Here is a 111126-nt window from a genome sequence, read left to right as displayed (position 1 = left end):
ATTTGTGGCGAAGCTGTCCCTGCCTGTCAATCGCCGCGCCGCGGCGTCAGCGACGGGCAACGATCAGGGGGCTGTCGTTCTCGGTCAGCATCAGCCGTCCGTCCGGGGCGATGTCGAAGCCGGTGATGCGGGTCAGCGCGGCCAGGAAGGTGCGTTCAAACGCCATGCGTTCGGGGGGGCAGGCCATGCGGGTGCTGGCGACCGGCCCGATGCGCAGGCCGTCTGCCGATGGTTCCAGTGCTGCGGTGAAGTGGTTGCAGCCACCGTGTCCGGACAGTCTGCGCCCGGCTGCGGCCAGCAAGGCGCCTTCGGGGGCCGCGGCGCCGGATGCCTCGGTCACCTGCCAGTCGCCCTGAAGCAAGTCGAGCGGTGCCCCGCCGCATCCCGTGCCGCCGGGTGGGGCAAGAAGTGTGACGGTCAGCGGGTAGGGCATTCCCGATATGGTATCACGGCAGAGTTCGCGCCGCACCTCGAACCCGATGATCGGTGAGGCGAAGCGCAGGCCGCCGTCGATCGGTTCCGCATCCGGCAAGCGTCCGGTGACGGTATCGCCCAGTTGCCGGGTCAGGCTGACACCATCGCTTGCGGCGCGCAGCAGCCAGCCGGGCATCTCGCCATGGGCGATCAGCGGCAGGATGGGCTGATCCTCTGCCGTGGCAGAGAACGGGGTCAAAAGGAGCAGGACGGCGAGAGAGCGAAGCATGACGCGGGCCTCCTTTGGCGCAACTTGGCGCCAAGTGCCGTGCGCGTCAACCGCGGCGCCGACGCGGGCGGCCATGCCTGTGTCGCAGGATGGGTCGTTCTGGTCGGATTGGCTGAGCCATCCGGTGTCCAGTTGAGGGGGGTCTGGGGGTCAAAAGTGGCAGCCCGTAGGGGAGTCGAACCCCTCTTCCCAGGTTGAAAACCTGGTGTCCTAACCGATAGACGAACGGGCCACACTGGACAGGCGCGGTGATATTGCGCCTTGTGGGGCAGCGCAAGAGAGAAATTTGCGGATCTGGCATGGAAATCTGTCGGGGTGGATCGGTGTATGGTTAACGCCTGTCGGGCTGGCGTGTTCGGCATCTTCGATACGCCGTCTGCGCTGCGGGAAGGTCAGGCCCGGGCGGCGTCTTCCAGGCGAAGTTGCACCCGCGCGGACCCGCCCCAGGTGTCGATTTCCAGCCGCCCGGCCAGGTGGAACCGCTGGGCGCCGCAATTGTCGAGCAACGGGCCAAGCGGGCCGTCGAAGCAGCCGAAGGCGATCGCGTCCAGACGGCCCTCGGCGCCGCCGATGCTCAGGCGCAGGTGCTTGTCGCCGATCCGGCGCGAGGTCACGCGCTGATCGGCAAAGGCAAAGCGCGGCGCGGCGGCCGATGCGCCATAGGGGCCGGCCTGCTCGATCTGTTCGACGAAGGCATGGGTCGCGGCGGCGGGGGCCAGAAGCCCGTCCAGCCGCAGATCCGCAGGCCCCGCGGCCGCAGCGCCCTGTTTTGCCAGCAGTTCGCCCAGCCGTGCCATCGCATCCGTCAGGCGGCTTTCCTCGACCGTCAGGCCCGCGGCCATGCGGTGTCCGCCGCCCTTCAGCAACAGCCCCTCATGCGCCACGCGATGCACCGCCGCCCCCAGATCGACGCCCGAGATCGACCGACCCGAGCCCTTGCCGATCCCGGCTTCCAGCCCGATCACCACGGCGGGGCGGTGGGTCGCCTCTTTCAGCCGTGCGGCGACGATGCCCACCACGCCGGGGTGCCAGCCTTCGCCCGCGGCCCAGACCAGCGGGCCGTCCAGACCGCGCGCCTCGGCTTGCGCCAGGGCTTCTTCGCGCACGCGGGCCTCGATCTCGCGGCGTTCGGTGTTCAACTCATCCAGCCGTGCCGCCAGCGCTGCGGCCTCGCGCGGGTCATCGGTCGCAAGCAGCCGCGCGCCAAGGTCGGCCTGACCGATCCGGCCGCCGGCATTCACCCGCGGACCCAGCAGGAAACCCAGCGCATAGGTGTTCGGCGCCGCGTTCATCCGCGCCACATCGGCCAAGGCCACAAGGCCCGGCCGTTCGCGCCGTGCCATCACCTTCAGGCCCTGCCGCACCAGCGCGCGGTTCACGCCCAGCAGCGGCGCCACATCCGCCACCGTCGCCAGCGCCACCAGATCCAGCATCGCCATCAGATCGGGGCCCTGCACGCCGTCACTCCGCAGGCGCCGATTCGCCTCGACCAGCAGCAGGAACACGACCGAGGCCGCGCAGAGATGGCCAAGGCTGCCATCCTCATCCTGCCGGTTCGGGTTCACCACGGCCAGCGCGGGGGGCAGCGTCTCGGCGCCAAGGTGGTGATCCAGCACGACGACATCGGCGCCTTTGGCCGCGGCGATCGGCTCGTGCGAAAGGGTGCCGCAATCGACGCAGAGGATCAGGTCATGCGCCGCCGCCAGCGTCTGCATGGCGGGGACGTTCGGGCCATAGCCCTCATCGATGCGGTCGGGAATATACAGCGTGGCCTCGCGTCCCAAAGCGCGCAGCCAGCAGATCAGCAGCGCGGCGGATGATCCGCCGTCCACGTCGTAATCGGCAAAGATCGCGATCCGCTGCCGCCGTTGCACCGCCTGAAGCAGGCGGTCAGCGGCGATCCCCATATCCTTCAGCCCCAGCGGATCGGGCAAAAGGTCGCGCAGTGCCGGGGCAAGGAACAGTTCTGCATCCGAGGCCGCGACGCCCCGCCGCACCAGCGTGCGGCAGAGCGGCAGGGGCAGGCGCGTGGTCTGGGCCATCGCCTCGGCCAGACGGTCGTCCTCGGACGAGGGGCCGACCCAGCGGCGGCCCGTCGCAGAGGCTTCCACCCCCAGAAACGCGCGCGCCGCCGGTCCGGTCATTTCACCGGGCTGCGATAGCTCATCCGCCGGACCGAGCCGGTCTTGGACCGCATCAGGATGGTCTCGGTCGTGACCCAGCCCGGTTCGCGCCGGATGCCGGCCAGGATCGAGCCGTTGGTGACGCCGGTCGCGGCGAAGATCACGTCGGCGGTCACCAGTTCGTCCCGGGTGTAGATCCGGTCCAGATCGGTGATGCCGGCGCGGCGGGCACGCGAGCGTTCGTCATCGTTGCGGAACAGAAGCTGACCATACATCTGGCCGCCCATGCATTTCAGCGCGGCCGCCGCCAGCACGCCTTCGGGCGCCCCGCCCGAACCCATATACATGTCGATGCCGGTCAGATGTGCCTCGGCGCAGTGGATCACGCCGGCCACGTCGCCGTCGGTGATCAGCCGGATCGCCGCGCCGGTCTTGCGGACCTCGGCGATCAGATCCTCGTGCCGGGGGCGTTCCAGAATGCAGACCGTGATGTCGGCCGCAGTCCCGCCCTTGGCCTTGGCCAGCGCATGGACACGTTCGGCCGGGGACATCTTCAGCGTCACGGTGTCGGGGGCATAGCCCGGCCCGATCGCCAGCTTTTCCATGTAGACATCCGGGGCGTGCAGCATCGTGCCTCGCGGGGCCATCGCGATCACGGTCAGCGCATTGGGCATGTCCTTGGCGGTCAGCGTCGTCCCTTCCAGCGGGTCAAGCGCGATATCCACCGCAGGTCCGTTGCCGGTGCCCACTTCCTCGCCGATGAACAGCATCGGCGCCTCGTCGCGTTCGCCTTCGCCGATCACGACGACGCCGGCGATGTCGAGCAGGTTCAACTGGTCGCGCATCGCGTTGACGGCCGCCTGGTCGGCGGCCTTTTCGTCGCCGCGACCGATCAGACGGGCCGAGGCGAGGGCCGCCGCCTCGGACACGCGGGCCAGGCCCAGCGACAACAGTCGGTCGTAAAATTGATGATTGGCGTCTGCCATGATCACTTTCCTCGAGGGTGCAAGTTCTCCGGCACCTTCCCTATCGGAAGGGGGGGGGCGGATCAAACCTCTTCGATGCGGATCGCGACCGGCTCTCCGACCAGAACGCCGGTGGCGCCGAACTGGCCGATGGCGTGGCTGATGTCGTCACGGGTGGCCTTGTGGGTCACGATCAGCACCGGGGCATGGCCGCCGGCATGGCCATACTGGCGCATCCGGTCGATCGAGATCCCGGCCTCGCCCAGTGCGGTCGCGATCTTGGCCAGCGCGCCGGGCTTGTCCAGCAGCACCATGCGCAGATACCACGGCGCGGGGGCCGCGACCTTGGCGGGAACCGCCTCGATCAGGCTGGTGGCGGGGCGGCCGAAGGTCGGCACCCGGATGCCGCGGGCAAGGTCGATCACATCGGCCATCACCGCGCTGGCGGTGGGGCCTTCGCCGGCGCCCGGGCCGCGCAGCACGATCTGCCCGACCGAGTCGCCTTCCAGCACCACCATGTTGGTGCCGCCCTGCAACTGGCCCAGCGGACTGTCGGCCGGCACAAGGCAGGGGGTCATGCGCTGTTCCAGCCCGCGCCCCGAGACCTGCGCCACGCCCAGCAGCTTGATGCGGAAGCCAAGGTCGGCGGCATGGCGGATGTCGTCGATCGAGATCTGGCCGATCCCTTCCAGTTCCACGGCATCAAAGGACACCCGCGTGCCAAAGGCGATCGCGGCCAGCAGCGACAGCTTGTGCCCGGCGTCGATGCCGCCGACGTCAAGGTTCGGATCGGCTTCAAGATAGCCCAACTGGCGGGCTTCCTCGAACACATGGTCATAGGGCAGGCCCGCGGATTCCATCCGGGTCAGGATGTAGTTGCAGGTGCCGTTCATCACCCCCATCACCCGGCGCATCTGGTTGCCGGCCAGCCCCTCGGTCAGCGCCTTGATGACCGGGATACCGCCCGCCACCGCCGCCTCGAACCGGATCGCAAGGCCCGCGGCCTCGGCCGTCTCGGCCAGGGCCTGCCCGTGATGGGCCAGCAGCGCCTTGTTCGCCGTCACCACATCCTTGCCGGCCGCAAGCGCGGCCTCGGTCGAGGCTTTGGCCGCACCTTCCGCGCCGCCCATCACCTCGACATACACATCCACATCCGCGCGCTGCGCCAGCGCCACCGCGTCGGTTTCCCATGCATAGGCCGACAGGTCGGCATCGCGGTTCTTCGCACGGTCACGCGCGCAGACGGCGCTGATGGTGACGGGACGGCCGCAGCGCGCCTCGATCAGATCGGCATGGCGCTGGATGATCTTGACCACCCCGATACCGACGGTGCCGAGACCGGCAATACCAAGACGCAGGGGCCGAGCCATGAAACCTCCGAAACAGTGAACCGGCGCCGCACGCCGGGCTTGGTGCGAGCGTCTGTTACCGGGTTGCGCCCCAAGACGCAACGCGGCTCAGGGCGCGGTGGCGGCCTTGTCGTCTGCGGCCATCGCGCGGGCGCGGGCCCGCAATGCCGCCGCCCGCGCCTCGACCTGTGCGGTCGTCTCGGGCGTGATGGTGGCGGTTCCCGCCTCGGCCAGCACGTCGTCCAGCGGGCGCAGCGGCGGGGGATCGCCCGCCGCGGTCGGGACGTCCTGCGCCGCGATCACCTCGGGGTAGTCGGCGCAGCCGGCAAGGGCTGCAAGGGTGGCGAAAAGCAGGGCAGGGCGCATGGGCGATCGTGTCCGCAGGGGTCGCGCCGACATTAGCCGCGGGCGCGCCCGGCCGGCAAGGGGGGGCGGACGTGCAGGCGGGATGCGCAGGTGGCGGAAGGCGCGGGCGGGCAACGCCCCCTTTCGCGATCCCGGCATGAATTCGGCGCAAGCGGGCGCATCTGCCTGGCGGGCCGGGGGTGCTTGAACTGAACCGGCGTTCAGATACCTTGGGCGGCATGGCACGCACGGCAGGTTCCCACGCAGAGACTACGGGCCCGCGGGTCCGCGAGGCGGCCCAGCGGCTGATTGCGCGCCACGGCTATGCCGCGGTGTCCATGCGCCAGATCGCGGCCGAGGTCGGCGTGCAGGCCGGCGCGCTTTACCTTTACACCCCCGACAAGCAGACGCTGCTTTACGATCTGATGCGGCTGCACATGGAAGAGCTGCTGGCCACGGTCGAGGCGCTGCCGCCGCTGGATGATCCGCGCGCCGCGCTGGACCGTTTCGCGCGGTTCCACATCGGCCACCACCTCGACCGCCCCGAGGCGGTGTTCATCGCCTATATGGAACTGCGCAACCTGACGCCGGAAAACTTCGCCGCGATCGAGGCGCTGCGCCGCCGATACGAGGAAGGTCTGGCCGCGATCCTGCGCGACGGGGTGGCGCGTGGCGCCTTCGCGCTGCCGGATCTGCGGCTGGCGACGCGGGCGATCATCGCCATGCTGACCGGCGTCACCCACTGGTTCCGCGACATGGGTCCGATGGGCCGCGACGAGGTGGCGGCTTGCTATGCGGAAATGGTGCTGAAAACCGTGGCAGCGCCGTGACCTGCGGCGGCCCGAAGCGGGCGCGACGGGCCGCCGCAGCCGGACGGGGGGTCAGGTCACGAACTCCAGCTTGGGCATGAAGCGCGGACGGGTCACAGTGAATTCCTGAAAGGTGAAGGGGCCAAGACCCATCGAGAACAGCGGCGTGTAGTCCAGCCATGTCTCGACCACGATCAGGTGGTCGCCGTCGGGCAGAATCGGGATCTGGTTGGCGTAAGTTCCGATGGTCGCGTCGGTTTGCGGGGTTTTCCCGCCCGCGGCATAGGACCATGCGATCTTGTAGGCCTCGTCTGCGTCGCTCCAGGTGATGCTGGAAACCCGGATCGCGGTCTCATCCGAGGTGACAAGCCACTGGAACAGCCCATGGGCATTGTCGAGGAACTGGCTATCCACCTCTTGCCGCTGGCGCGACAGCGCGTCCGAGATCGTGTAATTGGCCTTCGATGCGGTGGTGATCGTTTCGAATGCGTCGAAGAACACATAGATGCCCAGATAGGCCCAGATCAACGGCGGCAGGATCAGGATGGTCTCGACCGTGACGCTGCCGCGGCGCTCGGACAGGAAGGCGCGGATGGCCCGAGCAAGCGGAACCAGAACCGGGGTCAGGCTGAAATGGCGCATGGCTTATCCGTTCGATTCGGCGGGGCGGGGCTCGTTCACGAAGGCCGAGGTTGAAATCAGCCGCACCCCGCCGGTGTCGTCCTTGGGCAGATAAAGCCCCAGGCCATAGTTCGGAAACACCGGATCGGCGACCACGCAGACGCGGATCAGCATCAGTTCGTTTTCGCCGCCGCGGTTCAGATCCTCGGGCGGGTTGATGGGGGCCGAGCGGTCCACGCAATCGGGCGCCAGGGTGGGCAGCGACCAGTCGCCAGTGGTGGCGATCGGTTCCAGTTCCAGCCGCAGGACATTCAGACAGTCGGGCACGAAGGTGTTCTTGGCGCAGATCCGTTCCTTCACCAGCTGGTGGGTGGGGTTGGTGATCTGGGTCAGGCGCAGTTCGCGCACGGTCAGATCCACCGCGCGGTCGATCATCACCTTGCGCGACAGCAAAAGGCCCGACTCGAACCCCGAGATCACCACAGTCAGAATCACCGGAAAAGCGATCACGAACTCAAGGCTTGCCGCGCCGCTTTCGCAGGTCAGGCGACGGAAAAGGCGGCCGAGCGCGGTCATTGCGTCAACCTGAGCTGGGTGATGTGGCTGGCGATCGAGCGGAAGGCGCTACGGATTTCTTCGCCATAGACCTTGTAGTAATGGCCCGAGGTGCTGGCGCAGTATTTCAGCAACGCTTCGCCGCCCGGTTCGGCCTCGAAGGCGATCGAATAGACGGTGATCTTCTTCGCGCGGGCGGCATCGCAGATGTTCTTGGTGCGCTGGTCCTTTTCGGACGGCTGGAAGTTTGTCACCCATGCGGCGTATTTGTTGGCGATGCCGGCGCCGGCGTAAAGAACGCCCGCCACCCAGCCTACGCGCGCCTCGTGCCAAAGGTCGGGATAGCTTAGCCGGGCCGCGGTCGCGTTGGTGGCTGTGCTGGTGCAGACTTCCTTTTCACCCCAGGCGATGCACTGGTTCCACCAGTTCTTTTTCGTGCAATAGCTTTGCATCGAGCAGCTGGTGTTGGACACCTGCACATCGGCCGTCGCATTGTCCTTGGTGCCGGTGCGTTTCCAGTAATATTTGCCGTTCGACAGTTTCAGTGACCAGTTGCGCACCTCATCACCGGGGCTGCCGCTGAGCCACACGTCCGAGAGGCCGGTCTTGATCCCGTTGGCAAGACGGGGCTCGGTGTTGACATGTTCGCCATCGGTCATCAGCACGATGACCTTCATCTTGTTTTCAGCCTCGTGGCTGAGGGGGCGGCCAAGGAAGGCGCTGTTGACCAAGCCGTCGTCGACCAGGCTGGAGACCGATGCCTGCAACGTCGGATCAAGCAGCGTCACCCCCCATTTCATTCCGGTGTCGATGGCGGTCGAGCCCGCAGCCTCCAGCGCCTCGATGGCCGCCTTCAGCTTGTCGGGATCGTGCGAAAACGCGGTCACCCGCGGGTCTGCGGTTCCGCCATGTTCGGGGCACCAGTAGAAGGTGGGCTTCTGCGGGTTGGAGGTGCTTGCGTAATGCTCGGCATTGCCGGAACCGACCAATGCCGTCGACGTGGGCAGCGCCGTGGTCTTGAAATCGGACTCGTCGAAATCGACGCAATGCGAATAGGACTGGCCGTATTGTGCGTTGGGGAATGTGTTCCACAGGTCGGGGCCGATGTTCACCTGCCCCGAATAGGGCACGATCGACACCGAGACCATCGGCGCACCGTCAAGGCCGGTGTTGGCGCCGGCCATCACGATGTCCACGAATTCCTTGGCTGCCACCTTCAGGTTTTTCAGCCGGTCGCGCTGCGCGCCGGTGACATTGTCGACGATCATCGAGTTCGAGATGTCCAGCACCAGCGAGATCTCGACGTTCGACACCCGCTCTTCTGCGGTGCTGGCGGCCCCGGCGGCGAGGGTGTCGATGTTCAGCAGCTTCATGAACACGGTGGGCATCTGCGCCGTGGCGGTCGCCGTCACGCTGCGGGCGTTCAGCGTGTTCGCGTTTACCACCGGTTCGTCGAGGTATTCTTCAAGTCCCGCCTTGGCGACATAGTCATTCACCACCTCTTTCGGGGGGCGGCTCTGGTTCAGGCTGGCCGCCGCCAGCACCGCGCGGTCAAGCGTGCCCTGAAGGCGCGACCGTTCATGCTCGAACCGGACAACGTCGATGGCCAGCCCGCCGATCATCAGCATCAGCACCAGCATGTAGATGCCGAAGATGATCATCGCGCCATCCTCGTTGCGGCTGAAACGCATGATCCGGCCAAGGGGCCCGCGTGCCGCGGCGCCGCAGAGGAAGCCCGTCTGTTCTTGCATCCGAAAGACCCTCGTCAAAACTCTTGCAGGTGGCCGTCTGCAATACCTATCCGAAATGATGGTTTCGGGGCGTTTAACGCGGCAGATTTGGCGGAATTATGGCTGCGCCTCGTGCCGGGCCGGACCGGAAACGATGCGCCGGGTGGCTGCGGTATTGTTTGCAACCGAACCTTTTCGCACACGCGCCGGTGGTGGCGTGGGCGGCCGGCCGCGAATCAGCGCGGTCATGCGGAAGGGGGGCGTGCAGCGGCGGGCCGCGCAGAAGGCGTGCAAATCCTGTGGCGGCGGGTTAGCTTTTCCCGTGGGTGCGCCCCTGCGCCGGCAACCGAAAGGGAAAAGGAATGCATCTCGCCGCCGAGCCGAGCTTTCGCGAGTCGGTCGATCTGATGTTCAACCGGGCGGTGGCCCTGATGGACCTGTCGCCGGGGCTGGAAGAGAAGATCCGGGTCTGCAACTCGACCTATACGGTGCGGTTCGGGGTGCGGCTGCGCGGCAAGATCGAGACCTTTGTCGGCTATCGGTCCGTCCATTCCGAACATATGGAGCCGGTCAAGGGCGGCATCCGCTATTCGCTGGCGGTCAATCAGGACGAGGTCGAGGCGCTGGCCGCGCTGATGACCTATAAGTGCGCGCTGGTGGAAACCCCGTTCGGCGGGGCGAAGGGCGGGCTTTGCATCGATCCGCGGGCCTGGGACGAACACGAACTGGAACAGATCACCCGCCGTTTCGCCTATGAACTGGCCAAGCGCGACCTGATCAACCCGGCGCAGAACGTGCCCGCCCCCGACATGGGCACCGGCGAGCGCGAGATGGCCTGGGTCGCGGATCAATATGCCCGGATGAACACCACCGACATCAATGCGCGGGCCTGCGTCACCGGCAAACCGATCAACGCCGGCGGCATCCATGGCCGGGTCGAGGCGACGGGCCGCGGCGTGCAGTTCGCGCTGCGCGAATTTTTCCGCCACCCCGAGGACAAGGCGAAAGCCGGGCTGTCGGGCGATCTGGACGGCAAGCGGGTGATCGTGCAGGGCCTGGGCAATGTCGGCTATCACGCGGCGAAGTTCCTGTCCGAGGAAGATGGCGCGAAGATCGTGGCCATCGTCGAGCGTGACGGGGCGCTGATGAACCCCGACGGGCTGGAGATCGAGGCGGTGCGGCAGTGGATGGTCCGGACCGGATCGATCCGCGGCTTCGCCGGGGCGGATTTCACCGAGGATGGCGCCGCGGTGCTGGAGGAAGACTGCGACATCCTGATCCCTGCCGCGATGGAAGGGGTCATCACCCGCGAGAATGCGGCGCGGATCAAGGCGCCGCTGATCATCGAGGCGGCGAATGGGCCTGTGACCTTTGGCGCCGACGAGATCCTGCGCCGGAAGGGCTGTGTCATCATTCCCGACCTTTATGCCAATGCCGGGGGTGTCACCGTCTCGTATTTCGAATGGGTGAAGAACCTGTCCCACATCCGCTTTGGTCGGATGCAGCGCCGGGCCGAGGAGGCGCGCAGTCGCGCACTGGTCGAGGAGTTGGAGCGGTTGTCGGCCGATCAGGGCCTGGGCTGGCAGTTGTCGCCGGGCTTCAAGCGAACATTCATGCAAGGCTCGGATGAGTTGGCGCTGGTGCGCTCGGGGTTGGATGACACGATGCGGATTGCCTATCAGTCGATGCGCGAGGTCTGGCGCGGCCGCGAGGATGTGCAGGATCTGCGGGTGGCGGCTTATATCGTGGCGATCGGGCGGGTGGCGGCCACCTATCGATCAAAAGGGCTGTGATCGGGCCGCGCGCGGGGGCGCTGCCCCCGCACCCCCGGGATATTTGGGCCAGAATGAAAGGGGGGCGGGTTCTGGACTCGGGGCCTGTCGGGCATGATATAGGGGAGCATGAGCCTGCCCCCCGGATTCCTTGACGAGTTGCGCAATCGCGTCCCGCTGTCGCAGGTGGTGGGGCGCAAGGTGACGTGGGATTTGCGCAAGTCGAACCAGGGCAAGGGCGATTTCTGGGCGCCATGCCCGTTCCATCAGGAGAAATCGGCCAGTTTCCACGTCGATGACCGCAAGGGATTCTACTATTGTTTCGGCTGCCATGCGAAGGGCGATGCGATCGGTTTCGTGAAGGAGACCGAGAACGTGGGCTTCATGGAGGCGGTCGAGATCCTGGCGCGCGAGGCCGGGATGGCGATGCCCGCCCGCGACCCGCAGGCCGTTCAGAAGGCGGATCGGCGCGGTCTGTTGTCCGAGGCGATGGAAGAGGCGGTGAAGTTCTACCGGCTTCAGTTGCGCACCGGGGCGGCGGGGGCGGCGCGCGATTATCTGGTGCGGCGCAGGCTGTCGCCCGAGGGGCAGGAGCGGTTCGGGATCGGGTTTGCGCCGGATGCGCGGCAGGCGTTGTATTATGCGCTGACGGGCAAGGGGATTGCTGCGGATGTGCTGGTCGAGGCGGGGCTTTGTGCCCGGCCCGAGGATGGGGGGGCGCCTTACGACCGCTTTCGCGGGCGCATCATCTTTCCGATCCGCGATGCGCGCGGCCGGGCGATCAGCTTGGGGGGCCGCTCGATGGACCCCAATGCGCGGGCCAAATATCTGAACGGGCCCGAGACGCCGTTGTTCGACAAGGGGCGCAATCTTTACAACGTCGGTCCTGCGCGCGAGGCGGCCGGAAAGGGCCAGCCGCTGATCGTGACCGAGGGCTACATGGATGTGATCGCACTGTCCGAGGTGGGGTTCCGCGCCACGGTGGCGCCGTTGGGAACGGCGGTGACCGAGGATCAGTTGCGGCTGATGTGGCGCATCCATTCCGAGCCGGTGATCGCGCTGGATGGCGATGCGGCGGGCATCCGGGCGGCGCTGCGGGTGGTGGATCTGGCGCTTCCGCTGCTGGAGGCGGGGCAGGGGTTGCGTTTTGCGGTTCTGCCGCCGGGGCTGGACCCGGATGATCTGATCCGCGCCGACGGACCAGCGGCCATGAGTCGGGTGCTTGAGGCCGCGCAGCCGATGGTCAGCCTGTTGTGGCGGCGCGAGACCGAGGGGCAGGTGTTTGACAGCCCCGAGCGGCGGGCGGCGCTGGACAAGCGGCTGCGCGAGGCGGTGCTGAAGATCCGCGACGTCTCGATCCGGCGGCATTATGGCGAGGAGCTGAACCGGCTGCGGCGCGAGTTGTTCGGTGCCAGCGTGCCGCGTCGGGCCTTTCATCTGGGGGGGCGCCGGGAGGCCGCGCCCGCGGCGCCGCTGCCGTCAACGCGCGCCTCGCTTCTGGCCACGGCGGTGGGCGAGCGCGCCGAGGAAGAGATCCGGCTGGGCATCATCCTGGCCACGCTGGCTGTGCATCCGGTGCTGATCGCCGAGTTCGAACGCGAGTTGGAGGGGCTGGAGCTGATCGACCCGATCCATCATCGCCTGCGGCGCGCGTTGCTGGCGCAGCTTGGCGCCGCCGATCCCGACCTTGCGCGGGCTGAACTGGCCGCGACCGAGGGGGTGGCCCTTGAAAGCCTGATGCGGTTGAACCATGTAAGGTCATTCCCGGCGATCCGGCATCCGGACCGGCGCGAGGTGGCGCGGATGTGTCTGGCCGAGGCGCTGGCCAAGCTTGAGGCCCATCGCGGGGCGCGGCAGGAAATCCGGTATGCCGAAGAGGATGTCGACGGTTTGGTGGACGAGGGGCTGACATGGCGGCTGGCGCAGGCCAATCTTGCCCGGTTCGAGGCCGAGCGTGGGGTCCAGATCGAGGGGCCAGAGGCGGTGATCGCCCCCAACGGCGTCGCCATGAGCCGCGAGGAATTGGAACATCGTGACCGCACCTTCAACCAGATCAACTTCACCCGCGGGCGCGGAAAGCCTTCTGGCGATGGCGGTTCGCAAAATTGACGCGACCCGCTTCCCCCTCCTGTGATTCGAGCTATTGATTCGCTATACGGTCCGGACGATTCGCTTCCGCAAGACAACCCTTCCGTGCTTCTGAGGAGCATCCATGGCAGTCAAAGACACTGACGACGGCAAACCCGAGGATCAGGACGCCGACACCTCGCTGGACATGAGCCAGGCCGCCGTCAAACGGATGATCGCCGAAGCGCGCGAGCGTGGCTATATCACCTATGACCAGCTGAACGCGGTGCTTCCGCCCGAGCAGGCCTCGTCCGAGCAGATCGAGGACGTGATGTCGATGCTGTCGGAAATGGGCATCAACGTCATCGAGAACGAGGAAGTCGAGGAAGGCGAGCCTGCGGGCGAACTGGTCGAGCAGGGCTCTGGCTCGCGCGAGATCGCGGTGGCGGGGGCGTCGGGCGAGACGCTGGACCGCACCGACGACCCGGTGCGGATGTATCTGCGCGAGATGGGCTCGGTCGAGCTTCTGAGCCGCGAGGGCGAGATCGCCATCGCCAAGCGCATCGAGGCCGGCCGCAACACCATGATCGCAGGGCTGTGCGAAAGCCCGCTGACCTTTCAGGCCATCACGATCTGGCGCGACGAACTGTTGTCGGAAGACATCCTGCTGCGCGATGTGATCGACCTTGAGGCGACCTTTGGCCGGTCGCTGGATGGCGACGACGAGATGGACGGGCCGGGGCTTGAGGATGTCGAGGTCGATGTGACCGCGGCACCGGCGCCGCGGCGTCAGGCGTCCTCGTCCGAGCCGGAACTGGATGCCGATGGCAACCCGATCAGCCGCGCCGAGGAAGATGACGAGGACGAGGAAGCCTCGGCCATGTCGCTGGCCGCGATGGAAGCCGCGCTGAAGCCGCGCGTGCTGGAAACGCTGGAGCTGATCGCGCGCGACTATTCCAAGCTGGCCGAAATGCAGAACAAGCGCATGTCGGCCACGATCAACGACAAGGTGCGCTTCACCCCCGAGGACGAGGCCGCCTATCAGAAGCTGCGATCGGAAATCGTGCTGCTGGTGAACGAGCTTCACCTGCACAACAACCGGATCGAGGCGCTGATCGATCAGCTTTACGGCATCAACCGCAAGATCATGTCGATCAACTCGGCCATGGTGAAGCTGGCCGATGCCGCGCGGATCAACCGCCGCGAATTCATCGACGAATATCAGGGCTATGAGCTGGACCCGACATGGGCGGACCGGATGGCGGCCAAGTCGGGCCGCGGCTGGCAGACCCTGATGGAGAAAAGCCGCGAGAAGGTCGAGGATCTGCGCCACGACATGGCACAGGTCGGCCAGTATATCGGCGTGGACATTTCCGAGTTCCGCCGGATCGTGAATCAGGTGCAGAAGGGCGAAAAGGAAGCCCGTCAGGCCAAGAAGGAAATGGTCGAGGCCAACCTGCGCCTCGTGATCTCGATTGCCAAGAAATACACCAACCGCGGCTTGCAGTTCCTTGATCTTATTCAGGAAGGCAACATCGGCCTGATGAAGGCCGTGGACAAGTTCGAATACCGCCGCGGCTATAAGTTCAGCACTTACGCGACCTGGTGGATCCGGCAGGCGATCACGCGGTCCATCGCCGATCAGGCCCGCACGATCCGTATCCCCGTCCACATGATCGAGACGATCAACAAGCTGGTCCGCACCGGCCGGCAGATGCTGCACGAGATCGGTCGGGAACCCACGCCCGAGGAACTGGCCGAGAAACTCCAGATGCCGCTGGAGAAGGTTCGCAAGGTGATGAAGATCGCCAAGGAACCGATCAGCCTTGAAACGCCCATCGGCGACGAGGAAGACAGCCAGCTTGGCGACTTCATCGAGGACAAGAACGCGATCCTGCCGCTGGACAGCGCCATTCAGGAAAACCTGAAGGAAACCACGACCCGGGTTCTGGCCAGCCTGACCCCGCGCGAGGAGCGGGTTCTGCGGATGCGCTTCGGCATCGGCATGAACACCGACCATACGCTGGAAGAGGTGGGCCAGCAGTTCAGCGTCACGCGCGAACGCATCCGCCAGATCGAGGCCAAGGCCCTGCGCAAATTGAAACATCCCAGCCGCAGCCGCAAGCTGCGCAGCTTCCTGGATCAGTGACAAGGACAAGGTTTCCCATGCGACTTCTTTCGCTTCTGGCAGCCGCCGCGGTTGCCGTCGCCTCTCCGGCGGCGGCATACATTGCCGGGAACGGGCTTCTGGTCCGGGCCGAGGCGGACGGCAGCTTTGTCGTTCTGGGCTCGCCGGGGCAGGGGCCGGCGGAAAGCTGGTGTGCGGCGGGCGATTATGTGATCGCAAGCGGGATGCCCACCAACACCCGGATCTGGCGCCTGTCGGAGCCGCCACGCCGGCAGGGCGAAAGCGTGCGCTTCGGTCTGTCGCCCGAGGGGGCTGCCTCGAAAACCGGGCTGTTCATCCTTGGGTCCAAGGATGCCTCGCTGAGTGCCATTCACGCGGCCCAGTTGTGCCACCGCGATCTGCCGGTGAGCGACTGATCCGCCCCGGCTGAGTCCCGGAAGCCACAGGCGCGCCCCCCTTATCTGGTGGGGCGCGTTTTCCGTTGTGCAACCCCTATGTCGGCCCCTATGGTCTTGTGGATAACAAGAGGGCAACCCCCGGATCTGACGTTTGAGGGAGAGGCGGATGCGCTGTCCGTTCTGCGGAAACATCGACACGCAAGTGAAAGACAGCCGTCCGGCCGAGGATCACGTCTCGATCCGCCGCCGCCGGTTCTGCCCGGCCTGTGGCGGCCGGTTCACCACCTATGAACGTGTGCAGCTGCGCGATCTGGTGGTGATCAAATCCTCGGGCAAGCGCGAGGATTTCGACCGGACCAAGCTGGAACGCTCGATCCGGATCGCGATGCAGAAGCGCCCGATCGAGCCGGAACGGATCGATCAGATGATTTCGGGCATCGTGCGCCGGTTGGAATCGCTGGGTGATACCGATATCCCCTCGAAGGTGATCGGCGAGATCGTGATGGAAAGCCTGGCGCGGATCGATACCGTGGCCTATGTGCGCTTTGCCAGCGTTTACAAGAACTTCCAGGCGGCGGACGATTTCGACAAGTTCGTGTCCGAACTTCGCCCCTCGGTCATCCCGACCGAAGAGTGACCGACGTCGCCCATATGGCGCATGCATTGGCGCTGGCCGCGCGGGGGCTCGGCCGGACATGGCCGAACCCGGCCGTGGGCTGCGTGATCGTCAAGGCCGGGCGCGTGGTGGGCCGCGGCTGGACCCAGCCCGGTGGCCGTCCGCACGCCGAGACGGTGGCGCTGGCGCAGGCCGGCGCCGCGGCGCTGGGGGCCACGGCCTATGTCACGCTGGAACCTTGCGCCCATCACGGCCGCACCCCACCCTGCGCCGAGGCGCTGATTTCGGCCGGCGTGGCGCGGGTGGTGACGGGCACCGGCGATCCCGATCCGCGGGTGGCCGGGCAGGGGCACGCGCTGCTGCGGGCGGCCGGGATCGCGGTGACGGAAGGCGTTCTGGAAGCCGAGGCGCAGGCCGCCAATGCCGGGTTCCTGAAGCGCGTGACGCGAGGGTTGCCGTTCCTGACCCTGAAACTGGCCACGACGCTGGACGGGCGGATTGCCACCGCCGCGGGCGAAAGCCGCTGGATCACCGGGGCGGCGGCGCGGCGGGTGGTTCATGCGATGCGGATGCGCCATGACGCGGTGTTGGTGGGGGTGGGCACGGCGCTGGCCGATGATCCCGACCTGTCCGTGCGCGAGATGGGCGCCGTGCATCAGCCGGTTCGCATCGTGCTGGACAGCCGCCTGCGCCACCTTCCCGACAGCCGGCTGGGCCGCACCGCGCGCCATGTTCCGGTCTGGATGTGCCATGGCCCCGAGGCCCCTGCCGCCGCCCGTGCGGCATGGCAGGCCACCGGCGCCCGGCTGATCGCCTGTGCGGCCGGCCCGGACGGGCTGGATGCCATTGACGCGTTGCGCCGGCTTGCGGACGAGGGCCTGACCCGGATTTTCTGCGAAGGCGGCGCGCGGCTTGCCGCGGGGCTGATCCGGGCGGGGCTGTGTGATGAGCTGGTCAGCTTCACCGCCGGCAAGCTGATCGGCGAGGAAGGCCGCGCCGCGACCGGCCCGCTGCATCTGGCCCATCTGGCCGAGGCGCCGGCGTTCCGGCTGGCCTCGGTCGAGGTGGCGGGCGTGGATGTGCTGAGCCGCTGGCGGCCGCTGTGATCCCTTACCAGTGGCCGGTGTTCGGCATCGAGGCCCAGGGCTCGGCCGGGGGCAGTGCGGCGCCGATCTGAAGCAGTTCGACCGAGACATTGTCGGGGCTGCGGACAAAGGCCATGCGCCCGTCGCGCGGCGGGCGGTTGATGGTCACGCCATTGGCCTGCAAATGCGCGCACATGTCATGGATATTCTCGACCCCGTAAGCGAGATGGCCAAAATGCCGGCTGTCCGACGGCAGCCCTTCGTCGCCGTCCCAGTTGAAGGTCAATTCCACGGGACAGTCCGGCTGCCCGGGCGGGGCCATGAACACCAGCGTGAAGCGTCCCTGTTCGCTTTCGATGCGCCGGGTTTCCTGTAAACCCAGCAGGCCAAAGAACGCCATCGTCCGATCAAGGTCTAGAACCCGGATCATGGTGTGAAGATATCTGATCTGCATGTGTTCGGCCCCGTCGGTCTGCGTTTGAGACATCTCGGCGGCCAAGGTGGCCCGTCCGGCCCCTTTCATCAAGCCGCAGAATGAAGGCCCGTCACGGTTTGGGGGGTGATGGGCGGAAGACCTTGAGTCTGTCGGTCCGCTGTTACGGGACGGGGTTCGGGGGCCCCGAACCATGGCGCACTGACCCATGGCGCCCGAACCATGGCGCCCGAACCATGGCGCACTGGCCCATGCCGCACTGGCCCAAGGCCCCGCCGCCGGGTAACGATGCCGGATAAGCCGGGCGGGGCTTGCCCCGGTCGTGATGTGCCCGATCTTGATATGCCCGATCCTGATATGGACGCGCCGATCCAGGAGATTGAATGAGCGATGAATGATGCCTGTTTTGTCAGCCCATGGCGCGGTCCGTGCCGTCTGTCGGGCTGTGCCCGGCACGTGGCGCATGATGGCCATTTCCGGGGGGAGAGGGGCTGATGCTGGCGCTTTTGGTTTTGATGGGGGCACTTTGGGCCTTGGGTTGGGCGTTGAAGCTGCCGGTGCGGCTGCGGCTGTTGATGCTGGGCTGTCTTTGGGCCGGGGTGGTATCGGCGCATCTGCTGTTGCCCGATGGTCATCCGTTCCGAACCGCCACCGGCGGGCGGGCTGAGCCGTGGTTGGTGCTGGGCGCGCTGGTGGGGCTGACACTGGGCTATCGCGCGCTGTTGGCCCGGCTGAAACGGCGGGCGGCGGGGCGGGTGGTGCCGCCCGCGCAGGGCACGTTCCGCCCCGCGGAACTGGAGCGATACGCCCGCCATATCATGCTGCGCGAGGTGGGGGGGCCGGGTCAGAAACGGCTGAAGCAGGCGCGGGTTCTGGTGATCGGTGCGGGGGGGCTGGGCTCTCCGGTGCTGTTGTATCTGGCGGCAGCGGGCGTAGGGACGATCGGGGTGATCGACGGCGATGTGGTCGAGGCGTCGAACCTTCAGCGGCAGGTGATCCATACCGATGCGCGGATCGGGACGGCCAAGGTCGCCTCGGCTGCCGAGGCGATGCGGGCGCTGAATCCCTTTGTCGAGGTGCGCCCCTATCAGCGACGGCTGACCGAAGAGATCGCGGCGGATCTGTTTGCCGATCATGACCTGATCCTTGACGGGACAGACAATTTCGACACCCGGTATCTGGCCAACCGGATCGCGGTGCGGTTGGGCAAGCCGTTGATTTCCGGAGCTATCGCGCAATGGGAGGGGCAGGTCAGCCTGTATGACCCGGCCCGCGGCGGCCCCTGCTTCGAATGTGTCTTTCCGGTGCGCCCGGCGCCCGGGCTGGTGCCGTCCTGCGCCGAGGCGGGGGTGATCGCGCCGCTGCCGGGGGTGATCGGTGCGATCATGGCGCTGGAGGCGGTGAAGCATCTGATCGGCGCGGGGGCCACGCTGCGCGGGGCGCTGTTGATCCATGATGCGCTGTGGGGGGAGACGCGCCGGATCGCGGTGAAGGCGCGCGAGGGCTGTCCGGTTTGCGGGGGGCGGCACTGAAATTTGCCCGCCGGTTGGGTGGCAAGGGCGGGGGCGCTGCCCCCGCGCCCCCGGGATATTTGGGCCAGAATGAAAGCAGGGCGGTGGGGGATGGACGGGGGCGCGGCGCGGCCCTAGCTTTGGCCGTGAAGGAGATTTGCCATGACCAATCCGCTGCTTTCGCCTTGGGATGCGCCGTTCGGGTTGCCCCCTTTCGAGAGGATCCGCGACGAGGATTTCGCCCCGGCCTTCGAGGCGGGGCTGGTGGAGGCGCGGGCTGCGATTGCCGCCATTGCCGCGAACCCGGCGCCGGCCGATTTCGCCAATGTGATCGAGGCGATGGAACTGGCGGAGGCGACGCTCGACCGGGTGGCGGGGGTGTTTTACAATCTGGCGGGTGCTGACAGCACGACAGCGCGCGAGGCGCTTCAGCGCGAGTTGGCGCCGAAGATGTCGGCTTTTTCATCCGAGATTGTGAACAATCGCGCCTTGTTCGAGCGGATCGAGCGGGTGTGGCAGCAGCGCGAGGGGCTTGGGCTGACGGCCGAGCAGGAGCGGGTGTTGATGCTGTATCGGCGGATGTTCGTCCGATCCGGCGCGCGGCTGGAGGGGGAGGCCGCCGAGCGGTTGACGGCTGTGAAGGCGCGTCTGGCCGTGCTGGGGACGGCGTTCAGCCAGAATCTGCTGGCGGATGAGCGCGGCTGGTTTCTGCCTTTGGCCGAGGCGGATCTGGAGGGGTTGCCCGCGTTTGTCATGGCCGCCGCGCGGGCGGCGGGGGCTGAGCGGGGGGAGGCGGGGCCGGTTCTGACGCTGAGCCGGTCGCTGATCGTGCCGTTTCTGCAATTCTCGCCCCGGCGCGAGTTGCGGCGGGTGGCTTATGAGGCCTGGGTGGCGCGGGGGGCCAATGGGGGGGCGACCGACAACCGCGGGATTGCCGCCGAGATCCTGGCCTTGCGCGAGGAGCGGGCGAAGCTGTTGGGCTATGCCAGTTTTGCTGCCTACAAGCTGGAAACCGAGATGGCGAAAAGCCCCGATGCGGTGCGCGCCTTGCTGTCGCGGGTCTGGGTGCCGGCGAAAGCCCGGGCCGAGGCGGATGCCGCGGTGCTGGCGGGCATGATGCATGCCGATGGCCTCAATGGCGATCTGGAGCCGTGGGACTGGCGCTATTATTCCGAGAAGCGGCGCGCGGCCGAATTCGATCTGGATGAGGCGGCGCTGAAGGCTTACCTGCCCCTGGACCGGATGATCGAGGCCGCGTTCGACTGTGCGAACCGGCTGTTCGGGTTGGAGTTCCGCCCGCTTGAGGGGCCGTTTTACCATCCCGACGTCCGTGGGTGGGAGGTGACGCGCGGCGGGCGGCACATGGCGGTGTTTCTGGGGGATTACTTTGCCCGGGCCTCGAAGCGGTCGGGGGCGTGGTGTTCGACGATGCGCGGGCAGCGCAAGCTGGGTGGCGAGGTTCGCCCCATCGTGGTGAATGTGTGCAATTTCGCCAAGGGAGAGCCGGCGCTGCTGTCCTGGGACGATGCGCGGACGTTGTTCCACGAATTTGGTCATGCGCTGCATCAGATGCTGTCGGATGTGACCTATGTGTTCATTTCCGGCACGTCGGTCGCGCGCGATTTCGTGGAGTTGCCAAGCCAGTTGTTCGAGCACTGGCTGGCGGTTCCCGAGGTGTTGGAGCGTCATGCCCGGCACTGGCAGACCCAGGAGCCGATGCCGGCTGCGATGCGCAAGAAGGTGCTGGCGGCCGCGACTTACGATCAGGGCTTTGCCACGGTCGAATTCATCTCGTCCGCAATGGTGGATCTGACGTTCCATGAGGCTTCGGCGCCGGCCGATCCGATGGCGCGGCAGGCCGAGGTTCTGGAGGCGCTGGGGATGCCGAAGTCGATCCGGATGCGGCATGCGACGCCGCATTTCGCGCATGTGTTTTCGGGGGATGGCTATTCGGCGGGCTATTACAGCTACATGTGGTCCGAGGTGATGGATGCCGACGCTTTTGCGGCCTTCGACGAGGCGGGGGATGCATTCGATCCAGAAGTGGCGCGCCGGCTGGAGGAGCATGTGTTGTCGGCCGGCGGTTCGCGCGAGGCCGAGGAGCTTTACACCGCTTTCCGCGGCCGGATGCCGGGGGTCGAGGCGTTGCTGAAGGGGCGCGGTCTGCTGGATGCGGCCTGAGGCGGGGTGCCGTCCGGGGCCACGGGCCGAGCGCCGGGAGGTGATGAGGCGCCCCGCGAAAGTGCGGGATCGATAAGAGGGAGAGTCTGGTGAAACGACTGCTTTTGCTTGGTGTCCTCGGGCTTGTGGCCTGCGCGCCCCATGTGCCTTCGGCGCGCTGGATCGGTTCGTCCATGTTCGTGCGGACCGATGTGCAGCCGGCCGAGTTGGCCGGGCTGTGGTATGAGGTGGCCAGTTTCCCCGCGCCGTTCCAGCGCGATTGCAGCCATACGACGGCGGCCTATCGCCCGCTTGCCGATGGGCGGATCGCGCTGGAGAACCGCTGCCGGGTGGGCGACGAGATCCGCCGCATCGGGGGGACCGCGCGGGTCGTGGCGCCGGGGCGGTTGAAGGTGGATCTGGACGGGGTGCCGTTCGACGGCGACTACTGGATCCTGGGGCTGTCGCGTGACGGGCAGACGCTGGTGGTGGGGACGCCGACGCGGATTGCGGGCTGGGTGCTGCATCGCGATCGGCAGATCGATCCGCGCGAATTGCGCGCGGCGCGCGACCTGTTCGAGCGGAGTGGCTACGATCCGGCAGCCTTGCAGCGGATCCTGCACCGCTGAGGCGGTGTGTGGGGCCGAGGCTTTGCCCCTGCGTCTGGCCGGAAGGCGGGCCGGGGTGGCCGCTTGCGGGGGCATCGAGCCCCCGCAGGCGGCGCTGCCGCGGGGCCTTGCACTGGCGGTCTGTAACCGTCAGGCGTCCCCGGGCCGCCAGCCGCCCCGGGCGCGGATCGCGGTCGAGGACAGGTCGACCATCGGCAGGTTCACAAAACACCATGCCGGGCGTGCGGCACGGGCCAGCCCGGCCGCAGCCCCGGCCGGCAGCCGCGCCTTGGCATAGCTGCGCGCGGCGGGGCTGGTCCGGCCCCGCAAGCCCGCCCCCGGCCGCGCCAGCACCCCCACCGCGACGCTTGCCATGATCTGGCGCCAGCGATCCCAGCGGTGAAACTGCACCAGATTGTCGGCCCCCATCAGCCAGACGAAGTGCACACCCGGATAGCGCGCCTGAAGCGTCGTCAAGGTTTCGGCGGTGAACCGGGTGCCCATCCGCGCTTCAAGATCGGTCACCGCCACCCGCGGGTGGCGCATCAGCCGCCGCGCCTCGGCCAGTCGCACCGACAGGGGCGCGGGCGTGCGGGCCTTCAGCGGGTTGCCGGGCGAAACCAGCCACCAGACTCGGTCCAGCCGGAACCGCTTCAGTGCCTCGTGTGTGATATGGACATGGCCGGCATGGGCCGGATCGAACGACCCGCCGAGAAGGCCCACCACCATTCCCGCCCGTGCGACCGGCCAGCCCTGCACATTTCCCCCCGAAATCCCCGGCGCGGCCCCTGCAAAGCCGCAAACATCGCGCGCCTGAAACCATCCTCGCGTTGTGCTTGTCCAGCGCAATCGGTAAAAGGGCCGCCAGACCCGAGATTTTGGAGAGTTGGCATGGCCTCGTATCAATACGTCTACCACATGGAGGGCGTCTCCAAGACCTACCCCGGCGGCAAGAAGTGCTTCGAGAACGTCCACCTGAACTTCCTGCCCGGCGTGAAGATCGGCGTCGTGGGCGTGAACGGCTCGGGGAAATCGACGCTGCTGCGCATCATGGCCGGCATGGACACCGATTTCAAAGGCGAGGCCTGGGCTGCCAAGGGCGCCCGCGTCGGCTATCTGGCGCAGGAACCCCAGCTTGACCCGGCGCTGAACGTGCGCGGCAACGTGATGGAAGGTGTCGCCGCCAAGCGCGCGATCCTTGACCGCTACAACGAACTGGCCATGAACTACTCGGACGAGACCGCGGACGAGATGGCCCAGTTGCAAGACCTGATCGACTCGCAGAACCTGTGGGATCTCGACAGCCAGGTGGACATCGCGATGGAGGCGTTGCGCTGCCCGCCCGATGACGCCGATGTGGAAAGCCTGTCGGGCGGCGAACGGCGCCGGGTGGCGCTGTGCAAGCTGTTGCTGGAAGCGCCCGACATGTTGCTTCTGGACGAACCGACCAACCACCTTGACGCGGAATCGATCGCCTGGCTGCAACAGCACCTGATCGACTACAAGGGCACGATCCTGATCGTCACCCACGACCGCTATTTCCTGGACGACATCACCGGCTGGATTCTGGAACTCGACCGCGGCCGCGGCATCCCCTACGAGGGCAACTATTCGCAATGGCTGGAACAGAAGGCCAAGCGGATGTTGCAGGAAGCGCGCGAGGACAAGGCCAAGCAGAAGGTTCTGCAACGCGAACTGGACTGGATCCGTTCGGGCGCCAAGGCGCGGCAGGCCAAGCAGAAGGCGCGGATCCAGAAATACAACGAACTGGCCGGCCAGTCGGTGCGCGAACGCGTCTCGACCGCGCAGATCATCATCCCCAACGGCGAGCGTCTGGGCGGCAAGGTGATCGAGGTCGAGAACCTGACCAAGCACATGGGCGACAAGCTGTTGATCGAGAACCTGTCGTTCTCGATCCCGCCGGGCGGCGTGGTGGGGGTGATCGGGCCGAACGGCGCCGGCAAATCCACCCTGTTCAAGATGTTGACCGGGCAAGAGCCGCCGGATTCCGGCACGATCACCGTGGGCGACACGGTGCAGCTGTCCTATGTCGACCAGTCGCGCGACGCGCTCGACCCGAACAAGACGGTGTGGGAGGAAATCTCGGACGGGCTTGAGGTGATCCACCTGGGCGATTTCGAGATGAACAGCCGCGCCTATTGCGGGGCGTTCAACTTCAAGGGCACCGATCAGCAGAAGAAGGTGGGCCTGCTGTCGGGCGGCGAACGCAACCGGGTGCATATGGCGAAACTGCTGCGCTCGAACGGCAACGTGCTCTTGCTGGACGAACCGACCAACGATCTTGACGTGGAAACGCTTCAGGCGCTGGAAGCGGCGATCGACGATTTCGCCGGCTCGGCCATCATCATCAGCCACGACCGCTTCTTCCTGGACCGGCTGTGCACCCATATCCTGGCCTTTGAAGGCGACGCCCATGTGGAATGGTTCGAAGGCAACTTCGAAGCCTATGAGGAAGACAAGATCCGCCGCCTTGGCCCGGATTCGGTGGAGCCGCATCGGGTGAAATACAAGAAATTCACCCGATGATGGTGGGGCTGGCCCTTGTGCTTGCGCTGACGCTTCCTGCGGCGGCGCAGGCGGACTGCGAACGGACAAAGGGCCAGCCGCTTGCGACCGACGACCAGTTGACGCTGGATTATCTGATCTGCAAACACCGCGAACAGGCCGAGGCGCTGCAACGCCAGCGTGTCCGCCGGCCGCCGCCGCAGGATGAAAGCCAGATCCCCGACGGTGCGGTGGACGATCTGACCCGCCGCACCCAGCCCTTTGCCGAACGCGCCCGGCGCACGCAGGACGCGGTGGATGCGATGGGGGATGTGAACATCGAAATGGGCGACCGGCTGAAGATGCTTCAGCCGCGCCGCATCCCTTAGACGATCAGGCATCGCCCCTGTCGGCGCCGCGCGTGACCGAAAGCGGTGCGGTCTTAGTCGAAGGCGCAGCCGGTCTTGACGCCCAGCTTGCGGAAGGCGATGGCCGCCGGGCAGAAGCCGGTAAAGGACGACTGGATCAGGTTCAGACCGATGAAGACGGTGAACCAGACGAACAGCGGCGACACCAGCGCCGTAAGCAGCACGCTCAGCAGCACCATGCAGCCGGCGAAAAGCATCACCATGCGGTCGAGGGTCATGTTGTCCACTCCTTCAGGCGGAAGATCCTGCCGCCCGACCTAGCATCGCGCGGCGACACATTCAACCATATGAATTCGAGGTGTGAAGGGAACCCGTCCCGCGGGGGCGACGTTCCCCGCCTGACCCAAGTCAGGCAAGGAACACCCCATGACGCTGTCGACCATCCTGCTGATCGTGCTGATCCTGATCCTTGTCGGCGCGCTGCCGAACTGGGGATATTCCGCCGGCTGGGGCTATGGCCCGTCCGGCGTTGTCGGGATTGTGGTGATCGTGCTGCTGATCCTGATCCTGACCGGACGGCTCTGATCGGTCAGAGCAGCGCCTGCGTCTCGGGGGCAAGCCGCATCCGGCCGCGAAGATCCTCGGCCCAGGGCTCGCCGATCTCGGCCAGCTTGCGCCAGACGGCCACCTGCACCTCGGGGTGTTCGGATTGCGCGGCGGTCTCAAGGCAGCGCCAGTGCTCGGCCGGCGGATCGCTTTCGCAGATCGCGCACAGCAGGATCTCGCCCACGCCATCGACCTCTACCGGCAGGCAGTCGTCCATGCCGCCACAGAACTCGCACATGCCGTGGGCGCGGCTCATCAGGGTTCCCCAGGTCATCTTCAGCCTCCAGTCTGTCCAACGGCGGGAAAATAGCCCTACTGCAAGGCGTTGCCAATGCGGCGGACAGGCAGCATTCCGCGCGCCACGGCGAATCTTGTTGCGTGAATCGCCACGGATCGGCCATAATCACTTCGCGACGTTATCTTTATCGACCACTGTCTCCCTCGCCGGCAACAGTCCTTCGATCTTGCCCTGACTGAGCCGAGCCGCCGCACTTCCGCGGGCGGCATTTCTATACGACAGGAGACATCACGATGGCCAAGGGCACCGTGAAATGGTTCAACGCCACCAAAGGCTACGGGTTCATCGCCCCTGAAGGCGGCAAGAAGGACGTTTTCGTCCACATCACCGCGCTCGAGCGCGCCGGCATCCGCGCGCTGAACGACGGTCAGGCTGTCACCTTCGACATCGAATCGGGCCGCGACGGCCGCGAATCGGCCACGAACATCTCGATCGCCTGACACTGGCGACCGGGGGCAAAGGGCGGGCCAGAAGGTCCGCCCTTTCCCTTTTCGGCAGGATTGCAGCCCGTCCGCTTCCGGCGCAAAGTGCCGCCGAACGGCCGGAGCAGCAGACATGGACGAGACGGACTACCGCGACCTCATCGACGAGGATACATGGGAGTTCATCCGCACCTGCGCCCGCCACTTGCCCCCCGACAGCACCCGCCTGCCGCTGGACGAACAGCGCGCGATGCATGACGCGCTGTGCCGCGCCCTGCATGCCGACCTGCCCGCGGGGGTGATGCTGGACGACCAGACCTTCGGCGGCGTGCCCTGCCGCCTCTATCAACCGGCCGCCGCTTCGGGCAGCGTGGTCTGGCTGCATGGCGGCGGCTTTCGCCTTGGCACGCTTCAGGCCGACGACGACATCTGCGCCGAGATCGCCGCGGCCACCGGCCTTCGGGTCGTCAGCGTTGGATACCGGCTTGCTCCCGAACACCCCCACCCGGCCGCCTTTCAGGATGCGCTGACCGCCAGCCTTGCGGTGGCGCGGGCCTTTCCCGGGCCGCTGCTGCTGGCTGGCGAGGATGCTGGGGCCAGCCTTGCCGCCTCGGTCGCCCATGCGGCGCGCGGGCGGATCGCACTGGCGGGACAGGTGCTGATCTGCCCCGCGCTTGGCGGCGACCGCGACCGCGGCAGCTATCTCAGCCATGCCGTGGCCCCGATGCTGGGCCGGCAGGATGTGCTGCGGCTGGCCAGCCTGCGCCATGATGGCCGCGCCCCTGCCGCCGATCCCACATCGGACGCGTTGCGCGACACCGATTTTCGCGGCCTGCCGCCGACCCTGATCGTGACGGCGCAGTGCGACCCCACCAGCGACGACGGCCGCAACTATCGTGATGCCATTCGCGCCGCCGGCGGCCGCGCCCGCTGGACCGAGGAACCGGGCCTTGTCCACGGCTTCCTGCGCGCCCGTCACCGCGCGGCCCGTGCCGCCGACAGTTTTGCCCGGATTACCACGGCGTTGGCCGCCATGGCGCAGGGGCGCGCGGTCTGAGCGGCGCAGGCGGCGCCGACAGGTCGCCTGTGGAACAGACCGGCCCCGCCGAACCGGGCAGTCGTGGGGCAGACAGCAAGCGAAGGCCCCCATGACGAACCCCAACATCCTGATCCTGATGGTCGACCAGTTGAACGGGACGCTGTTCCCCGACGGCCCGGCTGCGTGGCTTCATGCGCCGAACCTGAAGCGGCTGGCCGCGCGGTCGGCCCGCTTTGCCAACAGCTACACCGCCAGCCCGCTGTGCGCGCCGGCGCGGGCCTCGTTCATGTCGGGGCAACTGCCGTCGCGCACGCGGGTTTATGACAACGCGGCCGAATTCTGCTCGGATATTCCGACCTTTGCCCATCACCTGCGCCGTGCCGGCTATCAGACCACGCTTTCGGGCAAGATGCATTTCGTCGGCCCCGACCAGCTTCACGGGTTCGAGGAACGCCTGACCACCGACATCTACCCCGCCGATTTCGGCTGGACCCCGGACTATCGCAAACCCGGCGAGCGGATCGACTGGTGGTATCACAACCTTGGCTCGGTGACTGGCGCGGGCGTGGCCGAGATCACCAACCAGCTTGAATACGATGACGACGTGGCGCATCAGGCGATCCAGAAACTTTACGACCTGTCGCGCGGCGCCGATGCCCGGCCATGGTGCCTGACGGTCAGCTTCACCCACCCGCACGACCCGTTCGTGGCACGGCGGAAATACTGGGATCTTTACGAAGATCACCCGATGCTGACCCCGCCCGAAGCGATCCCCTATGACGCGCAAGACCCCCATGCCCAGCGCCTGATGGATGCCTGCGACTTCCGCGCGCTGGAGATCACCCCCGACCATATCCGCCGCGCCCGGCAGGGCTATTTCGCCAACATCTCTTATGTCGACGACAAGATCGGCGAGATCCTGACCGTGCTGGAAGCCAGCCGGCAAAAGGCGATCGTGATCTTCGTGTCCGATCACGGCGAGATGCTGGGCGAACGCGGGTTGTGGTTCAAGATGAACTTCTTCGAAGGCTCGGCACGGGTGCCGCTGATGATCGCGGCGCCGGATCTGCCCGCAGGCCGGATCGATGCGCCGGTATCGACCATCGATGTGACGCCCACACTCTGCGCACTGGCCGGGATCGACATCTCGGAGGTCGCGCCCTGGACCGACGGCCAAAGCCTGGTGCCGCTGGCCACCGGCACCCCGCGCACGGCGCCGGTGCTGATGGAATATGCCGCCGAAGGCTCGATCACGCCTTTGGTGGCGATCCGCGACGGGCGCTGGAAACATGTGCGCTGCATGGCCGACCCCGACCAGTTGTTCGATCTGGAAACCGACCCCGAGGAACGGGTGAACCTTGCCGCCGATCCCGCCCATGCCGAAACGCTGGCCCGGCTGCGGGCGCTGTCGGAAGCGCGCTGGGATCTGGCCGCCTATGACGCGGCGGTGCGCGAAAGCCAGGCCCGCCGCTGGGTGGTCTACGAGGCGCTGCGCCAGGGCGGCTATTACCCTTGGGATTATCAGCCGCTGCAAAAGGCGTCCGAACGCTACATGCGCAACCACATGGACCTGAACGTGCTGGAAGAGTCGAAACGCTTCCCCCGCGGCGAGTAATCAACCGCCCGCACCACAATCCGTGGCAACGCCGTCCTCGGGGGCTCGATGCCCCCGAGGACGGCACCTCCCCGCCGCCGGCCCGCCCTTCCGGCCGCGGCGGCGCGATCCCGTCAGCCCGTCAGGTCGCCGGAAAGCCCGCGGTCGATCAGGGCGATGGTTTCGGCCACGCCGTAAAGCGCGACAAAGCCGCCAAAGCGCGGGCCTTCGGACGCGCCCAGCAGCACCTCATACAGCGCCTTGAACCAGTCGCGCAGCTGTTCGAACCCGTGTTCGCGGCCCACCGCAAACACCAGCGATTGCAGCGCCTCGGCATCCAGCCCGCCGTCCCATGCGGCCAGCCGGTCGCGCAGGTCGGCAATGGCCGCGCGTTCCTGATCGGTGGGCAGGCGGTAGACCCGCTTCGGCGCCACGAAATCGTGGAAATAGCGCACGGCAAATCCCGCCGCGGCATCCAGATCGGGATGGGTTTCGGGGCTGGCCTCGGGCGCATAGCGGCGGATGAAGCCCCAAAGCCCGTCCTTGTCGTGGGCCTGCGCCACCGAGGCCAGGTTCAGCAGCATCGCAAAGCTGACCACCATCTTCGATTCCGGCGGGGCGCCGTTGTGGATGTGCCAGACCGGGTTGTCGATCTGCTTGGCCACATCCTGCGTCGGATAGGCGCGCAGCTGCTGGTGATATTCGTCCACCGCCTTCGGGATCACGTCGAAATGCATCCGCTTGGCGGTCTTGGGCTTGAGGAACATGAAGTAGCTCAGGCTTTCCGTCGAGGCATAGCTCAGCCATTCGTCGATCGTCAGCCCGTTGCCCTTGGATTTCGAGATCTTCTCGCCCTTGTCATCCAGGAACAGCTCATAGGTGAAATGCTCGGGCTTGCGGCCGCCCAGCACCTCGCAGATCCCGTCATAGATCGGCGTGTTGGTCGAATGGTCCTTGCCATACATCTCGAAGTCCACATCCAGCGCCGCCCAGCGGGCGCCGAAGTCGGGCTTCCATTGCAGCTTCACGTTGCCACCCGTTACGGGCAGCGTCGTCTCGGTGCCATCCTCGTCGTCGAAGGTGATGGTGCCGTTCGTGGCGTTCACCTCTTTCAGCGGCACATAGAGCACGCGGCCGGTGGTGGGCGAGATCGGCAGGAAGATCGAATAGGTCTGCTGACGCTCTTCGCGCAAGCTGGCCATCATGATGTTCATCAGCGCGTCATAGCGTTCGCAGGCGCGCAGCAGCACGGCGTCGAACTGGCCCGATTTGTAGAACTCGGTGGCCGAGATGAATTCGTATTCGAACCCGAACGTGTCCAGAAACCGCCGCAGCATGGCGTTGTTGTGGTGCCCGAAGCTTTCATATTCCCCGAACGGGTCGGGAACCGAGGTCAGCGGACGTTGCAGGTTTTCGCGCAGCATCGCGCCGTTCGGCACGTTGTCGGGCACCTTGCGCATTCCGTCCATGTCGTCGGAAAAGCAGATGAGGCGCGTGGGAATGTCCGAGATCGCCTGAAACGCGCGGCGGATCATCGTGGTGCGCGCCACCTCGCCGAAGGTGCCGATATGGGGCAGCCCCGAGGGGCCATAGCCGGTTTCAAACAGCACATAGCCCTTTTCCGGTGCCTTCCCCTTGAAGCGGGCGAGAATCCGGCGGGCCTCTTCGAAGGGCCAGGCTTTGGACGTCATCGCAGCATCGCGGAGCGCGGACATGGGCGAAAATCCTTGGGCAGCGGGGCGGCCCCGTGCCGCCCGAACCTGTGTCCTCTATTGCCGGGGGGGGCGGGCGTCAATATTGCCGGTCGCGATGGTGCCGGCCCGCGCGGACTTGCGGGGGGTGGGTGCGGGGCCTATCCTGTGCGCCGATCCCCGGTTCAGGATATGTGCCTTGCCCGATACCCCGCCCTCTCTCAGCCCCCAGGATGCGCTGGTGGCGATCATGATCGCCGTATCGTTCTCGGACGAGAATGTGCGGACGGCCGAACTTATCGCGATCGAGCGGATCGTGAACCACCTGCCGATCTTTGCAGGCTATGACACCGACCGCATCCGGCAGATCGCGGCGACGGTGTTCGACCTGTTCGAGGAAGAAGACGGGTTGGACGCGCTGTTCGGCCTGATCCGGGTGGCGCTGGACGAGCGGCTGTACGAGACCGCCTATGCGCTGGCCTGCGATGTGGCGGCGGCCGACGGGATGCTGGGCCAGCCCGAGTTGCGCATGCTGGAGGAAATCCGCAACGAGTTGGACATCGACCGGCTGCATGCGGCGGCGATCGAGCGTGGGGCGCGGGCGCGGCACATGCAGGTCTGACGTCCGCCGGTCGGGGGCCACATCCGGCGCGTCGGCGTTTGTCCGGTCGCCGGGCATGACCGGCCGGGGTGCGGAATTTGTCGCAGGCGTCGCGGGGGGCTGTCTGCCCCCCCGGCCCGGCCTGCGGCCGGCCCCCCCCCGAGGATATTTTGGCCAGAATGAAGCTGGATCAGGTGGGAAGCGCAGCCCAGCGTTCGATCAGGCGGCTTTGCAGGGTTCGGGCGCGGCGCAGCCATTCGGGGCCGCCGGCGGGGCGTTCGCGGTCTTCCGGGGGCAGGGCTGCGCGGCGGCTGTGATTGGCGCAGTAGATCGCGAAGACCAGATCGCGGCCATTGGCGGGGCTGGCATGGCCGGCGAGTCCCGAGACGAAGTTCAGCGTGCCGGTCTTGGCGGTGACCATGATGGGTTGGCCAGGGTTGCGTTGGCCTGAGCCTTTGTCGGCGAGTCGGGCGGTTTTCAGGATCGGGCGGAGGCCCATGCCGGCGCGGTCGGCTGCAAGCAGGGCGGTGACCATGTCAGCGGGCGAGATGCGCGACGCGCCGCCGAGGCCGGAATGGTCGTGGAGGTCGGCCGAGATCCCGAAGCGGGCATTGGCCCAGAGTGTCATGGTGCGGGCGGACTGGGCCAGCGAGGGCGCGCCGGAGGCGGCGAGGCCCAGGGCCTCGGCGGTCAGGTTGGTCGAATGTTTCAGCATGTCGCGCAGGATCTGGCGCAGATCCTGGCTTTGCCAGCTGACGAGGGTCTGGCCGTCCGGAAGGGTTCGGACCATCTGTGCCGTGGGCAGGGTGGAGCCTTGTGCGCGGGCGAGCGTCTGGAACACTTCGGCGCAGTAGGTGTCGGGGTGGCGCACGGGCAGCCAGCGGCTGCCGGCCGCGCCCAGTGCGGTGCTGGCCACGGTCCAGCTGTCCGAGCCCTGATCGCCGGCGTAGGTATAGATCGGCAGGTCGCGGGCTACGACCTGCATCCGCGCCATCGTCACCGGGGGAACGAATCGTTCGGCGCGGGCGTCCATGGTGACGGAGTATCCCTTGGCGCCGCGTTTCCATTCGAAATGCACGCGGTTGAAGTTCAGGTTCAGCCCCGAGAGTGCCGGGTTATAGCCGACATGGGCGGGCTGGGCCGGGTCGATCTCGGGGATGGCGGGAAGGGCGCCGGAATAGGCGAGGTAGCGCCCGGTCACGCCCTTTACCCCGGCCTTGCGCAGTTGCGCGGCCATGTCGCCCAGCGCATCGGTTGAAAGTGTCGGGTCACCCGATCCGACCAGCACCAGATCGCCCTGCACCATGCCGTTCACGACCGGGCCGGTGGCGACAAGGCGGGTGGTGAAGCGATGATCGGCGCCCAGTTTTTCGAGCGCATAGAGGGCTGTGATTGCCTTTGCCGTGCTGGCGGGGGGCAGGCGGAGAGCCGCGTTCGCGGATTCGATCACCCGGCCGGTGCGGGCGTCGGCCACGACAAAGGCGGTGGCGCCGCCAAGGGCTGCCTGTTCCACAAGGCTTGCGGCATCGGGTGGTGCCGCAAGGCCGCCCCGGCGGAGGGGGCGGGGCGAGCGCAACGGGGCTTCGGGCAGCGCCGGTGTGGCGGCCCCCGCAAGAAGCGCCGCGATCAGCCAGCGCCGGGTGAAGGTCATGGGCATGTCCTCATGCCATGCAGGCTAGCGAAAGCGGGGCGTGGCTGGCAAGGCCGCGGCCGGTCAACTTTGTCCGATCCGTTGTCGAAAGGGCCTGGGCTGCGGGCGCAGGGGGCGGGGGATCGTAATCCGGTCGTGGCAGGGTGGCCCTTGCGGATCGTGGTGGCCGGGGGTGGCTGCAAGAGTGCCGCGACGGACGGTTCTCCGGCGTCCGTGGCGGGGTCTTGCGCTGTGTCGGGTTCCGGTCTGCATCCGTCCGGCGCGTTGGGCCCGTGACCGGACGGGCAAGCGGAAGGGGGCGGCGATCCGGCCGCCCCCCGTCACGCCCGTCTGTCAGCCTTTCAGCAGATCCGTGGGTGTCAGCCGCCATGCCCGCCCGAACCCGCCGTTCAGCAGCGCCGACACCGGCATCAGCCGAGCAAAGACGAAATCCGCGAAATCGACATACAGTTTCGCCTTCGGGTGGATTGCCAGCCAATGCGCCCGCAGGGCGGCGTGTTCGGGCGCGGTGCGGGGCACAAGGCTGGCCTTGACCCGGATCATCAGTCGAGGGTGCACCAAAGGGTCGCCCCTGTCGCCGGGGGTTCCGACCATCACCGCCGCAAGGGGATGCGCCCGCAGCGCCGCCAGATGGGGCGCCAGGCCAGAGATCAGCGTCATCGGCATGCCCTCGGGGTCCAGCCCGAAGGCGATCAGACTGATGCCGGGGGTGCCGGTCTCGGCATCCGTCACCGCAAGCGAGGCGTGACGCGCCTTGGACAGCAGCGCCCGGGCCAGAATGCGGGCGTCGTCATCCGCCGGCAGCAAAGGGTCTTTCAAGGGGGGCATCTGCGGGCCGGGGATTGACAAGGGGCAGGGGCGGGCGTTCGCTGGGCGCGATCCAGCGGTACAGGTGTGCGATGCGTGAGACAAGCCTCACTTTCTGGGACCATTTCCTGCCCAAGATCGTCACCGTTCTGCGAGAGGGCTACAGCCTGCGCGACCTGCGCGCCGATGCGCTGGCGGGCCTGACGGTTGCCATCGTCGCCTTGCCGCTGTCGACCGCGATTGCCATCGCCTCGGGGGTGGGGCCGGAACGGGGGCTTTATACCGCCATCGTCGGCGGCTTTCTGGTCTCGGCACTGGGGGGCAGCCGCTATCAGATCGGCGGGCCGGCGGGGGCCTTCATCGTGCTGGTTGCGGCCTGCGTCATGCAGACCGGGATCGAGGGGTTGATCCTGGCCACCTTTCTGTCCGGCTTTCTGCTGGTTGCGGTCGGCACGCTGAAACTGGGCAGCTATATCCGCTTCATCCCCTATCCGGTCACCGTAGGCTTCACCGCCGGGATCGCCGTCATCATCGCCGCCAGCCAGATGAAGGAACTGCTGGGCCTGACGCTGGCCGGGCCCGAGCCGTCCGAGGTGGTGGCCAAGGTGGGCGCGCTGTGGTCGGCGCGCGACACGCTGACCCCGGCGGCGGTGGCGGTGGCGGCGGGCACCATCGCCATGATCGAGACGCTGAAACGGCTGGCGCCGCGGCTGCCGAACCTGCTTTTGGCGGTGGTGATCGCGGGGCTGACGGTGCAGTTTGCCGGGTTGCCGGTCGAGACCATCGGCACCCGGTTCGGAGAATTGCCGCGGGTTCTGCCGATGCCGTCGCTGCCGTCGCTGTCGTCAGAGGCGATTCTGGCTGCGCTGCCCTTTGCCATCAGTTTCACCCTGCTCGGCGCCATCGAGTCGCTTTTGTCGGCGGTGGTGGCCGATGGCATGGCGGGCACGCAGCACCGCCCGAACGCCGAACTGATCGCACAGGGCTGGGCCAATGTCGGCTCGGCGTTGTTTGGCGGGTTCTGCGTCACCGGCACCATCGCGCGGACGGCGACGAATGTGCGTGCCGGCTCTCGGGGGCCGGTGTCGGGGATGCTGCATGCGCTGTTCGTGCTGGGCTTCATGCTGGTTGCGGCACCGCTGGCGGCCTATATCCCGCTGGCCTCGCTGGCGGGGGTGCTGGCGGTCGTCGCCTGGAACATGTTCGAGAAGGAAGAGTTCTGGAACCTGCTGCGCACCTCGCGCGGGGATGCGATGGTGGTGCTTGTCACCTTCCTGCTGGTGGTGTTCCGCGACCTGACCGAAGGCATCGTGGTGGGGTTCGCGCTGGGTGGCCTTGTCTTCATCCGCCGCATGTCCGAAACCGCCACGGCCGAGCCTGCGGCCATCCCCGAGGCGGGCGATGCCGTCACCGCCGATCGTGTGGTCTACCGGCTGCGTGGCCCCTATTTCTTCGGCGCGGCGGCGATGCTGGGATCGGCGCTGGACCGTTTTGCCGAACGCCCGCGCACCTTCGTGCTGGATTTCGCCGAGGTGCCGTTCATCGACAGTTCGGGGGCGCGCTCGTTCGAGTTGCTGGCACGCAAGATGGCGCGGCGGGGCGGGCATCTGTTCATCACCGGCGCCAATGTCGAGGTGCGTCGCGTGCTGCTGGCGCAGGGCCTGAGAGAGCCGCATGTGCGTTATCTGCCCGATGTGGCGAGCGTGGACGAGGTTCTGGCCGCCGGTTCCTGACCGCGCCGAATCAACGATTCGTCTCGGCCATCCCTGACGCGTCATACCGCCGCTGCGACGCAGGGCGGCTTTGCTTCGGTCCTGCCGCCTGCCGCCCGTCCTGTTCTGCACGCGTGGCGCCCCGATATTGACGCAACGTCGCCACGATCCGGCAGGGGATTGAAAAACAAGGCGAAACGACTTCGTCAATTTTCAGGATTTACTGCTTTTCCTGACGGCCAGTAAAATAAATTACAAGAAAACGCTGACTGCAAAAAGAGTTACGCGAAAATTGACTGATGGGTTACACTCTGGCTAATTGAGGGGGGAGGGCTGCGCTTGCAGCTCATGGGCGGTCGTTTTTCCGCCTGCAGGTTTGGAGGAGGATTCATGGATCACGCTCAGGCGCAGGCGGTTTACCCCGCCTCGGCAGATTTCGTTGCGAAGGCTCATGTGGATGCGGCGGGCTATGAGCGGATGTATTCGGCATCCGTGGCCGATGCCGAGGCGTTCTGGGCCGAACAGGGCAAGCGGCTCGACTGGATCAAGCCTTACACCAAGGTCAAGAACACCAGCTTCAAACTGGGCGAAGTCTCGATCAAATGGTTCGAGGACGGCACGCTGAACGTCGCCTGGAACTGCATCGACCGGCATCTGGCGACCCGCGCCAAGCAGACCGCGATCATCTTCGAACCCGATGATCCGAACACCCCCGCCCAGCACATCAGCTATCAGGAACTGCACGACAACGTCTGCCGTATGGCGAACGTCCTGGTCAGTCAGGGCGTGCGCAAGGGCGACCGGGTGGTGATGTATCTGCCGATGATCCCCGAGGCCGCCTATGCGATGCTGGCCTGCGCGCGGATCGGGGCCATTCATTCGGTGGTGTTTGCGGGCTTCTCGCCGGATGCGCTGGCGAACCGGATCAACGACTGTCAGGCCAAGGTGGTGATCACCGCCGACACCGCGCCGCGTGGCGGCCGCCGCACGCCGCTGAAATCGAACACCGACGCCGCGCTTCTGCACTGCTCGGACCGGGTGCGCTGCCTTGTGGTGAAGCACACCGGCGACCAGATCCACTGGATCGAAGGCCGCGACGTCGATGTGAAGGCGATGATGGGCCAGGCCTCGCCCGATTGCCCGATCGAGGAAATGGGCGCGGAAGATCCGCTGTTCATCCTTTACACCTCGGGCTCCACCGGCAAGCCGAAGGGCGTGGTTCACACTTCGGGCGGCTATCTCACCTATGCGTCGATGACGCATCAATACACCTTCGACTATCACGATGGCGACGTGTTCTGGTGCACCGCGGACGTGGGTTGGGTCACCGGGCACAGCTACATCGTCTATGGTCCGCTGGCGAACGGCGCCACGACCATCATGTTCGAAGGCGTGCCGACCTATCCCGATGCCGGCCGGTTCTGGGCGGTCTGCGAAAAGCACAAGGTTACCCAGTTCTACACCGCGCCCACCGCCATCCGCTCGCTGATGGGCCTTGGGCCGGAATGGGTCGAGAAATACGACCTCTCGTCGCTGAAGCTGCTGGGTTCGGTCGGCGAGCCGATCAACCCGGAAGCCTGGAACTGGTATAACACCCATGTCGGCAAGGGCCGCTGCCCGATCGTCGACACCTTCTGGCAGACCGAAACCGGCGGCCACATGATCACGCCCTTGCCGGGGGCCATTCCGGTCAAGCCGGGTGCGGCCTCGAAGCCGTTCTTCGGCGTGAAGCCGGTGGTGCTGGACCCGACCGACGGCCACGAGATGACCGAGATGGCGACCGAAGGCGTGCTGTGCATGGCCGACAGCTGGCCGGGCCAGATGCGCACCCTGTGGGGCGATCACGAGCGGTTCGAGGAAGCCTATTTCTCGCAATACAAGGGCTATTACTTCACCGGCGACGGCTGCCGCCGCGATGCGGACGGCTACTACTGGGTCACCGGCCGGGTCGATGACGTGATCAACGTCTCGGGCCACCGGATGGGCACGGCCGAGGTCGAATCCGCCCTTGTCGCCCATGCGCAGGTCGCCGAGGCCGCGGTGGTGGGCTATCCGCACGACATCAAGGGGCAGGGCATCTATGCCTATGTCACGCTGATGAACGGGGTCGAGCCGACCGAGGAGCTGCGCAAGGATCTGGTGAAATGGGTCCGGACCGAGATCGGCCCGATCGCTTCGCCCGATATCATCCAGTGGGCGCCGGGCCTGCCGAAGACCCGTTCGGGCAAGATCATGCGCCGCATCCTGCGCAAGATCGCCGAGAACGACTTTGGCAGCCTTGGCGACACCTCGACGCTGGCCGATCCGTCGGTGGTGGACGATCTGATCTCGAACCGCAAGAACCGGGGCTGAGCCATGGAGGGCGGGCCCAGCGACCTGGAGACCGCAATCGCCAGCCGTCCCGCCGTGCTGATCCTGCTCGGGCCTCCGGGCGCGGGCAAGGGCACGCAGGCGCGGATGCTGGAGGATCGCTTTGGCCTTGTGCAGTTGTCCACCGGCGATCTGCTGCGCGCGGCGGTGTCGGCGGGCACGCCCGCGGGCCTTGCCGCCAAGGCGGTGATGGAGGCCGGGGCACTGGTCTCGGACGAAATCGTGCTGGCGATCCTGGCGGACCGCATGGCCGAACCGGACGTGGCACAGGGCATCATCCTGGACGGCTTTCCCCGCACCGCGGGGCAGGCCGAGGCGCTGGACGGGCTGCTGGGCCAGACCGGCCAAAGCGTGACCGCAGCCATCAGCCTTGAGGTGGACGACGGCGCCATGGTCGAGCGTGTGTCTGGCCGCTTCACCTGCGCCGGCTGCGGCGAGGGGTATCACGATCACTTCAAGCAACCGGCCGCGGCCGGGGCTTGTGACAAATGCGGCGGGGCGGAGTTCAAGCGCCGTCCCGACGACAATGCCGAAACCGTGGGGGCGCGGCTTGCCGCCTATCACGCGCAGACGGCGCCGCTGATCGCCTACTACGAGGGCCGCGGCGTGCTGGAACGGATCGACGCGATGGGTGCCATCGACGAGATCGCCGGCGCGCTGGGCCGCATCGTGGACAGGGTGTCGGCGTAAACAGATCCCGCGATCCTTCGAGGAGGGGGGACGCGGGGTCGTGCGAAGGTCAAGAAACCTACAGGGAGAAATGGTCCAATGGTGGACAGAACTGGTCATGTGACATCAGACCGGACGACGTCGAATGCCTACTGGTCGGCAAACGTCCGCATCATCCTCATCTCGCTTGCGGTCTGGTTCGCCTGCTCGTTCGGGCTGGGCATCCTGCTGCGTCCGGCGCTGTCGGGCATCATGGTCGGCGGCGCCGATCTCGGGTTCTGGTTCGCGCAGCAGGGGTCGATCTACGTCTTCCTCGTGCTGATCTTCGTCTACGCGTTGCTGATGAACCGTCTGGACCGCCAGTACGGCGTGGACGAATAAGGGAGGCAGGGAAAGCATGGATCAATTCACCCTTAACCTGATCGTGGTTGGCATTACCTTTGCCATCTACGTCGGGATCGCGATCTGGGCCCGGGCGGGTTCCACCGCCGAATTCTACGCCGCCGGGCAGGGGGTTCACCCGGTCCTGAACGGCATGGCGACCGGCGCCGACTGGATGTCGGCTGCGTCCTTCATCTCGATGGCGGGCATCATCGCGCTGGCCCCGGCCGGCGGCTACACGCAGTCGGCCTTCCTCATGGGCTGGACCGGCGGCTATGTGCTGCTGGCGCTGCTGCTGGCGCCCTACCTGCGCAAGTTCGGCAAGTTCACTGTGCCGGAATTCATCGGCGACCGCTTCTATTCGGGTGGCGCGCGTCTGCTGGGCGTCATCTGCCTCATCGTCATCTCGCTGACCTATGTGATCGGCCAGATGCGCGGCGTGGGCGTGACCTTCTCGCGCTTCCTGGAAGTGTCGACCGACATGGGCCTGTATATCGGTGCTGCGATCGTGTTCGCCTATGCCGTGTTTGGCGGCATGAAGGGCATCACCTATACCCAGGTTGCGCAATATGTCGTGCTGATCATCGCCTACACCATCCCGGCGATCTTCATCTCGCTGGCGCTGACCGGCTCGTTCCTGCCGCAGATGGGCCTGATCGGGGACTATGCCCCGGCCGCGGGTGACCAGGCGTTCCTGGCGAAACTGGATGCCGTGGTGACGGAACTGGGCTTCACCGCCTATACCGCCGACACGACCAACATGTTGAACATGTTCCTGTTCACCATGTCGCTGATGATCGGCACCGCGGGTCTGCCGCACGTCATCATCCGCTTCTTCACCGTGCCGAAAGTGGCTGACGCCCGGTCGTCCGCCGGCTGGTCGCTGGTGTTCATCGCGCTGCTTTACACCGTGGCCCCGGCCGTGGGTTCGATGGCGCGTCTGAACTTCACCACCACGATGTGGCCCGCCGCGGTCAGCGGCAATGCGCTGGATGGCGAAGCCGTCTCGCTGGAAGCGATCCAGAACGATCCCAAGCTGAACTGGGTCAAGACCTGGGAACAGACCGGCCTTCTGGTTCTGAAGGATCTGAACGGGGACGGTCATATCCAGTACTTCAACGACGGCAAGCTGGCCGCCGAGAACAAGGCCGTCGAAACCGCCACCAAGGCCCTGACCGACGCCAAGGCCGCCAATGCCGATGCCGCGCGGATCGCGGAACTGGAAGCGGCGCTGCTTGCCGCCGAAGACGCCCGCAAAGCCAAGGGCGGTGAAGTCACCGTCGGCGGTCAGACCCTGACCGAACGCGGCTGGATCGCCAGCGAAGTCGTCAAGATCGACAACGACATCATGGTTCTGGCCAACCCCGAGATCGCGGCCCTTCCGGGCTGGGTCATCGCCCTCGTCGCCGCCGGTGCGCTGGCTGCTGCGCTGTCGACCGCTGCCGGCCTGCTGCTGGCGATCTCGTCGGCGATCTCGCACGACCTGATCAAGGGCTCGATCAATCCGAACATCTCGGAAAAGGGAGAGCTTCTGGCCGCGCGTATCTCGATGACCTTCGCCATCGTGGTTGCGACCTGGCTTGGTCTGAACCCGCCCGGCTTTGCCGCGCAGGTGGTGGCGCTGGCCTTCGGTCTGGCCGCCGCGACGATCTTCCCGGTGCTGATGATGGGCATCTTCTCGAAGCGCGTGAACAAGGAAGGCGCGATCATGGGGATGCTGGTCGGGCTGATCTTCACCTCGGTCTACATCTTCCTCTACAAGGGCTGGTTCTTCATCCCCGGCACCGAAGTCTATGCCGACGTTCCGGCCAACTACTTCTTCGGCATCTCGCCGCTGTCGATCGGGACCGTGGGCGCCGTGCTGAACTTTGTGGTCGCTTTCGCGGTCTCGGCCGTGACCAAGGCCCCGCCGCGCGAAGTGGTGGACCTGATCGAAAGCATCCGCATTCCGCGTGGTGCCGGCAAGGCCACCGCTCACTGACGAAAACTGGTGCGCCCCCCGTGCGGGGGCGCATCGCCCTGATGCAGAAGTCCGAGGATCCAATGGAAGACGTTCAGACCATCGTGAGTTTCCTTGAGACGGTGCATCCCTATGACAGCCTGCCGCGGGACGAACTGGTGCGTGTCGCCGGTTGCTTCAGCCGCAGGGAAATCGCCGCCGATGAAACGATCTATCGCCATGGCGAACGGCTGGTCGGCCTGTATCTGGTCAAGCGCGGCTCGGTCGAGATTCTGGAACCCTCGGGCGATGTGATCTCGGTTCTGGGGCCGCGCAATTCCTTTGGCGAACGCGGGTTGATGCGGGATGGCCGCGCGGCCACCACGGCCCGGGCGACATCGGACGGGGTGCTGCTGATGCTGCCCGCGGATGAGTTCCGCCGCCTGTTCGAAGCCTCGCCCGCGTTTGAACGCTTCTTTACCCGGCGCCGGACGCAGGGGTATCGGGCCTCGGATCTGACCACGCAGAAGGTGGTGGACCTGATGGCGCGCAAGCCCGTGACCTGCGGGCCGGCCGATGCGGTGCGCACCGCCGCGATGAAGATGCGCGATGCCGGCGTGTCCAGTCTTGGGGTGGTCGATGGCGACACTTTCCTTGGCATCGTCACCATCCGCGACATGACCAACAAGGTGGTGGCGGTGGGGCTGGACACCATGACCCCCGTGGCCGAGGTGATGACCCGCGACCCGGTGGCCCTGACCCCCGAGGCGCTGGGATCGGACATTCTGCATATCATGCTGGAACGCCGGATCGGCCATCTGCCCGTGCTTGAGGACGGCCGGCTGGTCGGCATGATCACCCAGACCGACCTGACCCGGTTTCAGGCCGTGTCGTCGGCGCAACTGGTGCGCGACGCGGCCACCGCCGAGACGGTGGCCGAACTGGCCGCGGTCACCGCACGCATTCCGCGCCTGCTGGTGCAACTGGTCGCCGCGCACAACTCGCATGAGGTGGTGACGCGGCTGATCACCGACATCGCGGATACGGTGACGCGGCGCCTGCTGACACTGGCCGAGGCCGAACTTGGCCCCGCCCCGGTGCCCTATGTGTGGTGCGCCTGCGGCAGTCAGGGCCGGCAGGAACAGACCGGGGTTTCGGATCAGGACAACTGTCTGATCATTTCCGACAAGATGCTGCCCGCCGACGAGCCGTGGTTCGCGGCGCTGGCGAAGTTCGTGTCCGACGGGCTGAACGCCTGCGGCTATGTCTATTGCCCCGGCGACATGATGGCCACCAATCCGAAATGGCGCCAGCCGCTTCGGGTCTGGCGGCGGTATTTCCTGAACTGGATCGAGCGGCCCGACCCGATGGCGCAGATGCTGGCCTCGGTGATGTTCGACCTGCGCCCGATCGGCGGCGAGGACCGGCTGTTCGACGAACTTCAGCACGACACGCTTGAGGTGGCGGCGAAGAACTCGATCTTTGTCGCGCACATGATCTCGAACTCGTTGAAACATACGCCGCCGTTGGGGCTGATCCGCGGTTTTGCCACCATCCGTTCGGGCGAGCACAAGAACCACATCGATCTGAAGCACAACGGCGTGGTGCCGGTGATCGACCTTGGCCGCGTCTATGCCCTGATCGGCGAGTTGGAGCCGTCAAACACCCGCGCGCGGGTGCTGGCGGCGGAAAACGCCGGCGTGATCTCGGTTTCGGGGGCCCGCGATCTGGTCGAGGCCTATGACATGATCGCCCATATCCGGCTTGAAAATCAGGCGCGGCTGATCCGGTCGGGGCGGCCGCCGGACAATTTCCTTGCGCCATCCGATCTGTCGGATTTCGAACGCAGCCACCTGCGCGACGCCTTCGTGGTGGTGCGCACCATGCAATCCGCGCTGGGCTCGGCCCGCGGCGCGCGCACCTGAGGGCTAAAAGCACATGGTCATGGACCTTCTCGCCACACTTGCCGCCGGCGCCGGACTTGCCGGGGTGGCGATGCTGCTTCGGCTGATCAGCGGCAAGCGGCTGCCGAAATGGCTGGTTCCGGCCGGGGCAGGGGCGGGGATGCTGCTGTTCTCGGTCTGGAACGAATACAGCTGGTATGACCGGGTGACCGGGGTGCTGCCCACCGAGGTGGCGATTGTCTCGTCGCCCGAGGATCGGGTGGCCTATCGGCCCTGGACCTATCTGTTCCCGGTCACGACCCGGTTCATGGCGTTGGATCGCATCGGGATGGTGCGGTCGGCCGACAATCCCGCCATCCGTCGCGCCGAGGTGGTGGTGGTGCGCCGCTGGCACGCCACCCAGCGCGTGCCCTTTGCCTTCGACTGCGCCGGGGGCCGGCGCGCGGGGCTGGACGGCGGGGCGCAGCTTGCGCCGGACGGCACCCTGACCGGGGGCGACTGGCTTGCGGTCGGGTCCGAAGACGAACTGCTGAAGGCCGCCTGCAGGGAGGGGTGACATGGCCGATGGATCACGCAAGCGACGTGTCCTTGTCGTCGAGGACGAGGACAACATCGCCATCGCGCTTGACTATCTGATGACGCGCGAGGGCTATGAACACGACCGGGTGGCCAACGGCGCCGAGGCGCTGGGCCGCATCCGTGCGACCCATCCCGATCTGGTTCTGCTGGATGTGATGCTGCCCGAGGTGTCGGGATACGAGATCTGTCAGGGTGTGCGGCTGGACCCGTCGCTGGCCGATGTGAAGATTTTGATGATGACGGCGCGCGGCTCGGCCATCGAACGCAAGAAGGGTCTGGCACTGGGCGCCGACGGCTTCATCTCGAAGCCGTTCGAGCTGAAGGAACTGCGCGAGGAGGTTCGACGGCTGATTGGCGGGGAGGTCTAGCCCATGCTGCATCGGCTTGGCCTGCGTCTGCGCATCCTGCTGTTCTTCGCGGCCCTTGCGGTCGGTGCGAATGTTGCGGTGGCGGTGGGTCTGGTCCTTGCCTATCAGCGTCTGGGCGAACCTGTGCTGCTGGCGGCGTTCCAGCAGGTCGGCCTGATCGCGGGGCTGGTGATCCTCGCGCTGGTCACATGGGTCTGGTATCTGTTCGATGCCAATGTGGCGCTGCCGATCATCCGGCTGGCGTCCAAGCTGCGCGCCCGGGCCCATGCCGCTGTCGAAGGCGCGATCGAGGAACCCACCGCGCGCTATCTGGGCGATCTGGCGCCTGCGGCTTCGGCCACCGCGCTGACCCTGTCCGAGACCCGCAACGCGCTGGCCGAGTCGGTCGCGCGGGAAACCTCGCGGCTCTCGGCCGAGAAATCGCGGCTGGAGACGCTGCTCTCGGACGTGCCGGTGGGGGTTCTGCTGTGTTCGGGCGACCATCAGCTGGTGTTCTACAACGGTCCCGCGACCGATCTGATGAACACCGCCGGCGCCCCGGGGCTGGACCGCAACCTGTTCGATTATCTGCGCGAAGGCCCGATCCGCCATGCCCATCAGCGGCTGGTCGAGGCGGGCGATCCGGATGCGGCCTCGGACATCCTGTGCACCACGGTGGTGGGGGCGCGGGTGCTGGCCGCGCGGATGCGGCTGATCGCGGGCGAGACGACAAAGCCCGGCTATGTGTTGACGCTGCGCGATGTGACCTCGGCCCTGGCGTCTTATGCCCGGCGCGAGGCGCTGCTTGCGGAAGTGTTCGACCGGGTGCGCCGCCCCGCCGCCAACCTGCAAACCCTGCTGGAAGTGCTGCCCGAGGGCGAACAGGCCCCGGCGAAGGTGGAACGCGCCCTGCGGCAAGAGGTGGCGATGCTGGCCACCGCGGTGAACGATCTGGGCCGCAAGCATGACGAAAACCGCCACGATGGCTGGCCCTTGTCGATCACCCGCGCCTCCGACCTGCTGGATGGATTGCGGGCGCGGATGGAACAGGCGGGCCTGACCGCCGAAGTGGGCGAGGCGCCGCTTCTGCTGCGCTGCAACGGGTTCGAGGTGATCGGCCTTGTCGCCACGCTGGCGGCGCGGGTGGCCGCGCGCCGCACCGGCAACCATTTCCGCATCACCCTGACCGAGGACGGCACCGAGGCCCTGTTGCGCCTGATCTGGGACGGCGAGCCCTTGCCGGTCAGCCTGCTGGAAGACTGGCTGGCCGAACCGCTGGAGCCGGGCGTGCCCGAAGTCACCGGCCGCACGGTTCTGTCCACCCACACCACCGAGATCTGGCCCGAGTCCTCGGGTGCGGGCGCCAATGCGCTATGCCTGCCCCTGCGCGCCGCGCGCCGGGCCGGGCGGCGGCCCGCGCCGATCCCGCGCGCCGTGGTCTATGATTTCGAACTGCTGTCCAAGGCCCGGAACGAAAAGGTCGCTGACACACGGCTGGAAGACCTGACCTATGTGGTGTTTGACACCGAAACCACCGGCCTCATGCCGTCGCAGGATGAAATCGTGCAGATCGCGGCCGTGCGCATCGTCAACGGCCGCCGGGTCGAGGGCGAGGTGTTCGACACGCTGGTGAACCCGCACCGGCCGATCCCGCCGTCTTCCACCGAGGTGCATGGCATCACCGATGCGATGGTGGCCGATGCGCCCGATGTGATCGCGGTGGGCCGCGCTTTCCACAAGTTTGCCGAAGGCGCGGTGCTGGTTGCCCATAACGCCCCCTTCGACATGGAATTCCTGCGCCGGGCCGAACCCTTCATCGGTCGGCGGTTCGACAATCCGATCCTTGATACCGTGCTGCTGTCGGCAGTGCTGTTCGGCCAGACCGAGGTTCACAGCCTTGACGCGCTGACCCACCGCCTTGGCATCACCATCCCCGAGGAAGCCCGCCATACCGCCATTGGCGATACGGTGGCGACGGCGGACGCGTTCCTGAAACTGCTGCCGATGTTGCAGGGCCGCGGTTATGACACCTTCGGCTCGGTTCTGTCCGAGGTGCGCCGCCATGGCCGGCTGCTGAAGGATCTGAATGAGGCCCACCTGACCGAGGCGTGACCCTTGCGCCCCGGTTGCCGGCGCAGCCCGCCGGGGCAGGGGCGTCAAACGGGGGGCGGGGCCGTCAAACGGATCGCAGGCGGTGGGGGGCCGCCGACGGGACGGGTCAGGGCGCGAACGGGTCCGCCCCATAGCCGACGCCGGTCAGATACAGCCCCTGTGGCGGGCAGACCGGGCCGCAGGCCGCGCGGTCGCGCGCCTCAAGCGCCCGTTTCACATCTTCGGGGGCCCATGCGCCGGCGCCCACCCGTTCCAGTGTGCCGACGATGGACCGCACCTGATTGTGCAGAAAACTGCGCGCCCGCAGGTGAAAGCGGTATTCGGTGCCGTTCAGCCCCTCGGCCAGCTCCAGCCGCACCTCGTCCAGTGTCTTGACCGGCGAGGCCGCCTGACAGCCCGCCGCGCGGAAGGTGGTGAAATCGTGCAGCCCCACCAGATGCGCTGCACCCTGTCGCATGGCGGTGGCGTCCAGCGGATGGGGCACACGCCAGACCCTGCCGCGGTCATGCACCTCGGGGGCACGCCGGGACAGCAGGCGGAACAGATAGCGCCGCTCAATGGCCGAAAACCGGGCGTGGAAATCGCCCGCCACCCGCGCCACCGCCACCACCGCCACCGGATGCGGCCGCAGATGCGCGTTCAGCGCGCCGGCCAGCCGGAACGGATCCCAGTCGCGCGCCAGATCGCAATGGGCAACCTGCCCGGTGGCGTGAACCCCGGTATCGGTGCGCCCCGCCGCCGCGATGGTGTGGGGGCCGGGTTCCAGCCGGGCCAGCGCGGCCTCGATGGCGCCCTGCACCGACGGCAGGTCGGCCTGCCGCTGCCAGCCCGCGAACGGGGCCCCGTCATATTCGATCTTCAGCGCATATCTTGGCATGGCTGTCCCCCTATCACCCCGCCCGCGCGGCGCCAAGCCGGGGCAGCTGCGCGCGGTCCGCCCGTCCGCGGCCGGGCTGCGGCCTGTTGGCACAGCGGCCATGCGTGCCTACATCTGTGCGACCCAGCCGCCTATCCTGAAAGGCGGAACAACGAGAGGCAGCAGGCGCGTGGTTCTCCGCAGACTGACCGACGGTGTGGCGCGCGGGATCGAAGGCGCCGTCACCACCGTTTCTGAAACCTTTTTCGAGCCGGTGATCCGGCTGGGTGTCACGGGCCTGTCCCGTGCCGGCAAGACCGTGTTCATCACCGGGCTGGTGGCGAACCTTCTGGACCGCGGACGGATGCCGCAACTGCGCGCCCATGCCGAGGGCCGCATCGACGCGGTGTTCCTGCAACCCCAGCCCGACGACACCCTGCCGCGCTTCGATTTCGAAAACCACCTTGCGGCAATTCTGGGCGACGAGCCGCGCTGGCCGTCCTCGACACGCTCGATTTCCGAACTGCGGCTGTCGTTCCGGGTCCGGCCGTCGGGGATGATCGCGGGGCTGACAGGGCCGCGCACGGTTCACCTTGATATCGTGGACTATCCCGGCGAATGGCTGCTGGATCTTGCGCTGCTGGAAAAATCCTATGCCCAGTGGTCCGAGGAAACCCTGAAACGCATCGCCCCGCGCCCCGAAGCGCGCGATTTCATGGCGACCGCCCGCGCGGCCGACGGGTCGCTGCCGCTGGAAGAGACGCAGGCGCAGGCGCTGGCGCACAGTTTCACCGGCTATCTTCAGGCGGCGCGGCGGTCGGGCTGGTCGGATTGCACGCCGGGGCGGTTCCTGCTGCCGGGGGATCTGGCGGGTTCGCCGGTGCTGACCTTCGCGCCCTTGCCGCTGCCGGCGCAGACCCCGCGCAACAGCCTGTGGCGCGAGATGGGCCGGCGGTATGAAAGCTATAAGGAAAACGTGGTCAAGCCCTTCTTCCGCGAGCATTTTTCCAGGATCGACCGGCAGGTGGTCCTTGTGGATGCGATGGGCGCCATTCATGCCGGCCCGCAGGCGTTGGAGGATCTGCGCCGCACCATGGCCGAAATCCTGTCGGCCTTCCGGCCGGGGCGCAACTCGTTCCTGTCGACGCTGCTTCTGGGCCACCGGGTCGAGCGCATCCTGTTTGCCGCCACCATGGCCGATCACCTGCACCACACCCAGCACCCCCGCCTGACCGCGATCATGGAGGCGATGCTGCGCGAGGCCCGCGACCGCGCGGCCTTTGCCGGCAGCCTGACGGCGGCGATGTCGCTTGGCTCTGTCCGTGCCACGGTCGAGGAGGAAGTGACCCGGCACGGCGAAACGGTCGAGGCCGTGCGCGGCCGGCTGCTGGCCACCGGACGGCAGGTGGCGATGTATCCGGGCGAGTTGCCCACAGATCCGACCAAGATCCTGTCGCCCGCGCGCGAGGGTGCGGACCGCTGGCTGGATGCCGAATTCGCGCTGATGACCTTTGCGCCGGCGCGGGTGATCCTGAAACCGGGCGAGGGGCCGCCGCATATCCGGCTGGACCGCGCCGCCGAATTCCTGATCGGGGACCGGCTATGAGCCGCCCCGCCGCCACCGGAAGGGACCGGCCATGACCGACAAGCCGCCACCCAAGAAACCGATGCTGCTGGACTGGGATACCGGCGAGGACGCCGCCGCCGCCACGCCGCCGCCACGCATGACCCGACCAAAGCCCGCCCCCGAACCGGCGGCGGCGCCCAGCCCGGCCGATGTGCCGCCGGTGCCCGATCTGGATCTGGATCTGCCCAAGGGGCAGGCGATGCTGGCCGCAAGCCGGATCGCCACCGTCCGCGGCTCTCGGCTGGGGCGGTTTGCGGGGTGGGTTTTCGGCGCGCTGTTCACCTTCATCCTGTCGGTGGCGGCATGGGATTTCGTGACCTCGCTTCTCAGCCGCAACAGCGTGATCGGCGGGGTGGCCTTCGTGCTGATCGGTCTGGCGATCGTCGTGGCCGCGGCTTTGGGCTTGCGTGAATGGTGGGCCTATGTCCGCCTTGGCCGGCTTGACCAGTTGCGCGAACAGGCGCTGGCCGCGCGCAGCACCGACGATCTGAAGGCCGCCCGCCATGTCGTGGCGGCGCTGGACAGGATCTATGCCCACCGCGCCGATCTGCGCTGGGGCCGCGCCCGGCTGGCCGAGCGTCAGGCCGAGGTGTTCGACGTCGACGGCCTTCTGGCTCTGGCCGAGAGCGAGTTGCTGGCCTCGCTTGACCAAAGCGCCCGGCGCGAGATCGAGGCCGCGACCCGGCAGGTGGCGGCGGTCACCGCGCTGGTGCCGCTTGCGCTGGCCGATGTGGCGACCGCGCTTTACGCCAACCTGCGCATGGTGCGCCGCATCGCCGAGATCTACGGCGGGCGTTCGGGCCGTTTCGGCAGCCTGCGCCTGCTGCGCCGGGTGTTCCAGTCGCTGATCGCGGCGGGGGCGGTGGCGGTCACCGACGACCTCTTGCATTCGGTGGCGGGCGGGGGGGTGCTGTCCAAACTCTCGCGTCGGTTCGGCGAGGGGATGGTGAACGGCGCACTGACCGCGCGGGTGGGCGTGGCTGCGATGGATCTGTGCCGACCGCTGCCGTTCCATGCCGCGCCGCGCCCCAAGGTCACCAACCTTCTCAGCCGCAGCCTGACCGGGCTTTTCGACCGTTAGCCGCCACTGGACCGGCCCCCGGCGCCCGGCTATAAGCCCCGCATGAGGCATCGCATCGCGATCATCGCCCGAATTACCGGCCCGGCGTCCTGACCTTCAGGCGCCGGGGTTCCGTCTGTGCGGCGCGAGTGCCCAAGTGGCCGCGCCCGTTCCCCCATTCCCCAAAGGACCGCATCCGATGTGCGCCGACACGACCACCGCCCCCGACTACAAGGACACCGTCTTCCTGCCCGAGACCGACTTTCCGATGCGCGCGGGCCTTCCGCAGCGCGAACCGGAATGGCTGGATCGCTGGGCGCGGATCGGGATCTATGACCGCCTGCGCGAAAAGGCGGCCGGGCGTCCCCCCTTCACGCTGCATGACGGCCCCCCCTATGCCAACGGACACCTGCATATCGGCCACGCGCTGAACAAGATCCTCAAGGATTTCATCGTCCGCAGCCAGCAGATGCTGGGTCGCGACGCGCGCTATGTGCCGGGCTGGGATTGCCACGGCCTGCCGATCGAATGGAAGATCGAGGAACAGTATCGCGCCAAGGGCCTGAACAAGGACGACGTCGATGTGGTGGCCTTCCGGCAGGAGTGCCGCAAGTTCGCCGAAGGCTGGATCGACATCCAGCGCGAGGAATTCAAGCGCCTTGGCGTGACCGGCAACTGGGCCGATCCCTACCTGACGATGGACTTCCACGCCGAGGCGGTGATCGCCGACGAGTTCATGAAGTTCCTGATGAACGGGACTTTGTATCAGGGCTCGAAGCCGGTGATGTGGAGCCCGGTGGAAAAGACCGCACTGGCCGAGGCCGAGGTGGAATACCACGACCACACCAGCCACCAGATCTGGGTGAAGTTTCCGGTTGTTGCGGCGGGGGCCTTCCCGGATGCAGAGGCGTGCCTGCACACCGAGGCGCTGGCGGCCTCGGTGGTGATCTGGACCACGACGCCCTGGACCATCCCGCAGAACCGCGCCGTGGCCTACAGCCCCGAGATTGCCTATGGCCTTTACCGCGTCGAGGCGGTGGCCGAGAACAGCAGCGCCAAGGTGGGCGAGACGGTGATCCTTGCCGACATGCTGGCCGAGGGCATCTTCAAATCGGCCCGCGTCGAAGGCTTCGCGCGGGTCCGCGGCGTCTCGGCCGGGGAACTGGGGGGGCTGGTGCTGGCCCATCCGTTCCGCGGCCTTGAAGGCTCGGCCGGCGAATGGGATTTCGATGTGCCGATGCTGCCGGGCGATCACGTCACCGAAGATGCGGGCACGGGCTTTGTCCATACCGCGCCCAGCCATGGCGATGACGACTATCAGCTGGGGCTGAAGTTCAACCTGCCGATGACCTATAACGTTCTGGAAGACGGATCGTATCGTCCCGATCTGCCGATCTTCGGCGGGCAGGTCATCATCACGCCCGAGGGCAAGGAAGGCCCCGCCAACGTCGAGGTCATCAAGGCGCTGGCGCGGTCGGGCGCGCTGCTGGCCAAGGGCAAGCTGAAACACTCTTACCCCCATTCGTGGCGATCAAAGGCGCCGCTGATCTACCGCAACACGCCGCAGTGGTTCGTGGCCATCGACGCCCTGCTGAACGACGGCATGGGCGAGCATGGCGACACGATCCGCGCCCGCGCGCTCCGCTCGATCGAGGAGCTGGTGAAGTTCACGCCGGTCTCGGGCCGCAACCGGCTGCATTCGATGATGGAGGCGCGGCCCGACTGGGTGCTGTCGCGCCAGCGGGCATGGGGCGTGCCGCTGACCTGCTTTGTGAAGAAGGGGGCGAAACCGACCGATCCCGACTTTCTGCTGAAGGATCCGGCCGTCAACGCGCGCATCACCGCCGCCTTCGAGGAAAACGGCGCCGATGTCTGGTATGTGCAAGGATTCAAGGATCAGATCCTGCAAGGGCTGCACGATCCGTCGGATTATGAACAGATCTACGACGTGCTGGATGTGTGGTTCGACAGCGGTTCCACCCATGCTTTCGTGCTGCGCGACCGGCCGGACGGCTCGGCCGACGGGCTGGCGGATCTGTATCTGGAAGGTACCGACCAGCACCGCGGCTGGTTCCATTCCTCGATGCTGCAAGCCTGCGGCACCAAGGGCCGCGCGCCCTATCGCGGCGTGCTGACCCACGGCTTCACGCTGGACGAGAAGGGCATGAAGATGTCCAAGTCGCTTGGCAACACCGTCGCGCCGCAGCAGGTGATCGACGAATACGGCGCCGATATCCTGCGGCTGTGGGTGGCGCAGTCGGATTTCACCGTGGACCTGCGGATCGGCAAGGAGATCCTGAAAGGCACTGCCGACAGCTATCGCCGGCTGCGCAACACCATGCGCTACATGCTGGGCGCGCTGTCGGGCTTTACCGACGCCGAGCGCGTGGCCCCGGCCGAGATGCCGGAACTGGAACGCTGGGTGCTGCATCGCCTTGCGGAACTGGATACTGAGGTCCGCCGCGGCTATGCCGCCTATGATTTCCAGGGGGTGTTCCAGAAGCTGTTCACCTTCTGCACGTCCGACCTGTCGGCCTTCTATTTCGACATCCGCAAGGACGCGCTTTACTGCGACGGGCCTGCCAGCCTGCGGCGGCGGGCGGCGCGGACGGTGATGGATCTGGTGTTCCACCGGCTGACGACATGGCTTGCGCCGATCCTTGTCTTCACGATGGAGGATGTGTGGCTGTCGCGCTTCCCCGGCGCGGACAGCTCGGTCCATCTGCTGGACATCCCCGAGACGCCGGCCGACTGGCGCGACGAGCCGCTGGCGGCGAAATGGGCCACCATCCGGCAGGTGCGGCGCGCGGTGACGGCCGCGCTCGAGGTGCAGCGCACCGCCAAGGTGATCGGCGCCAGCCTTGAAGCCGCCCCCGTGGTTCATGTGGCGGAACCCGAGGTGCTGGCCGCGCTGAAATCGGTGAATTTTGCCGAGATCTGCATCACCTCGGACCTGCAACTGACCGGCGACCCCGAGCCGACCGAAGCCTTCCGCCTGCCCGAGGTTCCGGGCGTCGGTGTGGTCTTCGAGCGCGCCGAGGGCGAGAAATGCGAACGCTGCTGGCAGTATCTGCCCGATGTGGGCAGCCATGCCCATCCGGGAACCTGCGCCCGCTGCAATCAGGTTCTTGGCTGAAGAACCGGCGGGCGGTTCGGACCGACTGTGCCCGTCACAGTCATCCTGACGGCCGCAACGATGTTCTCGGCCAAAGAGCCCGCGGCGGCCCCTTGCGGGGCCGCCCCCACTCGCGCTAGCCCATGGAACGGTTTCCTGACGGGCGGTGCGAATGAGCCTTGCGGTCCTTCTGGCGGTGCTTGGCGCGGCCTTTCTTCATGCCAGCTGGAACGCGATCATCAAGATCGGCCCGTCCAAGGTCGGCGCGATGGTGATCCTGTCGGTGGCCGAGGTGCCGATCGGCCTGGCCGTGGCGATGACCCGGCCCTTGCCCGCGGCCGAGGTCTGGCCCTGGGTGCTGGCTGCCGGCTGCTGCCATTTCGCCTACAAATCCTTCCTGACCTTTGCCTATGAACATGGCGACCTGAGCCGCGTCTATCCGATCGCGCGGGGGGCGGCGCCGATGCTGGTGGCGCTGGTGGGGGCGGCAACGCTGACGGATGCGGTCAGCGCCGGCCAATATGCCGGCATCGCGGTGCTGGGGGCGGGCATCCTGCTGATGGCGCGGGGCGTCTTCACCAGTGGCGAGGAGCGCCGGCTTCTGCCTTTCGCGCTGGGGTCTGCGCTGGCGACGGCATGCTATACGATGATCGACGGCCTGGGTGCGCGGGTGTCCGGCGATGCGGTGGCCTATGTCGCCTGGGTCTTTGTGGCCGACGGGCTGATGTTTGGCCTGGGCATGTTGCTCTGGCGCGGGCCGGGGCTGCTGCGGGTGGGGCCGCGCGCCTGGGTCATGGGAGCGCTGGCCTGTGTGGCGTCCTATGGCGCCTATGCGATCTCGATCTGGGCGATGACGGTGGCGCCGATCGCGGTGGTGGCGGCGCTGCGCGAGACCTCGATCCTGTTTGCGGTGCTGATCGGCTGGCTGGCCTTTGGCGAGCGGATGACACGCGACAAGGCCATGGCCGCGGGTCTGATCGTGGCGGGCGTGGTGCTGACGCGGATCTAGGTGCGGCGGCGTTCGGGGATGATCTGCTGCGCGATGCCCGCGACGCACAGATAGACCGAGGTGGCGATCAGGCCCCAATGCGCCCAGCTTTCCTCGTGGAAATCAACCCAGGCGGCCCAGGTGGCGAAGAACACCCAAGCGCAGGCCAGCGGAAGCGACACCAGTCGCCAGCGGGCGGTCCGCACCGGATGGATGAATTTCAGGTTGGTGAACATCGCCGCGGTCAGCGCCACGACAATCCCAAGGATCGTCCACTCCCCGGGCGAGATCGCAAACAGCACCAGCACCACCATGTTCCAGCAGGCCGGAAAGCCCGAAAAGGAATAATCCTTTGTTTTCATCCGTGTATCGACGAAATAGATTGCCGAGCCATAGACGATGGCAATGATGGCCAGCCAGCCGGTCCAGCCGGTCAGCATTCCCGACTTGAACAGCGCATAGGCCGGGATGAACACATAGGTCAGATAGTCGATGATCAGATCGAGCAGCACGCCGTCATAGGTCGGCCAGTTGGTCTTGACGTCATAGCGTCGTGCCAGCGGGCCATCGATCCCGTCGACAAATAGCGCGACCACCAGCCAGAGGAACATCAGGCTCCATTGTCCTTCGACGGCGGCAAGCATCGCCAGCATCGACAGCACGGCACCCGTGGCGGTCAAGAGATGAACGGAAAGGGCTTTGAGGCGAAGGGTCATTCGCCTCTCATGCCGCATCGCGGGGGTTCAGGCAAGACAGGCCGAAGGGCGCCGCGACGAATGGTGGCCGAAGATCCGGCGGTGGGGGGGGCCGCCCGCGGGGGCATCGAACCCCCGCGGGCGGCGCTGCCGCGGACGAACCGATAGGCGGCCCCACAGACCGGAACCCAGGAGCCAGAGCCAGTGCGCCCCGCGGGGGGGGGCTGCCGCGGACGAACCGATAGGCGGGGTGCCCATTGTCGCGCCGCGGGGGCAGGGGATCGCGGGCGGGCGGCGGGCGTCGATGACGCGGCGTGGTCAGGCGCGCGGGTGGGCGCGGGCGTAGACTTCCATCAGGCGTGCCGCATCCACCGCGGTATAGACCTGCGTGGTCGACAGCGAGGCATGGCCCAGCAGTTCCTGAATCGCGCGCAGGTCGCCGCCCGCGTTCAGCAGGTGGGTGGCAAAGGAATGGCGCATCGCATGCGGTGTGGCGGTGGCCGGCAGGCCAAGGACGGTGCGCGCCCGTTCCATCACCCGAGCCACCAGCCGCGGGTTCAGCGCCCCGCCACGGGCGCCACGAAACAGCGCACCCGCCGTCAGATCGAACGGGCAAAGCGCGGCATAGCGTGCCACCGCAGCGCGGGCGGCGGGCAGCACTGGCACCAGCCGTTCCTTGCCGCCCTTGCCGGTGATGCGCAGCACCTCGGGCAGGGGATGGGCGGTGGCGGGCAGGCCCAGGGCCTCGGAGATCCGCAACCCGCAGCCGTAAAGCAGCGTCACCACGGCCTCGTCACGGGCGCGGATCCAGTCCTCGGCCGCGTCCTCGGCCACGGTGGCGATCATCGCCCTTGCGTCGGACTCGGCCAAGGGGCGAGGCAGTTTGCGGCGGAACTTCGGGCCACGGGCAGACAGCACGGCGGTGGCGTCCAGCCCCTCGCGTTCGGCCAGCCAGCCGGTGAACTGGCGCACCGCCGACAGCGCCCGCGCCAAGGACCGCGCGCCAAGGCCGCGGCCGCGTTCATGCGCCATCCAGGCGCGCAGGTCGGCATGTGGCACACCCGCCAGCGTCTTCAGCCCATAGCTTTCGCCCAGATGGCCGGCCAGAAACGCCAGCCACCCGGTCACGTCAGCGCCATAGGCGCGCAGCGTTGCCTCGGCCGCGCCATCGATCACCCGCAGATGGGTCAGCCACGCCTGAAGCGCATCGCGCGCCGCGGGCGGGATCAGCAGGCTCATGCCAGCCAGCGGCGCATCGTCCGCTCGAACACGCCGGCGAAGAAGGCAAGCAGGTCGGTGCCCTGCGTCGGCTTGAAGTGGCCAGGCTCCTGCGATCCCATCGCCAGCATCCCCGGCAGCCGCCCGCGGCCGAAATCCAGCCGCATCAGCGCCTCGGACCGGATGGTGTCAGCAAAAAGCGGCGTTCCGGGCAGCGTCGGGCGCAGCGTCACCGCCCGCAGCGCCACGTTGCGCCCGCCTGACAGGTAATCCGCGACAAAGCCCGGTTCCGCCACGAACAGCACTTCGCCCAGCCGGCGCAACGCGGGGTCTTCGTCGCGTTGCGCGCTTTCCAGCACCAGCCGGATGCTGTCCACCCGCAGCGTCTGGGCGACCTGGTCAAGGCCGGCCAGAAAATCCTCGAAGCCCAGTGGGTCGAGCATCTGAAGGATCGCGCGATGGATCAGGTTGGTGCCGGCAAGGTTTTCATAGGCGGCGGCGATCACCGAACGGTGGGTGTCTTCCAGCCGGTCAAGCCGGCCTTCCAGACGCTCCATCGCGATGCCGCGCAGGTCGATCACGTTTTCGCCCATCGCGCGTTCATTCGCGGCGATCAGCGCACGCATCAGGTCGCGATCCTCAAGGATGACCTCGGGGGTCGCAAGGATCTTGTCGCGCAAATCCTGTTCGATCATGCCGCCACGCCCCCGGTTTCAGCCCGCCAGAATGGTCTGCCCGGTCTTGGCCCAGTCGGCGTTGAACTGATCCAGCCCCTTGTCGGTCAGCACATGGCTTGCCAGCGCCTTGATGACCGAGGGCGGCGCGGTGATGACATCGGCGCCGATGCGGGCACAGTCGGCCACATGGTTCGGCGTGCGGATCGAGGCCGCCAGCACCTGGGTCTTGAAGTCGTAGTTGTCATAGACCTGACGGATGTCGGCGATCAGGTCGATCCCGTCCAGGTTGATGTCGTCCAGCCGGCCGATGAACGGCGAGATGAAGGTGGCCCCCGCCTTCGCCGCCAGCAGCGCCTGATTGACCGAGAAGCACAGCGTCACGTTGACCATCCGGCCTTCGTCCGACAGCACCTTGCACGCTTTCAGCCCGTCCCAGGTCAGCGGCACCTTCACCGCGATGTTCGGCGCGATCTGGGCCAGTTTGCGGCCTTCCTCGATCATGTCGTCGGCTTTTGCCGCCACCACCTCGGCCGAGACCGGGCCTGCGATCATCTCGCAGATCTCGCGCGTGACTTCCAGGATGTTGCGCCCCGATTTCAGGATCAGCGAGGGGTTCGTCGTGACCCCGTCCACCATGCCCAGGGCGTTCAGTTCGGCAATGGCGGCAACATCGGCGGTATCGACGAAGAATTTCATGCGGGTCTTCCTTGGCCTCGGGATTGCGCAGGGGTGTCACCCCCGCCGTCTGCGGTGTAATAGCGCATTACGGGCAAAGGGGAAAGGGAAGCCGGTTGTGACAGGGCGCTTCGCAGAGGGCGAACGGGTGGGCGTGCTGACGACCGAACCGCTGGGGCGGGTGCTGGACTATCGCGCGCCCGAAGGCGGCTGTGCCCTTGGCGATCATGTCGAGGTGCCGCTGGGCCCGCGCCGGGTGCTGGGCGTGGTCTGGGGCCCGGGCGAGGGCAGCTTTGACGCGGCCCGCCTGCGCTCGGTGGTGCGTGTGCTGGATGCGGCGCCGATGCGCGACGAGATGCGGGCCTTTCTGCTGCGGGCGGCCGACTACACGCTGACGCCGTTGCCGGCGATGCTGCGGCTGGCGACCCGTGCGCCGGGACTGGGGGATTCGCCCTCGGTGCGGCGGGTCTACCGTGCCAGCGGCCAGCCGCCCGCGCGCGAGACCGACGCCCGGCTGCGGGTGCTGGATGTGCTGGCAGCCTTCGGCGGGGCGCCGGTGACGCTGGCGGAACTGACGGCCGAGGCCGGGGTGTCCTCGGCCGTGGTCAAGGGGCTGGTGAAGGCGGGCGCGCTGCTGGAGCAGGATGCCCCGCGCGATCTGCCCTATCCCCGGCTGGACCCCGCGGCGGCGGCGGTGCGTCTTCAGGGCGATCAGGTCGCGGCGGCGGATGCGCTGGTGGCGGCGGTGGCGGCTGACCGCTATTCGGCCACGCTGCTGAAGGGGGTGACCGGATCGGGCAAGACCGAGGTCTACCTTGAGGCGGTGGCCGAATGTCTGCGCCGCGGCCGGCAGGCGCTGGTGCTGTTGCCGGAAATCGCGCTGACGGCCGAGTTCCTGACCCGGGTCGAGGCGCGCTTTGGCGCGCGGCCCGCCGAATGGCATTCCGGCGTGACCGCGACCGAACGGCGGCGCCTGTGGCGCATGGTAGCCGAGGGGGGCGCGCAGTTCGTGGCCGGCGCGCGGTCGGCGCTGTTCCTGCCGTTCCGCGATCTGGGTCTGATCGTGGTGGATGAGGAACACGACACCTCTTACAAGCAAGAGGAAGGCGCGCTTTACAATGCCCGCGACATGGCGGTGCTGCGGGCCTCGATCTGCGGCTGCCCGGTGGTGCTGGCCTCGGCCACGCCATCGCTGGAAAGCTGGGTCAATGCCGATCAGGGCAAATATGCCCGGCTGGATCTGGGCGCGCGGTTCGGGGTGGCGGAACTGCCCGACATGCACGCCATCGACATGCGCGGCGAAAAGCTGCCCGCGAACCGCTGGATTTCCGAGGCCTTGGCCCGTTCGGTCGAGGCGCGGATGGCACGAAACGAACAATCGCTGCTGTTTCTGAACCGGCGCGGCTATGCGCCGGTCACGATCTGTCGCGCCTGTGGCCATCAGATCGCCTGCGATCATTGCGACGCGCGCATGGTCGAGCATCGGTTCCAGAAGCGCCTTGTCTGCCACCAGTGCGGCGAGACGAAACCCATCCTTGAGACCTGCCCCGCCTGCGGGGTGGCGGGGCGCATGGCGCCGGTGGGGCCGGGCGTGGAACGGCTGGCCGAGGAAGTCGCCGCGCGCTTTCCACAGGCGCGGGTGGCGGTGCTGTCGTCGGATCTGTTCGGCTCGGCCCGCGCGCTGAAAGAGCAGATCGCCGCGATTGCCGAAGGGGGCGCCGACATCATCATCGGCACCCAGATCGTGGCCAAGGGCCACAACTTCCCGCTGTTGACGCTGGTGGGGGTGATCGATGCCGACCTTGGCCTGCAAGGGTCCGATCTGCGCGCGGCTGAACGCACCTTTCAGCTTGTCCGGCAGGTGGCAGGCCGCGCCGGGCGGGCGGAAAAGCGCGGCGTGGCACTGGTGCAGACCTATCAGCCCGAACATCCGGTGATCCGCGCCATCCTTGGCGGCGACGAGGAAGCCTTCTGGCGTGCCGAGGCCGAGGAACGCCGCGCCGCCGCGATGCCGCCCTTTGGCCGGCTGGCGGGGATCATCCTGTCTTCGCCCGATCTGGCGCAGGTGTTCGACCTTGGCGCCGAACTGGCGCGCAACGATGGCGCGCTGCGCCGGATCGGGGCGCAGGTCTTTGGCCCGGCGCCCGCGCCCATCGCCCGGGTCCGGGGGCGCCATCGCGTGCGCCTTCTGGTCAAGGCCGCCAAGGGCGCGCCGCTTCAGGCCGCCATCGCCGCGTGGCTGGCGCCGGTCAAACTGCCGGCAAACCTGCGGATCGCCGTCGATATCGATCCGCAAAGCTTTCTTTAGGGCGGCAACCGCCCAGGGTGCCGCGCCTTAGGCCGGGCGCCGTCGCCGCGCCAGCAGACCCAGACCGCCCCACGCCGCCAGCAGCAGCGCAAGCGTCGCCGGCAGCGGAACCGGGGTGATAAGGTCGTCGGCAATATCGGCAATTCGTGCATGCGCGGCGGCGGTCGGATGCACCGTGTCGAAGAACAGCTTGGTTGCGGCCTCGGTGGGGGTGCAGGCGGTGGCCGGGTCCATGCCCTGCACATAGCACGGGAAGGTCGCGTCTGTCAGGCCGAACAGCGCCGGGTCGGCAATGGCCTCGGCCAGCACGCTTTCGATGTCGATCAGCGTGACCTTCGCCACCGCCGCAAGGCCGGGCAGCAGTGCGGCAAGGGTCGTGTTGAACGTATCGGTTGCCATTGCGGCCAACCCCGCGACCGCCGGAAAGCCCACCGGCGGCGGCAGGGCAAAGGCCGGGGTCATCTCCAGCGGCGGGATGTTGAACAGCACGAAGTCGCGCACGCCCCGCATGGCGATCTCGGTCACGCCCTTCACGACCTCTGCCGCAGCGGCGGCGGCGATGGTGACGACCTTCGCCGGGTCAGAGGCGGCGAAATCGTCGATGCCCTTGAAGATGTCGTTCGCCCCGAACCACAGCGTCGCCATCGGCCGCGCGCCAAGCTGCCCCGCCGACACCGCCGAGAACATCCCGATCTGATCCGCAAGGTCGGGGATCGGGAACAGTTCGGCATCGTAATCCAGCGCATGGGCGCCCGAGAAGGCGAAGTTGCCGGTGGCCAGCCCGTTGTGGGTAAAGTCGCCGGTCAGACGTTCGGCCCAGACCGGGCCATTGGTGCTGCGCCCGGCATAGGGCGGCGAGGGCGGCGCCGCGCCCCCCGTGGCCGCGAAAAGATTGCCGGGGTCGGACAGGCTGTCCCCGAAAACCCAAAGGCTGGTATAGCCGACCGAGGCCGCCGGCGCCGCCGCGGGCAAGGCAAGGGTCAGACACAGGGAAACGGCCGCCGCAGGGATGAACCGGATCTTCATCGAAGGATCTCCTGATAAAATGGGAATCGCTGGGAAAGGGGCCGGGATCGCCGCGAAGGTTAGGGGCAACCGGCGCTTCGGCAAAGCGATCCTTGGGGGCGGTGCGCGCCCCGCCGGGCCTGCGGCTTCATCGGCCCCTCGAAGTGGTGGGAAAACGGGTGTAACAGGGCGCATGATCCGCACCATTCCCCTGTCCGAGACCGCGGCCCTGCCGCTTTGGCGCCGCCCCGAGGCGCTGTTGTTCCTGATGGCGGCGGCGATGCCCATCGCCTTCGCCACATGGTCGGCGCTGCTGAACAATTTCGTCATCGAGACCGCCGGCTTCACCGGGGTCGAGATCGGCTGGCTGCATACCGTGCGCGAGATCCCGGGCTTTCTGGCCATCGGCGTCATCGCGATCCTCTTGTTCGTGCGCGAACAGGTGCTGGCGCTGGTCTCGCTGATCCTGCTGGGGGTGGCGACGGCGCTGACGGCATGGTTTCCCAGCTTCGGGGGGCTTTTGTTCATCACGCTGCTGTCCTCGATCGGGTTTCACTACTTCGAGACGGTGAACCAGAGCCTGCAACTGCAATGGCTGCCCAAGGCCACGGCGCCGCGCACCATCGGCTGGATCGCCTCGGTCGGGGCGGGGGCGTCGCTGGTGGCTTATGGGCTGATCGTGGCGACGTGGCAGACGCTGGGGCTGTCTTATGACACGGTCTATCTGGCCTCGGGTGGGGTGACAGCGGCGATGGCGCTGGCGGCGCTGCTGCTTTACCCGCAGTTCGAAGCACCCCATCCGCAGAACAAGCGCATGGTGCTGCGGCGGCGCTATTGGCTTTACTATCTGCTTCAGTTCCTTGCCGGGGCACGGCGGCAGATCTTCACCGTATTCGCCGCCTTCATGATGGTCGAGAAGTTCGGCTTTCAAGTGCATGAGGTCACAGGGCTTTTCCTGATCAACTTCCTTGTCAACATGCTGGCCTCGCCCTGGATCGGGCGACTGGTGCAACGGTATGGCGAACGCCGGATGCTGATGGTGGAACATGCCGGGCTGACGGCGGTGTTTCTGGCCTATGCCGGGATCTACGGCTTTGACTGGGGGATCGCGGTGGCGGCGACGCTGTATGTGATCGACCACTTCTTCTTCGGCATGGCCTTCGCGCTGAAGACCTATTTCCAGAAGATCGCCGATCCCGCCGATATCGCGCCCACCGCGGCGGTGGCCTTCACCATCAACCATATCGCGGCGGTCGTGCTGCCGGCGCTGCTGGGCTATCTGTGGGTGACGCAGCCGGCGTCGGTGTTCCTGCTGGCGGCGGGGATGGCGCTGGCCTCGCTGGCGCTGTCGCTGCTGATCCCGCGCCACCCCGAACGCGGATACGAAACGCTTCTGGCCCGCGGCCGTCCGGTGCCGGCAGAGTGACTCGCCCCGCGGCGCCCCCGCGCCTATATACGGTGCCAACCAACCCGGAGGCTGCCGCATGTTCCTGCTGAACCGCAAGAAGTCAGAGATGGTGTCCCCGGCCGAGGCGCTGCCCGGCCGCGCAACGCCCATTCCCACCGCCGACCTGCACTATCTGTCGGGCCTGCCGCTGAAATCGCCGGTGCCCGCGGGCATGGCCGAGGCGGTCTTTGCCATGGGCTGTTTCTGGGGGGTGGAACGCAAGTTCTGGCAGGTGCCGCAAGGCGTGTGGCTGACCATGGTCGGCTATGCCGGCGGCCACACCCCGAACCCCACCTACGAGGAAGTCTGCACCGGCCGCACCGGCCATACCGAGGTGGTGCGCGTGATCTTCGATCCCGCCGTGCTGCCCTATGACAGCCTGTTGAAGCTGTTCTGGGAAAACCACGATCCCACGCAAGGGATGCGGCAGGGCAACGATGTGGGAACGCAGTATCGCTCGGCGATCCATACCTTTGGCGCGGAACAGGCCGAAGCGGCGGCCGCCAGCCGCACCGCCTATCAGGGCGCGCTGACTGCGGCGGGCCGCGGCCGGATCACCACCGAGATCGTCCCCGCCCCGGTCTTCCACTTTGCCGAAGCCTATCACCAGCAGTATCTGGCCAAGAACCCCGGCGGCTATTGCGGCATCGGCGGCACCGGCGTCGCCTGCCCGATCGGCACCGGCATCGCCGCCCGGTAAGTCCGCTTGACGGCGGGGCGGTGCGGGGTTAGGCCCGCCCTGACCCGACCGGAGCCTGCCCATGCCCACCTATTCCGCCCTGACCACGCTGGATGGCGAAGACGCCGCGCTGGCCCTTGCCGAAGCGTTGGAAAAGATGGACCCCGAACCCACCGGCGTCGGCGTGTTCGAGATCGAGGACGATTCGGGTCTGTGGGAAGTCGGCGCCTATTTCCTTGAACGGCCGTCCGAGGCGGTGCTGGATCTGCTGGCCGCGGCCTTTGACGCCCGCCCCTTCGCGCTGTCGGAACTGCCCGAGATCGACTGGGTCGCCAAGGTCCGGCGCGAGCTGTCGCCGGTCGAGGCCGGGCGCTTCTTCGTCTTTGGCAGCCATGATGCCGACAAGGTGCCCGCGGGGCGCATCGCGCTTCAGATCGAGGCGACGGTGGCCTTCGGCACCGGCCACCACGGCACCACGCTGGGGTGTCTGCGGGCGCTGGACCGGCTGGTGGACGAAGGCTTTGCCCCGGCGAAGGTGGCCGATATCGGCTGTGGCACCGCCGTTCTGGCGATGGCTGCGGCGCGGGTCTACCCGCAGGCGCTGGTGATCGCCTCGGACATCGACGAGGTCGCGGTGGATGTGGCCGAGGCGAATGTGGCGATCAACGGTCTGGAAGGTCGGCTGGAGTGTCTGGAAGCGGCCGGTTTCGACCATCCCCGTCTGGCCGAGGCGGGGCCCTTCGATCTGGTTTTTGCCAACATTCTGAAAGGCCCGCTGATCGAGCTTGCGCCCGACATGGCGGCCAACATCGCCTTGGGCGGGATTGCGATCCTGTCGGGGCTTCTGGTGGTGCAGGCCGAGGCGATCCTTGACGCTTATGTGCAGGCGGGGTTCACGCTGAAATCCCGCGAGGACCTAGGCGAGTGGTGCTGCATTGTGCTGACCCGCGGCTAGGGATCTGCCGGCCGCTGCCGATCCCGTCGGCGGGCGATCACGGAAAATGCATGGAATGCGTTGCAGTTCGGTCATACCGTTGTCACGGCGGGGCCTGTTTTGCCGTGCAGGCCTCGGGGCATGGCACCTCATGTCGATCCCAATCTAGACGATTTCCGCGACCGGCTGTCCCGGATCGAGGCCGCCCATGCCAAAGGCTTCGGGTCCAAGGCGCCGCGCGCCCTTGGGCGGCCGCGTCATGCACCCTCGCCGCGGCGCGGGCGGCGGGTGCTGGGGCCGGTCCTTGTGCTTCTGGTCGTTGGCGTGATGCTGAAGGGGGCGCTGCTCTGGCGCATCGGCCCCGACTCCTATGATGCCCGGGTCGCGACCCTGATGCAGGGCGAGGTTTTCGACCGGATGGGCGGGCTGCTGATGCAGGCCGATCCGGTCACGCGCGCGGTGGCATGGGTCTGTGCCGAACTTCTGCGCGGTGTCTGACGCGGCCGCCCGGCAAAAGCAAAGGCCGCGTCCCTGTCGGGCGCGGCCTGTCAGTCCGTGCGGCGGGCGCAGGCCCGGCGGGTGCGCTTAACGACGGGTGGCGCAAATGGCATCGATATCGCCGCGGCAGAGGCCGATGTCATCAAGTTCACGGTCGCTCAGACGCGACAGCGCGGCGCGGGTTGCGCGGGCATCGTTCCACGCGACAAGCGCGGCATAGAAATCGCTGAACCACTGCACAAGGTGGAACGTGGCGATGGCGCCGAAGGGCGCCGGGCGGGTCGTCTCATAGGCGGCCATGACGTCGGTCCTTTTCATCAACTGCTCAAGATCGCAGCATCGCTGCGTCTGGACAGGCAATTAATGCCGCAACTGGATATGAGCAATGCGACAGAAAGCAATGCCGCAATGCAGCACGCGCATGTCTGACCGGCCGGACGGACCGTGATGGCCCCCTGCGACACCGACGCCGGATCAACCGTCGCTTTCCGCAGAGGAAGTGTCGCTTCCTTGCCCGTTTGGCGGTCGGTATGCAACAGTTTTTTACGGTCGGAGATGGTGCTCTGGTGGATGTTCCCGCTTCGTGCTAATGCTGCTTCAACTGGACGCGGGGGATTGCATGAGGGTTCTGGGCATCGACCCGGGTCTGCGCAACATGGGTTGGGGGGTGATCGACGTGTCGGGCGTGCGACTCAGCCATGTCGCGAACGGGATCTGCCATTCCGAACCGGGCGATCTGGCCGGGCGCCTGCTGTCGCTGCACCGGCAGTTGACCGATGTCGTGGCGCGCTTTCGTCCCGGCACGGCGGCGGTGGAACATACCTTCGTGAACAAGGACGGGGTGGCGACCTTGAAACTGGGGCAGGCGCGGGGCATCGCACTGCTGGTTCCGGCGCAGGCCGGGCTTGAGGTGGGCGAATATGCGCCCAATGCGGTGAAGAAGACGGTGGTCGGCGTGGGGCACGCGGCAAAGGCACAGATCGAACATATGGTGCGGCTGCATCTGCCGGGGGTCGAGATCGCCGGCCCGGACGCTGCCGACGCGCTGGCGGTGGCGATCTGCCATGCCCATCACGTCCAGTCCGCCGGCCGTCTTCAGGCAGCCCTTGCACGGGCCGCGCGATGATCGGCAAGATTTCCGGCATCCTTGATCATCGCGGGGCGGATCACGTCCTGATCGACGTGCGCGGCGTCGGCTATATCGTCCATGTCTCGGACCGGACGCTGGCCGCGATGCCCGGTCTGGGCGAGGGCGTGGCGCTTTATACCGAACTGCTGGTGCGCGAAGATCTGCTGCAACTGTTCGGCTTTCCGACCCTGATCGAAAAGGACTGGCACCGGCTTTTGATGACGGTGCAGGGGGTGGGGGCCAAGGCCGCCATGGCCATTCTTGGCACGCTTGGCCCCGATGGCGTGGCCCGCGCCATCAGTCTGGGGGATGCGCGCTCGATTCAGGCGGCACCGGGCATCGGGCCGAAAATCGCGCAGCGCGTGGTGATGGAGCTGAAGTCCAAGGCGCCCTCGCTGATGGTGCAGGGGCAGGGCGCTGCGACGGTGGTGGCCGAGGCGCCCGCCGCACCGGGGCGGCGCAAACCGGCCCCGGCGGCCAAGCCCGCGCCGCGGGCGGTCTTTACCGCCGATGCGCTCTCGGCGCTGACCAACCTTGGCTATCAACCCACGGACGCCGCGCAGGCGGTGGCGCAGGCGGCCGACGACGCGCCGGATGCCGATACCGCGGGGCTGATCCGGGCCGCGCTGAAGTTGCTGGCGCCGAAGGGGTAGGGCGCTGATCCGCCTCTTGCCCGGGGCGGCGGCGGCGCCCATATCGGCACCCATTCCGATTGAAAGGGGGTTGCGATGGGGTATGTGCGGACGGGCATCCTGATGGCGGTGATGACGGCGCTGTTTCTGGGTGTCGGCGCGCTGATCGGCGGGCAGACCGGGGCGGTGATCGCGCTGGTGGTGGCGGGGGCGATGAACCTGTTCACGTTCTGGAACTCGGACAAGGCGGTGCTGTCGATGCATGGCGCGCATCCGGTCGATCCGCGCTCGGCGCCGGATCTTTACGCCATGGTGCAGGGGCTTGCCGATCGTGCCGGGATGCCGATGCCCAAGGTCTACCTGATCGAGACCGACCAGCCCAACGCCTTCGCCACCGGCCGCGATCCGGACAATGCCGCGGTGGCGGTGACGCGGGGGCTGCTGGCCAACCTGTCGCCCGAGGAAGTGGCCGGCGTCGTCGCGCATGAACTGGCGCATATCCAGAACCGCGACACGCTGCTGATGACGGTGACGGCGACCTTTGCCGGCGCCATTTCGATGCTGGCCAATTTCGGGCTGTTCTTCGGCGGCTCGGACGATCGCGAACGGCCGATGGGCATCATCGGCACGCTGGCGCTGATGTTTCTGGCGCCGCTGGCGGCGGGTCTGGTGCAGATGGCGATTTCACGCTCGCGCGAGTATGAGGCCGACCGGCTGGGGGCCGAGATCTGCGGCCAGCCGCTGTGGCTTGCCTCGGCCCTTGGGCGGATCGAGCGGCTGGCGCAGCGCATCGACAATGTCGGCGCCGAGCGTAACCCCGCGACCGCGCATATGTTCATCATCAACCCGCTTCATGCGATGCGCCACGACCGGCTGTTTGCCACCCATCCGAACACCGCCAACCGCATCGCCGCGCTTGAGGCGATGGCGGGCGGCGCGCGGGGCGCCTTTGCCACAGCCCCGCGCCGCGGCCCGTGGAGCTGAGGCGCCGCGCCGCGCCGCTTCTTCGGCCGCGGCGCTGACGCTTCGCGCTTGCATCGGCGGCACCGTTCGGGGAATGTTCCGGCCATGACATCCTCTGATCCGACCCTTCGCCCCGAACGCCTGCCCGAGGATGCAGACCGCGCGCTGCGGCCGCAATCGCTTGAGGAATTTGTCGGTCAGGCCGAGGCGCGGGCCAATCTGCGTGTGTTCATCGAAAGCGCCCGGATGCGCGGCGAGGCGATGGACCACACGCTGTTTCACGGCCCGCCCGGTCTGGGCAAGACCACGCTGGCGCAGATCATGGCGCGCGAGTTGGGGGTGGGGTTTCGCATGACCTCTGGCCCGGTGCTGGCGAAACCGGGCGATCTGGCGGCGATCCTGACCAATCTGGAACCGCGCGACGTGCTGTTCATCGACGAGATCCACCGCCTGTCCCCCGTGGTCGAAGAGGTGCTGTATCCGGCGCTGGAAGATTTCGCGCTGGATCTGGTGATCGGTGAGGGGCCGGCCGCGCGCACCGTGCGGATCGAGTTGCAGCCCTTCACGCTGGTCGGCGCCACCACGCGGCTGGGTCTGCTGACCACGCCGCTGCGCGACCGTTTCGGCATCCCCACCCGGCTGCAATTCTACACCGAGTCCGAGCTTGATTTGATCGTGGCCCGCGGCGCGCGGCTGATGGGCATCGACAGCGACCCGGCCGGCACGCGCGAGATCGCCCGCCGCGCCCGTGGCACGCCGCGGATCGCCGGCCGGCTGCTGCGCCGGGTGGTCGATTTTGCGCTGGTCGAGGGCGATGGCCGGCTGACGCAGGCCATTTCCGACCGGGCGCTGACGCGGCTGGGGGTGGATCACCTTGGCCTAGATCTGGGCGACCGGCGCTATCTGGGCCTGATCGCCGAGAATTACGGTGGCGGCCCGGTGGGGATCGAGACCATCGCCGCCGCGTTGTCGGAAAGCCGCGACGCGGTGGAAGAAGTGATCGAGCCCTATCTGCTGCAACAGGGTCTGATCCAGCGCACCCCGCGCGGTCGGATGCTGGCGCAGAAGGCGTGGCGGCATCTGGGGATCGAGGCGCCGAAGCCGCCCGGTCAGGGCGACCTGTTCGGCGCCTGAGGTGCCTAATGCGTCAGCGATTTCGAGAACAGGTTGACCACCAGCACCCCCGCAAGGATCATCCCCAGCCCGATCAGCGCCGGCAGGTCCAGCCGTTCATCATAGACCAGCCAGCCGATGGCGGCGATGAAGACGATGCCCAGCCCAGACCAGACCGCATAGACGATGCCGGTGGGCATCACCTTCAGCGTCACCGACAGGCAGACAAAGGCAAAGCTGTAGCCCACCACCGTGATGATGCTGGGCCAAAGCCGCGAGAATCCGTCGGATCTGGCAAGGGCGGTGGTCGCGACCACTTCGGCGGCAATCGCGACGATCAGAAAGGCATAGGCGGTGGTCAGCGGCATGGCGGTCTCCGGGGCAAGCGGCCATCGTTGCCTGTCGCCGGGGCGGCGTCAACGGGGATGACAGTGCCGAAAACCGCCGCACGGGGACATGGTGGTGACGCCGTAACGGTGGCGTCAAAGGTTGTGGCAGGGCCGAAAACCGCCTATCCCGGCGCGGCACGGCACGGCAGGGGGCAACATGACACCTTCAAACGTCGAGGCGCTGTTCACCGGCGCCGATGGAACCTATCGTTTCGCGCGCTGGGGCCGGCCCATCGTGCCGGTGGTGTTCGGCGTGGGGGATGAGACGCTTCCCGTGGTCAAGGGCGCGGTTGAGGCGGTGGTGGCCACCGCCGGGCACCGCATGGCCGAGACCGACCCGGAACTGGGCGCGAATCTGATGTTCTTCTTCTTTCGCGACTGGGCCGAGCTGCCGCAGGTGCCCAACCTTGAGCGGATGATCCCGGACCTTGGGCCGCTGTGCGCCCGGCTGGATGCGGCCGGCGCGAACCAGTATCGGCTGTTCCGCTTTGACGCGGCCGGTGCGATCCGCGCGGCCTTCGTGTTCCTGCGGATGGATGCGCATCTGTCCGCGCTGCCCGCCGATGCGCTGGCCTTGGCGCAGGCGGCGCAGGTGGCGCTTTTGTGGTCGGACCGGGCCTTTGCCACCTCGTCGCCGCTGGCGCGGGCGGGGGACAAGGTGGTGCTGCGCCCCGAGATCGCGGCCGTGATCCGTGCGGCTTACGATCCGGTGATGCCCGCCCATGCCAGCGATCCCAGCCACGCCCTGCGCCTTGCCGCGCGGACGGGGCTTTAGCGCGCCCTGTTGCGACAACCGGGGCGCAAGACCGTGCCGTGTCAGCCGGTCAGCCGATCCAGCGCGGCAAGGGCCAGCGCGCAAACCTGATCGGGCCTGCCCGAGGCGTCGATCACCGTATGGCGTGCGGGATCGCGCGCCGCCTGCGCCAGAAACGCCGCGCGGATGCGTTCGTGAAAGGCAAGGTCCAGGCTTTCGAACCGGCCTTCGTCCAGCGCCGCATCGCCCAGGCGGCGGCGGCTGCGGGCAAGGCCGGTGGCGGCATCCAGATCAAGGATCAGCGTCAGATCGGGCCAGAGATCGCCCACCGCCTGCGCATGAAGCTGACGGATGAACGGCTCTGACAGGCCGCGCCCGGTGCCCTGATAGGCAAGGGTCGAGCCCACGAACCGATCCGAGACCACCGCCGCCCCCCGCGCCAGCGCCGGCGCGATCACCCGGCGCACATGCTGAACCCGCGCCGCGGTCATCAGCAGCAGTTCGGCCATCGGATCCCACGCATCGTCAGCGCCCGACAGCAGAAGCGCCCGCAGCGCCTCGCCTTCGTGGGTGCCGCCCGGCTCGCGCGTGGTTACGACCTCGCGGCCCTGTCTGCGCAGATGCGCGGCAAGCTGGCCGACGATCCCCGACTTGCCAGAGCCGTCGATGCCTTCGACCGCAAGAAAAAGCCCCTGCACCATCCCGGGCCGGCTTACGAAGCCGGGGCCTCTTGCAGGAAGCGGCGATACAGCACCTGCGCCGCCGTCATCAGCCGCACCTGAAGCCCGCCGCTGGACACGTTGCCCTCGGCCACCAGCGGCACGCGGGTATCGGGCAGATCGGGGACATGGATCACCAGCTCGCCCAGTTCCTGCCCGATCGCGATCGGCGCCTTCAGCGGGTTGATGTGGATCACCTCGGCCCGGACGCCTTCCTGCACCAGCGCGGGCACCAGAAGCCGCACATCCTCGGCGGGGACAAGGCCCACCTTGGCGGAATTGCCCATCCAGACATCGGCCTCGGTCACGCGCTGGCCCTTTTTCACCAGCGTCTTCTGCACGAACTGGCGGAAGGCCCAGTTCACGATCTGCTCGCCTTCCTGCGCGCGGTCGGCCTCGGTCGCAAGGCCGGTCAGCACAAAGACGATGCGGCGCCCGTCCTTCTGCACCGCAGATCCGACAAGCCCGTAGCCGGCTTCCTGCGTGTGGCCGGTCTTCAGCCCGTCCGCCGTCCAGTCGCCGTTGGGGCCCAGCCGCAGCAACGGGTTGCGGTTCAGCGCATTCGACGGCACCCGGTCCTTGTAGTTGAAGCCGGTATGGGCAAAGTATTCGTAATACTCGGGAAATTCCTCGATCAGGCGCACGGCAAGGATTCCCAGATCGTGCACGCTCATCCTGTGGCCGGCATCGGGCCAGCCGGACGAGTTGGTGAAGTTCGAATTGTTCATCCCCAGCGCCTTGGCGCGGATGTTCATGGCGCGGGCGAAATCGGCTTCGGTTCCGTTCAGCCCTTCGGCCACCACCACGCAGGCATCATTGCCCGAGTTGACGATGATGCCATGGATCAGGTCTTCGACCGTGGGGCGGTCGCGTTCTTCCACGAACATCTTCGATCCGCCCATCTGCTTGGCCTTGGTCGAGACTGCAAAGGTGGTCTGCATCGTCACGCGGCCATCGCGCAGCGCCTCGAACAGCATGTTCAGCGTCATCAGCTTGGACATCGAGGCCGGCGGCAGCGGCACGTCGGCGTTCTTGTCCAGAAGCACGGTATGGGTGGTCACGTCATAGACCCATGCGGCGCGGGCGCGGGTCTCGAAGGCCAGTGCGGGCCATGCGGTCAGCAGCGACAGCAGGGCGGCAAGGATAAGGCGGGGCAGCGTCACGGGCGCATCCTTCCTGTCAACGGGAAAGCGGATAGGCGTCGGCGAAGCCGAGGCTGTTCAGGCGGGCGATCAGCGCCGGCGTCTCCGAGGCCGGGGCAGGGCCTGCGATCACGCTCCAGATCTGTTTGTCGCCGGTGGTTCCGGCGCGGACCTGTGCGGGGATGCCGGCCTTGGCGATCTTGTCGGCGGCGGCGCGGGCATTGGTCTCTTGTCCGAACGAGGCGATCTGGATCAGCCCGCCACCCGCCGCGGCTGCGGCCTTGGCCGGTGGGGCTTGCGTGGCGGCTGCCGCGGCTGCCGGGTTGGCGCGGGGGGCGGTGGTCGCTTTGGTCGCGGGGGGCGCGGCGGCGGCCGACGCGGCCACGTCCTTGCGGCGCAGCGCGGTCACGCTGATCGTTGCGGGCTGGCCTGCCAGCAGACCCAGCGCCTCGGCCGCGTCAGAGGACAGTTGCAGCTTTGGCCCCGGATTGTCGCGTTCGCGCCGGAACAGCGCACCCACGACGGTCTTGCCGTTGGCCGCGTTCTTCATCATCACCCGTTCAGGGTCTTTCACATCCGGCGAGGCGACCCAGATGCCGCCAAGCGAGGGCCGACCGTCCCACAGTGCCTTGTCGGTGGTCTGGAACACCTCGGGCGCCTCGACATCGCGGGTTTCGCCGCCCGCTTGCTTGGTCGCGGCGACCGCATCCGACGCGGCGCCTGTCGTGTCCGTTTTGCTTGTCGCTTTCCTCATCGCCTCGCAGCCCGACAGTGCCACGCCTGCCGCCGCCACAAGAACCAAGGTCCGAAAAACCGGATGTGCCATTGCTCGCCCCCAATCGCCCGCGGATTCTGCGCCGCGTCCAGTGCCGGGCCGCCGAAAACTGGTGGCCCCTGCGTCCGCGTTGCCCCCGCGGCGGCCGGCATCATAGTCACGATGGCCAGTGCTGGAAAGGGTGCCCCGCCGGCATCGCCCTGCGACGGCGGGGCGCTGCCATCACCATCGCGTGCATGCGACGGGATCGCGACGGTAAGGTCGGGCGGGCATGGAAGGTTGGCGGCCGGCGCGCGGCGGGGGCGCCGTGGATGCCAATCGTGGGTGCCGGGGGGATGGGGGGCGCCGCCCGTGGCCGGGGGCGGCCTGCAGGCGATGGACAGCGCGCCTGCGCCGGCCTAGCTTTTTCCGGGTGGCGATCCGGCCCATCCGGATGCCGAAGGAGAACCGGGAAAGCATGACAGTCACGCTGAAAGACATGATGGCCGCGGCCAATGCGGCGGTGGAACGGATCGACACGGCCGGCGCGCAGGCGCTGATGGCCGAACGGGGGGCGCTGCTTCTGGATGTTCGCGACGCGCCCGAGATCGACAAGACCGGCCGGGCCGCGGGGGCGCATCACATTCCCCGCGGGATGCTGGAATTCCGCGCCGATCCCGACTCGCCCTTTCACGATCCGCAATTGCGCAAGGACCGGCCGGTGGTGCTGCACTGTGCCTCGGGCGGGCGGGCCGCGCTGGCGGGCAAGCTGTTGAAAGACATGGGTTATGCCGAGGTCTTCAACCTTGGTGGCCTGAAGGACTGGATCGACGGCGGCGGCGCCACGACCGAGCCTGTCGACCCCGGCATGTAATCGCCCCGCGCCGCCGCACCCCGCGCGGCGGCGCGCCACGATTCGTCGCTTGCTTTGAAAAAGGGCTTTTCAGCTGAGCATTTATTCACCACAGCCCCCGGCGCTTCATCGATTTCGCTAGATGATTGTGCGGGCTCGCCCTTTGTGCGATGCGGCCGCCGGCCCAGGTTGGACTTGTGCCCCCGGCGGGGTAAAGATGAGTGTGACATTTACGATGGAAGACGGAGGGACGGACATGGATACGTCCGCAATGGGGCCCATCTCGGTGCCGGAACGGGGCGAGGAATACCTGACGCTCGATGCCCTCTGCGAGATCGCCAAGCTTCTGACCGGGGCCAGCGATCCGATCGCGCGGATGCCGTCGGTCTTTGGCGTTCTGGCCGGTTTCATGGGGCTGAAACATGGCGCGCTGGCGCTGCTTCAGGAAGGCGACCGCCCCGAGACGCTGCGCCATGGCCGCCACGTCAATCCCTATACCATCGCCGCCACCGCCAGCGGCGGACCGTCGCAGCCCTCGTCCTGCCGGGCAATTCCGGAAAAGGTGGCGCGGCATGTGTTCCGCAACGGGGTGGCGCTGGTGTCGTGCGACATCGCGGCCGAGTTCGGCCCCGATGCCCTGCCGCCGGGGATCGAGGACAGCCGTCAGGCGATCATCGCCGTGCCGATCCGCGATCAGGCCAATTCGCCCTTCGTGCTGGGGGTGCTGTGCGCCTACCGCTGCCTGAAGGACAATGGCGCGCGGTTTCTGGATACCGATCTGCGGGTGCTGAACATGGTGGCCGCGGTGCTGGAGCAATCCATCCGCTTCCGCCGCCTTGTCGCGCGCGACCGCGACCGGATCGTGCAGGAAGCGCGCGAGGCGATCCGTATGGCCGCCGAAACCACCGCCGCCCCCGAGGTCGATGCCCCGTCCGAGGCGCTGGAAGGCATCATCGGGTCAAGCTCGGCCATCAGGCGGGTGATCGGGCAGATCCGCAAGGTTGCGGGCACCCATACGCCGGTCCTGCTGCGCGGCGAAAGCGGCACCGGCAAGGAAGTCTTTGCCCGCGCGCTTCATGCGCTGTCGGAGCGGCGCGACAAGGCGTTCATCAAGGTGAACTGTGCGGCGCTGTCGCAATCGCTGCTGGAATCGGAACTGTTCGGCCATGAAAAGGGCAGTTTCACCGGCGCGGTGCAGCAGAAGAAAGGCCGGTTCGAGATGGCCGATGGCGGCACGCTGTTTCTGGACGAGATCGGCGAGATCAGCCTTGAGTTTCAGGCCAAGCTGCTGCGCATCCTGCAAGAAGGCGAGTTCGAGCGGGTCGGCGGCTCGCGCACGTTGAAGGTGGACGTGCGGCTGGTGACGGCGACCAACAAGGATCTGGAACGCGCGGTGGCCAACGGCAGCTTCCGCGCCGACCTTTACTTCCGCATCTGCGTGGTGCCGATCGTGCTGCCGCCGCTGCGCGACCGCAAGGAAGACATCGGCCCCTTGGCGCAGGGCCTGCTGGATCGGTTCAACCAGCGCAACGGCATGAAAAAGCGCCTGCACCCCACCGCCGTCGAGGCGCTGGCGCAGTGCAACTTCCCCGGCAACGTGCGAGAGCTGGAAAACTGCATCGCGCGGGTGGCGGCGCTGTCGCCCGAGACGGTGATCCATGCCGACGATCTGGCCTGCCACCACGATCATTGCCTGTCGGCCGACCTGTGGCGGCTGCAAAGCGGCAACTCCTCGCCGGTCGGCGGGCTGTCGCAAGGGCCGCTGGAGCTGCCGGTGCTGGGCAGCCGTCCGGCCTCTGCGCCTCCGCCCGCGGCGATCCAGCCTCCCGCCGTGCCCGCCCCCGCCGTGCCCGTCCGCACCGCGCCCGCCGACCCCGACGCCGCCGAACGCGAGGCGCTTATCGAGGCGATGGAACGCGCGGGCTGGGTGCAGGCCAAGGCCGCGCGGCTGCTGGGCCAGACCCCGCGGCAGGTGGGCTATGCGCTGAAGAAGCACAATATCCGGGTCGAGAAGTTCTGACCCCCTTCGGCAACCCGACAATTCCTTGTCGGGTTTCCGACCTCGGCCCGCGGCCACCCACGCTTTCGCCCTGAAATCGTTGACCACCTGCACTTGGCACGCTTCACGCTTCTGGTCTGGCAAAGAGATTAGGAGACGCGGATCATGGCGGACATCATCTCCCTTGGCGGTTTGCAGGTCGCGTCCCGCGACGAATTGGGAAAGGCGCTGGAGGGGGGCGGTTGTGCGGCCTCGTCCTGCGGATCGAAGGCGGGGCCGGCCGACATGGACCCGGCGACATGGGCCAAGGTGAAGGATCACCCCTGCTATTCCGAGGAAGCGCACCACTATTTCGCCCGGATGCATGTCTCGGTCGCGCCAGCCTGCAACATCCAGTGCAACTACTGCAACCGCAAGTATGACTGCGCCAACGAAAGCCGCCCCGGCGTGGTGTCGGAACGGCTGACGCCGGAACAGGCCGCGCGCAAGGTGCTGGCGGTGGCGGCCGAGGTTCCGCAGCTTTCGGTGCTGGGGATCGCCGGGCCGGGCGATGCCGCCTATGACTGGAAGAAGACCAAGGCCACGTTCGATCTGGTGCAGAAGCAGCTTCCCGACATCAGGCTGTGCCTGTCGTCCAACGGCCTCGCCATGCCCGATCATGTCGATGAGATCGTGGCGATGAACATCGATCATGTCACGCTGACGATCAACACGCTGGACCCGGAAGTGGGGGCGCAGATCTATCCGTGGATCTTCTTCCGCGGCAAGCGTCACCACGGCATCGAGGCGGCGACGATCCTGCTGGACCGCCAGATGCAGGCGCTGGACATGCTGGTGGCGCGGGGCGTGCTGGTCAAGGTGAACTCGGTCCTGATCCCGGGCATCAACGAGGCGGGGATGCAGGAACTGAACCGCGTCGTGAAGCAAAAGGGCGCTTTCCTGCACAACATCATGCCGCTGATCTCGGACCCGGCGCATGGCACGCATTTCGGCCTGACCGGCCAGCGCGGCCCGACCGCGGCCGAGCTGCGCGCGGTGCAGGATCTGTGCGGCGACGGGGCGAACCTGATGAAGCACTGCCGCCAGTGCCGTGCCGATGCGGTGGGGATGCTGGGCGAGGATCGCGGGCAGGAGTTCACGCTGGACAAGCTGCCCGAGGTGGTCGAGGATGACGGCGAGAAGCGCGCCGCCTATCGCGACTGGGTGGCGCGCGAACGCGAGGATCGCCGCGCCGCCGCCGAGGCCGCACAGGCCGAGGTCGCCGTGGTTGCCGCGCCGCCGATGCTTGTTGCGGTCTGCACCAAGGGCGGCGGCCGGATCAACCAGCACTTCGGCCACGCGACCGAGTTCCAGATCTATGAGGTCGATGCCGCGGGCGTCCGTTTCATCACCCATCGCCGTGCCGACAATTACTGCGTCGGCGGCCATGGCGACGGCGAAACCCTGTCCGAGATCATTCGCACGCTGGACGGCGTTCCGGTGGTGCTGTGCGCCCGGATCGGTGAAGCCCCGCGCGAAAGGATGGCCGCGGCCGGGATCGAGGTCATCGACACCTGCGCGCAGGACTATATCGAAACCGCGATCCTTGACCTTTACGCCAGTCGCAACCGCCGCGATGCGCTGACCGCCTGAGGGGGGACCGACCGGATGGCCTACAAGATCGTCACCGCGCACTGCACCGCCTGCGGCGCCTGCGAATTTGAATGTCCCAATGCGGCCGTCCGGTTCAAGGCCGGGGCCTATGTCATTGATCCGCGCCTCTGCACCGAATGTGCCGGGCAGTTCGACGCGCCGCAATGCGCCTCGGTCTGTCCGGTGCCCAAGACCTGCATTCCGGCCTGATCCGATGCCCGAAGGCCCCTTGCCCGTGGACTGGCAGGGCGCCGCGATCGATTGCGGCGCCTGCCCTCACGCCGATCGGCTGGCGCAGGGGCTGTGCGGGCCGGGCTGGGCCTGCGTCAACGACCGTTACGCCAGACGGATCGAGCGGTTCTTTCTGCTGGGCCCTGATCTGGCGGACCAGTTCCTGACCCATCCCTATTTCGAGGCCCGCGCGCAGGCCGCGCGGGCGGCGACCCTGTTCCGCCTGCCGCCGCTGCTGGACGATCCCGATCCGGCGGTGCGGGCGGTTGCGATCCTGCGCCTGCCGGCCAAGCAGGCGCTGCGGCTGATCCACGACCCCGACCGCGCGGTGCGCATCGCCGTGGCGCACCGGCTGCCGCCGACCGATCTGCATCTGGTGATGCGTGATGCCGATCCGGCGGTGCGCCTTGTGGTGGCGCGGCGGGCCGAGCCGGGGGCGCTGCCGATGCTGGCCCGCGATCCCGACCCGGAAGTGCGCGCCTGCGTGGCGCGTCGCATTCCCGACAGATGGCTCGATGCCTTTGCGACAGACGCCGATCCGCTGGTCCGGCGGCAGGCAGCCGAACGGATCGATCCGGCCCGGCTGGGTCTGTTCGTGGCCGACCCCGACATCCGCGTGCGTCATGCCGTGGCCGAACGGGCGGGCCGCGCCATCGCGACCCGTCTTGCCGCTGACGAAGATCCCCTGATCCGCGAGACCGCCGCCGTGCGGCTTGCCCAACTGTGCGAGGACAAGGATGCCTGAGGTCGACGACACGGTGGAAATCTACGACGATCCGCTGTTTCAGCCGGGCGAAAAGGTCCGCTCGCGCTTTACCGTCAAGAATGACGGCACGATGTGGGATGCCGAGATCGGCGAGATTGTCGTCCACAAGGGCGACGAGGGCTATGTCCGCGACGTCGGCACCTATCTGCAACGCTACTACATCTACGCGGTCGAATTCGTCGACCGCCGCCGCATCGTGGGGATGCGGGGGCGCGAGCTGATCGGCCTCGACAACCCGGAGGGAACGAAATGAAGGTGATGATCAGCGCAGGCGCCAAGGGTTTTGTCGCCTATGTGGCGAAGAAGGATCTGGAAGAGCCGGTGATCGAGATGGAAAAGCCCGGCATGTGGGGCGGCTGGGCGAAACTCGGCAATGGCTGGATCTTTCAGATGCCCGAGTATGACACGCCGCCCGCCCTGCCGATCACGGTCGAGGCCCGCCGCCTGACCGATCAGGAGGCCTGAGCCATGCCCCGCGAGATGCTGCGCGCGGCGCTTGGTGCCGTGGCCGGTGGCCGCGTCATCCCCTATCTGGGCGCCGAGGTGGCGGGGCTTGGTGGGGCGATCGCCTCGCCCGCGGCTTTGTCGGCGGTGATCGAGGCGCAGGTCCGCGTGCCCAAACGCGCGATGGGCAACCTGTGGGCCGCCGCGCAATATGTCGAGACGAAGAAGTTCCGCGCCACTGTCGAGAAGATGGTGGTTGGGGCCTTCGCGGGGCCGCAGGGGCCGAACCCGATCCACGACTGGATTGCGGCGGTGCGTCCGCCGATGGTGGTCGATGCCTGGTATGACCGCGGTCTGGTTCAGGCGCTGCGGGCCAGCGCGGCGGACTGGGGGCTGGTGCAGGGCGTCAGCCGCAATGGCGAATGGGCCGAGATCTGGCACCGCGCCTATGGGGCCGATGGCACGCTGCATCCCGAAGGCGCCGATCCGGCCTGGCCCATGCTGCTTTACAAGCCGCACGGGATGGCGGCGCCGGGGCATTCCTTCCTTTTGTCCGACAGCGACTATGTCGAGGTTCTGACCGAGATCGACATCCAGTCCCCGATCCCGGACGAGGTTCAGAACCGCCGCACCGGCCGCGGCTTCCTGTTCCTTGGCTGCCGGTTCGACGATCAGCTTTTGCGCACCTATGCCCGCCAGATCGCGAAACGGTCGGGGCAGGGCCATGTCGCGGTGATCGAGGGCGAGCTGACCCGGATGGAACGACTGTTCCTTGAGGAGATGGCGATTGAACGGATCGACCTGCCATTGTCGGCCGTGGTCGAGGAACTGAAGGATTTTGGCGCCACGGTCTGAGACCGCAGGCGGTAGATGCGGGAAGGGGCGGGCGCCACGGGCGGCCCGCCCCTTCGGCTTTTTGGGGCAGCGCAGGGCGCGATGTGGCAAGGGGCGGGCCGCCGGTGTGGCGTCTTTGGGGGTGTAACGGCCGATTGTCGGGGATTTGTCGGCTTTCGCACAGGGTTTGGTCGGGGCCGCGTCGCATCGTATCTGTGCGAAAAATCAGGAAAAAGATAGCAATATCAAGTTGTTGAATCGGTTTCGCGGGCTTGGCACGCTGCCTGCTTTGTAAAGGGCTGAGACCGGCGAGCTTCGCCGCCTTCCACCAGAGACACCTTTGCAAAAGGATATGAACATGGGCAAACTTCGGCAGATCGCTTTCTACGGCAAGGGCGGGATCGGCAAGTCGACGACCTCGCAGAACACCCTCGCGGCGCTGGTCGAGATGGGTCAGAAGATCCTGATCGTGGGCTGTGACCCGAAGGCGGACTCGACCCGTCTGATCCTGAACACCAAACTTCAGGACACCGTGCTTCACCTTGCCGCCGAAGCCGGCTCGGTCGAGGATCTGGAACTCGAAGACGTGATGAAGATCGGCTACAAGGGCATCAAATGCACCGAAGCCGGTGGCCCGGAGCCGGGCGTGGGCTGCGCCGGCCGCGGCGTGATCACCGCGATCAACTTCCTGGAAGAAAACGGCGCCTACGAAGACGTGGACTATGTGTCCTATGACGTGCTGGGCGACGTGGTTTGCGGCGGCTTCGCCATGCCGATCCGTGAAAACAAGGCGCAGGAAATCTACATCGTCATGTCGGGCGAGATGATGGCGCTTTATGCGGCCAACAACATCGCCAAGGGCATCCTGAAATACGCCAACTCGGGCGGTGTGCGTCTGGGCGGCCTGATCTGCAACGAGCGCAAGACCGACCGCGAGCTGGAACTGGCCGAGGCACTGGCCGCCCGTCTGGGCTGCAAGATGATCCACTTCGTTCCGCGCGACAATATCGTGCAGCACGCCGAACTGCGTCGCGAGACCGTGATCCAGTACGCCCCCGATTGCCAGCAGGCGCAGGAATACCGCGAACTGGCCCGCAAGATCCACGAGAACTCGGGCAAGGGCGTGATCCCGACCCCGATCACCATGGAAGAACTGGAAGAGATGCTGATGGACTTCGGCATCATGCAGTCCGAGGAAGACCGGCTGGCGGCCATCGCCAAGGCCGAAGCCTGATCCGATCGCATCCGGGCCGGGCCCTCTGCCCGGTCCCTTCCTCTTCCTGTCGAAAGGAGCCTGCCCCATGGCGAAAGACATTGCCGACTCTGCCGAAGCCAACCAGAAGCTGATCGAGGAGGTGCTTGCCGCCTACCCCGACAAGGCCAAGAAGAAGCGCGCGAAACATCTGGCCGTCGCGCAGCCGATGACGGAAGCCGAACCCGGCATCCAGTCGAAATGCGACACCGTCAAGTCGAACATCAAGTCGGTTCCCGGCGTGATGACGATCCGCGGCTGCGCCTACGCCGGTTCCAAGGGCGTGGTCTGGGGCCCGGTCAAGGACATGCTGCACATCAGCCACGGCCCCGTCGGCTGCGGTCACTACAGCTGGTCGCAGCGCCGGAACTACTACACCGGCACCACCGGGATTGACAGCTTCGTGACCATGCAGGTCACCACCGACTTCCAGGAAAACGACATCGTCTTCGGCGGTGACAAGAAGCTGGAAAAGACCATCGACGAGCTGAACGAGCTGTTCCCGCTGAACAAGGGCATCTCGATCCAGTCCGAATGCCCGATCGGCCTGATCGGCGACGACATCGAAGCGGTGTCGAAGAAGAAGGCCAAGGACATCGACAAGCGCATCGTTCCCGTGCGCTGCGAAGGCTTCCGCGGCGTGTCGCAGTCGCTTGGCCACCACATCGCGAACGACATGATCCGCGACTGGGTGCTGGAAGCGGGCGAGGGCGCGCGTGCGGGCTATGTGGCCGGCGCCTATGACGTCAACATCATCGGCGACTACAACATCGGCGGCGACGCCTGGTCGAGCCGCATCCTGCTGGAAGAAATCGGCCTGAACGTGATCGCCCAATGGTCGGGCGACGCCACCATCGCCGAAATCGAACGGGCGCCCGCGGCCAAGCTGAACCTGATCCACTGCTACCGGTCGATGAGCTACATCTGCCGGCACATGGAAGAAAAGCACGGCGTGCCGTGGATGGAATACAACTTCTTCGGCCCCAGCCAGATCGCAGCCAGCCTGCGCGCCATCGCCGCGAAGTTCGACGCCACCATTCAGGCCAATGCCGAAGCGGTGATCGCCAAGTATCAGCCGCTGGTCGATGCGGTGAACGCGAAGTATCGCCCGCGCCTCGAAGGCAAGACGGTGATGCTGTATGTGGGCGGCCTGCGTCCGCGCCACGTCGTCGACGCCTACCACGACCTTGGCATGGAGATCGTCGGCACCGGCTACGAATTCGCCCACAACGACGATTACAAGCGGACCGGCCATTACATCAAGGAAGGCACGCTGATCTATGATGACGTCTCGGGCTACGAGCTTGAGAAGTTCATCGAGTCGGTGCGCCCCGATCTGGTGGGTTCGGGCATCAAGGAAAAGTACAACACGCAGAAGATGGGCATCCCGTTCCGTCAGATGCACTCGTGGGACTATTCCGGCCCCTACCACGGCTACGACGGCTACGCGATCTTCGCGCGCGACATGGACCTTGCGATCAACAACCCGGTCTGGGGCATGTTCGACGCGCCGTGGAAGAAGTCGGCCTGATCCGACCCTTCGGGGGGCCGCTCCCGCCCCCCGGACCCTCACTTCATTCAGTTCGCGGTGCGTCCCGGAATGAGGACGGCCAGCAGAAGGACCAAGCCCATGCCCCAATCCGCCGAGAACATTCTCGACCACAAGGATCTGTTCAAGGAACCCGAATATCAGGCGATGCTGGAAAAAAAGCGCGCCACCTATGAAAACGCGACCCCCGCCGAGAAGGTCGAGGAAGTCGCGGACTGGACGAAATCCTGGGACTACCGCGAGAAGAACCTGGCGCGGTCCTGCGTCACCATCAACCCGGCCAAGGCCTGCCAGCCGCTGGGCGCCGTCTTTGCCGCCGCGGGCTATGACAGCACCATGAGCTTCGTTCACGGCTCGCAGGGCTGCGTGGCCTATTATCGCTCGCATCTGGCCCGCCACTTCAAGGAACCGTCCTCGGCGGTGTCCTCGTCGATGACCGAAGACGCGGCGGTGTTCGGCGGCCTGAACAACATGATCGAGGGCCTGGCCAACACCTACGCGCTCTACAGCCCGAAGATGATCGCGGTTTCGACCACCTGCATGGCGGAAGTCATCGGCGACGACCTGAACTCGTTCATCCTGAAGTCGAAGGAAAAGGAAAGCGTTCCGGCCGATTTCCCGGTGCCCTTCGCCCATACCCCGGCCTTTGTCGGCAGCCATGTCGACGGCTATGACAACATGCAGAAGGGCATCCTGTCGAACTTCTGGAAGGACGCGCCGCGCACCGCCGGCGAAGGCATCAACATCATCCCGGGCTTTGACGGCTATGTGGTCGGCAACATCCGCGAGATGAAGCGGATGCTGGGCCTGATGGGGGTCGAGGCGACGGTTCTGGGCGATGCCTCGGACGTCTACGACACGCCCTCGGACGGCGAATACCGCATGTATTCCGGCGGCACCACGCAGGACGAGATCAAGGCCGCGCTGAACGCCAAGGCCACGATTTCGTTGCAGGAATACTGCACCCGTAAGACGCTGGCCTATTGCGAGGAACAGGGTCAGGAGACCGCCTCATTCCATTACCCGATGGGCGTGCAGGCCACCGACGAGTTCCTGATGAAGCTCTCGGAGCTGACCGGCAAGGAAGTCCCGGAACAGCTTCGGCTGGAACGTGGCCGCCTGATCGACGCCATGGCCGACAGCCAAGCCTATCTGCACGGCAAGACCTACGCCATCTACGGCGACCCGGACTTCGTCTATGCGATGGCCCGCTTCGTGATGGAGATGGGCGGCGAGCCGAAGCACTGCCTGGCCACCAACGGCGGCAAGGACTGGGAAGCGCAGATGACGGCGCTGCTGGCGTCCTCGCCCTTCGGTGAAGGCTGTCAGGTCTGGGCCGGCAAGGATCTGTGGCACCTGCGGTCGATCCTTGCGACTGAACCTGCCGACCTGCTGATCGGCAACAGCTATGGCAAGTATCTGGAAAAGGATTGCAACATCCCGCTGATCCGCCTGACCTTCCCGATCTTCGACCGTCACCACCACCACCGCTTCCCGACCTTCGGCTATCAGGGGGCGCTGACCGTGCTGGTGAAGCTGCTCGACACGATCCTCGACAAGCTGGATACGGAAAGCGACATCTCGTTCGACCTGACGCGCTAAGCGTTCGCCGCCCTTCCGGGGGGTGTTCTGGAAACGGCCGGTGCGCCCGCACCGGCCGTTTTCGTCGCTTCGGGTGCGCGCCGTGTCGCAGACCCGACAAAGCCCTGTCGCATGTCGCCGGCGATGGCACATCAGACCCCGCCTTGTCGCCAGAACCGCCCCGATCCGGCCCCGGATCGCGCGATGCGGGCTTGGCACGCTATCTGCTTTACCCCTGTCGAGTGGCCCGGAGGGACCGATGTCCGACGCCTTGAAGCAGAAGATCCAGAATGCCTTTCAGGAACCCGGCTGTGCGACCAACGCAGCCAAACCCGAGGCCGAGCGGAAAAAGGGCTGCGCCAAGCAATTGACGCCGGGCGCCGCGGCGGGCGGCTGTGCCTTTGATGGCGCGATGATCGCGCTGCAACCGATCACCGACGTCGCCCATGTCGTCCATGCGCCGCTGGCCTGCTGGGGCAACGGCTGGGACAACCGCGGATCGGCCTCGTCGGGGTCCGAACTTTATCGCAAGGGCTTTACCACCGACCTCACGGAGCTCGACATCGTGATGGGCAACGGTGAAAAGAAGCTTTACCGCGCCATCCGCGAGGTGATCGCGCAGGAAGATCCCGCCGCCGTTTTCGTCTATGCCACCTGTGTCACCGCGCTGATCGGTGACGACATTGGCGCGGTCTGCAAGGCGGCGGCCGAACGCTTCGGGCGGCCGGTGATCCCGGTCAACGTGCCGGGCTATGTCGGATCGAAAAACCTTGGCAACAAGCTGGGCGCCGAGGCGATGCTGGATCATGTCGTGGGCACGATGGAGCCCGCCGAGCCCGGCCTGACCGACATCAACATCATCGGCGATTTCAACCTGTCGGGCGAGTTGTGGCAGATCAAGCCGCTTCTGGACCGGCTGGGCATCCGCATCCTGGGCTCGCTGTCGGGGGATGCCCGTTATGCGCAGGTCGCGATGATGCACCGGGCGCGGGTGACGATGCTGGTCTGCTCGCATGCCTTCATCGCCATCGCCCGCAAGCTGCAAGACCGCTATGGCATCCCGTATTTCGAAGGCAGCTTCTACGGCATTTCCGACACATCGGCCGCGCTGCGGACCATGTGCGCGATGCTGGTCGACCGTGGCGCGCCGCCTGATCTGCTGGACCGCTGCGAGGCGCTGATCGCGGACGAGGAAGCCCGCACCCGCGCGGCCCTTGCCCCGCTGCGCCCGAAGGTTCAGGGCCGCCGCGTGCTGCTTTACACCGGCGGGCACAAGACGTGGTCGGTGGTCTCGGCGCTTCAGGAACTGGGGGTCGAGGTGGTCGGCACCTCGATGCGCAAGGCGACCGACGGCGACCGCGATCGCGTGGTCGAGATCATGGGCGACGACACCCACATGTTCGAGAACATGGCCCCGAAAGAGATGTATCGCATGCTGCGCGAGGCGCGGGCCGATGTGCTGATGTCGGGCGGTCGGTCGCAGTTCGTGGCGCTGAAGGCGCGGGTGCCGTGGATCGACGTCAATCAGGAAAAGCACGAACCCTATGCCGGTTATGCCGGGATGGTCGAACTGGTCCGTGCCATCGACCGCGAGATGAACAACCCGATGTGGGCCGAGCTGCGCGCCCCGGCCCCATGGGAGGGGCTGGCCCCTGACACGCCCGCCGCGCCGGTTCTGCTTTCGGCCGTTCCCGGCTCGAAAGCCGATTTCGAGGATTGCTGATGGCCCGCCTGATCCACCCCGACCGTGCCCTGTCGACCAATCCGCTGAAGGTCTCGGCCCCTTTGGGCGCTGCCATGGCCTATCTGGGGATCGAGGGCGCAATTCCGCTGTTTCACGGCGCGCAGGGCTGCACCGCCTTTGCGATGGTGCACATGGTGCGCCACTTCAAGGAAGCGATCCCGCTGCAAACCACCGCGATGAACGAGGTCTCTGCGATCCTTGGCGGTGGCGAGCAGATCGAGGAAGCCATTGAAAACCTGAGGAAACGCGCAAACCCGAAGTTCATCGGCATCGCCTCGACCGCGCTGGTTGAAACCCGCGGCGAGGATGTGGCGGGCGAGTTGCGCGAGATGCTGAGCCGTCGCACCGATTTTGCCGACACCGCCGTGGTTTACGCCGCCACCCCCGATTTTGTCGGCGGGCTGGAAGACGGCTGGGCCCGCGCGGTCGAGGCGATCGTGGATGCGCTGGCGGTGCCCTGCGCGCGGCGCGAGGGTCAGGTGAACCTGCTGCCCGGCGCCCACATGACGCCCGCCGATGTCGAGGAATTGGCCGGCCTGATCCGCGCCTTCGGCCTTGATCCGGTCATCCTGCCCGACCTGTCGCTGTCGCTGGATGGGCATCTGGCCGACGACTGGCGCGGCCATTCGCTGGGCGGCACCCGGCTTTCGGACATCGCCACCATGGCCGGCAGCATCGCGACCCTGGCCATCGGCGATGCGATGCGCCCCGCCGCGATGAAGCTTCAGGCGCTGGGGGTGCCGGCGCATGTGGTGCCTTCGGTGACCGGCCTTGCCGCGGTGGACGGCCTTGTGTCGCTGCTGATGACGCTGTCGGGGGCCGATGTGCCGGCCACGGTGCGGCGGGACCGGGCGCGGTTGGCGGATGCGATGCTGGATGCGCATTTCCAGATCGGCGGGCTGAAGGTCGCGCTGGGCGCCGACCCCGACCTTGGTTTTGCGCTGGGTTCCACGCTGGCCGCGATGGGGGCCGAGCTGACGGTGGTCACCACCACCGGCGGCGCCGCGGCCGAACGGATACCGGCCGATCAGGTGATCGTGGGCGATCTGGGCGATCTGGAACGCGCCGCCGAAGCCGCGGGTGCCCGGCTGCTGCTGACCCATTCCCATGGCCGGATGATGGCCGCGCGCCTGCATCTGCCGCATGTGCGCGCGGGCTTTCCGGTCTTCGACCGGCTGGGGGCGCAGGACGTCTGCCGCACCGGCTATCGCGGCACGCGCGCCTTTCTGTACGAGGTCGCGAATGCCGTCCTTTCCCACCCTCACCGGCCGGCCCCCGAGGACTTCGGCGCTGCCCGCATCTCGTCGGAGTTCGACCATGCCGCCTCGTCGCCTTCGCATCATTGACCCGGAGCCCCCCATGACCGACCCGGACGACACGCCCCTTCGCATTGCCATCGCCACCAACGACCTTGAACAGTTGAACGCGCATTTCGGCTCTTGCCGCAGTTTTGCGATCTGGGAAGTTTCGGCGAAAAGCGCCCGCTTCGTCGAAGCGATCGAATTCGACGCCACCACCGATCAGGGCGGCAAGCATGACGACAGTGCCGACCGCATCACCCCCAAGGTCGAGGCGCTGACCGGCTGCGCGCTGCTGTTCGTTCTGGCCATCGGCGGGCCGGCCGCGGCCAAGGTGGTGCGCGCGGGCGTGCATCCGATCAAGCGCAAGGACCCCGAGCCGATTGCGGCGGTGATCGGCCAGGTTCAGACCATGCTGAACGGCAACATCCCGCCGTTCCTGCGCAAAGTCCTTGGCCGCCCTGCTGCCAGTTTCATTGAGGAGGACGCCCAATGAGCGATGCCGACACCCTGCCGCGCGGCGGCCTGTATCCGGTCAGCGACTATCTGAACCAGCTTGCCTCGATCATCCGGGCGCAGGACAGCTATGGCCATTGGGACGGCAAGTCCGATGCCGAGCTGCTGGCCGACTACATCGTGACCCCCGAAGAACGCCGCGAGATCCCGATCATCTGCGACCCCGAACCCGAGGTCATTGCTCGAATCGAGAAGTTCTATGACGCCGTGGGCCTTCTGGTGGAAAAGCGCACCGGCGTGATGGCGGGGCAGATGGCCAAGATCAATCACGAGGGCTTCGGCCGGATCGTGCTGATCGGTGGCAGCCTTGTGCTGATCTCGAAACATCTGCGCGACGTGCACCGCTTCGGCTTTGCCACCTACGCCAAACTGGCCGAGGCCGGCGAAAAGCTGACCGCCGATGCGGTGAAAAAGATCGAAACCCACCCCGACGCCGCGCGCGACTGAGGAGCGACCACCATGTTCATTACAGCCTTCACCCGGGGCGGCGTCGAATACACGCCCAGGTTCCTGACCGATATCAACGCGGCGACCTGCATCGGCTGCGGCCGCTGTTTCAAGGTCTGCGGCCATGATGTGATGACCCTGCGCGGCGTCAATGAAGATGGCGATCTGGTCGAGGTGTCCGAGGACGACGACGATGATGACGACGAGATCCTGCGCAAGGTGATGGTCATGGTTCATCCCGACAATTGCGTGGGCTGCGGCGCCTGCAACCGGGTCTGCCCCAAGGATTGCCAGACCCATGAACCAGTGGAGCGCTGACCTTCTGGCCGATCACGACGCCGACCGGGCCGATTTCGCCGGCATCCTCGCCCATGCCCTGCGCGACCATGCGGCGGGCCGGGGCGAGCTGACCGACCTGCTGGGGCTGGAACCTGCGGCGCTGTCGGCGCTGGCCGCGCGCTGGTGTCCGGGGCTGGCACTGCCTTCGCTGATGCCGCTGTCGGCAGTGCCGCTGGAACAGGCCGATATCGTCACGCTGCTCTTGTGGCGTGGCGGTCGGTCGGGCGACGAGGCGCGCTGGCTGGCCGCGATCCTTGCGCGCCGCTCGCTTGAGGCCCGGCACCTGTGGGAGGATCTGGGCCTGCCCTCGCGCGCCCATCTGGGCCGGCTGATCGAGCGCCATTTCCCCCGCCTTCACGCGGCGAACACCCGCAACATGCGCTGGAAGCGGTTTTTCTACCGCCAGATCTGCACCGACAATGGTGGCGCCATGTGCCTTGCGCCGCATTGCGACGATTGCGCGGAAAAGCCGGTCTGCTTTGGTCCCGACACCGACTGATCCCGGCACCGGCCCTCTGCCGGTGCCGGACGTTTTCCGCCCGTTCGGTCCGGCTGAACCTTCTGTCGCAAAGCCATCATTGTCGGGTTCCGTTCAGGCCAAGGGGCGACAGATGCACGGGTCAAGATCTTGATAAATCATAAAACCTGAACTTGGCACGCTACATGCTTATCCTGAAAGCGGGAGTCCCGCGACACTCAGGAGAGACCGGATGATCCAGATTACCCCCGCTGCCCAAGCCGCCATCAAGGGTGCCATCGAAGGCGCCGGCCAATCCGTCGTGGGCCTGCGCCTGATGGTGCAATCCGGCGGATGCGCCGGGTTGAAATACGGCATGTCGCTGGAACTGACAGAGGCCGAGGACGATGTGATCGTCGAGGCCGACGGCGTTCGCGTGCTGATCGACCCGGCCAGTGGCGAGCACCTGAAGGGTGCCACCATCGACTTTGTCACCTCTGTCGAGGGCACCGGGTTCGTCTTCGACAATCCGAATGCCAAGGGCGGCTGCGGCTGCGGGAAATCCTTCTGCTAAGGTGATGCGATGCTGGACTATTCGGAAAAGGCGCTGGACCATTTCTTCAACCCGCGCAACGCGGGCGTGCTGGAGGCCGCGAATGCGGTGGGCAGCGTGGGGTCGCTGGAAGGGGGCGATGCGGTGCGGCTGATGCTGCGCATCGACCCCGACAGCCGCGTGATCGCCGAGGCGCGCTTTCAGGCGTTCGGCGGCGGCGATGCAATCGCGGCCTGTTCGGCCCTGACGGTGCTGGTCACGGGTCAGTCCGTCGATGAGGCCCGCCGCCTGACGGCCGGGCAGATCGACGCGGCCCTTGGCGGCCTGCCGGGCGACCGCAAGCCTGCGGCCGATCTGGCGCAGGCCGCCCTTCAGGCCGCGTTGGCCCAGTTCCTTGGCATCACACCCGAGGCACCCAAGCCCGATCCGAAGCCCGCCAGCGTCACTCTGCTGGCACCCAGGCATGAATCGAAACCCAAGATCCTGCGCGAGGTTCCCCTGTCGCCCGAGGATGAGGCCACGATCATCGCGCAGGTCATCGACAGCGTGCGGCCCACGCTGCGCGCCGATGGCGGCGACGTGACGCTGGTCGCGGTCGAAGGCGCGAAGGTGCGGGTGCACCTGACGGGCAACTGCTCGGGCTGTCAGTTGGCGGCGCTGACGCTGGGCGGCCTGCAAAAGCGGCTGGCCGATGCGCTGGGGCGGCCGATCCGGGTGATCCCGGAACAGAAACCGCTGGTCTCGATCGCCGGGGCGCGGTGATGCAGCCGGTCTATCTCGACAACAACGCCACCACCCGGCTTGCGCCCGATGCGCTTCAGGCGATGCTGCCCTTCCTGACGCAGGACTTCGGCAACCCGTCCTCGATGCATGCCATGGGGCGTGCGCCGGCCCGGGCGCTGATCGGCGCGCGGCGCGCGGTGCAGGCGTTGATCGGGGCGGCCGACGATGCCGAGATCGTCTTTACCTCGGGCGGGACCGAGGCCAACCTGACCGCGATCCGCTCGGCGCTGGCCGCCGATCCGTCCCGGCGCGAGATCGTGACCTCGGCGGTCGAACATCCCGCGGTGCTTGCGCTGTGCGATCATCTGGAACGCGCCGAGGGCGTGACGGTCCACCGCATCCCGGTGGATACCGAAGGCCGGCTGGAACTGGATGCCTTTCGCGCGGCGCTGTCGGATCGGGTCGCGCTGGTGACGCTGATGTGGGCCAACAACGAAACCGGCACGGTGTTTCCGGTCGAAGGGCTGGCCGAGCTGGCCCATGGCGTGGGGGCGCTGTTTCACACCGATGCGGTGCAGGCCGCGGGCAAGCTGCCCATCGCCGTGAAGGGCACCGATATCGACATGCTGTCGGTCAGCGCCCACAAGCTGCACGGCCCCAAGGGTGTGGGCGCGCTGTATCTGCGCAAGGGTGTGCCGTTTCAGCCGCTGCTGCGGGGGGGCAAGCAGGAACGCGGCCGCCGTGCCGGAACCGAGAACATTGCCGGCATCGTGGGCTTTGGCCGCGCGGCCGAACTGGCCCCTGCCGTGGACCTTGCCCATATCGCGCGGCTGCGCGACCGGCTGGAAGCCGGGATCATTGCCGCCGTCCCGAAGGTCCGCGTGCTGGGCGATCTGCGCGACCGGCTGGCGAACACGTCCTGTCTTGCCTTCGACTTTGCCGAGGGCGAGGCGATCCTGATGCGTCTTGACCGCGCGGGGATCGCGGTCTCGACCGGGGCGGCCTGTTCGTCCGGCGCGATCGAGCCCAGCCACGTCATGCGCGCGATGAAGGTGCCCTTTACCGCCGCCCATGGCGCGATCCGGTTTTCGCTGTCGCGCGACACCACCGTGCCCGAGATCGACCGCGTGATCGAGGCGCTGCCGCCGGTGATCGCCCAGTTGCGCGCCCTGTCGCCCTTCGGCGCCGAGGAGGTGCGGTGATGAGCCGGCAACACCCCGCCGCCAGTTTCCTGCAAGAGGCCCCGCTTGCGCCGGTGACCCTGTGCGACACCACGCTGCGCGACGGCGAACAGACCGCGGGCGTTGCCTTCACCCGCAGCGAAAAGCGCGCCATCGCTGTGGCCTTGCAAGCCGCCGGCGTGGCCGAGGTCGAAATCGGCGTGCCGGCGATGGGCGAGGATGAACGCGCCGACATCCGCGCGGTTGCGGCGGTGCTGAAAACCGCGGCACCCGTGGTCTGGTGCCGGTTGCGCCCCGAGGATCTGGCCGCCGCCCAACGCACCGGCGTCCGGCGCCTGCATATCGGCGTGCCGGTGTCGGAACGCCAGATCACCGCCAAGCTGGGCCGCGATGCCGACTGGGTGCGCGACAAGGTGGAAAAGCTGGTCCGCGCGGCCACATGGGCCGGGCATCACGTCTCGGTCGGCGCCGAGGATGCCTCGCGCGCGGATCGGTTCTTTCTGGCCGAAATCGCCCATATCGCCGCCGAGGCCGGGGCCATGCGTTTCCGGCTGGCCGATACATTGGGGGTTCTGGACCCGTTCGCCACCCATGATCTGGTGGCGCGGATCGTCACGCGCTGCCCGCTGCCGGTGGAATTTCATGCCCATAACGATCTGGGTATGGCGACCGCCAACAGCCTTGCCGCGGCGCGGGCAGGGGCGTCGCATATCTCGGTCACCGTGAACGGACTGGGCGAGCGTGCCGGCAATGCCGCGCTGGAAGAGGTGGCGGCGGCGCTGGAAGCCGCGGGCCGGCCCACCGGCATCGCGCTGGGTCAGCTTTGCGCGCTGTCGGATCTGGTCGCGCGCGCGTCGGGACGGGCGGTCTCGCCGCAAAAGCCCATCGTCGGCGACAACGTCTTTACCCATGAATGTGGCATCCATGTCGACGGGCTGATGAAGGACCGCGCGATCTATGAAAGCGCGGGGCTGCGCCCGGAGCGGTTCGGCCGCAGCCACCGTATCGCCATCGGCAAGCATTCCTCGGTTGCGGGGCTGGCCCGTGCGCTGGCGGGGGCGGGGCTGCCCGCCGACGAGGCCACGCTGTCCACCCTGATGCCCGCGCTGCGCGACTGGGCGGCCGAAACCAAGCGCAGCGCCGGCCCCGACGATCTTGCCCGCCTTGTCGCCAGCCTGAACCAGACAGACCCCCTGAAGGAGAAGACCCCGTGACCCAAGGCCCCGCTGTTTCCGGCATCGCCGTTCTGGACGACCTTCGCAAGCTGTCGTCGGCGGAAGAGATCTTTGCCGCGCTGGACCATCCCTTTCGCCCCGAGGTGGTCAATGTCTCGCGGTTGCATATCATGAAACGCTTTGGCCAGTATCTGGGCGCCATCGATTTCGCGGGGCTTGGCGCGACGGATGCCCGCGCCGCCGCCCGCGATGCGCTGTCGCGGGCCTATACCGATTTCGTCGACAGCACGCCGCTGGAACAGGGGGTGTTCAAGGTCTTTGCCAAGCCCTCGCGCGGGTTCGTGCCGCTGGCCGGCATCCGCACGGCGGGCGAATAGGGCCGCGCGCGGATGAACCGGCGCAAAGGGGGCGGAATGCCAGACTGCGACGGTGCGCGCGGATACGACTCGGGGTGGTATGTTAGGGTGCGCCCATGGACATGATGCAGTTCCAGCGCCAGACAACCCAACTGGCCATGACGCAACGGATGCAGGAATCGCTGCGCATCCTGCAAATGAGCAATGCCGACCTGTCCGACTATCTGCTGGCGCAGGCGCAGGACAATCCCTGCCTTGAGGTGCGCCTGCCCGAAGGCACCTCGGTCGCGCCGGCGCTGCCGTCGCGCGGGATCCAGAACGCGCAGGACCGCGACGCTTTCGCCACGGTCGAGGGCCAGCCCGTCAGCCTTCTGGCCCATGTCGAGGAACAGATCGAACTGGCCTTCTTCGATCCCGGCGACCGCCGCATCGCGCTGGCCTTTGCCGAGGCGCTGGAGCCGTCAGGCTGGCTGGGCCAGCCCGTGCCTGACATTGCCGCCGCCGCCGGTGTGGACCTTGACGAGGCGCTGGCGATCCTTGACCGACTTCAGGCGTTCGAGCCGGCGGGCCTGTTCGCGCGGTCGCTGGCGGAATGTCTGGCGTTGCAACTGGACGACCTTGGGCTTCTGACATGGGAACTGCGCACCATGCTGGACCACCTGCCGCTGGTGGCCGAGGGCAAGCTGGCCGAGCTTGCCCGCCGTTGCGACTGCGAGCTGGACCATATCCGCGAGAATCTGGCGCTGATCCGCAGCCTGAACCCCAAGCCCGGCGAGGCGTTCGAGCATGGCCGGACGCCGATCCAGCCGCCCGATCTGCGCGTTCTGCGCGGCAAGGACGGCTGGGAGGTCGAACTGACCCGCGCACAGCTTCCCCGCATCCGGGTTGAAGCGGCCACCACCACCGGCGATCCGGCGGCCGATGTCTGGCTGGGCCGGGCGCAGTCGCAGGCGCGCTGGCTGATGCGCGCGGTCGAGCGGCGGCAATCCACGCTGCTGCGCGCCGCGGCCTGTCTGGTCCGGCATCAGGCGGCGTTTCTGGATCACGGGCCGCGGGCGCTGAAACCCTTGTCGATGGAGGAAGTGGCGGCCGAACTGGAGCTTCATCCCTCGACCGTCAGCCGCGCCACCGCGACCCGCCTGATCGAGACCCCGCGCGGACTGATCCCGCTAAGAAACTTTTTCAGCCGTTCGGTCTGGTCCGACGGACCCAGCGCGCCGCAATCGCAGGACGCGCTGATGGCACTGGTCGGCGAGATCATCGCCGCCGAGAACCGCGCCAAGCCGCTGTCTGATGATGCCATCGTGAAAGAGGCCAAGGCCGCGGGCGCCGTCCTTGCCCGCCGCACCGTCACCAAATACCGCGAAGCCCTTGGGATTCCGTCATCCTACGACCGCAAACGTGCCGCGGCTGTCGCCTGCTGATCCGCCCGTGTGGCGCTACAACCCCAGAAGCCGCGCGGTTCCCGCATCCGGTTTGCCGCCGAACCAGCGGTTCAGCGCCGACCGATAGGGCGACCATGCGCTGCCGTCGGCCGCGTCGAACAGGCTCATGCAGGAATGAAATTTCAGATCGTCGGGCGTGCCGAACACCGTCGTCACCGATTTCGGATCGGCACTCAGCACCGCTTCGGTCGCGAACTCCAGCCGGCGGCCCAGAACGCGGTGCTGAAGATAGGCCCGCGCCTCGTCCAGCGAGGCAATGCCGTAGCGAATGGCCATCTCGGACCGGCCAAGGCCGCGAAGTTGCGGAAACACGAACCACATCCAATGCGTTTCCTTGCAGCCGCGGGTCAGTTCGGCCATCGCGGTGTCGAACACCGGCATCTGGGCGGCGATGAACCGCTTCAGGTCAAAGGGGTCGTCCTGCATCCCATCCTCTTATGCGGTCGCCGTTCCCGCGACATGGATCATCACCGCGGCATAGAACAGGATGCTCGCGGTCAGGACGAAGACATGCCAGATCGTGTTGTGGAAGGGCAAGCTTTCCGCCAGAAAGAAGGCGACGCCAAGGGTATAGATCAGCCCCCCCCAGCGCGATCAGCGCAAGGACCGGGCCGGGCATGGTGGCAAACAGCGGCCAGCCCAGCACCACGCCGGCCCAGCCCATCCCCAGATACAGCGCCAGCGCGCCCCAGCGGAAGCGGTCGGGCGAATGCAGCTTCAGTGCCGTGCCGCACAGCGCCGCGGCCCAGATGGCGGCCAGCAGCGCCAGTCCCTGACCCGACACCAGCGTGAAGGCCGAATAGGTGCCCGCGATCTTGCAATAGATCGCCGAGTGATCCAGCCGCCGGAAGACCGCCTTCCAGTTGGGATGCGGCATGATGTGATAGATGGCCGAGCACAGGATCATCGCCATCAGCGTCACCCCGTAGATCGCCGTCCCCGCCACCGCCATGCCGTCGCCGCGCCACAGCACGGTCAGCGCGATCAGCACCGGAACGCCGCACAGCGCCGCCGCCACGCCTGCGGCATGAACCGCCGCATCTGAAAGACGTTCGGCGCGACTGTAAGCGGTGCGGGGGGTAAGATGTGTCATCATGTCGCAAGGCTAGCACGGCCGTGGCGGGTCTGGCTTCCCTTTTTTGTGATTGTCCGCAGGGCGTGGCGCGGCAAATGCGTAAAATCGCGATCTGTTCTTCCCGGCCGGTGGTCGCGCAGCCGGGCAGGCGTCGCAACCCCGGCGGTGTGACCTTGGGCTGCACAGGCCGTCGCGGTGCCCGGCGAGAGCTTGCCGGTATGGCTGCGTGCTCTGGGCGCGCACCCGCCGTTTGTCGGTTGCAATCCCATCCCTACGACGGCGTCCCTATCCCATGGTGGAAAATTGTCTCGCAAGATCTGTCGCGTCGGGCGATCGGGCTGGCTAAAGACCTGTTGTTCCCGCGCGGGTTGAAAGTCTCGCGTTGGTGAACCGCCCAACGAGAAAGGCGGGCGATCGACGACATGGCTTGGGGGCTGGGACGTGCTGAAGATCGGGGCAGACGCAGACAGACACCGGACGGATGGGGTGGGGGCAGCCTCGGCCAGCGGATGGCGTGGTGAGGATGCCTTTGTCTTTTCCGACCGCAGCGGCGATCAGGTCTTTGCCGGCCTGCCCGAAGATGGCCGCGAGATCCGCGCCGAGGGCGCCGCCGCCCGGGTGCAGGCTGGACATCCCTTGTCGGCCGAGACCGCAGCCTGCGCCGCGGCCGACAGCCAGCCGAGGGCGCTGAGCCTGATCGACTTCGCCTCTGACGATTTCATCTTCGTCTAAGGGCGCGGGGCGGGGGCCGTGGCGGCATGTTCGGCAAAGGCAGGCCGGCTGCAACGCCCACCGAGGCAGGCCGGCCTGTGCAGGGTCGGATCACCTTGCGGCAGATGCCGCAATCGCGGCTTCGGCGGCGGCGATCAGGTCGCTGCGGGAAAGCGGTTTGCCCAGCACGCCGGCAAAGCGCGGCGTCGACGGACCGACCTTGCTGCGCCAGTCCGGCAACGCGGTGACCAGCAGCACCGGAAGGTCCGGCACCTCTTGTTGCGCGGCTTGTGTCAGATCGGCGCCGGTCAGGTGCGGCATGTCGTAATCGGTCACCATCAGATCCCACAGGTCGGGATCGTCGCGCACCGCATCCAGCGCGTCGCGCGGATCGGCACAGGGCACGACCTCGGCGCCGGCCTGTTCAAGGAACGCCGTCAGCACCTTCAGCACATCGGCATTGTCATCCACCACCAGAATGAACCGTCCGGCCAGTTGCCCCGCCTTGCCGGCGGGGATTGCCTGCTCTGGCGGGGGCGATTCGGGCCGGGGGGTGGCTTCGGTCGGCCACAGCAAGGTGAAGCGGGTGCCGCGCCCCGGCGCGCTGTCCAGTGCCACGGCGCCGCCATTGGCGGTGATGACCCCCGATACGATGGCAAGCCCCAGCCCGGTTCCCGACGATCCCTTGGTCGAGAAATACGGCTGAAACACCTTCGCCAGCGTCTCGGGCGGGATGCCCGGCCCGGTGTCGGTCACCGTCATGCAGACATAGCGCCCGCCGGGATCGATGCTGCCCGCGGCGAAGGGGCCGGTGGTCTGGCCGGGCCCGGCCGCTGACAGCGCGATCTCGATCTCATACCCGCCGTCGCGGGGCGGGGCTGCGGCGATGGCATCGCGCGCATTGATGACAAGGTTCAGCACCACCTGAAGGATGTCGGTCGGGTCGGCCTCGATCTCGACCGGCGCATCGGGCAGCGACAGGACCAGCCGGGTCTGGTTGCACAGGCTGGCGCGAACAAGGTCCACCCCTTCGCGCAGGGGCGCACGCAGGTCGATGCGCGACCGGTTGCTTTGGCGCTGGCCCAGCGTCAGGAACCGGCGCACCAGCGCGTTCGCCTGTTCGGTCGCGGCAAGGATGCGTCTGGTGTGGCTGCTGACATTGGCCGGGGCGCTGCCGTCGATCAGCACGGCCGAGCCGCCAATCGCGGCCAGAAGGTTGTTCAGGTCATGGGCAAGCCCGGCGGCAAGCTGGCTGATGACCTCGCGCCGCTGTGCCATCTGCAATTCTTCGCGCAGGCGCGTCCGTTCCTGCTGTTCGCGCAACCGCTTTGAGATATCGCGTGAAATGCAGATCAGCCGGCCGTCGTTCTTCAGTGTCAGCGACACCTCTTGCGGAAGCTCGGTCCCGTCAAGCCGTCGGCCCATCACCTCGCCCTGCCAGCCGCCTTCTGTGGACAGCGCCGTGAAGGCGGTGCGCTGGATCTGGTCGGCCATGTCCGGGGTGTAAAGCGTGCGCCAGCTTTTGCCGATGATCTCGGCGGGTGACGAGATGCCGAACATCTCCATATGGGCGGCGTTCATGTAGACATAGTTCCCCTCGGGATCGGTGATGGCGATCCCGTCGCGCGAGGCATCCATCGCACTGGTCAGATCCGCCCGCGCCCGCTGTTCGGACAGCTTCAGGGCGGTGATATCCACCCACAGCCCCACCCGGCCCCCATCGGGGGTCGAGCGTTCCAGAACCCGCAGCCAGCGGCCATCGGCCAGGAGTTGTTCCTGTTCGTTATGTCCCATCCGGTGACGGGCAAGGCGTTCGGCGGCCCATTCCTCTCCGCGGCCAAGGGCCTCCGTCACCTCGCCATGTTGCAGGCCGTAGCGCAGGATTTCCTCGAACGAGGCGCCGGGCACCATCGCCGGCGCGGTCTTGGGGTAATATTCGCGGTAGCGCGCGTTGCAGATCACCAGACGGTCATTGGCATCGTAATAGGCGAAGGCGTCGGGAAGCGCATCGACCGCGGCCGCAAGCTGGCGCCGCGCGGCCAGCGCGTCGCTTGCGGTGGCGGCAAGCTGGGCCTCTTGCAGCTTGTGGGCCGAGATGTCGCTGGCCACCGCCATATAGCCGGTGATGGTGCCGTCGTCGCCCGCCAGAGGCTGGATCGACAGGTCGATCCAGAAGGTCCGCCCCTGACGCGAACAGGCCAGAAGCTCGGCCTGGCCGGGCTGGCCCGCGGCCAGCATCTCGCGCAGGCGGTGGCGCGAGTTGTCGCCGGTGTCCTGACAATGCAGCACGGCGCAAAGCGGCTTGCCCGTCGCTTCGTGCAGGGAATAGCCTGTCTGGCCCTCGAACGCTGCGTTCACCCATTCGATGCGCTGGCGCGCGTCGGTCACGATCACAAGGTTTGTCGTCAGCTGCGCAAACATCCCCAGCCGTTGCACCTGCTGGCGTTGGGCATGGGCCTCGGTCGTGTCGCGGACCACGACCAGATAGCCCGGCCGCTCCTGCGGATCGCGCGGCGGCAGTCGCGCCGCCGAGACCGAGTGCCAGCGCAGCCCATGCGGCAGTTGCACCTGATACTCATGCCCGACCGATACGCCCCTGGCATCGACCTCGGCCATGATCCGGCGCAATACCGCGGCGGCATCCGGTGTCAGCACTTCCTCGATCAGGCGGCCAATATAGGCTGCACTATGGATGTCGCGGCTGGTCAGCCAGCCCTCGTGCCAGCCTACGAACCGGCCGTCGGCATCGATTTCGATCATCAGATCCGGCATTGCGTCCAGAGTGGCCTTCAGCCGGTTGCGTTCGTCCTGAAGGTCTTTCTGAGTGCGCTGGATCTCGCGTTCGCGATCACGGCGCATCAGCAGCGTGCCGATCACATTCGCGACCGAGCGGATCAGGAAGATCTCGGAGGGCAGAAAGCTGCGGTGGTCGCGCACGGCATCGTAACCGACAAAACCCGTCAGCCCTCCGGCCTCGATCAGCGGCACGACCAGCAGCGACTTGATGCCCTGCATCAGCAGCATCTGCTTTTCGGGCGCATCCTCGGGCAGGGCCAGCACCGAGGGGATGTAAATCGCTTCGTCACGGTCCAGCCTGGCCCGCCAGTGATCGGCCATCGCGGTCGGGACGCCCTGAAGCAGGTGGATCATCGGCTCGATGCCCTCGGCCACCCATTCATGGGTGTTGTCCAGGAAATCGGTTCCGCGGACACGGAAGACATAGGTCCGGTCCGATCCGCAGGCGGCGCCCATGCGCGCCAGTGCGCGGTCGATCTGGGTGTCGATGCTTTCGGTGGGCGCGCGCAACAGATCGTTCAGGATCTCAAGGATCAACCGCTGAAACCGGGTCAGCCGGTCCAGTGCCTCGGGCAGATCGGTCGGCAGGGATACGTAACCCGAATCGGACGGGGGAAGCGCATCCGTCATCGGGTTGGGCCCTGTCCGTTCCGGACCGTCACAAGAACAGCTTTCCTCACTTGCGCATACTCCGCATCCAGCATCTCAACGACACATCGACCGTCGGAATGCCGCGCGTCCGCCTGACGCCGCCCCCCATCGGCCGGAAGGTGATCTGGTCAAGATTACCCCTCCACCAAGGCATATCGCGAAAATGGTTTAAAAGAACGCCAGACTTCCGTATCGCGCACCATTCTTTCGAATTGCGGATCAGGGGCGTGGCGGCGCAGATCAGGTCAGCCCCAGCCGCCGGGCCGCCAGAACCGCATGGGTCCGGTTCTTCACCCCCAGCGTGCCGAACAGGCCGCGCAGGGCCGTGTCAAAGCTGTCGGGGCCGGAATGTCGGGCCGCCGCCGCCTCAAGCGAGGCGCCCTCGACCAGATCGCGCAAAAGCTGCCGCTGCGCCGGTGTCAACGCGGCTGCGGGGTCCACCACCGCCAGCGGCTCGGCCATGGCCGACACCGTCCTGCCCGAAGCCGCCGCCCGCACCGCCTGCGCCACCGCATTGAACCGCGTCTTGGGCAGAATGCCCTTGATGCCCAGCCGTTCAGCGCCGGCCACAGCCTCGGGTGGCAGATTGCCCGACATCAGAAGGACCGGGCGGCCGCCATTCGCGGCGATGGCGCGCTGAACCCCGTTCAGCCCCTCGACGCCGGGCATGAAATAATCCAGCAGAATGACATCGAACGGCCCATGCAAGGCGATGCGATCCAGAACCCCGGCCAGGTCTTCCGCGCCTTCCGGCGCCATGTCCGCTTCGCGACCAAGCAAACTCAGGATCAGTTCGCGCACCAGTTGCTGATCGTCCGCAACAAGGACCGAGATCCGCTGTCGAGCCGGGGCCGACTGGTCATCCATCGAACTGCCTCCCCTGAAAGATCCCAAGGCTTCGTCCTTATCCGGGCGCGCACATCGGTCAACCATTGCAGCAGGGCTGCGACATTGCGACGCTTCACCTCGCGCTTCACCCCTGTGCTGCTGCCGCCACGCCGAACCCCGCGCCTCAGCAGATCCGCGGCAACTGCTCGCCCACCAGCATGTCGACGATGCGGCTGCCCCCAAACAGCGTGCGCATCCGCACCTGCCCCGGATGCGCCGCAACCGCGCGCCCGATGACCACAGCCCCCGCACCCTCGGGCAAGGTCCGCATCGCGGCCAGCGCCGCCCCGGCCTCGTCCTCGGGCACGAACAGCACAAGTCGCCCCTCATTGGCCAGATACAACGGATCCAGACCCAGGATCTCGCAAACCCCCCGAACCTCGTCACGCAAGGGAACCGCGGCCTCGTCGATCTCGATGCCCACACCCGCCACCCCGGCGATCTCGTTCAACACCGCGGCAATCCCGCCCCGCGTCGCATCCCGCGCCGCCCGAACCCCGGGCGCCGCCGCCAGCACCGCCTCCATCAGATGCCCCAGGGCCGCACAATCGGAAACCAGATCGGTTGACAGCATCAGATCCCCGCGCGCCGCCAGAATACAGGCGCCATGATCGCCCAGAACCCCGTTCACGATCACCACATCCCCGGGCCGAACCTGCCCGGTGGACACCTCACGCCCGGCCGGAATGACCCCGACCCCGGTCGTGGTGATGAACACCCCGTCCGCTGCGCCGCGCCCCACCACCTTGGTGTCGCCAGTGACGATCCGAACCCCGGCCGCCCGCGCCTCCTCGGCCATCGTCGCCACCAGCCGCCGCAACAGCGCCACCTCGGTGCCCTCCTCGATGATGAAAGCCGCAGACAGCCACAACGGCCGCGCCCCCCCCACCGCCAGATCGTTCACCGTGCCGCAAACCGCCAGCTTGCCGATATCCCCGCCGGGAAACTCCAACGGGGTCACCACGAAAGCGTCGGTGGTCAAGGCCAGCCGCGCGCCCGCCTCGGCCAGCGCCCCTGGCGCCAGCCGCGCCTGATCCTCCATTCCCGGCGGCTGGAAGACCGCCGCGAACACCTCGTCGATCAGATCGCGCATCGCCTGTCCGCCACCACCATGGGCCAGCGTCACATGAGTGTCCCGAAGGGCCATCGCCTCGTCTTTCATTCTGGAAAAAATATCCCCGGGGGGCCCGCAGGGCGGGGGGCAGCGCCCCCCTCACTCGGCGGCCGCGCGTGCCCCGCCATATTGCCAATAGGCCGCGCAGGCCCCCTCGGACGACACCATCAGCGCCCCCAGCGGCATCTCGGGCGTGCAGCCGTGGCCGAAGGCGGGGCAGGCGGTGGGCTTGATCCGCCCCGTCATCACCGCCCCGCAGGCACAGCCCTCGGGCTCGGGCTGCACCGCGCGCCCCGCGCCATAGCCCACGCCGAACTTCCGCTCGGCGTCCCACGCGCCATAGCCGTCGCGGATCTTCAACCCCGAGGCGTCGATCTCGCCCAGACCGCGCCATTCGAAACTCGGCCGCCGCTCATAGATTTCGGCGATGGCGGCAAGGCTGGCCGGGTTACCATGTTCCGGCACCACGCGGGCATACTGGTTTTCCACCTCGGCCCGGCCGTCCGCGATCTGGGTCAGCAGCATCAGCACCGATTGCAGCAGGTCCGTCGGCTCGAACCCCGCCACGACGATGGGCTTGCCGAACTCGGCGGCGATGAAATCGTAAGGGTGGATGCCGATCACCATCGAGACATGGCCCGGCCCGATGAAGCCATCCAGAACCATGTCCGGATCGCCCAGCAGGGCACGGATCGGCTCCGGCACGGTGATATGGTTGCAGAACACGCTGAAATTGCCCAATCCTTCGCGTGCGGCCTGAAGGATCGACAGCGCGGTGGAGGGCGTCGTGGTCTCGAACCCCAGCCCGAAGAACACCACCTCGCGCCCCGGATTGCGCCGCGCCAGTTCCAGCGCATCCAGCGGCGAATAGACCATGCGGATGTCAGCCCCGCGTGCCTTGGCCTGCAACAGCGAACCCTTGGCCCCCGGCACCCGCATCGCATCGCCGAAGGTGGTAAAGATCACCTCGGGCCGGCTGGCGATCTCGATACATTCGTCCACCCGGCTCATCGGCAGCACGCAGACCGGGCAGCCGGGGCCGTGAATGAACTCGATCCCCTCATGCACCAGCTTGTCCAGGCCATAGCGAAAGATCGCATGGGTGTGGCCGCCGCAGATCTCCATGATGTGCAGGGGCTTGTCCCGTGTGGCGCCGATCGCGTCGGCCCGCGCTGCGATGGCCGACAGCAGGCTGCGGGCAAGGGCAGGGTCGCGGAACTCGGATGCGAATTTCATGCCCGCCCCTCCAGCGCCTTCGCGCCTTCCGCCATGGCGGCCAGCGCCTCTTGCGCCTCGCCCAGTTCGCGCAGCGCCTCAAGGGTGCGTTCCGCCTCGTCCTCGTCGATCAGGCTCATGGCGAAGCCGACATGGATCAGCGCCCATTGGCCCACCAGATCCTGAAGCGGGCCGGTCGCCACGCAGGCCACATTGACCTCGCGCCGCACGCCCGAGACATCGGCCACAGCCATAAGGCGGTCCTCATCCGTGATGGCCACAAGCCGGCCGGGAATGCCGAGGCACATGTCAGTCTTCCTCTTCGTCAGTGACAAGCCGCCCCGCGGGGTCGACGATGCCGTAGCGGTCCAGCTTGGCGCGCAGGCCCACCCGGCTCAGGCCAAGTTCGGCCGCCGCGCGGCTTTTATTCCAGCGGTGGCGGGTCAGCGTCTCGCGCAGGATGCGCATTTCGATCAGTTCGACCCGGTCCTTCAGCGTGCCGTCGGCCGTCAGCACCGCCTCGGCCGAGCGGTCTGCCCCCGCCTCTGACGGTGGCGCCTGAAGGATCGGCCGCGAGATCAGATCCGCCCCCAGCACCTTGCCCTGCGCGAAAATCAGCATCCGGGTGATCTCGTTCGCCAGTTCGCGCAGATTGCCGGGCCAGTCATAATTTTCCAGAAACTCCAGCGCGGCGGGTTCGATCTCGTGGATGGGCTTGCCGTGGGTCGCCGCCAGATCGGCCAGCAGCGCCTGCGCCAGAATCGCCACATCGCCGCGGCGCGCGCGCAAGGGGGGGACCGCGATTTCGCCCGCCGACAGCGCATAGTAAAGATCGGCGCGGAACTGCCCCTCGGCCACCAGCGCCCGCAGGTCGCGGTGTGACCCCGCGATCAGCCGCAGGTTCGTGGTCAGCGTTTCCTGCCCTCCCACCGGGCTGAACGCGCCATTCGCCAGCACCCGCATCAGCGCCAGTTGCAGCGCGGGCGGTGCGGTGTCGATCCCGCCCAGATACAGCGTGCCGCGATCGGCCTTCTGCACCAGCCCGATCCGGCTGCCATTGCCGGGCGCCACGCCACGCTTGGCGCCGAACAGTTCCATCGCGGCCAGATCTTCGGGCACGCCTTGCAGATTGAATTCGTGAAATGGCCGGTCCGACCGCAGCGATCCGTAGTGCATCGCGCGGGCCAGTTGTGCCTTGGCGGTTCCCGGCTCGCCGGTCAGCAGAACCGGCACGTCGAAACTGGCAAACTGCCGCGCCGCTGCCACCACCGCATTCATCGGCGACGAGGGTGCCCGCAGGATGCTTTCAAACCCCATCCCCTCGCGCAGCGCCCGCCTGCGCTTTTCCAGCCGGGTTTCCACCGTCGAGGTCAGAAACCGCATCTCGAGCGCCAGCCGTTCGTTGTCGCGTGCCAACTGGAACAGGCGGGTGCCGTGGCGCGCCGCCATCAGAAGCTGGTCGGGCAGCCACGGCTTGGTCAGGAACTGGTGGATGCCGGCCTCGTTGATCGCGGCCACCATGGCCGAGGCGTCGGTATAGCCGGTCAGGATGATCCGCACCGTTTCGGGCCAGCGTTCGCGGGCCTGCGCCAGAAACTCGACCCCCGTCATGCCCGGCATCCGCTGATCCGAGATGATCACCTGAACCCACTGATCCTGAAGGATCTTCAGGGCCTCATCCGCCGAAGGGGCGGTGGCGACCTCGAACTCGTCCTCCAGTGCCATGCGCATCGCCGCCAGCGAGTGCGGCTCGTCATCGACCACAAGGACAAGCGGGCGCGTGGTCATCCCTGAATCCCCAGCATCTTGGCGGTGCGGCGACTGGAAAGCCATTTCAGCCAGCCCTCCATCCCCTCGCCGGTGCGGGCCGAGACGCGCAGGATCTCGATGGTCGGATTGACCCGGCGAAGGTTCGCCTCGTAAAGGTCAAGATCCACGTCGCAATGCGGCGCAAGGTCGGTCTTGTTCAGGATCGCCAGACGCGCGGCAGTGAACATGTCGGGGTATTTCAGCGGCTTGTCCTCGCCCTCGGTCACCGAAAGGATCGCCACCTTGGCGTCCTCGCCCAGATCGAAGGCGGCGGGGCAGACAAGGTTTCCGACATTCTCGATGAACAGATGCGACCCCGGCGCAAGGGTCAGGTCGTCCATCGCATGGCCGACCATATGGGCATCCAGATGGCAGCCCTTGCCGGTGTTGACCTGCACCGCCCGCGCGCCGGTGGCCCGGATGCGGTCGGCATCGTTCGAGGTCTGCTGATCGCCCTCGATCACCGCCAGCGGGGTGTCACCAAGAAGTGAAATGGTTTTGCAAAGCAGCGTGGTCTTGCCCGAACCCGGCGACGAGACAAGGTTGACCGCATGGACCCCCAGTTCGCGCAGGCGGTGGCGGTTTGCCATGGCGTAAAGGTTGTTCTTCGACAGGATGTCGGTTTCAACCTCGATCAGGCGTTTCTGGCTCATCCCCGGGACGCTGACGCCGGCGGGGCCAAGCCCGTGGTGATGGGGGTGGCCATGCCCATTCCCGTGGGAATGGCCCGCGTCGAAGGTGATGGTGTCGCCGCATCCGCAAACGGTGCACATCACTGAACCTCCATGTCCTTGATCCGCATTTCGTCGCCCGCAACGGGCATCAGCCGCCCACCACCGCAGAGCGGGCAGGGGGCGAACCTGTCGTCGATCTCAACCGGCTGGCCGCAATCGTAGCACATGGCCCGGCCCGGCAGATCGAGGATTTCCAGCCGCGCGCCCTCGGCCGGGCTGCCGCGCATCACCACGTCGAAGGCGAAGGTCAGCGCCGCCTTTTCAACGCCTGCAAAGCGGCCGATTTCCAGCCGCAGCACCTTGACCGAGGCAAAGCCGTGCCGGCGGGCCTGATCCTCGACGATGCCCCGGATGCCCTCGCACAGCGACATTTCATGCATGGGCGGCCTCGTGAAACGTCACCGGAACGCAAGGATCAAGGATCGCCAGCAGCAGCGGCGCAAGGCCCGCGCCATCGGCCGGAAGGCTGGCCAGACTATGGTGCAGCACGCCGCCGGGGGCTGCCAGATGATCGGTCGGCGTCACGCGGCGAAAGGCGGTGATCCGTCCGGCCTCGGTCCGCGCCTGCACCGCATAAAGTCCGCGCGCGGCGGGAACGACCGCGGCGCCATCGGCCAGACGTCGGGGCGCGGGCGGCGGATCAAGATCGGCCAGACGCGCCACGGCTCGCCACAACGGCCCCTTGCCCCAGCGCGCGGCAACCGCGGCCAAGGTGGGGTGATCGGCCCGCCGCCCCGCTGCCGAGTTTTCGCAAGCTGCGGGATTCATGGCCGTTTCCGGCGTCACCGCAGGCAGGTCGGCCACCGCGCAACCCGGCGGGAACAGCCGCGCGATCGTCGCAAACAGTGGCTGGCGGGCCAGCCAGTCGTCCAGATCGGCGGGCCGCGGCAGGGGCGTGGTGCAGCCCGCCACCCCCAGAAACCTTGGCCAGATCACCTGAAGCTTCAGCCGATGGTCGCGCGCGATTTCCTGTGCGGCCTGCGCCGGATCGGGCAGCGGCAGGTCCAGCGCCAGCCGGACCGCGGTGGCCTGCGCCATCGGGCACAGGTTGAAGATCCGCGGCAGCAGCTCGGCCGCCTCGTGCGCGGGCTTGCCCAGAACCAGCGCCTCGATTGGCAGCGGCGGGGCGGCCTCGACCTGCGGGCCGGCGGGGCCGAAGCCTATGGCAAGCCGGCCCGACATCAGTCCGCGGCAAGCCCGGCCGTGATCACGGCGCGGCGGCTGGGGTCGGTGTCAGGCAGGGGCGGCGGGGCCAGTTCGGCCTCGCGGGCGGCGCGGATTTCGGCGCCGCGGTCGGTCTCGGCGCGGTTGGCCTCATCGAACAGCGCCAGCATCACCGCGCGTGCGACCTCGACCGCCTGCAACTGGCTGGAAAAATCATTCATCGGCGAGAACAGCGAACAGGCCTTGTAGCCCCCGACCATCGGCCGGACGTTGTGGAGGAACTCATAGTCGCCCGAGGGAAAGCCGATGTCCTCTTTTGCGCCAGAGACCAGCGCCGACCAGTCCTCGCTCTCGGCCGGCAGCATCACAAGGTTCATGAACCACGGCGCCACCAGCACCCCCAGAGGCCGGCCTTCGTGCAGCCGAAATCCCACCGCCTCGACGTGAAGCGCGCGGTTGGACAGCGGCACGTCGCGCATCTTGGAATGCCAGACATCCTCGAAATCCGAGACCAGCCGCGCAACCTGATCGTCCATCCGGTTGCCCGGGTCGGACAGCACCATGAATTGGTTTTTCGGCGCGTCACAGTTCGGGCAGCACCAGTCGCCGGGAAGGTCGACAAAGGCGGTTCCGGGCAGGATCTGACGAAAGTCATCACCCTGCGCCGGATCGTAGGGCGTCCAGCAGATCTTGCATTCCATCACCGCGGCCGGGCTGATCCGGTCGTTGGCGCCAAGGTAGGACCCTTCGAAGCCGCTCACCGCAGCGCCTCCAGCACGTCGCGGATGCGCTCGGCGCTGTCGGTCAGATCCTCGGGGGCGGCAAGGGCGACCTCGGGCATTGTGGTCACTTCGAACGTGTCAAGGATCAGACTGTCCATCGAGTTGAAGAACTGCACCCGCCAGACCTGCGGCATGGCGCTGGCGGTGATCCGGCAGTTGCCATAGCCGCGCGAGAGGATGGTGACCGCACCTTCGCCCAGCATCCGGTCCAGCCAGATCAGGTCTTCCTCGGTGTGCGGCAACAGGCTGAGGTTGATGACATGCGCCTCGTCTTTCGCGCGCCATGTGGCTGATTTTTCGGCCAGTTCAGCAAGAAGGGCCGGGGCGTTCACCACGCCTTCGGGTTTCTTGCCGGTGGGGGTCAGCGCCTGCCGGAACGGAGCAAAGGCGCGGGTGGTGGCGGCTTCGGGCACGGGGCCGACCTCGATCCGGTCGACGCCGCTGCCCGCCACGGCCCAGACACCGGCAAAGACGCTTTCCTGCACCATCAGCGCCGGCACGCCGCGCAACCGCATCGAAACCTCGCCCTGGCCCAGCGTCTCGGCGATCAGCCGGCGGCTGTCGGCATCCAGATGGGCCAGATCGAAGGCGGGCGGCACCTCGCCGCGGGCGGCCAGGTCGCAGGCATCCGCAACCCGCGCCAGCAGCATCAGCGCCGGGGCGACGCGGGCGGTGTCGTCGATGTCGGGGATGTGGCTTTCATAGGTGCGCATCCCCGAAGGCAGCGCCAGAAAGGCCAGTTCGGCATCGTCTTCAGACGGTTGCGAGCCGGGGCCAAAGCCGGTGGGCGGAAGGTGGAACGAGGTCATGGAAAAACCTTTCAGACCGAAGCGAGGCCGAGGATATGCGGAATGCGGGTCATGTAGTCGGCCCAGTCGCGGATCTTTTCGATGGCGCCGAGAAAGCGGCCCTCGCGGTAGAACAGGAAGCCGGGGGTGCGCAGGGCGCGGGTGGCGTCGCGCAACTCGGCCTCGATGGCGTCGTCGACGATGGCGCAGTCGAAGGCGCGCTGAAAGGTCATCGCCAGTTCCGGCAGCACCACGGCGGCATCGGCGGTTTCCAGATTGCGCGCGGGATCGCCGGGGATGAACAGGCAATGCGCGCCGGGGCGGGCGGTGAACTCGGTCACTTCGGCCATGGTGTGCAGGCGGGGCCAGCCCAGTTCGGTTTCCAGTCGGGCGATCAGCGGGTGGGTCATGGCGTCATCCGTGGCTGCGGCCGGCGTCAAGCGCGGCCTGAAGATGGGGGGGCAGGCGCGGGCCGGCATCGAGATCGGCAAAGGCCGCGCCCACATCCCCCCCCGCCATGACCGAGGCCAGCGCGTCCAGCGCCGCGCGGATCTTTGCGGCCTCGTCGGCCGGGATCACCTCGCGCGCGGCCCCCAGAAAGCCCAGCACCCAGTCGCCGGGCCGGGCGTCGGGCGTCAGGCTGAGGTCGATCAGGTCACCGCCGTCCGTGGTGCCGGCGATGCCGTCCACCGCGACCAGCCGCAGGGGATCGCCCACGCACATCAGGCGGCCCCCGGAAAGAAGCGGTCGTCGCCGGTGCGGCAGGCGGACTCGGGCGCGGGGCGGCCCGCTTCATAGGCGTCGCGGCGCAGCGAGGCATCAGCCAGCCCTTCGACAGGGCTTTGACCGGGCAGGGGGGCCACGCCCCATGCCGCCAGTTCCGCCAGCGCCAGATCCAGCGCCGGGGCCAGCTGTGCGGCCACCACCGGGCGCAGGCTGCCGCCGTAATCTTCCAGTTCCGCGGGCTGGCAGCCGATCAGCGTCAGCCGTTCGGGGCAGCGGCCCAGAAGCTGCGCCGTGGCCAGCACGTCCTGAAACCCGGTCTGGTGCAGGCTCATTTTCTTGGCGCCCATGAAGGCCGGCACTTCGGCATCGCGCACCGTCAACAGCGTGCCGGGCGCAAGGCCATAGTCCACCGCATCAAACACCAGCAGCGCATCGGCCTGTTCCAGAAACGGCAGCAGGTAAAGCCCCTGCGTGCCGCCATCCAGCAGCGTCACATGATCGGGAAAGGCGCAGGTCTCGGCCAGCGCCTCGATGCAGCGGGGGCCGAAGCCTTCGTCGGCCCAGAGGATGTTGCCGATCCCAAGGACAAGCACCCGTTTGGGTGGCGATGCTGGCATTGGTCCCTCCCTTATTGACCGCAGCTGGCAGCGGACTTGGCTGCCCGCGTGTTGTCCTGACAGTATTCTTTGCAGTTCGTGGCGGAAGCGGAAAAAAGACATTCGCCGCGACATTTTGACAGGCGCTTGGGTCGTAACGATATTTCGGGCCTTTTGGGCGGTATCCGACGGGCGGAGGCGGTAAGCTGGTTGCCGCCTTGGTGCCGCAGGTGGAAGCCTGGCGCGCAAAATGGCAAAGGGCGCGACGTTGCGCCGCGCCCTTCGGTGGGGAAAGATTCTTTGCCGATCGACCTATTCGGCGCGGTCGTCCTTGAAGGTGCGCCAGCCCGAAACGATGGTCGACAGCATCGATTGCCGGGACATGATGTCTTCGCGGATCGCGGCATAGATGTGGATGATGGTGAAGATCACGATCGACCACATGCCCAGATGGTGCAGCGTGTGCAGCCGCTGGCTGTTGCCGACCAGCCCCAGCACCCAGCCAAAGGTCTGATCGTAGATCGAGCCCTGACCCGCGCCCTCGGCATAAAGTGCAAAGCCGGTCACGATCATGAAGGTCATGCCCAGCGTGATGAAGAAGAACATCGCGGCATGGGCCAGCGGGTTGTGGCCGACGTATTTCTTCGGCTGCGGCACAAGGAACAGATACCATTTCAACTCGAAGATCAGTTCCTTGATCCAGCGCGGGTTGTGGATCGGCAGCTTGAACATCTGGCGCGAGTGCACGTTGCCGAAAAAGGCCCAGATGATCCGCGCGGCAAAGGCCACGGTCAGCACCATGCCGGCGGCGAAATGGGCAAAGCGGATGTAGCCGAACAGGAACTGGTCGGTCGCCTCGGCGATTTCCATCGTCGGCAGGGGGCGGGCGATCAGATAGCCCGTTCCCATCAGGATGAAGATCATCGCCGCGTTCAGCCAGTGCCAAAGGCGCACCGGCACCTCGTAGACATAGACCGAGGTCTTGAGGAAGATGCTTTCGATATCCTCGGGGCGGGCGGCGCCGGTCAGGCGGGCCGCCTCCAGCGGGATCGGCGCATCCGGGTTCGGGATGTGGATGTTGATGACACGCTCGTCCATCGCCTTACCCCGCCAGCATCAGAAGGCCCGCGCCGGCAATGGCCGCGCCCAGACCCTTTTGCAGCAGCCCCGCCCCGATGCCGCGGGCCAGAGCGAGGCCGGCCAGATGCAGCCCCGCGGTCGACAGCAGGAAGCCCGCCAGATAGGTCGCGACGCTGCCCGTGGCCTCGGTTGCATGGGCATGGCCGTGGCAGGCGGCGAAGGTGGCGATGGCGCCCAGCGACACCGCGGTCAGCGCCCGCGCCTGACCCGCCCGGGCGGTGGCGACCAGAAGGCCCGCCAGAACGACCGAGGCCACGATCCAGGTCTCGACCATCGGGATTGCGATCCCGGCCCAGGAAAGCCCCGCGCCCGCCGTCATCGCGGCCAGAAAGGTCGCAGCGCCCGCCCACAGGTGGCGGGGCAGCGCAAAGCCCGACCAGAGCCCCACGGCCAGCATGGCCAGCAGGTGATCCGGCCCAAGGACGGGATGCGCGATCCCGTGCAGGAACCCGAAGGCGTCGCCATGCCCGGTATGGGCAAGGGCCGGGGCCGCAAGGATGATCAGCGTTGTGGCAAGTGCAACTTTCTTCATTGGTTTTTCCCTTAGCGGACCTTGACCGTGGTCAGTTCCTGACCGTCGGGCGACATGACATGGGTCGAACAGGCAAGGCACGGATCGAAGGAATGCAGCGTGCGCAGGATCTCGACCGGCTCTTCGGGGCGCTCCATCTTCGTTTCCAGCAGGCTGGCCTCGAAGGCGCCGATATTGCCGGCGGCATCACGCGGGCTGCCGTTCCAGGTGGTCGGCACCACGCATTGATAGTTCTCGATCCGGCCGTCCTTGATCTTGACCCAGTGACCCAGCGCGCCGCGCGGGGCTTCGGTCATGCCGACGCCCTTGGCCTCTTTCGGCCAGGTCCGGGGTTCCCATTTCTCGACATTCGCGGTCGAGCTGTCGCCGTTCTTGATATTGGTCACCAGCTTGTCGAAGAAGTGCTTTTGCAGCCGGCAGCAGTATTCGGCTTCCAGCGCCCGCGCGGCGGTGCGGCCCAGCGTCGAGAACAGCGCCGACACCGGCAGATCCATGGTGCGCAGAAGGCCCTCGACCTGGTTCTTGATGTCTTCATGCCCCTTGGCATAGCCGATGATGTAGCGCGCCAGCGGGCCCACCTCCATCGCGTGGCCCTTCCAGCGCGGCGCCTTGATCCAGGAATATTTCGCCGCCTCGTCCAGTTCCAGGATGTTCGTCCGCGTGCCCTTGGCGTTGGGGCCGAGTTCGTATTTCGGCTCGGTCACACCATCCCAGGGGTGCAGGCCCTTGCCGGCCTCGCCATAGGCATACCAGGAATGATCGACGAATTCCTGCACCTGCTCGGGATCGCGCACGTCGACGTCGTGCACTTCGTTCAGGTTGCCGTTGATGATCGCGCCGCGCGGCAGGTGCAACTGCCCGGCCGAGAAATCGTTGGGATGTTCGGGAATGTCGCCGTAAGCCAGCACCGATTTCGACGAAAGGCCGCCGCCGTAAAGCCAGCTCTTGTAGAAGCCGCCGATGGCCACGACGTCGGGCAGGTAGACGTTGTTCACGAATTCGAAGCATCTGTCGATGATCGACGACACCAGGTTCAGCCGCTCCATGTTGATCGCGCCGACCGCGCCCACGCCGTCGATGTTGATCGGGCAGGGCACGCCACCCACCAGCCAGTTCGGATGCGGGTTCTTGCCGCCGAAGATGGTGTGGACCTTCACGATCTCTTTCTGAAGGTCCAGCGCCTCAAGGTAGTGGGTCGTGGCCATCAGGTCGGCCTCGGGCGTCAGCAGATAGGCCGGGTTGTCCCAGTAGCCGTTCTTGAACAGGCCAAGCTGCCCCGATTCCACGAACTTCTTCAGCCGGTTCTGCACGTCGCGGAAATAGCCCGGCGAGGACATCGGATGGCTGGGGCTGACCGCCTGCTGCAATTCGCTGGTCGCCTTGGGGTCGGCGCGCAGCGCATTGACCGGGTTCACCCAGTCCAGCGCGTGCAGGTGGTAGAAATGCACGATATGGTCGTGGATTTGCAGGTTCAGCTGCATGATGTTGCGGATCGAGTTGGCGTTGTCGGGGATGGTGATCCCCAGCGCATCCTCGACCGCGCGCACGCTCGTCAGCGCGTGGGTGCCGGTGCAGACGCCGCAGATCCGTTCGGTGAAGGCCCAAGCGTCGCGCGGGTCGCGGCCTTTCAGGATCACCTCAAGCCCGCGCCACATCGTCCCGGTCGAGACGGCGTTGCGGATCACGCCCTGATCGTCCACGTTCACTTCGCAGCGCATGTGGCCTTCGATCCGGGTCACCGGGTCCACCACGATGCGGCGGCCGCTGTTGTCCAGGTTGAAACCGTTGGGTGTCGCGACCATGGATCAGGCCTCCGTCTTTTCTTGGGTCTTTTTCTGCGCACGTTTCAGCGCACTTGCCGCCACATGCAGCGCCACGCCCGCGCCCAGCGCGCCGACGGCGGTCAGGCCGATCTTGTCGGCCGTGGCCTCGACCCCGAACTGCTTGATCGTGGTCAGCCGGTCGTAGAACGAGCCCTGATCCCAGAACCCATCTTCGGAACAGCCGATGCAGCCGTGGCCGGACTGGATCGGGAAGCTGACGCCTTCGTTCCAGCGCACGGTGGAACAGGCGTTGTAGG

109 protein-coding genes, 1 tRNA gene and 1 pseudogene (1 of these 111 cut by a window edge) are annotated in these 111126 nt (G+C 67.0%); 64 read left to right on the top strand and 47 right to left on the bottom strand.

Annotation, left to right across the window (positions count from 1 at the left end):
• Positions 1-46: 46 nt before the first annotated feature.
• The 6 genes from CRO07_RS05750 to CRO07_RS05725 all read right to left on the bottom strand — a co-directional run bounded on the left by CRO07_RS05750 (position 47) and on the right by CRO07_RS05725 (position 5506).
• A complete protein-coding gene (locus CRO07_RS05750) occupies positions 47-703 on the bottom strand; it encodes an META domain-containing protein (protein ID WP_176504498.1) in 657 nt (218 codons plus the stop codon).
• Positions 704-860: 157 nt separating this feature from the next.
• A tRNA-Glu gene (locus CRO07_RS05745) sits at positions 861-935 on the bottom strand.
• 160 nt (positions 936-1095) lie between these two features.
• The gene (gene recJ, locus CRO07_RS05740) at positions 1096-2847 is read right to left on the bottom strand and encodes a single-stranded-DNA-specific exonuclease RecJ (protein WP_097029721.1); all 1752 of its coding nucleotides are present in this window, start codon (positions 2845-2847) and stop codon (positions 1096-1098) included.
• Positions 2844-3812, bottom strand: a complete 969-nt coding sequence (gene glpX / locus CRO07_RS05735; RefSeq protein WP_097029720.1) for a class II fructose-bisphosphatase — start codon at positions 3810-3812, stop codon at positions 2844-2846. The genes recJ and glpX overlap by 4 nt, the downstream gene beginning before the upstream one ends.
• A 62-nt stretch (positions 3813-3874) precedes the next feature.
• A complete protein-coding gene (locus CRO07_RS05730) occupies positions 3875-5161 on the bottom strand; it encodes a homoserine dehydrogenase (protein ID WP_097029719.1) in 1287 nt (428 codons plus the stop codon).
• 87 nt (positions 5162-5248) lie between these two features.
• Complete coding sequence (locus tag CRO07_RS05725) at positions 5249-5506, bottom strand: hypothetical protein (RefSeq protein WP_097029718.1); 258 nt, start codon at positions 5504-5506, stop codon at positions 5249-5251.
• 218 nt (positions 5507-5724) lie between these two features.
• On the opposite strand from CRO07_RS05725, the gene CRO07_RS05720 reads away from it, so the two are divergent.
• The gene (locus CRO07_RS05720; protein WP_097029821.1) at positions 5725-6315 is read left to right on the top strand and encodes a TetR/AcrR family transcriptional regulator; all 591 of its coding nucleotides are present in this window, start codon (positions 5725-5727) and stop codon (positions 6313-6315) included.
• Between the two features lie 51 nt (positions 6316-6366).
• Here the strand turns inward: CRO07_RS05720 and CRO07_RS05715 are convergent, their stop codons facing one another.
• The 3 genes from CRO07_RS05715 to CRO07_RS05705 are packed head-to-tail and all read right to left on the bottom strand — an operon-like array spanning position 6367 to position 9221.
• Positions 6367-6936: a TadE/TadG family type IV pilus assembly protein gene (locus tag CRO07_RS05715; protein WP_097029717.1), complete on the bottom strand. Its 570-nt coding sequence runs from the start codon at positions 6934-6936 to the stop codon at positions 6367-6369.
• A gap of 3 nt (positions 6937-6939) precedes the next feature.
• Positions 6940-7491, bottom strand: a complete 552-nt coding sequence (locus CRO07_RS05710) for a TadE/TadG family type IV pilus assembly protein (RefSeq protein ID WP_097029716.1) — start codon at positions 7489-7491, stop codon at positions 6940-6942.
• Complete coding sequence (locus CRO07_RS05705) at positions 7488-9221, bottom strand: pilus assembly protein (protein ID WP_235840938.1); 1734 nt, start codon at positions 9219-9221, stop codon at positions 7488-7490. The genes CRO07_RS05710 and CRO07_RS05705 overlap by 4 nt, the downstream gene beginning before the upstream one ends.
• 341 nt (positions 9222-9562) lie before the next feature.
• Between CRO07_RS05705 and CRO07_RS05700 the strand changes: the two genes are divergently transcribed.
• From CRO07_RS05700 to ribD, 6 genes are all read left to right on the top strand, one after another.
• Positions 9563-10993, top strand: a complete 1431-nt coding sequence (locus CRO07_RS05700) for a Glu/Leu/Phe/Val family dehydrogenase (protein ID WP_097029715.1) — start codon at positions 9563-9565, stop codon at positions 10991-10993.
• 108 nt (positions 10994-11101) lie between these two features.
• Positions 11102-13081, top strand: coding sequence for a DNA primase (gene dnaG / locus CRO07_RS05695; RefSeq protein ID WP_097029714.1), 1980 nt, complete (start codon positions 11102-11104; stop codon positions 13079-13081).
• 103 nt (positions 13082-13184) lie between these two features.
• Positions 13185-15188 (top strand): RNA polymerase sigma factor RpoD, encoded by a 2004-nt coding sequence (rpoD, locus tag CRO07_RS05690; RefSeq protein ID WP_097029713.1) that lies wholly within the window; start codon positions 13185-13187, stop codon positions 15186-15188.
• 17 nt (positions 15189-15205) lie between these two features.
• The gene (locus CRO07_RS05685; RefSeq protein WP_097029712.1) at positions 15206-15583 is read left to right on the top strand and encodes a hypothetical protein; all 378 of its coding nucleotides are present in this window, start codon (positions 15206-15208) and stop codon (positions 15581-15583) included.
• Between the two features lie 148 nt (positions 15584-15731).
• Positions 15732-16202, top strand: coding sequence for a transcriptional regulator NrdR (nrdR, locus tag CRO07_RS05680; RefSeq protein ID WP_097029711.1), 471 nt, complete (start codon positions 15732-15734; stop codon positions 16200-16202).
• Between the two features lie 14 nt (positions 16203-16216).
• A complete protein-coding gene (gene ribD / locus CRO07_RS05675; protein WP_097029710.1) occupies positions 16217-17287 on the top strand; it encodes a bifunctional diaminohydroxyphosphoribosylaminopyrimidine deaminase/5-amino-6-(5-phosphoribosylamino)uracil reductase RibD in 1071 nt (356 codons plus the stop codon).
• A 4-nt stretch (positions 17288-17291) separates the two neighbouring features.
• On the opposite strand, the gene CRO07_RS05670 is transcribed toward ribD, so the two are convergent.
• Positions 17292-17720: a VOC family protein gene (locus CRO07_RS05670; RefSeq protein ID WP_097029819.1), complete on the bottom strand. Its 429-nt coding sequence runs from the start codon at positions 17718-17720 to the stop codon at positions 17292-17294.
• A 473-nt stretch (positions 17721-18193) separates the two neighbouring features.
• Between CRO07_RS05670 and CRO07_RS05665 the strand changes: the two genes are divergently transcribed.
• The 3 genes from CRO07_RS05665 to CRO07_RS05655 all read left to right on the top strand — a co-directional run bounded on the left by CRO07_RS05665 (position 18194) and on the right by CRO07_RS05655 (position 21999).
• Positions 18194-19231: a HesA/MoeB/ThiF family protein gene (locus CRO07_RS05665; protein WP_097029709.1), complete on the top strand. Its 1038-nt coding sequence runs from the start codon at positions 18194-18196 to the stop codon at positions 19229-19231.
• Between the two features lie 141 nt (positions 19232-19372).
• The gene (locus tag CRO07_RS05660) at positions 19373-21391 is read left to right on the top strand and encodes a M3 family metallopeptidase (RefSeq protein WP_097029708.1); all 2019 of its coding nucleotides are present in this window, start codon (positions 19373-19375) and stop codon (positions 21389-21391) included.
• Between the two features lie 89 nt (positions 21392-21480).
• The gene (locus CRO07_RS05655; RefSeq protein ID WP_097029707.1) at positions 21481-21999 is read left to right on the top strand and encodes a lipocalin family protein; all 519 of its coding nucleotides are present in this window, start codon (positions 21481-21483) and stop codon (positions 21997-21999) included.
• Between the two features lie 129 nt (positions 22000-22128).
• On the opposite strand, the gene CRO07_RS05650 is transcribed toward CRO07_RS05655, so the two are convergent.
• Entirely contained in the window at positions 22129-22737 is a 609-nt protein-coding gene (locus CRO07_RS05650) for a nicotinate-nucleotide adenylyltransferase (protein ID WP_268876228.1), read from the bottom strand.
• Positions 22738-22869: 132 nt separating this feature from the next.
• Here CRO07_RS05650 and ettA point away from each other — a divergent pair, with 132 nt between their 5' ends.
• Positions 22870-24525, top strand: a complete 1656-nt coding sequence (gene ettA, locus CRO07_RS05645; RefSeq protein ID WP_097029705.1) for an energy-dependent translational throttle protein EttA — start codon at positions 22870-22872, stop codon at positions 24523-24525.
• Positions 24522-24872, top strand: coding sequence for a hypothetical protein (locus CRO07_RS05640; protein ID WP_097029704.1), 351 nt, complete (start codon positions 24522-24524; stop codon positions 24870-24872). The genes ettA and CRO07_RS05640 overlap by 4 nt, the downstream gene beginning before the upstream one ends.
• Before the next feature lie 53 nt (positions 24873-24925).
• Here CRO07_RS05640 and CRO07_RS05635 read toward each other — a convergent pair whose 3' ends face one another.
• The gene (locus CRO07_RS05635; RefSeq protein ID WP_097029703.1) at positions 24926-25129 is read right to left on the bottom strand and encodes a YgaP family membrane protein; all 204 of its coding nucleotides are present in this window, start codon (positions 25127-25129) and stop codon (positions 24926-24928) included.
• A 148-nt stretch (positions 25130-25277) separates the two neighbouring features.
• Between CRO07_RS05635 and CRO07_RS05630 the strand changes: the two genes are divergently transcribed.
• Complete coding sequence (locus CRO07_RS05630) at positions 25278-25436, top strand: DUF3309 family protein (protein ID WP_176504497.1); 159 nt, start codon at positions 25278-25280, stop codon at positions 25434-25436.
• A gap of 4 nt (positions 25437-25440) precedes the next feature.
• Here the strand turns inward: CRO07_RS05630 and CRO07_RS05625 are convergent, their stop codons facing one another.
• Positions 25441-25731, bottom strand: a complete 291-nt coding sequence (locus tag CRO07_RS05625) for a hypothetical protein (RefSeq protein WP_097029702.1) — start codon at positions 25729-25731, stop codon at positions 25441-25443.
• 257 nt (positions 25732-25988) lie between these two features.
• Here CRO07_RS05625 and CRO07_RS05620 point away from each other — a divergent pair, with 257 nt between their 5' ends.
• The 3 genes from CRO07_RS05620 (at position 25989) to betC (ending at position 28831) form a co-directional block, all read left to right on the top strand.
• Positions 25989-26195 (top strand): cold-shock protein, encoded by a 207-nt coding sequence (locus CRO07_RS05620; protein ID WP_002720759.1) that lies wholly within the window; start codon positions 25989-25991, stop codon positions 26193-26195.
• Positions 26196-26310: 115 nt separating this feature from the next.
• Positions 26311-27234 carry an alpha/beta hydrolase gene (locus CRO07_RS05615; RefSeq protein WP_097029701.1) on the top strand — a complete coding sequence of 308 codons (924 nt, stop codon included), beginning with the start codon at positions 26311-26313 and terminating at the stop codon, positions 27232-27234.
• A gap of 91 nt (positions 27235-27325) precedes the next feature.
• On the top strand, positions 27326-28831 hold the full coding sequence (gene betC / locus CRO07_RS05610; protein WP_097029700.1) for a choline-sulfatase: 1506 nt from the start codon (positions 27326-27328) through the stop codon (positions 28829-28831).
• Between the two features lie 113 nt (positions 28832-28944).
• On the opposite strand, the gene CRO07_RS05605 is transcribed toward betC, so the two are convergent.
• The gene (locus tag CRO07_RS05605) at positions 28945-30525 is read right to left on the bottom strand and encodes a lysine--tRNA ligase (RefSeq protein ID WP_097029699.1); all 1581 of its coding nucleotides are present in this window, start codon (positions 30523-30525) and stop codon (positions 28945-28947) included.
• Positions 30526-30700: 175 nt separating this feature from the next.
• On the opposite strand from CRO07_RS05605, the gene CRO07_RS05600 reads away from it, so the two are divergent.
• The gene (locus tag CRO07_RS05600) at positions 30701-31123 is read left to right on the top strand and encodes a tellurite resistance TerB family protein (protein ID WP_097029698.1); all 423 of its coding nucleotides are present in this window, start codon (positions 30701-30703) and stop codon (positions 31121-31123) included.
• 169 nt (positions 31124-31292) lie between these two features.
• Here CRO07_RS05600 and dacB read toward each other — a convergent pair whose 3' ends face one another.
• A complete protein-coding gene (dacB, locus tag CRO07_RS05595) occupies positions 31293-32753 on the bottom strand; it encodes a D-alanyl-D-alanine carboxypeptidase/D-alanyl-D-alanine endopeptidase (RefSeq protein ID WP_097029697.1) in 1461 nt (486 codons plus the stop codon).
• A gap of 333 nt (positions 32754-33086) precedes the next feature.
• Positions 33087-33581, bottom strand: a complete 495-nt coding sequence (locus CRO07_RS05590) for a HugZ family pyridoxamine 5'-phosphate oxidase (RefSeq protein WP_097029696.1) — start codon at positions 33579-33581, stop codon at positions 33087-33089.
• A gap of 71 nt (positions 33582-33652) precedes the next feature.
• Here CRO07_RS05590 and CRO07_RS05585 point away from each other — a divergent pair, with 71 nt between their 5' ends.
• The 9 genes from CRO07_RS05585 to CRO07_RS05545 all read left to right on the top strand — a co-directional run bounded on the left by CRO07_RS05585 (position 33653) and on the right by CRO07_RS05545 (position 45573).
• Entirely contained in the window at positions 33653-35293 is a 1641-nt protein-coding gene (locus CRO07_RS05585) for a SulP family inorganic anion transporter (RefSeq protein ID WP_176504496.1), read from the top strand.
• A 369-nt stretch (positions 35294-35662) separates the two neighbouring features.
• The gene (gene acs / locus CRO07_RS05580; RefSeq protein WP_097029695.1) at positions 35663-37624 is read left to right on the top strand and encodes an acetate--CoA ligase; all 1962 of its coding nucleotides are present in this window, start codon (positions 35663-35665) and stop codon (positions 37622-37624) included.
• A 3-nt stretch (positions 37625-37627) separates the two neighbouring features.
• Positions 37628-38332, top strand: a complete 705-nt coding sequence (locus CRO07_RS05575) for an adenylate kinase (RefSeq protein ID WP_097029694.1) — start codon at positions 37628-37630, stop codon at positions 38330-38332.
• Positions 38333-38410: 78 nt separating this feature from the next.
• Positions 38411-38692, top strand: a complete 282-nt coding sequence (locus CRO07_RS05570; protein ID WP_097029693.1) for a DUF4212 domain-containing protein — start codon at positions 38411-38413, stop codon at positions 38690-38692.
• A gap of 16 nt (positions 38693-38708) precedes the next feature.
• Positions 38709-40673 carry a sodium:solute symporter family protein gene (locus CRO07_RS05565; RefSeq protein WP_097029692.1) on the top strand — a complete coding sequence of 655 codons (1965 nt, stop codon included), beginning with the start codon at positions 38709-38711 and terminating at the stop codon, positions 40671-40673.
• A 62-nt stretch (positions 40674-40735) separates the two neighbouring features.
• Positions 40736-42556, top strand: coding sequence for a DUF294 nucleotidyltransferase-like domain-containing protein (locus CRO07_RS05560; RefSeq protein ID WP_097029691.1), 1821 nt, complete (start codon positions 40736-40738; stop codon positions 42554-42556).
• A gap of 19 nt (positions 42557-42575) precedes the next feature.
• Complete coding sequence (locus tag CRO07_RS05555; protein WP_235840937.1) at positions 42576-43091, top strand: hypothetical protein; 516 nt, start codon at positions 42576-42578, stop codon at positions 43089-43091.
• Between the two features lies 1 nt (position 43092).
• Positions 43093-43482 (top strand): response regulator transcription factor, encoded by a 390-nt coding sequence (locus tag CRO07_RS05550; protein ID WP_097029689.1) that lies wholly within the window; start codon positions 43093-43095, stop codon positions 43480-43482.
• A gap of 3 nt (positions 43483-43485) precedes the next feature.
• Complete coding sequence (locus CRO07_RS05545) at positions 43486-45573, top strand: 3'-5' exonuclease (RefSeq protein ID WP_097029688.1); 2088 nt, start codon at positions 43486-43488, stop codon at positions 45571-45573.
• A 106-nt stretch (positions 45574-45679) separates the two neighbouring features.
• On the opposite strand, the gene truA is transcribed toward CRO07_RS05545, so the two are convergent.
• The gene (gene truA / locus CRO07_RS05540) at positions 45680-46450 is read right to left on the bottom strand and encodes a tRNA pseudouridine(38-40) synthase TruA (RefSeq protein WP_097029687.1); all 771 of its coding nucleotides are present in this window, start codon (positions 46448-46450) and stop codon (positions 45680-45682) included.
• A gap of 169 nt (positions 46451-46619) precedes the next feature.
• Here truA and CRO07_RS05535 point away from each other — a divergent pair, with 169 nt between their 5' ends.
• The 4 genes from CRO07_RS05535 to CRO07_RS05520 all read left to right on the top strand — a co-directional run bounded on the left by CRO07_RS05535 (position 46620) and on the right by CRO07_RS05520 (position 53240).
• Positions 46620-48035 carry a YcjX family GTP-binding protein gene (locus tag CRO07_RS05535; RefSeq protein ID WP_176504495.1) on the top strand — a complete coding sequence of 472 codons (1416 nt, stop codon included), beginning with the start codon at positions 46620-46622 and terminating at the stop codon, positions 48033-48035.
• A 31-nt stretch (positions 48036-48066) separates the two neighbouring features.
• Positions 48067-49137 (top strand): YcjF family protein, encoded by a 1071-nt coding sequence (locus tag CRO07_RS05530; protein ID WP_097029685.1) that lies wholly within the window; start codon positions 48067-48069, stop codon positions 49135-49137.
• A 178-nt stretch (positions 49138-49315) separates the two neighbouring features.
• Positions 49316-52252, top strand: coding sequence for an isoleucine--tRNA ligase (gene ileS, locus CRO07_RS05525; RefSeq protein WP_097029684.1), 2937 nt, complete (start codon positions 49316-49318; stop codon positions 52250-52252).
• 151 nt (positions 52253-52403) lie between these two features.
• Positions 52404-53240 carry an EamA family transporter gene (locus CRO07_RS05520; RefSeq protein ID WP_097029683.1) on the top strand — a complete coding sequence of 279 codons (837 nt, stop codon included), beginning with the start codon at positions 52404-52406 and terminating at the stop codon, positions 53238-53240.
• Here the strand turns inward: CRO07_RS05520 and CRO07_RS05515 are convergent.
• From CRO07_RS05515 to fsa, 4 genes are all read right to left on the bottom strand, one after another.
• Positions 53237-53953 carry a CDP-alcohol phosphatidyltransferase family protein gene (locus CRO07_RS05515; RefSeq protein WP_097029682.1) on the bottom strand — a complete coding sequence of 239 codons (717 nt, stop codon included), beginning with the start codon at positions 53951-53953 and terminating at the stop codon, positions 53237-53239. The two genes, CRO07_RS05520 and CRO07_RS05515, sit on opposite strands and share 4 nt — an antisense overlap.
• A gap of 279 nt (positions 53954-54232) precedes the next feature.
• The gene (locus tag CRO07_RS05510) at positions 54233-55153 is read right to left on the bottom strand and encodes a tyrosine recombinase XerC (RefSeq protein WP_097029681.1); all 921 of its coding nucleotides are present in this window, start codon (positions 55151-55153) and stop codon (positions 54233-54235) included.
• Positions 55150-55827: a DUF484 family protein gene (locus CRO07_RS05505; RefSeq protein ID WP_097029680.1), complete on the bottom strand. Its 678-nt coding sequence runs from the start codon at positions 55825-55827 to the stop codon at positions 55150-55152. The genes CRO07_RS05510 and CRO07_RS05505 overlap by 4 nt, the downstream gene beginning before the upstream one ends.
• 18 nt (positions 55828-55845) lie before the next feature.
• Positions 55846-56505 (bottom strand): fructose-6-phosphate aldolase, encoded by a 660-nt coding sequence (gene fsa / locus CRO07_RS05500; protein ID WP_097029679.1) that lies wholly within the window; start codon positions 56503-56505, stop codon positions 55846-55848.
• 97 nt (positions 56506-56602) lie between these two features.
• Here fsa and CRO07_RS05495 point away from each other — a divergent pair, with 97 nt between their 5' ends.
• Complete coding sequence (locus CRO07_RS05495; RefSeq protein WP_097029678.1) at positions 56603-58792, top strand: primosomal protein N'; 2190 nt, start codon at positions 56603-56605, stop codon at positions 58790-58792.
• Between the two features lie 27 nt (positions 58793-58819).
• Here CRO07_RS05495 and CRO07_RS05490 read toward each other — a convergent pair whose 3' ends face one another.
• Complete coding sequence (locus CRO07_RS05490; RefSeq protein ID WP_176504494.1) at positions 58820-59818, bottom strand: SGNH/GDSL hydrolase family protein; 999 nt, start codon at positions 59816-59818, stop codon at positions 58820-58822.
• Positions 59819-59990: 172 nt separating this feature from the next.
• Between CRO07_RS05490 and CRO07_RS05485 the strand changes: the two genes are divergently transcribed.
• The 4 genes from CRO07_RS05485 (at position 59991) to CRO07_RS05470 (ending at position 63355) form a co-directional block, all read left to right on the top strand.
• A complete protein-coding gene (locus CRO07_RS05485) occupies positions 59991-61223 on the top strand; it encodes an MFS transporter (RefSeq protein WP_097029677.1) in 1233 nt (410 codons plus the stop codon).
• A gap of 58 nt (positions 61224-61281) precedes the next feature.
• Positions 61282-61944 carry a peptide-methionine (S)-S-oxide reductase MsrA gene (msrA, locus tag CRO07_RS05480; protein WP_097029676.1) on the top strand — a complete coding sequence of 221 codons (663 nt, stop codon included), beginning with the start codon at positions 61282-61284 and terminating at the stop codon, positions 61942-61944.
• Positions 61945-62005: 61 nt separating this feature from the next.
• Positions 62006-62878, top strand: a complete 873-nt coding sequence (locus CRO07_RS05475; protein ID WP_097029675.1) for a 50S ribosomal protein L11 methyltransferase — start codon at positions 62006-62008, stop codon at positions 62876-62878.
• 120 nt (positions 62879-62998) lie between these two features.
• Positions 62999-63355, top strand: a complete 357-nt coding sequence (locus CRO07_RS05470) for a hypothetical protein (protein WP_097029674.1) — start codon at positions 62999-63001, stop codon at positions 63353-63355.
• A gap of 87 nt (positions 63356-63442) precedes the next feature.
• On the opposite strand, the gene CRO07_RS05465 is transcribed toward CRO07_RS05470, so the two are convergent.
• Complete coding sequence (locus tag CRO07_RS05465) at positions 63443-63655, bottom strand: DUF1127 domain-containing protein (RefSeq protein ID WP_097029673.1); 213 nt, start codon at positions 63653-63655, stop codon at positions 63443-63445.
• A 319-nt stretch (positions 63656-63974) separates the two neighbouring features.
• On the opposite strand from CRO07_RS05465, the gene ruvC reads away from it, so the two are divergent.
• The 4 genes from ruvC to ruvB all read left to right on the top strand — a co-directional run bounded on the left by ruvC (position 63975) and on the right by ruvB (position 67213).
• Entirely contained in the window at positions 63975-64481 is a 507-nt protein-coding gene (gene ruvC, locus CRO07_RS05460) for a crossover junction endodeoxyribonuclease RuvC (RefSeq protein ID WP_097029816.1), read from the top strand.
• Positions 64478-65137, top strand: coding sequence for a Holliday junction branch migration protein RuvA (ruvA, locus tag CRO07_RS05455; RefSeq protein WP_097029672.1), 660 nt, complete (start codon positions 64478-64480; stop codon positions 65135-65137). Before ruvC ends, ruvA begins: the two co-directional genes overlap by 4 nt.
• Positions 65138-65212: 75 nt before the next feature.
• A complete protein-coding gene (gene htpX, locus CRO07_RS05450) occupies positions 65213-66100 on the top strand; it encodes a zinc metalloprotease HtpX (protein ID WP_097029671.1) in 888 nt (295 codons plus the stop codon).
• 84 nt (positions 66101-66184) lie between these two features.
• On the top strand, positions 66185-67213 hold the full coding sequence (gene ruvB / locus CRO07_RS05445) for a Holliday junction branch migration DNA helicase RuvB (protein ID WP_097029670.1): 1029 nt from the start codon (positions 66185-66187) through the stop codon (positions 67211-67213).
• Positions 67214-67218: 5 nt separating this feature from the next.
• Here ruvB and CRO07_RS05440 read toward each other — a convergent pair whose 3' ends face one another.
• Positions 67219-67560 (bottom strand): DMT family transporter, encoded by a 342-nt coding sequence (locus tag CRO07_RS05440; RefSeq protein WP_097029669.1) that lies wholly within the window; start codon positions 67558-67560, stop codon positions 67219-67221.
• Between the two features lie 178 nt (positions 67561-67738).
• Between CRO07_RS05440 and CRO07_RS05435 the strand changes: the two genes are divergently transcribed.
• Positions 67739-68356: a hypothetical protein gene (locus tag CRO07_RS05435; RefSeq protein ID WP_097029668.1), complete on the top strand. Its 618-nt coding sequence runs from the start codon at positions 67739-67741 to the stop codon at positions 68354-68356.
• A gap of 41 nt (positions 68357-68397) precedes the next feature.
• On the opposite strand, the gene tmk is transcribed toward CRO07_RS05435, so the two are convergent.
• From tmk to CRO07_RS05420, 3 genes are read right to left on the bottom strand one after another with little or no spacing between them, the layout of a single operon-like run.
• A complete protein-coding gene (gene tmk / locus CRO07_RS05430) occupies positions 68398-69036 on the bottom strand; it encodes a dTMP kinase (RefSeq protein ID WP_097029667.1) in 639 nt (212 codons plus the stop codon).
• Between the two features lie 11 nt (positions 69037-69047).
• Positions 69048-70217, bottom strand: coding sequence for a D-alanyl-D-alanine carboxypeptidase family protein (locus tag CRO07_RS05425; RefSeq protein ID WP_097029666.1), 1170 nt, complete (start codon positions 70215-70217; stop codon positions 69048-69050).
• A 16-nt stretch (positions 70218-70233) separates the two neighbouring features.
• Positions 70234-71022: an SPOR domain-containing protein gene (locus tag CRO07_RS05420; protein WP_097029665.1), complete on the bottom strand. Its 789-nt coding sequence runs from the start codon at positions 71020-71022 to the stop codon at positions 70234-70236.
• Positions 71023-71428: 406 nt separating this feature from the next.
• Here CRO07_RS05420 and CRO07_RS05415 point away from each other — a divergent pair, with 406 nt between their 5' ends.
• The 23 genes from CRO07_RS05415 (at position 71429) to rpoN (ending at position 92304) form a co-directional block, all read left to right on the top strand.
• Positions 71429-71824, top strand: coding sequence for a rhodanese-like domain-containing protein (locus CRO07_RS05415; protein ID WP_097029815.1), 396 nt, complete (start codon positions 71429-71431; stop codon positions 71822-71824).
• 235 nt (positions 71825-72059) lie between these two features.
• Positions 72060-73823, top strand: coding sequence for a nif-specific transcriptional activator NifA (nifA, locus tag CRO07_RS05410; RefSeq protein ID WP_097029664.1), 1764 nt, complete (start codon positions 72060-72062; stop codon positions 73821-73823).
• Positions 73824-73967: 144 nt separating this feature from the next.
• Positions 73968-75434, top strand: coding sequence for a nitrogenase cofactor biosynthesis protein NifB (nifB, locus tag CRO07_RS05405; protein WP_097029663.1), 1467 nt, complete (start codon positions 73968-73970; stop codon positions 75432-75434).
• A 15-nt stretch (positions 75435-75449) separates the two neighbouring features.
• Positions 75450-75644: a 4Fe-4S binding protein gene (locus tag CRO07_RS05400; protein WP_097029662.1), complete on the top strand. Its 195-nt coding sequence runs from the start codon at positions 75450-75452 to the stop codon at positions 75642-75644.
• A gap of 4 nt (positions 75645-75648) precedes the next feature.
• On the top strand, positions 75649-76410 hold the full coding sequence (locus CRO07_RS05395) for a 4Fe4S-binding leucine-rich repeat protein (RefSeq protein WP_097029661.1): 762 nt from the start codon (positions 75649-75651) through the stop codon (positions 76408-76410).
• Complete coding sequence (locus tag CRO07_RS05390; RefSeq protein ID WP_097029660.1) at positions 76403-76684, top strand: nitrogen fixation protein NifZ; 282 nt, start codon at positions 76403-76405, stop codon at positions 76682-76684. Before CRO07_RS05395 ends, CRO07_RS05390 begins: the two co-directional genes overlap by 8 nt.
• The gene (gene nifT, locus CRO07_RS05385; RefSeq protein ID WP_097029659.1) at positions 76681-76896 is read left to right on the top strand and encodes a putative nitrogen fixation protein NifT; all 216 of its coding nucleotides are present in this window, start codon (positions 76681-76683) and stop codon (positions 76894-76896) included. Before CRO07_RS05390 ends, nifT begins: the two co-directional genes overlap by 4 nt.
• A 3-nt stretch (positions 76897-76899) precedes the next feature.
• Complete coding sequence (locus CRO07_RS05380; protein ID WP_097029658.1) at positions 76900-77730, top strand: SIR2 family NAD-dependent protein deacylase; 831 nt, start codon at positions 76900-76902, stop codon at positions 77728-77730.
• Between the two features lie 337 nt (positions 77731-78067).
• Positions 78068-78943 carry a nitrogenase iron protein gene (gene nifH / locus CRO07_RS05375; protein ID WP_097029814.1) on the top strand — a complete coding sequence of 292 codons (876 nt, stop codon included), beginning with the start codon at positions 78068-78070 and terminating at the stop codon, positions 78941-78943.
• Between the two features lie 67 nt (positions 78944-79010).
• Positions 79011-80492 (top strand): nitrogenase molybdenum-iron protein alpha chain, encoded by a 1482-nt coding sequence (gene nifD / locus CRO07_RS05370; protein ID WP_097029657.1) that lies wholly within the window; start codon positions 79011-79013, stop codon positions 80490-80492.
• A 99-nt stretch (positions 80493-80591) separates the two neighbouring features.
• Positions 80592-82112: a nitrogenase molybdenum-iron protein subunit beta gene (gene nifK / locus CRO07_RS05365; protein WP_097029656.1), complete on the top strand. Its 1521-nt coding sequence runs from the start codon at positions 80592-80594 to the stop codon at positions 82110-82112.
• A gap of 238 nt (positions 82113-82350) precedes the next feature.
• Positions 82351-83814, top strand: a complete 1464-nt coding sequence (gene nifE, locus CRO07_RS05360; RefSeq protein WP_097029655.1) for a nitrogenase iron-molybdenum cofactor biosynthesis protein NifE — start codon at positions 82351-82353, stop codon at positions 83812-83814.
• A complete protein-coding gene (nifN, locus tag CRO07_RS05355; protein WP_097029654.1) occupies positions 83814-85181 on the top strand; it encodes a nitrogenase iron-molybdenum cofactor biosynthesis protein NifN in 1368 nt (455 codons plus the stop codon). Before nifE ends, nifN begins: the two co-directional genes overlap by 1 nt.
• A 13-nt stretch (positions 85182-85194) precedes the next feature.
• The gene (gene nifX, locus CRO07_RS05350; protein ID WP_176504493.1) at positions 85195-85629 is read left to right on the top strand and encodes a nitrogen fixation protein NifX; all 435 of its coding nucleotides are present in this window, start codon (positions 85195-85197) and stop codon (positions 85627-85629) included.
• Positions 85626-86096 carry a NifX-associated nitrogen fixation protein gene (locus tag CRO07_RS05345; protein WP_097029652.1) on the top strand — a complete coding sequence of 157 codons (471 nt, stop codon included), beginning with the start codon at positions 85626-85628 and terminating at the stop codon, positions 86094-86096. The genes nifX and CRO07_RS05345 overlap by 4 nt, the downstream gene beginning before the upstream one ends.
• A 12-nt stretch (positions 86097-86108) precedes the next feature.
• Positions 86109-86414 (top strand): ferredoxin III, nif-specific, encoded by a 306-nt coding sequence (fdxB, locus tag CRO07_RS05340; RefSeq protein ID WP_097029651.1) that lies wholly within the window; start codon positions 86109-86111, stop codon positions 86412-86414.
• Positions 86395-86934 (top strand): nitrogen fixation protein NifQ, encoded by a 540-nt coding sequence (locus CRO07_RS05335; RefSeq protein WP_097029650.1) that lies wholly within the window; start codon positions 86395-86397, stop codon positions 86932-86934. The genes fdxB and CRO07_RS05335 overlap by 20 nt, the downstream gene beginning before the upstream one ends.
• A 211-nt stretch (positions 86935-87145) precedes the next feature.
• A complete protein-coding gene (locus CRO07_RS05330) occupies positions 87146-87466 on the top strand; it encodes an iron-sulfur cluster assembly accessory protein (RefSeq protein ID WP_097029649.1) in 321 nt (106 codons plus the stop codon).
• Between the two features lie 9 nt (positions 87467-87475).
• Positions 87476-88207, top strand: coding sequence for an iron-sulfur cluster assembly scaffold protein (locus tag CRO07_RS05325; protein ID WP_097029648.1), 732 nt, complete (start codon positions 87476-87478; stop codon positions 88205-88207).
• Positions 88207-89370, top strand: coding sequence for a cysteine desulfurase NifS (gene nifS / locus CRO07_RS05320; protein WP_176504492.1), 1164 nt, complete (start codon positions 88207-88209; stop codon positions 89368-89370). Before CRO07_RS05325 ends, nifS begins: the two co-directional genes overlap by 1 nt.
• Positions 89370-90563 (top strand): homocitrate synthase, encoded by a 1194-nt coding sequence (gene nifV / locus CRO07_RS05315; RefSeq protein WP_097029646.1) that lies wholly within the window; start codon positions 89370-89372, stop codon positions 90561-90563. The genes nifS and nifV overlap by 1 nt, the downstream gene beginning before the upstream one ends.
• Positions 90560-90901: a nitrogenase stabilizing/protective protein NifW gene (nifW, locus tag CRO07_RS05310; RefSeq protein WP_235840935.1), complete on the top strand. Its 342-nt coding sequence runs from the start codon at positions 90560-90562 to the stop codon at positions 90899-90901. Before nifV ends, nifW begins: the two co-directional genes overlap by 4 nt.
• A gap of 95 nt (positions 90902-90996) precedes the next feature.
• Entirely contained in the window at positions 90997-92304 is a 1308-nt protein-coding gene (rpoN, locus tag CRO07_RS05305) for an RNA polymerase factor sigma-54 (protein ID WP_097029645.1), read from the top strand.
• A gap of 15 nt (positions 92305-92319) precedes the next feature.
• Here rpoN and CRO07_RS05300 read toward each other — a convergent pair whose 3' ends face one another.
• Both CRO07_RS05300 and trhA read right to left on the bottom strand, forming a co-directional pair.
• Positions 92320-92751 carry a DUF1810 domain-containing protein gene (locus CRO07_RS05300; protein WP_097029644.1) on the bottom strand — a complete coding sequence of 144 codons (432 nt, stop codon included), beginning with the start codon at positions 92749-92751 and terminating at the stop codon, positions 92320-92322.
• 9 nt (positions 92752-92760) lie between these two features.
• A pseudogene (gene trhA / locus CRO07_RS05295) lies at positions 92761-93421 on the bottom strand (PAQR family membrane homeostasis protein TrhA).
• 465 nt (positions 93422-93886) lie between these two features.
• Between trhA and CRO07_RS05290 the strand changes: the two are divergent.
• Positions 93887-94132: a hypothetical protein gene (locus tag CRO07_RS05290; RefSeq protein ID WP_097029643.1), complete on the top strand. Its 246-nt coding sequence runs from the start codon at positions 93887-93889 to the stop codon at positions 94130-94132.
• 90 nt (positions 94133-94222) lie between these two features.
• Here CRO07_RS05290 and CRO07_RS05285 read toward each other — a convergent pair whose 3' ends face one another.
• The 18 genes from CRO07_RS05285 to CRO07_RS05200 all read right to left on the bottom strand — a co-directional run.
• A complete protein-coding gene (locus CRO07_RS05285) occupies positions 94223-97537 on the bottom strand; it encodes a PAS domain S-box protein (RefSeq protein WP_097029642.1) in 3315 nt (1104 codons plus the stop codon).
• A 261-nt stretch (positions 97538-97798) separates the two neighbouring features.
• A complete protein-coding gene (locus tag CRO07_RS05280) occupies positions 97799-98425 on the bottom strand; it encodes a response regulator (RefSeq protein ID WP_097029641.1) in 627 nt (208 codons plus the stop codon).
• Positions 98426-98570: 145 nt separating this feature from the next.
• Positions 98571-99593: a hydrogenase expression/formation protein HypE gene (gene hypE / locus CRO07_RS05275; protein ID WP_097029640.1), complete on the bottom strand. Its 1023-nt coding sequence runs from the start codon at positions 99591-99593 to the stop codon at positions 98571-98573.
• Between the two features lie 66 nt (positions 99594-99659).
• Positions 99660-100796 carry a hydrogenase formation protein HypD gene (gene hypD, locus CRO07_RS05270; protein ID WP_097029639.1) on the bottom strand — a complete coding sequence of 379 codons (1137 nt, stop codon included), beginning with the start codon at positions 100794-100796 and terminating at the stop codon, positions 99660-99662.
• Positions 100793-101083, bottom strand: a complete 291-nt coding sequence (hypC, locus tag CRO07_RS05265) for a HypC/HybG/HupF family hydrogenase formation chaperone (protein WP_097029638.1) — start codon at positions 101081-101083, stop codon at positions 100793-100795. The genes hypD and hypC overlap by 4 nt, the downstream gene beginning before the upstream one ends.
• A 1-nt stretch (position 101084) precedes the next feature.
• Positions 101085-102608: a sigma-54-dependent transcriptional regulator gene (locus CRO07_RS05260; protein WP_097029637.1), complete on the bottom strand. Its 1524-nt coding sequence runs from the start codon at positions 102606-102608 to the stop codon at positions 101085-101087.
• Entirely contained in the window at positions 102560-103357 is a 798-nt protein-coding gene (gene hypB, locus CRO07_RS05255; RefSeq protein WP_097029636.1) for a hydrogenase nickel incorporation protein HypB, read from the bottom strand. The genes CRO07_RS05260 and hypB overlap by 49 nt, the downstream gene beginning before the upstream one ends.
• Positions 103357-103698, bottom strand: coding sequence for a hydrogenase maturation nickel metallochaperone HypA (hypA, locus tag CRO07_RS05250; RefSeq protein WP_097029635.1), 342 nt, complete (start codon positions 103696-103698; stop codon positions 103357-103359). The genes hypB and hypA overlap by 1 nt, the downstream gene beginning before the upstream one ends.
• Positions 103691-104500 (bottom strand): HupK protein, encoded by an 810-nt coding sequence (locus CRO07_RS05245; protein WP_097029634.1) that lies wholly within the window; start codon positions 104498-104500, stop codon positions 103691-103693. The genes hypA and CRO07_RS05245 overlap by 8 nt, the downstream gene beginning before the upstream one ends.
• Positions 104500-105243, bottom strand: coding sequence for a [NiFe]-hydrogenase assembly chaperone HybE (locus tag CRO07_RS05240; RefSeq protein ID WP_097029633.1), 744 nt, complete (start codon positions 105241-105243; stop codon positions 104500-104502). The genes CRO07_RS05245 and CRO07_RS05240 overlap by 1 nt, the downstream gene beginning before the upstream one ends.
• On the bottom strand, positions 105240-106073 hold the full coding sequence (locus CRO07_RS05235; protein ID WP_097029632.1) for a hydrogenase expression/formation protein: 834 nt from the start codon (positions 106071-106073) through the stop codon (positions 105240-105242). The genes CRO07_RS05240 and CRO07_RS05235 overlap by 4 nt, the downstream gene beginning before the upstream one ends.
• A gap of 11 nt (positions 106074-106084) precedes the next feature.
• Positions 106085-106462 (bottom strand): thioredoxin domain-containing protein, encoded by a 378-nt coding sequence (locus tag CRO07_RS05230; RefSeq protein ID WP_097029631.1) that lies wholly within the window; start codon positions 106460-106462, stop codon positions 106085-106087.
• A gap of 4 nt (positions 106463-106466) precedes the next feature.
• Positions 106467-106775 (bottom strand): HypC/HybG/HupF family hydrogenase formation chaperone, encoded by a 309-nt coding sequence (locus tag CRO07_RS05225; RefSeq protein ID WP_097029630.1) that lies wholly within the window; start codon positions 106773-106775, stop codon positions 106467-106469.
• Positions 106775-107395, bottom strand: coding sequence for a HyaD/HybD family hydrogenase maturation endopeptidase (locus CRO07_RS05220; protein ID WP_097029629.1), 621 nt, complete (start codon positions 107393-107395; stop codon positions 106775-106777). Before CRO07_RS05220 ends, CRO07_RS05225 begins: the two co-directional genes overlap by 1 nt.
• Positions 107396-107686: 291 nt before the next feature.
• Positions 107687-108472, bottom strand: coding sequence for a Ni/Fe-hydrogenase, b-type cytochrome subunit (cybH, locus tag CRO07_RS05215; RefSeq protein ID WP_097029628.1), 786 nt, complete (start codon positions 108470-108472; stop codon positions 107687-107689).
• Positions 108473-108476: 4 nt separating this feature from the next.
• Positions 108477-109046, bottom strand: coding sequence for a HupE/UreJ family protein (locus CRO07_RS05210; RefSeq protein ID WP_097029627.1), 570 nt, complete (start codon positions 109044-109046; stop codon positions 108477-108479).
• Between the two features lie 11 nt (positions 109047-109057).
• Positions 109058-110848 (bottom strand): nickel-dependent hydrogenase large subunit, encoded by a 1791-nt coding sequence (locus CRO07_RS05205; RefSeq protein ID WP_097029626.1) that lies wholly within the window; start codon positions 110846-110848, stop codon positions 109058-109060.
• 3 nt (positions 110849-110851) lie between these two features.
• On the bottom strand, positions 110852-111126 hold the final stretch of the coding sequence (locus CRO07_RS05200) for a hydrogenase small subunit (protein WP_097029625.1). The gene runs 811 nt beyond the window's last position; 275 of the gene's 1086 nt are visible here — the last part of the coding sequence; its start codon lies beyond the right edge, outside the window; its stop codon occupies positions 110852-110854.

This window comes from Cereibacter ovatus (genome assembly GCF_900207575.1).
Lineage (GTDB): Bacteria > Pseudomonadota > Alphaproteobacteria > Rhodobacterales > Rhodobacteraceae > Cereibacter_A > Cereibacter_A ovatus.
Note: the sequence above shows the minus strand (reverse complement) of the source record. Positions and strands in the feature narration are given on the sequence as shown.

Excerpts from the sequence above, each read along its gene's own strand:
- CRO07_RS05750 (WP_176504498.1), bottom strand. The coding sequence starts at position 703 with ATGCTTCGCTCTCTCGCCGTCCTGCTCCTTTTGACCCCGTTCTCTGCC.
- recJ (WP_097029721.1), bottom strand. The coding sequence starts at position 2,847 with ATGACCGGACCGGCGGCGCGCGCGTTTCTGGGGGTGGAAGCCTCTGCG.
- glpX (WP_097029720.1), bottom strand. The coding sequence starts at position 3,812 with ATGGCAGACGCCAATCATCAATTTTACGACCGACTGTTGTCGCTGGGC.
- CRO07_RS05730 (WP_097029719.1), bottom strand. The coding sequence starts at position 5,161 with ATGGCTCGGCCCCTGCGTCTTGGTATTGCCGGTCTCGGCACCGTCGGT.
- CRO07_RS05725 (WP_097029718.1), bottom strand. The coding sequence starts at position 5,506 with ATGCGCCCTGCCCTGCTTTTCGCCACCCTTGCAGCCCTTGCCGGCTGC.
- CRO07_RS05720 (WP_097029821.1), top strand. The coding sequence starts at position 5,725 with ATGGCACGCACGGCAGGTTCCCACGCAGAGACTACGGGCCCGCGGGTC.
- CRO07_RS05715 (WP_097029717.1), bottom strand. The coding sequence starts at position 6,936 with ATGCGCCATTTCAGCCTGACCCCGGTTCTGGTTCCGCTTGCTCGGGCC.
- CRO07_RS05710 (WP_097029716.1), bottom strand. The coding sequence starts at position 7,491 with ATGACCGCGCTCGGCCGCCTTTTCCGTCGCCTGACCTGCGAAAGCGGC.
- CRO07_RS05705 (WP_235840938.1), bottom strand. The coding sequence starts at position 9,221 with ATGCAAGAACAGACGGGCTTCCTCTGCGGCGCCGCGGCACGCGGGCCC.
- CRO07_RS05700 (WP_097029715.1), top strand. The coding sequence starts at position 9,563 with ATGCATCTCGCCGCCGAGCCGAGCTTTCGCGAGTCGGTCGATCTGATG.
- dnaG (WP_097029714.1), top strand. The coding sequence starts at position 11,102 with ATGAGCCTGCCCCCCGGATTCCTTGACGAGTTGCGCAATCGCGTCCCG.
- rpoD (WP_097029713.1), top strand. The coding sequence starts at position 13,185 with ATGGCAGTCAAAGACACTGACGACGGCAAACCCGAGGATCAGGACGCC.
- CRO07_RS05685 (WP_097029712.1), top strand. The coding sequence starts at position 15,206 with ATGCGACTTCTTTCGCTTCTGGCAGCCGCCGCGGTTGCCGTCGCCTCT.
- nrdR (WP_097029711.1), top strand. The coding sequence starts at position 15,732 with ATGCGCTGTCCGTTCTGCGGAAACATCGACACGCAAGTGAAAGACAGC.
- ribD (WP_097029710.1), top strand. The coding sequence starts at position 16,217 with ATGGCGCATGCATTGGCGCTGGCCGCGCGGGGGCTCGGCCGGACATGG.
- CRO07_RS05670 (WP_097029819.1), bottom strand. The coding sequence starts at position 17,720 with ATGCAGATCAGATATCTTCACACCATGATCCGGGTTCTAGACCTTGAT.
- CRO07_RS05665 (WP_097029709.1), top strand. The coding sequence starts at position 18,194 with ATGCTGGCGCTTTTGGTTTTGATGGGGGCACTTTGGGCCTTGGGTTGG.
- CRO07_RS05660 (WP_097029708.1), top strand. The coding sequence starts at position 19,373 with ATGACCAATCCGCTGCTTTCGCCTTGGGATGCGCCGTTCGGGTTGCCC.
- ettA (WP_097029705.1), top strand. The coding sequence starts at position 22,870 with ATGGCCTCGTATCAATACGTCTACCACATGGAGGGCGTCTCCAAGACC.
- CRO07_RS05640 (WP_097029704.1), top strand. The coding sequence starts at position 24,522 with ATGATGGTGGGGCTGGCCCTTGTGCTTGCGCTGACGCTTCCTGCGGCG.
- CRO07_RS05635 (WP_097029703.1), bottom strand. The coding sequence starts at position 25,129 with ATGACCCTCGACCGCATGGTGATGCTTTTCGCCGGCTGCATGGTGCTG.
- CRO07_RS05630 (WP_176504497.1), top strand. The coding sequence starts at position 25,278 with ATGACGCTGTCGACCATCCTGCTGATCGTGCTGATCCTGATCCTTGTC.
- CRO07_RS05625 (WP_097029702.1), bottom strand. The coding sequence starts at position 25,731 with ATGACCTGGGGAACCCTGATGAGCCGCGCCCACGGCATGTGCGAGTTC.
- CRO07_RS05620 (WP_002720759.1), top strand. The coding sequence starts at position 25,989 with ATGGCCAAGGGCACCGTGAAATGGTTCAACGCCACCAAAGGCTACGGG.
- CRO07_RS05615 (WP_097029701.1), top strand. The coding sequence starts at position 26,311 with ATGGACGAGACGGACTACCGCGACCTCATCGACGAGGATACATGGGAG.
- betC (WP_097029700.1), top strand. The coding sequence starts at position 27,326 with ATGACGAACCCCAACATCCTGATCCTGATGGTCGACCAGTTGAACGGG.
- CRO07_RS05605 (WP_097029699.1), bottom strand. The coding sequence starts at position 30,525 with ATGTCCGCGCTCCGCGATGCTGCGATGACGTCCAAAGCCTGGCCCTTC.
- dacB (WP_097029697.1), bottom strand. The coding sequence starts at position 32,753 with ATGACCTTCACCCGGCGCTGGCTGATCGCGGCGCTTCTTGCGGGGGCC.
- CRO07_RS05590 (WP_097029696.1), bottom strand. The coding sequence starts at position 33,581 with ATGCCCCCCTTGAAAGACCCTTTGCTGCCGGCGGATGACGACGCCCGC.
- CRO07_RS05585 (WP_176504496.1), top strand. The coding sequence starts at position 33,653 with ATGCGTGAGACAAGCCTCACTTTCTGGGACCATTTCCTGCCCAAGATC.
- acs (WP_097029695.1), top strand. The coding sequence starts at position 35,663 with ATGGATCACGCTCAGGCGCAGGCGGTTTACCCCGCCTCGGCAGATTTC.
- CRO07_RS05575 (WP_097029694.1), top strand. The coding sequence starts at position 37,628 with ATGGAGGGCGGGCCCAGCGACCTGGAGACCGCAATCGCCAGCCGTCCC.
- CRO07_RS05570 (WP_097029693.1), top strand. The coding sequence starts at position 38,411 with ATGGTGGACAGAACTGGTCATGTGACATCAGACCGGACGACGTCGAAT.
- CRO07_RS05565 (WP_097029692.1), top strand. The coding sequence starts at position 38,709 with ATGGATCAATTCACCCTTAACCTGATCGTGGTTGGCATTACCTTTGCC.
- CRO07_RS05560 (WP_097029691.1), top strand. The coding sequence starts at position 40,736 with ATGGAAGACGTTCAGACCATCGTGAGTTTCCTTGAGACGGTGCATCCC.
- CRO07_RS05555 (WP_235840937.1), top strand. The coding sequence starts at position 42,576 with ATGGACCTTCTCGCCACACTTGCCGCCGGCGCCGGACTTGCCGGGGTG.
- CRO07_RS05550 (WP_097029689.1), top strand. The coding sequence starts at position 43,093 with ATGGCCGATGGATCACGCAAGCGACGTGTCCTTGTCGTCGAGGACGAG.
- CRO07_RS05545 (WP_097029688.1), top strand. The coding sequence starts at position 43,486 with ATGCTGCATCGGCTTGGCCTGCGTCTGCGCATCCTGCTGTTCTTCGCG.
- truA (WP_097029687.1), bottom strand. The coding sequence starts at position 46,450 with ATGCCAAGATATGCGCTGAAGATCGAATATGACGGGGCCCCGTTCGCG.
- CRO07_RS05530 (WP_097029685.1), top strand. The coding sequence starts at position 48,067 with ATGACCGACAAGCCGCCACCCAAGAAACCGATGCTGCTGGACTGGGAT.
- ileS (WP_097029684.1), top strand. The coding sequence starts at position 49,316 with ATGTGCGCCGACACGACCACCGCCCCCGACTACAAGGACACCGTCTTC.
- CRO07_RS05520 (WP_097029683.1), top strand. The coding sequence starts at position 52,404 with ATGAGCCTTGCGGTCCTTCTGGCGGTGCTTGGCGCGGCCTTTCTTCAT.
- CRO07_RS05515 (WP_097029682.1), bottom strand. The coding sequence starts at position 53,953 with ATGCGGCATGAGAGGCGAATGACCCTTCGCCTCAAAGCCCTTTCCGTT.
- CRO07_RS05510 (WP_097029681.1), bottom strand. The coding sequence starts at position 55,153 with ATGAGCCTGCTGATCCCGCCCGCGGCGCGCGATGCGCTTCAGGCGTGG.
- CRO07_RS05505 (WP_097029680.1), bottom strand. The coding sequence starts at position 55,827 with ATGATCGAACAGGATTTGCGCGACAAGATCCTTGCGACCCCCGAGGTC.
- fsa (WP_097029679.1), bottom strand. The coding sequence starts at position 56,505 with ATGAAATTCTTCGTCGATACCGCCGATGTTGCCGCCATTGCCGAACTG.
- CRO07_RS05490 (WP_176504494.1), bottom strand. The coding sequence starts at position 59,818 with ATGAAGATCCGGTTCATCCCTGCGGCGGCCGTTTCCCTGTGTCTGACC.
- CRO07_RS05485 (WP_097029677.1), top strand. The coding sequence starts at position 59,991 with ATGATCCGCACCATTCCCCTGTCCGAGACCGCGGCCCTGCCGCTTTGG.
- msrA (WP_097029676.1), top strand. The coding sequence starts at position 61,282 with ATGTTCCTGCTGAACCGCAAGAAGTCAGAGATGGTGTCCCCGGCCGAG.
- CRO07_RS05475 (WP_097029675.1), top strand. The coding sequence starts at position 62,006 with ATGCCCACCTATTCCGCCCTGACCACGCTGGATGGCGAAGACGCCGCG.
- CRO07_RS05470 (WP_097029674.1), top strand. The coding sequence starts at position 62,999 with ATGGCACCTCATGTCGATCCCAATCTAGACGATTTCCGCGACCGGCTG.
- CRO07_RS05465 (WP_097029673.1), bottom strand. The coding sequence starts at position 63,655 with ATGGCCGCCTATGAGACGACCCGCCCGGCGCCCTTCGGCGCCATCGCC.
- ruvC (WP_097029816.1), top strand. The coding sequence starts at position 63,975 with ATGAGGGTTCTGGGCATCGACCCGGGTCTGCGCAACATGGGTTGGGGG.
- ruvA (WP_097029672.1), top strand. The coding sequence starts at position 64,478 with ATGATCGGCAAGATTTCCGGCATCCTTGATCATCGCGGGGCGGATCAC.
- htpX (WP_097029671.1), top strand. The coding sequence starts at position 65,213 with ATGGGGTATGTGCGGACGGGCATCCTGATGGCGGTGATGACGGCGCTG.
- ruvB (WP_097029670.1), top strand. The coding sequence starts at position 66,185 with ATGACATCCTCTGATCCGACCCTTCGCCCCGAACGCCTGCCCGAGGAT.
- CRO07_RS05440 (WP_097029669.1), bottom strand. The coding sequence starts at position 67,560 with ATGCCGCTGACCACCGCCTATGCCTTTCTGATCGTCGCGATTGCCGCC.
- CRO07_RS05435 (WP_097029668.1), top strand. The coding sequence starts at position 67,739 with ATGACACCTTCAAACGTCGAGGCGCTGTTCACCGGCGCCGATGGAACC.
- tmk (WP_097029667.1), bottom strand. The coding sequence starts at position 69,036 with ATGGTGCAGGGGCTTTTTCTTGCGGTCGAAGGCATCGACGGCTCTGGC.
- CRO07_RS05420 (WP_097029665.1), bottom strand. The coding sequence starts at position 71,022 with ATGGCACATCCGGTTTTTCGGACCTTGGTTCTTGTGGCGGCGGCAGGC.
- CRO07_RS05415 (WP_097029815.1), top strand. The coding sequence starts at position 71,429 with ATGACAGTCACGCTGAAAGACATGATGGCCGCGGCCAATGCGGCGGTG.
- nifA (WP_097029664.1), top strand. The coding sequence starts at position 72,060 with ATGGATACGTCCGCAATGGGGCCCATCTCGGTGCCGGAACGGGGCGAG.
- nifB (WP_097029663.1), top strand. The coding sequence starts at position 73,968 with ATGGCGGACATCATCTCCCTTGGCGGTTTGCAGGTCGCGTCCCGCGAC.
- CRO07_RS05400 (WP_097029662.1), top strand. The coding sequence starts at position 75,450 with ATGGCCTACAAGATCGTCACCGCGCACTGCACCGCCTGCGGCGCCTGC.
- CRO07_RS05395 (WP_097029661.1), top strand. The coding sequence starts at position 75,649 with ATGCCCGAAGGCCCCTTGCCCGTGGACTGGCAGGGCGCCGCGATCGAT.
- CRO07_RS05390 (WP_097029660.1), top strand. The coding sequence starts at position 76,403 with ATGCCTGAGGTCGACGACACGGTGGAAATCTACGACGATCCGCTGTTT.
- nifT (WP_097029659.1), top strand. The coding sequence starts at position 76,681 with ATGAAGGTGATGATCAGCGCAGGCGCCAAGGGTTTTGTCGCCTATGTG.
- CRO07_RS05380 (WP_097029658.1), top strand. The coding sequence starts at position 76,900 with ATGCCCCGCGAGATGCTGCGCGCGGCGCTTGGTGCCGTGGCCGGTGGC.
- nifH (WP_097029814.1), top strand. The coding sequence starts at position 78,068 with ATGGGCAAACTTCGGCAGATCGCTTTCTACGGCAAGGGCGGGATCGGC.
- nifD (WP_097029657.1), top strand. The coding sequence starts at position 79,011 with ATGGCGAAAGACATTGCCGACTCTGCCGAAGCCAACCAGAAGCTGATC.
- nifK (WP_097029656.1), top strand. The coding sequence starts at position 80,592 with ATGCCCCAATCCGCCGAGAACATTCTCGACCACAAGGATCTGTTCAAG.
- nifE (WP_097029655.1), top strand. The coding sequence starts at position 82,351 with ATGTCCGACGCCTTGAAGCAGAAGATCCAGAATGCCTTTCAGGAACCC.
- nifN (WP_097029654.1), top strand. The coding sequence starts at position 83,814 with ATGGCCCGCCTGATCCACCCCGACCGTGCCCTGTCGACCAATCCGCTG.
- nifX (WP_176504493.1), top strand. The coding sequence starts at position 85,195 with ATGACCGACCCGGACGACACGCCCCTTCGCATTGCCATCGCCACCAAC.
- CRO07_RS05345 (WP_097029652.1), top strand. The coding sequence starts at position 85,626 with ATGAGCGATGCCGACACCCTGCCGCGCGGCGGCCTGTATCCGGTCAGC.
- fdxB (WP_097029651.1), top strand. The coding sequence starts at position 86,109 with ATGTTCATTACAGCCTTCACCCGGGGCGGCGTCGAATACACGCCCAGG.
- CRO07_RS05335 (WP_097029650.1), top strand. The coding sequence starts at position 86,395 with ATGAACCAGTGGAGCGCTGACCTTCTGGCCGATCACGACGCCGACCGG.
- CRO07_RS05330 (WP_097029649.1), top strand. The coding sequence starts at position 87,146 with ATGATCCAGATTACCCCCGCTGCCCAAGCCGCCATCAAGGGTGCCATC.
- CRO07_RS05325 (WP_097029648.1), top strand. The coding sequence starts at position 87,476 with ATGCTGGACTATTCGGAAAAGGCGCTGGACCATTTCTTCAACCCGCGC.
- nifS (WP_176504492.1), top strand. The coding sequence starts at position 88,207 with ATGCAGCCGGTCTATCTCGACAACAACGCCACCACCCGGCTTGCGCCC.
- nifV (WP_097029646.1), top strand. The coding sequence starts at position 89,370 with ATGAGCCGGCAACACCCCGCCGCCAGTTTCCTGCAAGAGGCCCCGCTT.
- rpoN (WP_097029645.1), top strand. The coding sequence starts at position 90,997 with ATGGACATGATGCAGTTCCAGCGCCAGACAACCCAACTGGCCATGACG.
- CRO07_RS05300 (WP_097029644.1), bottom strand. The coding sequence starts at position 92,751 with ATGCAGGACGACCCCTTTGACCTGAAGCGGTTCATCGCCGCCCAGATG.
- CRO07_RS05285 (WP_097029642.1), bottom strand. The coding sequence starts at position 97,537 with ATGACGGATGCGCTTCCCCCGTCCGATTCGGGTTACGTATCCCTGCCG.
- CRO07_RS05280 (WP_097029641.1), bottom strand. The coding sequence starts at position 98,425 with ATGGATGACCAGTCGGCCCCGGCTCGACAGCGGATCTCGGTCCTTGTT.
- hypE (WP_097029640.1), bottom strand. The coding sequence starts at position 99,593 with ATGGCCCTTCGGGACACTCATGTGACGCTGGCCCATGGTGGTGGCGGA.
- hypD (WP_097029639.1), bottom strand. The coding sequence starts at position 100,796 with ATGAAATTCGCATCCGAGTTCCGCGACCCTGCCCTTGCCCGCAGCCTG.
- hypC (WP_097029638.1), bottom strand. The coding sequence starts at position 101,083 with ATGTGCCTCGGCATTCCCGGCCGGCTTGTGGCCATCACGGATGAGGAC.
- CRO07_RS05260 (WP_097029637.1), bottom strand. The coding sequence starts at position 102,608 with ATGGCTTTCCAGTCGCCGCACCGCCAAGATGCTGGGGATTCAGGGATG.
- hypB (WP_097029636.1), bottom strand. The coding sequence starts at position 103,357 with ATGTGCACCGTTTGCGGATGCGGCGACACCATCACCTTCGACGCGGGC.
- hypA (WP_097029635.1), bottom strand. The coding sequence starts at position 103,698 with ATGCATGAAATGTCGCTGTGCGAGGGCATCCGGGGCATCGTCGAGGAT.
- CRO07_RS05245 (WP_097029634.1), bottom strand. The coding sequence starts at position 104,500 with ATGTCGGGCCGGCTTGCCATAGGCTTCGGCCCCGCCGGCCCGCAGGTC.
- CRO07_RS05235 (WP_097029632.1), bottom strand. The coding sequence starts at position 106,073 with ATGACCTCGTTCCACCTTCCGCCCACCGGCTTTGGCCCCGGCTCGCAA.
- CRO07_RS05230 (WP_097029631.1), bottom strand. The coding sequence starts at position 106,462 with ATGACCCACCCGCTGATCGCCCGACTGGAAACCGAACTGGGCTGGCCC.
- CRO07_RS05225 (WP_097029630.1), bottom strand. The coding sequence starts at position 106,775 with ATGTGCGTGGGCGATCCCCTGCGGCTGGTCGCGGTGGACGGCATCGCC.
- CRO07_RS05220 (WP_097029629.1), bottom strand. The coding sequence starts at position 107,395 with ATGCCAGCATCGCCACCCAAACGGGTGCTTGTCCTTGGGATCGGCAAC.
- cybH (WP_097029628.1), bottom strand. The coding sequence starts at position 108,472 with ATGGACGAGCGTGTCATCAACATCCACATCCCGAACCCGGATGCGCCG.
- CRO07_RS05210 (WP_097029627.1), bottom strand. The coding sequence starts at position 109,046 with ATGAAGAAAGTTGCACTTGCCACAACGCTGATCATCCTTGCGGCCCCG.
- CRO07_RS05205 (WP_097029626.1), bottom strand. The coding sequence starts at position 110,848 with ATGGTCGCGACACCCAACGGTTTCAACCTGGACAACAGCGGCCGCCGC.